The sequence below is a fragment of the Fulvimonas sp. R45 genome (assembly GCF_030504985.1).
GTDB lineage: Bacteria > Pseudomonadota > Gammaproteobacteria > Xanthomonadales > Rhodanobacteraceae > Rhodanobacter_A.
Genome location: NZ_JASERU010000003.1, coordinates 1 through 109,993, shown reverse-complemented (window position 1 = coordinate 109,993; position 109,993 = coordinate 1). Strand labels below are relative to the sequence as shown.

Annotated in this window: 108 protein-coding genes; 62 read left to right on the top strand and 46 right to left on the bottom strand. The window is 69.9% G+C overall.

Features of this window, described 5'->3' with window-relative positions:
- The first annotated feature begins 290 nt into the window (after positions 1–290).
- The gene (locus QMK61_RS03585) at positions 291–1,565 is read left to right on the top strand and encodes a hypothetical protein (protein WP_302070465.1); all 1,275 of its coding nucleotides are present in this window, start codon (positions 291–293) and stop codon (positions 1,563–1,565) included.
- A gap of 174 nt (positions 1,566–1,739) precedes the next feature.
- Here the strand turns inward: QMK61_RS03585 and QMK61_RS03580 are convergent, their stop codons facing one another.
- A complete protein-coding gene (locus QMK61_RS03580) occupies positions 1,740–2,444 on the bottom strand; it encodes a transposase (protein WP_302070463.1) in 705 nt (234 codons plus the stop codon).
- A gap of 138 nt (positions 2,445–2,582) precedes the next feature.
- On the opposite strand from QMK61_RS03580, the gene QMK61_RS03575 reads away from it, so the two are divergent.
- The gene (locus QMK61_RS03575) at positions 2,583–3,188 is read left to right on the top strand and encodes a TetR/AcrR family transcriptional regulator (protein WP_302070461.1); all 606 of its coding nucleotides are present in this window, start codon (positions 2,583–2,585) and stop codon (positions 3,186–3,188) included.
- Positions 3,189–3,387: 199 nt separating this feature from the next.
- Positions 3,388–3,768 carry a VOC family protein gene (locus QMK61_RS03570; protein WP_302070459.1) on the top strand — a complete coding sequence of 127 codons (381 nt, stop codon included), beginning with the start codon at positions 3,388–3,390 and terminating at the stop codon, positions 3,766–3,768.
- A gap of 327 nt (positions 3,769–4,095) precedes the next feature.
- Here QMK61_RS03570 and QMK61_RS03565 read toward each other — a convergent pair whose 3' ends face one another.
- From QMK61_RS03565 to QMK61_RS03555, 3 genes are all read right to left on the bottom strand, one after another.
- Positions 4,096–4,740: a glutathione S-transferase family protein gene (locus tag QMK61_RS03565; protein WP_302070457.1), complete on the bottom strand. Its 645-nt coding sequence runs from the start codon at positions 4,738–4,740 to the stop codon at positions 4,096–4,098.
- Positions 4,741–4,988: 248 nt separating this feature from the next.
- Positions 4,989–6,797: an amidase gene (locus tag QMK61_RS03560; protein WP_302070456.1), complete on the bottom strand. Its 1,809-nt coding sequence runs from the start codon at positions 6,795–6,797 to the stop codon at positions 4,989–4,991.
- 673 nt (positions 6,798–7,470) lie between these two features.
- Complete coding sequence (locus QMK61_RS03555) at positions 7,471–7,851, bottom strand: DUF202 domain-containing protein (RefSeq protein WP_302070454.1); 381 nt, start codon at positions 7,849–7,851, stop codon at positions 7,471–7,473.
- Between the two features lie 287 nt (positions 7,852–8,138).
- Here QMK61_RS03555 and QMK61_RS03550 point away from each other — a divergent pair, with 287 nt between their 5' ends.
- Entirely contained in the window at positions 8,139–9,932 is a 1,794-nt protein-coding gene (locus tag QMK61_RS03550) for a peptide-N4-asparagine amidase (protein ID WP_302070452.1), read from the top strand.
- A 103-nt stretch (positions 9,933–10,035) separates the two neighbouring features.
- Here QMK61_RS03550 and QMK61_RS03545 read toward each other — a convergent pair whose 3' ends face one another.
- From QMK61_RS03545 to QMK61_RS03535, 3 genes are all read right to left on the bottom strand, one after another.
- Complete coding sequence (locus tag QMK61_RS03545) at positions 10,036–11,505, bottom strand: hypothetical protein (protein ID WP_302070451.1); 1,470 nt, start codon at positions 11,503–11,505, stop codon at positions 10,036–10,038.
- A complete protein-coding gene (locus QMK61_RS03540; protein WP_302070449.1) occupies positions 11,502–12,686 on the bottom strand; it encodes an SPFH domain-containing protein in 1,185 nt (394 codons plus the stop codon). The genes QMK61_RS03545 and QMK61_RS03540 overlap by 4 nt, the downstream gene beginning before the upstream one ends.
- 306 nt (positions 12,687–12,992) lie before the next feature.
- Entirely contained in the window at positions 12,993–13,514 is a 522-nt protein-coding gene (locus QMK61_RS03535; RefSeq protein WP_302070447.1) for a lipocalin-like domain-containing protein, read from the bottom strand.
- A gap of 120 nt (positions 13,515–13,634) precedes the next feature.
- Between QMK61_RS03535 and QMK61_RS03530 the strand changes: the two genes are divergently transcribed.
- Together QMK61_RS03530 and QMK61_RS03525 are read left to right on the top strand one after the other, a co-directional pair.
- The gene (locus QMK61_RS03530) at positions 13,635–14,528 is read left to right on the top strand and encodes a LysR substrate-binding domain-containing protein (protein ID WP_302070445.1); all 894 of its coding nucleotides are present in this window, start codon (positions 13,635–13,637) and stop codon (positions 14,526–14,528) included.
- Positions 14,529–14,707: 179 nt separating this feature from the next.
- Positions 14,708–15,361, top strand: a complete 654-nt coding sequence (locus tag QMK61_RS03525) for a hypothetical protein (protein ID WP_302070444.1) — start codon at positions 14,708–14,710, stop codon at positions 15,359–15,361.
- A gap of 168 nt (positions 15,362–15,529) precedes the next feature.
- Here the strand turns inward: QMK61_RS03525 and QMK61_RS03520 are convergent, their stop codons facing one another.
- Together QMK61_RS03520 and QMK61_RS03515 are read right to left on the bottom strand one after the other, a co-directional pair.
- Positions 15,530–15,991, bottom strand: a complete 462-nt coding sequence (locus QMK61_RS03520) for a glycine zipper 2TM domain-containing protein (RefSeq protein WP_302070443.1) — start codon at positions 15,989–15,991, stop codon at positions 15,530–15,532.
- Positions 15,992–16,137: 146 nt separating this feature from the next.
- Positions 16,138–16,647 (bottom strand): Lrp/AsnC family transcriptional regulator, encoded by a 510-nt coding sequence (locus QMK61_RS03515; RefSeq protein WP_302070442.1) that lies wholly within the window; start codon positions 16,645–16,647, stop codon positions 16,138–16,140.
- A gap of 25 nt (positions 16,648–16,672) precedes the next feature.
- On the opposite strand from QMK61_RS03515, the gene QMK61_RS03510 reads away from it, so the two are divergent.
- On the top strand, positions 16,673–17,173 hold the full coding sequence (locus QMK61_RS03510) for a nuclear transport factor 2 family protein (protein ID WP_302070441.1): 501 nt from the start codon (positions 16,673–16,675) through the stop codon (positions 17,171–17,173).
- Positions 17,174–17,529: 356 nt separating this feature from the next.
- On the opposite strand, the gene QMK61_RS03505 is transcribed toward QMK61_RS03510, so the two are convergent.
- Positions 17,530–19,614: a beta-L-arabinofuranosidase domain-containing protein gene (locus QMK61_RS03505; RefSeq protein WP_302070440.1), complete on the bottom strand. Its 2,085-nt coding sequence runs from the start codon at positions 19,612–19,614 to the stop codon at positions 17,530–17,532.
- A 220-nt stretch (positions 19,615–19,834) separates the two neighbouring features.
- Between QMK61_RS03505 and QMK61_RS03500 the strand changes: the two genes are divergently transcribed.
- Positions 19,835–20,392, top strand: coding sequence for a DUF3228 family protein (locus QMK61_RS03500; protein ID WP_302070748.1), 558 nt, complete (start codon positions 19,835–19,837; stop codon positions 20,390–20,392).
- 66 nt (positions 20,393–20,458) lie between these two features.
- Here the strand turns inward: QMK61_RS03500 and QMK61_RS03495 are convergent, their stop codons facing one another.
- Together QMK61_RS03495 and QMK61_RS03490 are read right to left on the bottom strand one after the other, a co-directional pair.
- Positions 20,459–22,201 (bottom strand): glycoside hydrolase family 76 protein, encoded by a 1,743-nt coding sequence (locus QMK61_RS03495; RefSeq protein ID WP_302070439.1) that lies wholly within the window; start codon positions 22,199–22,201, stop codon positions 20,459–20,461.
- Between the two features lie 570 nt (positions 22,202–22,771).
- Positions 22,772–25,420, bottom strand: a complete 2,649-nt coding sequence (locus QMK61_RS03490; RefSeq protein WP_302070438.1) for a glycoside hydrolase family 31 protein — start codon at positions 25,418–25,420, stop codon at positions 22,772–22,774.
- A gap of 357 nt (positions 25,421–25,777) precedes the next feature.
- Here QMK61_RS03490 and QMK61_RS03485 point away from each other — a divergent pair, with 357 nt between their 5' ends.
- From QMK61_RS03485 to QMK61_RS03470, 4 genes are all read left to right on the top strand, one after another.
- Positions 25,778–26,941 (top strand): PAAR domain-containing protein, encoded by a 1,164-nt coding sequence (locus QMK61_RS03485; RefSeq protein WP_302070436.1) that lies wholly within the window; start codon positions 25,778–25,780, stop codon positions 26,939–26,941.
- Complete coding sequence (locus QMK61_RS03480) at positions 26,938–27,606, top strand: hypothetical protein (protein ID WP_302070435.1); 669 nt, start codon at positions 26,938–26,940, stop codon at positions 27,604–27,606. Before QMK61_RS03485 ends, QMK61_RS03480 begins: the two co-directional genes overlap by 4 nt.
- Positions 27,603–28,265, top strand: coding sequence for a DUF2931 family protein (locus QMK61_RS03475; RefSeq protein ID WP_302070434.1), 663 nt, complete (start codon positions 27,603–27,605; stop codon positions 28,263–28,265). Before QMK61_RS03480 ends, QMK61_RS03475 begins: the two co-directional genes overlap by 4 nt.
- A gap of 540 nt (positions 28,266–28,805) precedes the next feature.
- On the top strand, positions 28,806–29,927 hold the full coding sequence (locus tag QMK61_RS03470) for an ABC transporter substrate-binding protein (protein ID WP_302070433.1): 1,122 nt from the start codon (positions 28,806–28,808) through the stop codon (positions 29,925–29,927).
- Positions 29,928–30,031: 104 nt separating this feature from the next.
- Here the strand turns inward: QMK61_RS03470 and QMK61_RS03465 are convergent, their stop codons facing one another.
- Positions 30,032–30,715, bottom strand: coding sequence for a DsbA family oxidoreductase (locus QMK61_RS03465; RefSeq protein WP_302070432.1), 684 nt, complete (start codon positions 30,713–30,715; stop codon positions 30,032–30,034).
- Positions 30,716–30,768: 53 nt separating this feature from the next.
- Positions 30,769–30,966: a hypothetical protein gene (locus QMK61_RS03460; RefSeq protein ID WP_302070431.1), complete on the bottom strand. Its 198-nt coding sequence runs from the start codon at positions 30,964–30,966 to the stop codon at positions 30,769–30,771.
- A 150-nt stretch (positions 30,967–31,116) separates the two neighbouring features.
- Between QMK61_RS03460 and QMK61_RS03455 the strand changes: the two genes are divergently transcribed.
- Positions 31,117–31,668 (top strand): YdeI/OmpD-associated family protein, encoded by a 552-nt coding sequence (locus tag QMK61_RS03455; RefSeq protein ID WP_302070747.1) that lies wholly within the window; start codon positions 31,117–31,119, stop codon positions 31,666–31,668.
- Positions 31,669–31,749: 81 nt separating this feature from the next.
- Here QMK61_RS03455 and QMK61_RS03450 read toward each other — a convergent pair whose 3' ends face one another.
- The gene (locus tag QMK61_RS03450) at positions 31,750–32,007 is read right to left on the bottom strand and encodes a hypothetical protein (RefSeq protein WP_302070430.1); all 258 of its coding nucleotides are present in this window, start codon (positions 32,005–32,007) and stop codon (positions 31,750–31,752) included.
- Positions 32,008–32,275: 268 nt separating this feature from the next.
- On the opposite strand from QMK61_RS03450, the gene QMK61_RS03445 reads away from it, so the two are divergent.
- The 4 genes from QMK61_RS03445 to QMK61_RS03430 all read left to right on the top strand — a co-directional run bounded on the left by QMK61_RS03445 (position 32,276) and on the right by QMK61_RS03430 (position 36,480).
- On the top strand, positions 32,276–33,382 hold the full coding sequence (locus QMK61_RS03445; protein ID WP_302070429.1) for a histidine kinase: 1,107 nt from the start codon (positions 32,276–32,278) through the stop codon (positions 33,380–33,382).
- Positions 33,379–34,164 (top strand): LytTR family DNA-binding domain-containing protein, encoded by a 786-nt coding sequence (locus QMK61_RS03440; protein ID WP_302070428.1) that lies wholly within the window; start codon positions 33,379–33,381, stop codon positions 34,162–34,164. The genes QMK61_RS03445 and QMK61_RS03440 overlap by 4 nt, the downstream gene beginning before the upstream one ends.
- 128 nt (positions 34,165–34,292) lie before the next feature.
- Positions 34,293–35,228, top strand: a complete 936-nt coding sequence (locus QMK61_RS03435) for a GlxA family transcriptional regulator (protein WP_302070427.1) — start codon at positions 34,293–34,295, stop codon at positions 35,226–35,228.
- A 253-nt stretch (positions 35,229–35,481) separates the two neighbouring features.
- A complete protein-coding gene (locus tag QMK61_RS03430) occupies positions 35,482–36,480 on the top strand; it encodes a VOC family protein (RefSeq protein ID WP_302070426.1) in 999 nt (332 codons plus the stop codon).
- Between the two features lie 96 nt (positions 36,481–36,576).
- Here QMK61_RS03430 and QMK61_RS03425 read toward each other — a convergent pair whose 3' ends face one another.
- Positions 36,577–36,798: a hypothetical protein gene (locus QMK61_RS03425; RefSeq protein WP_302070425.1), complete on the bottom strand. Its 222-nt coding sequence runs from the start codon at positions 36,796–36,798 to the stop codon at positions 36,577–36,579.
- Between the two features lie 113 nt (positions 36,799–36,911).
- Here QMK61_RS03425 and QMK61_RS03420 point away from each other — a divergent pair, with 113 nt between their 5' ends.
- Positions 36,912–41,639: an autotransporter domain-containing protein gene (locus QMK61_RS03420; RefSeq protein ID WP_302070424.1), complete on the top strand. Its 4,728-nt coding sequence runs from the start codon at positions 36,912–36,914 to the stop codon at positions 41,637–41,639.
- 147 nt (positions 41,640–41,786) lie between these two features.
- On the opposite strand, the gene QMK61_RS03415 is transcribed toward QMK61_RS03420, so the two are convergent.
- Positions 41,787–43,730 (bottom strand): CocE/NonD family hydrolase, encoded by a 1,944-nt coding sequence (locus tag QMK61_RS03415; protein ID WP_302070422.1) that lies wholly within the window; start codon positions 43,728–43,730, stop codon positions 41,787–41,789.
- Between the two features lie 367 nt (positions 43,731–44,097).
- Here QMK61_RS03415 and QMK61_RS03410 point away from each other — a divergent pair, with 367 nt between their 5' ends.
- From QMK61_RS03410 to QMK61_RS03400, 3 genes are all read left to right on the top strand, one after another.
- Complete coding sequence (locus QMK61_RS03410; RefSeq protein ID WP_302070420.1) at positions 44,098–45,240, top strand: M23 family metallopeptidase; 1,143 nt, start codon at positions 44,098–44,100, stop codon at positions 45,238–45,240.
- A 193-nt stretch (positions 45,241–45,433) separates the two neighbouring features.
- Positions 45,434–45,910, top strand: a complete 477-nt coding sequence (locus QMK61_RS03405) for a hypothetical protein (RefSeq protein ID WP_302070419.1) — start codon at positions 45,434–45,436, stop codon at positions 45,908–45,910.
- A gap of 424 nt (positions 45,911–46,334) precedes the next feature.
- Positions 46,335–47,207 (top strand): GGDEF domain-containing protein, encoded by an 873-nt coding sequence (locus QMK61_RS03400; RefSeq protein ID WP_302070418.1) that lies wholly within the window; start codon positions 46,335–46,337, stop codon positions 47,205–47,207.
- A gap of 188 nt (positions 47,208–47,395) precedes the next feature.
- Here QMK61_RS03400 and QMK61_RS03395 read toward each other — a convergent pair whose 3' ends face one another.
- Together QMK61_RS03395 and QMK61_RS03390 are read right to left on the bottom strand one after the other, a co-directional pair.
- Positions 47,396–48,238, bottom strand: a complete 843-nt coding sequence (locus QMK61_RS03395; protein ID WP_302070416.1) for an SAM-dependent methyltransferase — start codon at positions 48,236–48,238, stop codon at positions 47,396–47,398.
- A gap of 467 nt (positions 48,239–48,705) precedes the next feature.
- Complete coding sequence (locus QMK61_RS03390) at positions 48,706–50,214, bottom strand: FAD-dependent oxidoreductase (protein ID WP_302070415.1); 1,509 nt, start codon at positions 50,212–50,214, stop codon at positions 48,706–48,708.
- A gap of 64 nt (positions 50,215–50,278) precedes the next feature.
- Between QMK61_RS03390 and QMK61_RS03385 the strand changes: the two genes are divergently transcribed.
- Both QMK61_RS03385 and QMK61_RS03380 read left to right on the top strand, forming a co-directional pair.
- Complete coding sequence (locus QMK61_RS03385) at positions 50,279–50,767, top strand: MarR family winged helix-turn-helix transcriptional regulator (RefSeq protein ID WP_302070414.1); 489 nt, start codon at positions 50,279–50,281, stop codon at positions 50,765–50,767.
- 49 nt (positions 50,768–50,816) lie between these two features.
- Entirely contained in the window at positions 50,817–51,401 is a 585-nt protein-coding gene (locus tag QMK61_RS03380) for a 2'-5' RNA ligase family protein (protein WP_302070413.1), read from the top strand.
- A gap of 348 nt (positions 51,402–51,749) precedes the next feature.
- Here QMK61_RS03380 and pyrC read toward each other — a convergent pair whose 3' ends face one another.
- Positions 51,750–52,793: a dihydroorotase gene (gene pyrC, locus QMK61_RS03375; protein ID WP_302070412.1), complete on the bottom strand. Its 1,044-nt coding sequence runs from the start codon at positions 52,791–52,793 to the stop codon at positions 51,750–51,752.
- A gap of 212 nt (positions 52,794–53,005) precedes the next feature.
- Between pyrC and QMK61_RS03370 the strand changes: the two genes are divergently transcribed.
- The 4 genes from QMK61_RS03370 to QMK61_RS03355 all read left to right on the top strand — a co-directional run bounded on the left by QMK61_RS03370 (position 53,006) and on the right by QMK61_RS03355 (position 57,067).
- Positions 53,006–54,940, top strand: a complete 1,935-nt coding sequence (locus tag QMK61_RS03370) for a peptidase M61 (protein ID WP_302070411.1) — start codon at positions 53,006–53,008, stop codon at positions 54,938–54,940.
- Positions 54,941–55,102: 162 nt separating this feature from the next.
- On the top strand, positions 55,103–55,933 hold the full coding sequence (locus tag QMK61_RS03365) for a helix-turn-helix transcriptional regulator (RefSeq protein ID WP_302070410.1): 831 nt from the start codon (positions 55,103–55,105) through the stop codon (positions 55,931–55,933).
- Between the two features lie 68 nt (positions 55,934–56,001).
- The gene (locus tag QMK61_RS03360) at positions 56,002–56,565 is read left to right on the top strand and encodes a DUF1579 family protein (RefSeq protein ID WP_302070408.1); all 564 of its coding nucleotides are present in this window, start codon (positions 56,002–56,004) and stop codon (positions 56,563–56,565) included.
- 94 nt (positions 56,566–56,659) lie between these two features.
- Positions 56,660–57,067 carry a hypothetical protein gene (locus QMK61_RS03355; RefSeq protein ID WP_302070407.1) on the top strand — a complete coding sequence of 136 codons (408 nt, stop codon included), beginning with the start codon at positions 56,660–56,662 and terminating at the stop codon, positions 57,065–57,067.
- A gap of 72 nt (positions 57,068–57,139) precedes the next feature.
- On the opposite strand, the gene QMK61_RS03350 is transcribed toward QMK61_RS03355, so the two are convergent.
- From QMK61_RS03350 to QMK61_RS03340, 3 genes are all read right to left on the bottom strand, one after another.
- The gene (locus tag QMK61_RS03350) at positions 57,140–57,466 is read right to left on the bottom strand and encodes an EF-hand domain-containing protein (RefSeq protein WP_302070406.1); all 327 of its coding nucleotides are present in this window, start codon (positions 57,464–57,466) and stop codon (positions 57,140–57,142) included.
- A gap of 88 nt (positions 57,467–57,554) precedes the next feature.
- A complete protein-coding gene (locus QMK61_RS03345) occupies positions 57,555–57,797 on the bottom strand; it encodes a helix-turn-helix transcriptional regulator (protein WP_302070405.1) in 243 nt (80 codons plus the stop codon).
- Positions 57,787–58,212 (bottom strand): hypothetical protein, encoded by a 426-nt coding sequence (locus tag QMK61_RS03340; RefSeq protein ID WP_302070404.1) that lies wholly within the window; start codon positions 58,210–58,212, stop codon positions 57,787–57,789. The genes QMK61_RS03345 and QMK61_RS03340 overlap by 11 nt, the downstream gene beginning before the upstream one ends.
- 122 nt (positions 58,213–58,334) lie before the next feature.
- Here QMK61_RS03340 and QMK61_RS03335 point away from each other — a divergent pair, with 122 nt between their 5' ends.
- From QMK61_RS03335 to QMK61_RS03325, 3 genes are read left to right on the top strand one after another with little or no spacing between them, the layout of a single operon-like run.
- Positions 58,335–58,511 carry a CopG family transcriptional regulator gene (locus tag QMK61_RS03335; protein WP_302070403.1) on the top strand — a complete coding sequence of 59 codons (177 nt, stop codon included), beginning with the start codon at positions 58,335–58,337 and terminating at the stop codon, positions 58,509–58,511.
- Positions 58,508–58,849, top strand: a complete 342-nt coding sequence (locus tag QMK61_RS03330; RefSeq protein ID WP_302070402.1) for a hypothetical protein — start codon at positions 58,508–58,510, stop codon at positions 58,847–58,849. The genes QMK61_RS03335 and QMK61_RS03330 overlap by 4 nt, the downstream gene beginning before the upstream one ends.
- Positions 58,850–58,878: 29 nt before the next feature.
- The gene (locus QMK61_RS03325) at positions 58,879–59,730 is read left to right on the top strand and encodes a class I SAM-dependent methyltransferase (protein WP_302070401.1); all 852 of its coding nucleotides are present in this window, start codon (positions 58,879–58,881) and stop codon (positions 59,728–59,730) included.
- Between the two features lie 221 nt (positions 59,731–59,951).
- Here QMK61_RS03325 and QMK61_RS03320 read toward each other — a convergent pair whose 3' ends face one another.
- Together QMK61_RS03320 and QMK61_RS03315 are read right to left on the bottom strand one after the other, a co-directional pair.
- Complete coding sequence (locus tag QMK61_RS03320; RefSeq protein WP_302070400.1) at positions 59,952–60,593, bottom strand: dihydrofolate reductase family protein; 642 nt, start codon at positions 60,591–60,593, stop codon at positions 59,952–59,954.
- A gap of 131 nt (positions 60,594–60,724) precedes the next feature.
- Entirely contained in the window at positions 60,725–61,249 is a 525-nt protein-coding gene (locus QMK61_RS03315; protein WP_302070398.1) for a DUF4405 domain-containing protein, read from the bottom strand.
- 428 nt (positions 61,250–61,677) lie between these two features.
- Here QMK61_RS03315 and QMK61_RS03310 point away from each other — a divergent pair, with 428 nt between their 5' ends.
- Positions 61,678–62,040 (top strand): YciI family protein, encoded by a 363-nt coding sequence (locus tag QMK61_RS03310; RefSeq protein ID WP_302070396.1) that lies wholly within the window; start codon positions 61,678–61,680, stop codon positions 62,038–62,040.
- 3 nt (positions 62,041–62,043) lie between these two features.
- Here QMK61_RS03310 and QMK61_RS03305 read toward each other — a convergent pair whose 3' ends face one another.
- Together QMK61_RS03305 and QMK61_RS03300 are read right to left on the bottom strand one after the other, a co-directional pair.
- Entirely contained in the window at positions 62,044–62,373 is a 330-nt protein-coding gene (locus QMK61_RS03305) for a metalloregulator ArsR/SmtB family transcription factor (RefSeq protein WP_302070395.1), read from the bottom strand.
- Between the two features lie 7 nt (positions 62,374–62,380).
- A complete protein-coding gene (locus QMK61_RS03300) occupies positions 62,381–62,845 on the bottom strand; it encodes an SRPBCC family protein (RefSeq protein ID WP_302070394.1) in 465 nt (154 codons plus the stop codon).
- A 246-nt stretch (positions 62,846–63,091) separates the two neighbouring features.
- On the opposite strand from QMK61_RS03300, the gene QMK61_RS03295 reads away from it, so the two are divergent.
- From QMK61_RS03295 to msrA, 7 genes are all read left to right on the top strand, one after another.
- Entirely contained in the window at positions 63,092–64,309 is a 1,218-nt protein-coding gene (locus QMK61_RS03295) for a multidrug effflux MFS transporter (RefSeq protein ID WP_302070393.1), read from the top strand.
- Between the two features lie 181 nt (positions 64,310–64,490).
- Positions 64,491–65,444: an ABC transporter ATP-binding protein gene (locus QMK61_RS03290; RefSeq protein ID WP_302070391.1), complete on the top strand. Its 954-nt coding sequence runs from the start codon at positions 64,491–64,493 to the stop codon at positions 65,442–65,444.
- Positions 65,441–66,202 (top strand): ABC transporter permease, encoded by a 762-nt coding sequence (locus tag QMK61_RS03285; RefSeq protein ID WP_302070390.1) that lies wholly within the window; start codon positions 65,441–65,443, stop codon positions 66,200–66,202. The genes QMK61_RS03290 and QMK61_RS03285 overlap by 4 nt, the downstream gene beginning before the upstream one ends.
- A 168-nt stretch (positions 66,203–66,370) precedes the next feature.
- Entirely contained in the window at positions 66,371–67,603 is a 1,233-nt protein-coding gene (locus tag QMK61_RS03280; RefSeq protein WP_302070389.1) for an FAD-dependent oxidoreductase, read from the top strand.
- A 218-nt stretch (positions 67,604–67,821) separates the two neighbouring features.
- The gene (locus tag QMK61_RS03275) at positions 67,822–69,102 is read left to right on the top strand and encodes a DUF763 domain-containing protein (protein WP_302070388.1); all 1,281 of its coding nucleotides are present in this window, start codon (positions 67,822–67,824) and stop codon (positions 69,100–69,102) included.
- A 69-nt stretch (positions 69,103–69,171) separates the two neighbouring features.
- The gene (gene msrB, locus QMK61_RS03270) at positions 69,172–69,621 is read left to right on the top strand and encodes a peptide-methionine (R)-S-oxide reductase MsrB (protein ID WP_302070387.1); all 450 of its coding nucleotides are present in this window, start codon (positions 69,172–69,174) and stop codon (positions 69,619–69,621) included.
- Positions 69,618–70,118, top strand: a complete 501-nt coding sequence (msrA, locus tag QMK61_RS03265) for a peptide-methionine (S)-S-oxide reductase MsrA (protein WP_302070385.1) — start codon at positions 69,618–69,620, stop codon at positions 70,116–70,118. The genes msrB and msrA overlap by 4 nt, the downstream gene beginning before the upstream one ends.
- 51 nt (positions 70,119–70,169) lie before the next feature.
- On the opposite strand, the gene QMK61_RS03260 is transcribed toward msrA, so the two are convergent.
- The 3 genes from QMK61_RS03260 to cobS are packed head-to-tail and all read right to left on the bottom strand — an operon-like array spanning position 70,170 to position 72,366.
- Positions 70,170–70,880, bottom strand: coding sequence for a DUF899 family protein (locus tag QMK61_RS03260; RefSeq protein WP_302070384.1), 711 nt, complete (start codon positions 70,878–70,880; stop codon positions 70,170–70,172).
- A 25-nt stretch (positions 70,881–70,905) separates the two neighbouring features.
- Positions 70,906–71,565 (bottom strand): glutathione S-transferase family protein, encoded by a 660-nt coding sequence (locus tag QMK61_RS03255; protein ID WP_302070383.1) that lies wholly within the window; start codon positions 71,563–71,565, stop codon positions 70,906–70,908.
- A 60-nt stretch (positions 71,566–71,625) separates the two neighbouring features.
- Complete coding sequence (cobS, locus tag QMK61_RS03250; protein WP_302070382.1) at positions 71,626–72,366, bottom strand: adenosylcobinamide-GDP ribazoletransferase; 741 nt, start codon at positions 72,364–72,366, stop codon at positions 71,626–71,628.
- 118 nt (positions 72,367–72,484) lie between these two features.
- Between cobS and QMK61_RS03245 the strand changes: the two genes are divergently transcribed.
- Positions 72,485–73,177, top strand: coding sequence for an ion channel (locus QMK61_RS03245; protein ID WP_302070380.1), 693 nt, complete (start codon positions 72,485–72,487; stop codon positions 73,175–73,177).
- Between the two features lie 10 nt (positions 73,178–73,187).
- Here the strand turns inward: QMK61_RS03245 and QMK61_RS03240 are convergent, their stop codons facing one another.
- Positions 73,188–73,877 carry a restriction endonuclease gene (locus QMK61_RS03240; protein WP_302070378.1) on the bottom strand — a complete coding sequence of 230 codons (690 nt, stop codon included), beginning with the start codon at positions 73,875–73,877 and terminating at the stop codon, positions 73,188–73,190.
- 548 nt (positions 73,878–74,425) lie between these two features.
- Between QMK61_RS03240 and QMK61_RS03235 the strand changes: the two genes are divergently transcribed.
- The 3 genes from QMK61_RS03235 (at position 74,426) to QMK61_RS03225 (ending at position 77,773) form a co-directional block, all read left to right on the top strand.
- Positions 74,426–75,982: a carbohydrate-binding protein gene (locus tag QMK61_RS03235; protein ID WP_302070377.1), complete on the top strand. Its 1,557-nt coding sequence runs from the start codon at positions 74,426–74,428 to the stop codon at positions 75,980–75,982.
- A 427-nt stretch (positions 75,983–76,409) separates the two neighbouring features.
- Positions 76,410–76,865, top strand: coding sequence for a PepSY domain-containing protein (locus QMK61_RS03230; protein ID WP_302070376.1), 456 nt, complete (start codon positions 76,410–76,412; stop codon positions 76,863–76,865).
- Between the two features lie 80 nt (positions 76,866–76,945).
- Entirely contained in the window at positions 76,946–77,773 is an 828-nt protein-coding gene (locus QMK61_RS03225) for a DUF3014 domain-containing protein (RefSeq protein ID WP_302070375.1), read from the top strand.
- A gap of 76 nt (positions 77,774–77,849) precedes the next feature.
- Here the strand turns inward: QMK61_RS03225 and QMK61_RS03220 are convergent, their stop codons facing one another.
- Entirely contained in the window at positions 77,850–78,347 is a 498-nt protein-coding gene (locus QMK61_RS03220) for a hypothetical protein (RefSeq protein WP_302070374.1), read from the bottom strand.
- A gap of 109 nt (positions 78,348–78,456) precedes the next feature.
- Entirely contained in the window at positions 78,457–80,259 is a 1,803-nt protein-coding gene (locus QMK61_RS03215; protein ID WP_302070373.1) for a chloride channel protein, read from the bottom strand.
- Between the two features lie 220 nt (positions 80,260–80,479).
- Here QMK61_RS03215 and QMK61_RS03210 point away from each other — a divergent pair, with 220 nt between their 5' ends.
- Positions 80,480–81,253, top strand: coding sequence for a methyltransferase (locus QMK61_RS03210; RefSeq protein WP_302070371.1), 774 nt, complete (start codon positions 80,480–80,482; stop codon positions 81,251–81,253).
- Positions 81,254–81,296: 43 nt separating this feature from the next.
- On the opposite strand, the gene QMK61_RS03205 is transcribed toward QMK61_RS03210, so the two are convergent.
- Together QMK61_RS03205 and QMK61_RS03200 are read right to left on the bottom strand one after the other, a co-directional pair.
- Positions 81,297–81,464, bottom strand: coding sequence for a hypothetical protein (locus QMK61_RS03205; protein WP_302070370.1), 168 nt, complete (start codon positions 81,462–81,464; stop codon positions 81,297–81,299).
- Positions 81,465–81,493: 29 nt separating this feature from the next.
- Positions 81,494–82,621: a glycoside hydrolase family 18 protein gene (locus QMK61_RS03200; protein WP_302070369.1), complete on the bottom strand. Its 1,128-nt coding sequence runs from the start codon at positions 82,619–82,621 to the stop codon at positions 81,494–81,496.
- A gap of 124 nt (positions 82,622–82,745) precedes the next feature.
- Between QMK61_RS03200 and QMK61_RS03195 the strand changes: the two genes are divergently transcribed.
- Both QMK61_RS03195 and QMK61_RS03190 read left to right on the top strand, forming a co-directional pair.
- Complete coding sequence (locus QMK61_RS03195) at positions 82,746–82,940, top strand: oxidoreductase-like domain-containing protein (RefSeq protein ID WP_302070368.1); 195 nt, start codon at positions 82,746–82,748, stop codon at positions 82,938–82,940.
- Positions 82,933–83,547: a DUF998 domain-containing protein gene (locus QMK61_RS03190; protein ID WP_302070366.1), complete on the top strand. Its 615-nt coding sequence runs from the start codon at positions 82,933–82,935 to the stop codon at positions 83,545–83,547. Before QMK61_RS03195 ends, QMK61_RS03190 begins: the two co-directional genes overlap by 8 nt.
- A 161-nt stretch (positions 83,548–83,708) precedes the next feature.
- Here the strand turns inward: QMK61_RS03190 and QMK61_RS03185 are convergent, their stop codons facing one another.
- Positions 83,709–85,214 (bottom strand): peptidase S10, encoded by a 1,506-nt coding sequence (locus tag QMK61_RS03185; protein ID WP_302070364.1) that lies wholly within the window; start codon positions 85,212–85,214, stop codon positions 83,709–83,711.
- Between the two features lie 187 nt (positions 85,215–85,401).
- Here QMK61_RS03185 and QMK61_RS03180 point away from each other — a divergent pair, with 187 nt between their 5' ends.
- Entirely contained in the window at positions 85,402–85,941 is a 540-nt protein-coding gene (locus QMK61_RS03180; RefSeq protein WP_302070362.1) for a hypothetical protein, read from the top strand.
- An 80-nt stretch (positions 85,942–86,021) separates the two neighbouring features.
- Positions 86,022–87,026, top strand: a complete 1,005-nt coding sequence (locus QMK61_RS03175; protein WP_302070360.1) for an LLM class flavin-dependent oxidoreductase — start codon at positions 86,022–86,024, stop codon at positions 87,024–87,026.
- Between the two features lie 371 nt (positions 87,027–87,397).
- Here the strand turns inward: QMK61_RS03175 and QMK61_RS03170 are convergent, their stop codons facing one another.
- Both QMK61_RS03170 and QMK61_RS03165 read right to left on the bottom strand, forming a co-directional pair.
- The gene (locus QMK61_RS03170) at positions 87,398–87,832 is read right to left on the bottom strand and encodes an FKBP-type peptidyl-prolyl cis-trans isomerase (protein WP_302070359.1); all 435 of its coding nucleotides are present in this window, start codon (positions 87,830–87,832) and stop codon (positions 87,398–87,400) included.
- A gap of 133 nt (positions 87,833–87,965) precedes the next feature.
- The gene (locus QMK61_RS03165) at positions 87,966–88,697 is read right to left on the bottom strand and encodes a glutathione S-transferase family protein (protein WP_302070357.1); all 732 of its coding nucleotides are present in this window, start codon (positions 88,695–88,697) and stop codon (positions 87,966–87,968) included.
- Positions 88,698–88,846: 149 nt separating this feature from the next.
- Here QMK61_RS03165 and QMK61_RS03160 point away from each other — a divergent pair, with 149 nt between their 5' ends.
- The 3 genes from QMK61_RS03160 (at position 88,847) to QMK61_RS03150 (ending at position 92,695) form a co-directional block, all read left to right on the top strand.
- Positions 88,847–90,847: an oligopeptide transporter, OPT family gene (locus QMK61_RS03160; RefSeq protein WP_302070355.1), complete on the top strand. Its 2,001-nt coding sequence runs from the start codon at positions 88,847–88,849 to the stop codon at positions 90,845–90,847.
- 85 nt (positions 90,848–90,932) lie between these two features.
- On the top strand, positions 90,933–92,000 hold the full coding sequence (locus QMK61_RS03155) for a class I SAM-dependent methyltransferase (RefSeq protein ID WP_302070353.1): 1,068 nt from the start codon (positions 90,933–90,935) through the stop codon (positions 91,998–92,000).
- On the top strand, positions 91,997–92,695 hold the full coding sequence (locus QMK61_RS03150) for a 16S rRNA pseudouridine(516) synthase (protein WP_302070351.1): 699 nt from the start codon (positions 91,997–91,999) through the stop codon (positions 92,693–92,695). The genes QMK61_RS03155 and QMK61_RS03150 overlap by 4 nt, the downstream gene beginning before the upstream one ends.
- Positions 92,696–92,705: 10 nt before the next feature.
- On the opposite strand, the gene QMK61_RS03145 is transcribed toward QMK61_RS03150, so the two are convergent.
- A complete protein-coding gene (locus QMK61_RS03145) occupies positions 92,706–92,915 on the bottom strand; it encodes a hypothetical protein (RefSeq protein ID WP_302070349.1) in 210 nt (69 codons plus the stop codon).
- Positions 92,916–93,051: 136 nt separating this feature from the next.
- On the opposite strand from QMK61_RS03145, the gene QMK61_RS03140 reads away from it, so the two are divergent.
- The 3 genes from QMK61_RS03140 to QMK61_RS03130 all read left to right on the top strand — a co-directional run bounded on the left by QMK61_RS03140 (position 93,052) and on the right by QMK61_RS03130 (position 96,051).
- Positions 93,052–94,611, top strand: a complete 1,560-nt coding sequence (locus QMK61_RS03140; protein WP_302070348.1) for a protein adenylyltransferase SelO — start codon at positions 93,052–93,054, stop codon at positions 94,609–94,611.
- Positions 94,612–94,714: 103 nt separating this feature from the next.
- The gene (locus QMK61_RS03135; RefSeq protein WP_302070346.1) at positions 94,715–95,707 is read left to right on the top strand and encodes an alpha/beta fold hydrolase; all 993 of its coding nucleotides are present in this window, start codon (positions 94,715–94,717) and stop codon (positions 95,705–95,707) included.
- Positions 95,704–96,051, top strand: coding sequence for an antibiotic biosynthesis monooxygenase (locus QMK61_RS03130; RefSeq protein ID WP_302070345.1), 348 nt, complete (start codon positions 95,704–95,706; stop codon positions 96,049–96,051). Before QMK61_RS03135 ends, QMK61_RS03130 begins: the two co-directional genes overlap by 4 nt.
- A 5-nt stretch (positions 96,052–96,056) precedes the next feature.
- Here the strand turns inward: QMK61_RS03130 and QMK61_RS03125 are convergent, their stop codons facing one another.
- Both QMK61_RS03125 and QMK61_RS03120 read right to left on the bottom strand, forming a co-directional pair.
- On the bottom strand, positions 96,057–96,485 hold the full coding sequence (locus tag QMK61_RS03125; protein WP_302070343.1) for an FKBP-type peptidyl-prolyl cis-trans isomerase: 429 nt from the start codon (positions 96,483–96,485) through the stop codon (positions 96,057–96,059).
- Positions 96,486–96,525: 40 nt separating this feature from the next.
- Positions 96,526–98,397, bottom strand: a complete 1,872-nt coding sequence (locus QMK61_RS03120) for a 3'-5' exonuclease (protein ID WP_302070341.1) — start codon at positions 98,395–98,397, stop codon at positions 96,526–96,528.
- Between the two features lie 335 nt (positions 98,398–98,732).
- Here QMK61_RS03120 and QMK61_RS03115 point away from each other — a divergent pair, with 335 nt between their 5' ends.
- Positions 98,733–99,824: a 3-deoxy-7-phosphoheptulonate synthase gene (locus QMK61_RS03115; RefSeq protein WP_302070340.1), complete on the top strand. Its 1,092-nt coding sequence runs from the start codon at positions 98,733–98,735 to the stop codon at positions 99,822–99,824.
- A 34-nt stretch (positions 99,825–99,858) separates the two neighbouring features.
- On the opposite strand, the gene QMK61_RS03110 is transcribed toward QMK61_RS03115, so the two are convergent.
- Positions 99,859–100,287 carry an OsmC family protein gene (locus tag QMK61_RS03110; RefSeq protein WP_302070339.1) on the bottom strand — a complete coding sequence of 143 codons (429 nt, stop codon included), beginning with the start codon at positions 100,285–100,287 and terminating at the stop codon, positions 99,859–99,861.
- 146 nt (positions 100,288–100,433) lie between these two features.
- Here QMK61_RS03110 and QMK61_RS03105 point away from each other — a divergent pair, with 146 nt between their 5' ends.
- Together QMK61_RS03105 and QMK61_RS03100 are read left to right on the top strand one after the other, a co-directional pair.
- Positions 100,434–100,709, top strand: a complete 276-nt coding sequence (locus QMK61_RS03105; RefSeq protein ID WP_302070338.1) for a GNAT family N-acetyltransferase — start codon at positions 100,434–100,436, stop codon at positions 100,707–100,709.
- Between the two features lie 11 nt (positions 100,710–100,720).
- Entirely contained in the window at positions 100,721–101,410 is a 690-nt protein-coding gene (locus QMK61_RS03100; protein WP_302070337.1) for a DUF1345 domain-containing protein, read from the top strand.
- A 16-nt stretch (positions 101,411–101,426) separates the two neighbouring features.
- Here QMK61_RS03100 and QMK61_RS03095 read toward each other — a convergent pair whose 3' ends face one another.
- Entirely contained in the window at positions 101,427–101,909 is a 483-nt protein-coding gene (locus QMK61_RS03095) for a YajQ family cyclic di-GMP-binding protein (protein ID WP_302070336.1), read from the bottom strand.
- Positions 101,910–102,102: 193 nt separating this feature from the next.
- On the opposite strand from QMK61_RS03095, the gene QMK61_RS03090 reads away from it, so the two are divergent.
- Both QMK61_RS03090 and QMK61_RS03085 read left to right on the top strand, forming a co-directional pair.
- Positions 102,103–103,281, top strand: a complete 1,179-nt coding sequence (locus tag QMK61_RS03090) for an NAD(P)/FAD-dependent oxidoreductase (RefSeq protein ID WP_302070335.1) — start codon at positions 102,103–102,105, stop codon at positions 103,279–103,281.
- A gap of 71 nt (positions 103,282–103,352) precedes the next feature.
- Entirely contained in the window at positions 103,353–104,237 is an 885-nt protein-coding gene (locus tag QMK61_RS03085; protein ID WP_302070334.1) for an NAD(P)-dependent oxidoreductase, read from the top strand.
- Here the strand turns inward: QMK61_RS03085 and QMK61_RS03080 are convergent.
- Positions 104,234–104,716 carry a YaiI/YqxD family protein gene (locus tag QMK61_RS03080; protein ID WP_302070333.1) on the bottom strand — a complete coding sequence of 161 codons (483 nt, stop codon included), beginning with the start codon at positions 104,714–104,716 and terminating at the stop codon, positions 104,234–104,236. The genes QMK61_RS03085 and QMK61_RS03080 overlap by 4 nt on opposite strands.
- A complete protein-coding gene (locus QMK61_RS03075) occupies positions 104,713–105,594 on the bottom strand; it encodes a PhzF family phenazine biosynthesis protein (RefSeq protein WP_302070332.1) in 882 nt (293 codons plus the stop codon). The genes QMK61_RS03080 and QMK61_RS03075 overlap by 4 nt, the downstream gene beginning before the upstream one ends.
- Before the next feature lie 109 nt (positions 105,595–105,703).
- On the opposite strand from QMK61_RS03075, the gene QMK61_RS03070 reads away from it, so the two are divergent.
- From QMK61_RS03070 to QMK61_RS03055, 4 genes are all read left to right on the top strand, one after another.
- A complete protein-coding gene (locus QMK61_RS03070) occupies positions 105,704–106,315 on the top strand; it encodes a rhomboid family intramembrane serine protease (RefSeq protein WP_302070331.1) in 612 nt (203 codons plus the stop codon).
- 139 nt (positions 106,316–106,454) lie between these two features.
- Complete coding sequence (locus QMK61_RS03065; protein ID WP_302070330.1) at positions 106,455–107,165, top strand: histone H1-like repetitive region-containing protein; 711 nt, start codon at positions 106,455–106,457, stop codon at positions 107,163–107,165.
- 169 nt (positions 107,166–107,334) lie between these two features.
- Positions 107,335–107,712 carry a hypothetical protein gene (locus tag QMK61_RS03060; protein WP_302070329.1) on the top strand — a complete coding sequence of 126 codons (378 nt, stop codon included), beginning with the start codon at positions 107,335–107,337 and terminating at the stop codon, positions 107,710–107,712.
- Between the two features lie 51 nt (positions 107,713–107,763).
- A complete protein-coding gene (locus tag QMK61_RS03055) occupies positions 107,764–108,816 on the top strand; it encodes an aminopeptidase (RefSeq protein ID WP_302070745.1) in 1,053 nt (350 codons plus the stop codon).
- A 37-nt stretch (positions 108,817–108,853) separates the two neighbouring features.
- On the opposite strand, the gene QMK61_RS03050 is transcribed toward QMK61_RS03055, so the two are convergent.
- Positions 108,854–109,660, bottom strand: coding sequence for a cytochrome c (locus tag QMK61_RS03050; RefSeq protein WP_302070328.1), 807 nt, complete (start codon positions 109,658–109,660; stop codon positions 108,854–108,856).
- Positions 109,661–109,993 lie beyond the last annotated feature (333 nt).

The following is a 109,993-nucleotide window of genomic DNA, read 5'->3' as shown; positions in this document are numbered from 1 at the left end:
CAGATGACCGCGCCGATAGTCACTTAAGGAATGCATGTGATCGGAAAAGATCATATCGTATTGGCTCTGAATAGGTGGCCACTTCGCTGCCTACGAAAAGGTGTCAGCGAAAAAGGTGTCAGGGACAATGCCTGACGGGGGATTGGGGATGATGCGGAGGCACTGCTTGGGTCGATAGCTGCGCGCTGGCAGGGCGGCGATGCTGTGGACATGGCTCGCCAACTTCGCTTTCGGCATAAGGGGGGGGCGAATGGAAAAAATCAATTTGGCTTTCCGTAAGGAAATGGTATATGACTCGTCCCATTAAAATTCCGGGTTCTCTTGGCGATAAAGATCTTGAGGGATTCTTCAGGGGTTGGAATTGGTATGACGACCCGGAAAGCCCGGTTGTCTTTAACGTTGAGCGCGGGACACACATAGCACCTTGGGCGGCCGGGTTATTTGGTGCATACGCGCTCTGGTTGAAGGAGGTGCGAGGAAAGGAAGTTCAGTTGGAATACGACAAGGGTTCATATGTTGGTCGCTTCCTAACTAAGGTAGGCTTCACGAAGCTTTTTGGTATTGAAGACGAGGTCGCCGCAGTTGATAGTCAACGGATTTTCCCGCTTACTCGCATAACTGAGAGTAAGCAGATTCCGACTATTGCAAATGCAATAATTGCAATGCTCGAGATCGGTGATGAAGAGGTAGAGGACGCTCTTAAATATTCTTTGGTGGAGCTTTTAAGGAACGTCGTTCAGCACGCTAACAGTCGGATCGGTGGCTTGGTTTGCGCGGTTTATTTTCCCAAAAGCGGCCTAGTAGACGTGGTGGTCATAGATATCGGCCGTGGTGTGAGGGCAGCATTGCGGGATTCTTATCCCGAAATAAACTCGGATCAAAAGGCGGTGAGGTTTGCCATGCAGCCTCATGTTTCCGGTACCTTTCACGAGGGAATGTACCAGTCCATGAAGGACAACGCAGGGCTAGGTTTGTTTTTCATTCGCGAGATTGCATCGCGTGCGTATGGTGGATTCTTTCTGGGTTCAGGTAGCATGCTTGCGGATGTTTGGGGTGAGCAGGATGGTACACAGAAAAAAAAGTATATCCAATCTTCAACTTTAGGTTGGCGTGGAACCTTTGCGCTCCTGCAATTGAGAAAAAATGCAATAGGGGAGTTTGGTGCACTATTATCGCTGTGTAGAGATATAGCCGCACAGGTGAGAAAGGATCGATCTGAGCTTGCGGTTGATTTTGTAGACGAAAAGATGGATCTAGATGGACTATTGACTGTAAACGTAAAATCATTTGAGGAAGACGTTGAGGCCGCCGCCTTAGTGCGAGATCAGCAAATTCTTCCGGCGTTAGAGCGGGGTGACTTAGTGGTTTTAGATTTCAGTCAGGTCCGGGCCGCAACGCAATCGTTCATACATGCCTTGATGTATCGTCTGTTCCGTGATGGCCGAAACTTGGAATACTGCTTGAGTGTGTCGTGCGCAGATGGTGCAACTGAGGAAGCTATTCGAGCTGTTTCTGCGTACGCGTCAGTTGAGAAAGGCGGAATGAAAAACCAAGATCCGAGTTAGGGCTACGAAAAGGTGTCAGGGACAACGCTTGACCGTCGGTCATGCGGGCCCGGACCGGGTTGAGGTCGATATAGCGCAGGCATTGCAGCGCGTAGCGTTCAAAACGGGGTCCGTCCAAAACGGGGTCAGGTTCACTTACCACTTACGAGTGCTGAGGCAAGAACGGGGTCAGGTTCACTTTCTGCACGTTTGTGTGTTGCGGGGCGGTCGATGCGCAGGCCGAATGCCGGCGAAGCGTCGGGTCTTGGCTTCGACCATGGCGTGGAAATCGTCGTGGCCCAAGGCGCGCTGTTGCTGGAGGTAGGCGCGGATGGCGGCGAGGTCGTCGTCGGCCAAGGCTTCATGCACGAGGCGGTGGTAGGCCTTGGCGCGATCCGGCGCCGTGGCGGCGAGAGCGGTGTACGCCGGGTGGGGCGTGAGCAGCGCGTCTTCCCGTTGACCGCAGTGGCTGGCGCAGCTTGACCACGCATAGGCGAGGGGATCGTCGGTCATGCGGGCCCGGACCGGGTTGAGGTCGATATAGCGCAGGCATTGCAGCGCGTAGCGTTCGCCGTCGACCAGGCAGGCCTTGTAGCGGCCTTCCCACAAGGTGCCGGTGCGCCGGTGACGGGCGTTGAACTGGCCGACGTAGCTGCGCCCCAGTTTTTGCATCAGGCGCGCGATGGCGCCTGCTTCGGGAGGCGTGGCCAGCAGATGGACGTGGTTGTCCATCAGTACGTAGCCATGCAGCGCGCAATGCGTGTCGAGCAGTGCTTCGCGCAGCAGGTGCAGGTAGCGGCGCCGGTCGGCGTCATCCAGGAAGCAGGGCAGGCGGTTGTTGCCGCGCTGGACAATGTGCTGCGGGATACCGGGTAGGTCGAGTCGTGGGAGTCTGGCCATGCTTTTAGCATCGCGGCATAGTCAGGGCTGCGGGAGCGTGCCGTGGCTCGGGACGGTGTAGGCATACGGCGCCCAGCTTTGTCGGGAAGTGAACCTGACCCCATTAGGGACCCGCTTCGATCGTAGAATTTCATGGCCATGAGTGGTTCAGGTTCACCGCCGTCGCTGCGTCCGCGCAAGAAGCCCGTGCAGTCGCGCGCGGTCGAGACGTATGCCTGCATCCTCGAGGCGGCGGCGCAGGTCATCGAGCAGCATGGGATAGGGGCCTTCAACACCAACGCCGTGGCCGAACGGGCGGGCGTGAGCATTGGTTCGCTCTACCAGTATTTTCCGGGCAAGGACGCGTTGGTAATCGCGCTGATGCGGCGCGAAAAGGAGCGCTTTGGCCAAGACGCCGCCGCGGCGCTGGATGCGCATGATGGCTGCGCGGCACTGGTGCACCTGGTGGGGGCGGCCGTTCGCCACCAGTTTGAGCGCCCGGAACTGGCACGGCTGCTTGACGTGGAAGAGGCGCGGCCCGAAGCGGAGCGCGAGGTGAAAAAGGCCAGCAACTATCGCGAGCTGCTGCGCGCCACGCTGGATCGCCCGGATCTGCCACAGCAGCCGGATCCGGAAGTTGCCACCGACCATCTCGCTGCGATGGTGCGCCTGCTGGTCGACGATGCCGGCGCGCGGGGTGAGTCGGACACTGCGCGCCTTGAGCGAAGGTTGCTGGGCGCGATGCTGGGTTATCTCAATGCGTAGCCCGGCATGTCGCGCCACGAAATGTGAGTAAGGGTGTTTTCGCGGGCATGCGGTGCAGCGGCCGCGTTTGTGCCGGCGCGGGTTGCGCGCGGTGCGGCGGATGCGAGTTGGCCGATGCGGGGGTGTTCGACATCATGGAAGCTCCCGAATCACCCGATTCGTCACGTCCGGAAACTCCATGCCTGAAGCACCTTCCCCCATGAAACTCAACCATCTCAGTTTTCCCTCCAATGATCCGGCGCGCACGGCCGCCTTCTTCACGACCTATCTCGGATTCACCAGCGCGCCGATGTCCGGGCACTGGATCCTGAAGCGTCCCGGGTTCGATGTGGTCATCGAGGATGTGGAGGCGGAGACGCCGCAGTGGCCGAGCAGTTTCCACGTGGGCTTCGAACTGCCGTCGCGCGCCGATGTCGAGTCGCTGTACGCCAGGATGCTGGCCGATGGCGTGCCGATGGAGACGGCGGTCATCGACCACGCGCGTGGCTCGCGGTTTTTCTGCCGCGCACCCGGTGGGGTGATGTTCGAGTTGAACACCCGAGCGGATGCAGCGCCGGAATACCGCGGCACGTTCGACTGAGGCAAGGGTGAGCACGGGGCCCCGGCTTGTTCGCTGAGAAAGTAGAGGGCGGCGAAGAGGCCTTCGGTGGTGGGGCGTCGAGGGGGCGCCAGCCGGGGTCGACGGTGTCGCTTTCGCTGCTGGCGTGGATGTCGCGGAAGGCTTCGCTGTTGGTGGGCACGCGGGCGAGGGCGCGGATGGCGGTGGTGAGACTGGCGAGAGTGGCGGCGTCCTGCTGGCCGCGGTCGGCTTCGGCGAGGGTCAGTAGAAACCCGGGAGCACGGCGCACTTCATCCGTCCCGCTTGTTGTTCGTTCCACACCGATCCGGCTGGCTTGGCCGAAGGCGGTTATGTAGCAGGCGTCCTGGCGAACCACGCCTTCCTGGATTCGCAGGTCTCCATGGCGCGCCGGTAGCCCTCGCGCGCGCTGGTGCGGGCGATATAGGCTTTCTCGGTTTCGCCCAGGGTGATGCCTGCACCGTGTTGCGCGAGTTCCAGCGCGTAGGTCACCGAGATGTCCGCGGCGGTAAACCTCTCGCCGGCGAGGTAGGGCGTGCGTGCCAGCTGCCGCGTCACCAGGCCCAGCCGGGTCTGGAAAACGTCCAGCGCTTGGCCGGCGCTCCAGTTCTCCCGCTCGGACTCCGGCGCAAAACTGCGCGCGCCGACGACGAAGTAGACGGAGGCCGCGAGGCCGGCTTCGCCGAGGTGGAGGAACTGCTGGTAAGCGGGGAACGCCGGATCGTGCGGGGCGGGTGCCAGCGGTGTCGGCCCATGGCGGGCCATCAGGTACTCCATGATCGCGATAGACTCGACCATGGTGACGTCGCCGTCCCGGATCGCCGGGATGAAGCCGGCCGGGTTGATGGCCAGGAACTCCGGGTCTTTCTCGACGCCGGCCAACAGGTCCACCGGCCGCAGTCGGTACGCGAGCCCCATCTCTTCCAGCAGCCAGACGACCCGGAAGCCTCTTCCCTCGCCAAAGACGGTGATCATCGGTGGTTACCCTGCGGTTCGGCCTTGTCGGCCTCGTGACAGGAAGACGAATGGGATCTTCGATAATCGACATGGGCCATTCGTTTGCTACCTCGGCGGCTTTTGGCCCGAACATCGCTGGCTACGCGAAACAAACGTGGCGACGCAGCTTTCCCGGTGAACCGTGGTGTGCGTAGCGTTGCCATGAAAAGGCGTGCCGGCGCGCCCCGGCACGCTTTTGATCTCATCAACAGGATGCGGGCGGGCGATCAGAACCCCAGCGGTCGTTCCCCGGCAACGGCCACCTTCGCCTCCAATGCCCGACCGACACGCCCCAGCGTGCCTTCCTCGAACAGCCGCCCGATCAGGGTGACGCCGTAGGGCACGCGGTGCGGCCTGGCCAGTTTGGGCAGCGGGTGTTTCGGGTCGGGCACCCAGTCGCTGCGCACCTGGTCCACGTCCACGAAGCCGGTGCGCAGGGTGAGCGAGGGGTGGCCGGTCATGTTGGAGATCACCATCATCTCGTCGCGCAGCGAGGGCACCAGCAGCAGGTCCACCTCGCCCATCACGCGTTCCATCTCCTTCGCCACCTTGCGGCGCAGGCGGTCGGCCTGCACGAAGTCCACGGCGGAGAGGAAGCGCGATTCGCGGAACAGGTTGGGCCAGGCGTCCGGGGTCTGCACGCGCATCCGGTCGGCGGCGCCGGTGAGGGTGAGTTCCTCGAAGGCGGCGGCGGCTTCGGCGAACAGCAGCACGTTGAGGTCGTCGTACGGCCAGTCGGGCAGGGACACTTCGGTGGGTACCAGGCCGAGCGCGCGCAGCTGGGCCAGCGCGGCGCGGTCCAGGTCGGTGGCCGGCGCCTGCTTCATCCAGCCGGGGAAGTAGCCGAGCTTGAGGCCCTTGACCGGCGCGGCCGCGTCGTAGTCCAGGTGCGCCGCCACGCTGGCGCTGTCGCCGGGGTCGGGGCCGCGGATGGCGTCGAGCACCAGCAGGGTGTCCTCCACCGAGCGGGCGATGGGGCCGAGCTTGTCCATCGTCCAGCACAGGGTCATGGCGCCGGTGCGCGGCACGCGGCCGTAGGTGGGGCGCAGGCCGGTGGTGCCGCAGCGCATGCACGGGCTGATGATGCTGCCCTGGGTTTCGCTGCCGATGGCGAACGCCACCAGTCCGGCGGCGGTGGCGGAGGCCGGGCCGGCGCTGGAGCCGGAGGCGCCTTCCTGCAGCAGCCACGGGTTCATGGTCTGGCCGCCGAACCAGATGTCGTTGAGCGCCAGCGCGCCCAGGCTCAGCTTGGCCACCAGCACCGCGCCGGCGGCGTTGAGCTTGCGGGTGACTGCGGCGTCGTCCTTCGGCACGCGGTTCTTGAAGGGCTCGGCGCCGTAGGTGGTGGCGATGCCGGCGGTGTCGAGCAGGTCCTTCGCGCCCCACGGGATGCCGTGCAGCGGGCCGCGGTAGTGGCCGGCGGCGATCTCCCTGTCGGCCTGCGCGGCCTGCGCCAGCGCGTGCTCTTCGCACAGGGTGATGACGCAGCGCAGCTGCGGGTCGAAGCGCTTCAGGCGTTCGAGGTAGATCTTCGTCAACCGGGTGGACGTGAGCTTGCGCGCGCGGACCCACGCGCCGAGCTGGGCGACCGAGGCGAAGGCGATGTCCTCGTCCTTCGCGGGCAGCGGCGTGGCGGCCACCCTGGACGGCACGAAGCGATCGCGCGCGGGGCCGACGTGCGCGCGGCCCATCGCCGGGAACCAGGTGGTGGCCGGCGCCAGCCCTTCCTCCAGCGCCACCGTGCGCGGGCCGGTGCGGCGCTCCAGCAGCGCGGCCATGGAGGTGGGCCAGTTGGCCACCGCCATCTCGCGCTGCGCCTCGGTCATCGTCACCTGCTGCAGTTTTTCCGCTTCGGCGAAAGTGGCGGTGGTGAGCTTCGGCCCCGCCGGTGGCGCGGTGTTGAACGCGCCCGGCGAGCCGGGCGGCGGCGTGGCCTGGGTGGGGTTCCCGCCGGTCTGCGCCCAGGTGCTACCCGTGACCATGGCGCCCAGCACGGCCAGCGGCGCCTGGGTGAGGAAATCGCGACGAGTCTTCATGGTATTCCCCCGATGCGTACCGCGCGGGAGCGCGTTTGATGTCGACGCTGGCGGGACGCGGTGCGCGTCGCGCCTCCGGCTTGCCGGACACGCCGGCCTGGCGGCCCACTGTGGACGAGGCAGGCCGTGGGCACAACCCGGCGCGGGCGCCCGTGGATTTTGCCCGCCGCCCCGGCGGGGCGCCTGTGCCATGCGCATGGGACGGCGGCTTCATTTCCATGGCGATCACCGGTGGACGCGTCATCCCGGCCTGCGCCTACAGCTGTCCGGACTATTTCCTGCCGCTGGATGAGCTCCTCCCCCTGCGCGCAGGGGGAGGTTGGGAGGGGGTCACGCTTTGGCTTTCAAGCCCAAAGCGCCCCTCCCCAACCCTCCCCTGCGCGCAGGGGAGGGAGTCTTCTTCGCTCTTCCTTCGAGGCAGCCGGTAGTCTTCCCGCACGCTGTTTGCCGATCTATCGGTGCAAGCTCTTGACCGGCGTCAACGGATATTCCGGACAGCCGGGCCTGCGCCGGGATGACGAGCGGGGCGGTGCCGGTGCGGACTACACGGAGCCGCGGGTGTTCGAGATGGTCCTGGTGGCAATGGGCTTTGCGCAGGAATCACGGGCAGGAACAGCATGCCCGGATACCCGCCATCAGCTACCAGACCTCGCCGCCGGCCCCTGACCCACCCTCAACCCAGGCTGGCGAGCTGGTAGCCCACGTACAGCACCAGGAACAGCGCCAGCCCGACCAGCAGCGTCGTCAGCGTGCGCTCGACCAGGGTGCCGTGATAGGCGGCTTCGGCGTCGGCGCGGATCAAGCGGCTGTTGCGGTAGTAGTCGCGGGTGGCGAGCAGGATCAGCACGCCGCCCAGCAGGATCATGCCCAGACCCAGCCATTCGGACGCGTGCAGGTGCAGTCCGGTCTTCAGCACGGCGCCGCGCGTGGAATAGACGAGGAACACGTCGAAGCGCTCGATCAGGAAGCCAAAGCCCATCAGGGACACCGCGGTGCGGATCCAGGCGAGGTAGGTGCGCTCGTTGGCGGAGAGGTCGCTGAAGTGGGGAATCATGGGGCGGCCCGTGCGGGAGGTCGGCCCAGTCTAGCCCCGCCGTCGGCTACATCGGGCCGCGGCGCGCTTGGCAGCCGGCGGTGCGGCCGGCAGGATAGGGGCTTGCCTGCATCGCGACGATCGGAGGGCCGGCCGCTCCGGCCCCGGCGAGATCGTCGCGATGCGCCATGCGCCAGCCTTGATCGGGAGCAGCGACGGTCGTGACAGAGAAAACGGGAAGGATGCGGTCCGGGTGGCCGGGTGTCGTCGCGTTGCTGGCCGTGGGCGCGGTGCCGGCGGCGGGGCTGATGGCTGCCACGACGGCGCGGTTCGAGGTCGGCTCGCGCGTGGTGGCCACGGCCGAGCCGCCGGTGTCGCGGCCATCGACGCCGCCGTGCCGGGTGACGGTGTTCGACCACGAGGCCTTCGACGACAAGGGCGACGGCTCGTCGATGGCCGCGCGCCCGCACCGGTTCGATTTCGCGCCACCCAAGGGCTGCGCCGGCGGCTGGAGCAAGGTGGTGCTGGAGGCGGATTTCTCGGTGCCGGCCGGGCGCCAGTTCGACCGCACGGTGGCGCTGTGGCTCGGCGGCGTGAACCTGTATTTCGGCACCACCATCGAGCCCGAGCCGGACGTGGCCCAGCACTGGCACGTGGAGCGCGACCTCACCGACTACGCCGCATTGTTCCGCCAGGCGCAGGCGGGGCAGATGATCCTCAACAACTGGATCAGCCCCACCACCGACCAGCCGATCTACGTGGACATGCGGCTGGCGTTCTACCCGGCAAGCGCCGGACATCCGGCCGCGGCGGCGGCCGACCGCGTCTATCCGCTCGGCAGCGACCCGCGCGGCGAACAGACGCCGCTGGAGCATCCGGGCGACAGCCTGTCGCGCCGGATCACCTTTCCGCGCAACGTCGAGCGCGCCTACCTCGACGTGATCGCGCAGAGCCAGGCGCACGACGAGCGCTGGTACACCTGCGTCGACCAGGCCTACCTGGAAAGGACGCGCGACTACTCGCTGGAGTCGTTCGAGGCCTGCGACGGCGGCAGCTTCCGTGGCGTGGAGGTGCAGGTGGACGGCAAGCCGGCCGGGCTGGCGCCGGTCTACCCGTGGATCTTCACCGGCGGCGTGGCGCCGCACCTGTGGCTGCCGACGCCGGCGATCCAGACCACGGACTTCATCCCGGCGCGGGTGGACCTGACACCGTTCGCCGGTCTGTTCGACGACGGCCAGCCGCACACGGTGGCCGTGCGCGTGCCGGGCGCCGATCACTTCTTCAACGTCGCGGCGAACCTGCTGGTCTACCAGGACGCGCAGGCCAGCCAGCTGAGCGGCGGGATCACGCGGAACACGCTGGCCGCGCAGTCACCGGTCGTGCCCACCGTGCGCGACACGCTGCACGCCGATGCCGCCGGCCGCATCGTGGGCACCCTCGACACCGACCTGGCGCAGGCCTACGTGATCGCCGGCCGCCTGCACACGCCACGCGGCACCCTCGACACCACCGTGCGCTACACCGGCGGGTTCCACAACCACCAGACGTTCGCGCGGCCGGGCGCCAGGGGCTACGACGAGACCATCGACCAGTCGGGCACGATGTCGCTGGCGGTGGAGCGCACGCTGGACGGCAAGCGGCTGGACGGCTACACGGTGCGGCAGCGCGATCCGCTGTTCCTTTCCTCGCGCAAGACCCTGCGCACCACCGGGCAGGACTTCACCGCGCAGGTGGCGATGAAGCAGGGCCACCGCATCGAAACCACGCGGACGGATGCGCGGGGCGCGACCTACCGCGCCGTGCTGGACGAGCGCCTCGCCACCCGCGACCACGCCGACGGCAAGACCATCCCCGACCCGCTCGACCGCACCACCTTCCCGTACCACGAAGCCGGCAGCGAGCAGGTGAGCTTCAGCGACTCGCTGGGCAGCTGCTATCGCACCGCCATCCAGTCGCGCGACGAGCGCCTGACGGCGGCGGGCGAGGGCGCCGGCTGCCCCGGCGGCGCGAACCGGCTGGATGCCCGCTCGCGTCCCGACCATCCGTGGCTGGTGCCGATCGAACCGGAGAAGGCGCCAGAGGGCATGCCTGGCGAGAGATGACGTGCGTGGGCGCGGCCGGCCCGGAAAACGCAACGGCACGGGATCCCGGCGTTCGTCGGGATGGCCCTTCGTGGAAGTGCCTGCAGATCGCGGGCACCCGGCATCAGTCCCGCAGGCTCACCGTCTGGCTGCGCCAGGCCGCGTCCTGGTAGCGGTAGAACTGGCTCAGCGAGGACGGCTTGTCGGCCTGTCGGGTGGTGGCCAGGGACGCCATGTCCAGGATCCCGAAGCGGTGGACGAAGCGGCCGTTGACCCGGGCCTCGCGCGCCACCAGCATCAGGCGGTCGCCGGGCACCCAGCCGGCGAATTCGATGTAGCCCAGTCGCGGATCGTCGTCGGCCGGCGGCAGCACGTCGATCACCCATTGCTTGCCGACCACGTGGAACAGCCACAGCTCGCGCCAGCTGGCCATGGGCTGCACGGCCAGGGCCAGCGCGGTGCCGTCCGCGTTGGCGCGCGCCGAGCCGGTCCAGACCGTGCCGTAGGTGCAGCGTTGCGCCAACGGCGACTTCGCGTCGTGCCTGCGGTCCAGCAGCCGGATGCAGGTTTCGCCGGGGCGGCCCGGCGCGGTGGCGATGTGCAGGCCCTCGACCGCGCCGGCCGGCGGCCGGGCCGCCCAGCGCGAGGCGCCCACGCGTATCGCCGCATCGTTGTAGTCGTCGCGGTCGCTTTCGACCAGCGCGCGGGTGTCGACGGCCGCCAGCTCGTCGATGGCGCGCGACGCGGCCGGCTGCGCCGGTTGCCGGTGGCGCGTGCGTTCGAAGGCGATCGCCGCCCACACCGACGCCTCGCGCATGTGCAGGCGGTTCTGCACGTAGCGGGGCAGGCCGGCGCGCGGCACGCGGTCGAGCAGGTCGGCGCGCCAGGTGTCGAAGGCGGCGCGCTGCACCGGCGGCAGGTCGGGGTCGACGCAGGCCGGGTCGGTCAGGGCCAGCGCGGCGGTGGCCTTCTGCGTCGCGGTGGCGTCCAGCGCCATCACGCGACGGAAGGCATCGCCGTCGTAGCACAGCCTCACGCCGTCGCCGCGGGCGATGCTGCGGATCGTGACGCCGTAATCGGCCACCACTTCCAGTTGCCCGGACAGGGCCTGTTCCAGTGCTTTGTTGCGGTTCGTGGAGGCGCGCCGGGCCAGGCGCCCGGCCATCACGCCGAGCGCGTCGAACGGCTCGGCGTCGATGGCCTTGCCCGGGGCCGCTTTCAGGTAAGCCGCCGCATACGCGATGCCCAGCGCCTCGTTGCCCGGCATGTCGCGCAGGAAGCGGACGACTGCCAGCAGTCCGGGCGCATCGTCGGCGCGCATCGGGACGATGCGCACCCGGTCGGCGCGGACGAAGCCGGCGCGCTCGAGGCGATGGTCGTAGACCTGCAGGTAGTCCAGCGCATGGCCGCGCACCTCCAGGGTCTCGCCCTGCCACAGCACCGCCTGCAGGGCCGCCGAGTGGCGCGCCTGCGCACGCAACGCGGTGCCGTCCACGCTGACGATGGCCAGCGGGTTCGCGGGTGGCGGTGCGGGTTCGGCGGCCTGCGCCAGGCCCGTGCCCAGCAGCAGGGTCATCCAGGCCAGGGCCTTCATGGCGCGCTCCCGGCGGCGTCGCCCGTCGCGGGGGACCGGTGCGCGCCATCGATCAGGGCCTGGCCGATGAATCCGCCGGTGGCTGGCGGCGGCGCGATGATCACCGAGATCTTGTCGGACAGCTTGTCGGCCAGGGTCTTCTGGATCAGCAGCGGGTGCCTGTCGATCAGGGCGCCATCGCGCGCGAGCTGCTCGCTGCTGACCTTGCCCAGTTTTTCCAGCCGGTAGGCTTCGGCATCGGCGAGCTTGCGGCGCGAGTCGGCCTCGCCGGCAGCCTCGATGCGGCGTGCCTCGGCGGCGCCCCTGGCGTTGCGGATCAGGGCGGCGCTCTGGGCCTCGGCTTCCAGTTCGCGCTGCTCGATCTGCTTGCGCTTGAACGGCAGCACGTGCTTCATCGCCTCTTCCTGGCCCTTGGCCGCGATGACCTGCTCGTCGGCCGCCGCCTCGGCCGCGGTGTCGCGCCGCGCCTTGTCGGCCTCGGCCTGCAGCTTCGATTCCTGCACCTGCTTCTGCTTCAGCTGCAGGGTGTACTGCATCTGCTGGTTCTCCAGCTCGGTGGCCAGCACCTTGTTCATGCCCTCGCGGTAGTCCGGCGGCAGGTCCACGTTGCCCATCATCACGTTGCGCAGCACGATGCCGTCGGCGGCCAGCATCGGCTTCAGCTCGTCCTCGATCACCGTCTGTATTTCCTGGCGCCTGGTCGAGAAGATCTCGCGCACGGTGTAGCGCGTGAACACCTTGTAGATCACGCCCTGCACCAGCGGCTCCACCAGGTCGCGGCCGATGTCGTCGGGAAGGACCTTGGCGACCCCGGGCAGGGTCTTCGGGTCGAGCGCGTAGCGGATCGCCAGTTCGACGCCGATGGACAGGCCTTCCGACGACTGGAACGGCGCCGGGCCATCCGCCTTGGCGCTGCGCGTGGGGCGGTAGATCCGGTCCTGCAGCTGGAACCTGCGCAGGCTGTGGATGCCGGGAATCACCAGGCAGGGGCCTGCGTGGAGCTCGCTTGTCGAGCCCGTCCATTCGTTCGTCCGGATGCCGACCTGCTGCGGCCCGATGGTTTCGACCGGTGGGTGGCGGTAAAGCCCGTAAGCGCCCAGCGCGAGGATCGCCAGGACCAGCGTCTTGCGGTTGAACACGCGCCCGGCCACCGTCCTGAACCCGTTCGGATTGCCCGTCATGATGCCCCCCTTGCCGCATGGCTTCCGTGGATGGGCTCCATCCCGTTGCGGGCCTGGAGCCTGCCTTCCATGGGCCCGGGCGGTTGGCGCCTGCGGGCCGCTGGTTGGCGCTTATTAGGAAGGCGGGCGGGGCCGTGCGCGGGCCGAAGATGCGACGGGTCGCAGACCGGATGTGACAGTTGGCGGGCAGGTGATGCGGGGATGGTCCCGACCACGACTGGATGCACGGGTGCGTCGTTCAGCCGTGGTGGTGTCCGGCGGCCGGGTTTCCTGCCTTCCGCTGGCGCCGGCGTCGCGCGCGTGGCGTCAATCGCCGATACGTCGCCAGACCGACACGGGCACGTCGCCGTTCGGCCGCGGCGGCACCTTGTAGCTGAGCGTGTCGCCCTGCAATTCGAAGGTGCGGCGTTGCTCCTGCCCCTCCCAGTTGGGGAAGGAGGCGCCTTCGATGCGGAAGACCAACTGGTGCTGGTCCGGCTCGACCGCGATCGTGCCGTAGTGGGTGCTCGAGCCCATCACGGCCGCCCGGTATTCCCGGGCGCTGGCCTTGGCCTTGGCCGGGTTGGCGAAGCGCGGGCGGTCGGAACGGTAGATCTGCAGCGAGTAGTGGCCCATGCGGTCGATCAGCAGCAGACCCTTCGGCGCCTCGCCGTAGTCGTGCGAGCGCGAGCCGTCCGGATGCAGCACGTCGGCCGCGGCCAGGGTCCAGGTGCCGGCCAGCGAAACGTCGCCGCGGGCGCCGGCCATCCTGGCGCCGGAGGACCAGGCCAGGCCGGGCAGCAGGCAGGCGATGATGGCGAGGCGGGAGAGGGTGCGATGCAGGCTCATGGGTGTCCTCCTTCGGGTCGGGTACGCACGCACGCGTGGGTGGGCTCCGCCGATCCTAGGGCTTGCCGTCATGTGGAAAAACCGAATAATTCGGTGGAAATACTTTTGAATTTCTTACCTATGCCGCTCCCCAACCTCGACATGGACGCGCTGCGCAGCCTGGAAGCGATCCTGCGCCTGGGCAGCCTGGCGCGTGCCGCGGAACGGGTCGGGCGCTCGCCCTCGGCGGTCAGCCAGCAGATGCGCAAGCTGGAGGCGCAGCTGGGCGAGCCGCTGTTCCGCAAGCAGGGGCGGCGCGTGGTGCTGACCGATGCGGGCGACCGCGTGCACGCCTATGCGCGCCGCATCCTGGAACTCAACGACGAGGCGGTCCATGCGGTGCGCGGCGCGGCGGTCGACGGCGTGGTGCGCTTCGGCCTGCCGGGCGATTTCGCCGAATCCTGGCTGCCGGCGGCGCTGGGGCAGTTCCGCAAGGCCTACCCGGCGGTGCGGGTGGACGTGCTGGTGGAACGCAACGGGTTGCTGCTCGAGCGGCTCGACCGCGGCGAGTTCGACCTGGTGCTTGCCATGAACCAGGGCGGACGTGCGGACGCCGAACGCCTGGCCACGCTGCCGATGACCTGGATCGGCGCGGCGGGAACGGACGAAGCGGTGCGGCCGGACGCGGTACTGGACCTGGCGCTCTACCCGCCGCCGTGTTTCTTCCGCCAGGCGGGCACGTCCGCGCTGGAGCGGGCCGGCATCGCCTGGCGGCCGGCGTTCGTCACCGCCAGCCTGCACAGCCTGTGGGCCGGCGTGGCCGCGGGCCTGGGCATCACCGTGCGCACGGCTGCCGACCTGCCGACTACGCTGATGCGCCTGGATGAACGCCACGGCCTGCCGCCGCTGCCGGGCGTGGACCTGTGCCTGCATGCCGCCCCCGGCGCGCCGTCGGCGGCGCTGGCGCGCCTGCGGGAGGCGGTGATGGAGCAGGCGCGGACCCACCTGGGCCGCGCGGGTCGAAACGGGCATTGAGACCGGGCGCGCTTGCGCCGGAGTGCGAAGAAAGCCCGGCGTCCGGGACGCCCGCCTTTCGTCATGCCGGGACTCTATTGGCAAACCAGCGGTGTTGATGCACGATCGATCCGCTCGATGTTTCCCACCACCCTTTGCACGAGGCTGCCATGCGGCACACACGTCTTTGCATGTATGTCATGGCCCTGCTGGTGCTGTCGTTGGCCACCACGGCCTGCGTGAACGGCGTCAACGGTTCCGTCGACGTGCCGGCGGGCACCAGCGTTTCCGACGCGCACACCGTGAACGGCTCGGTGAGCCTGGAGTCCCACGCCAAGGCCGACAAGGCCACCACCGTGAATGGCTCGATCCACCTCGACAGCGGTGCGCAGGCGGGGGTCGCCCATACGGTCAACGGCGACATCACGCTGGCAAGGGACGCCAAGATCGCGGGGGACGCGAAGACGGTCAATGGCTCGCTCAGCCTCGCGGAGGGGGCGGCCGTGGACGGTGCATTGATCAACGTCAATGGGCGCATCGAGATCGACGGCGCGCATGTCGGCCACGGTATCACCACGGTGAACGGGGACATCCGCATCACGGGCAACGCCGTGGTCGACGGTGGCATCCGGGTGGAGAAGTCCGGCGGCGGGAACGAGATTCTCGGCATCCACTTCGGCAACGGCGGCAACCACGTGCCACAGGTCGTGATCGGCGCGGGCGCGACCGTGAATGGCCCGCTGACCTTCGAGAGGCGGGTCAAGCTCTACGTCAGCGACCAGGCCCGGGTTGCGGGCCCCATCAGCGGCGCCGACGCGGTGAAGTTCTCTGGTTCGGAGCCGCCGGCTTCATAAGGGCGGTCGGCAGGAGCGGGAAGAGCAACGGCCGTCCAGCCGCCCGCTTCCCGGAACTCCGGCCCCGGCCCCGGCCCGGTTTGCGAGAGGCGGTCCTCTCGACATGCGGAGGCCGGACAGGCGAAACGCCCCGGCCGGGGCGTTTCGTTTGCCGCAACCCGCCGGACCCTACTGGATCCGCGTGATGTTCCCGTTCGCATCCACCTGCACCAGGTCGCCCTGGCGGATGCCGCTGGCGTCCTTGACCTGGATGTTCTGGTAGCTGCCGTTGCCCATCTTGATGCGCACGGTCCAACTGGTGTTGCTGCCGGCGTTGTTGCCGATCGCGTGGCCGGCGAAGCCGCCGCCCACCGCGCCACCCACGGTGGCGAGCTTGCGGCCCTTGCCCTTGCCGACCTGGTTGCCGAGCACGCCGCCGGCGATGGCGCCGATGATCGTGCCGGCGGTGCCATGGCCGCCGCCCTGGGTGATGTTCTGTTCCACGCGCTGCACGGTGCCGCATTGGTCGCAGCGCAAATAGATCCCGTCGTTGCGCACGAGCACGCCGCTGCTTTGCGCGGCGGCGGTGCCGCTGGCGGCAACGCCGAGCATGGCGGTGAGGGAGAAAGCGAGCAGGGACTTGGCGTTCATGGGGCCTCCTTGGGTGAACGGCGCGGGATCGGTGCGACCGGGCGCAAGTTTATGCCGCGACTACCCGCACGCGGCGTGAACGGGGCGTCGCGCGCCACGCACCTCGTCCTCCGCAGGCGCGAAGTCCGAAAGCGGAAGGCCGCGCCCTATGCTTGCTGCGGGGGCGGCACGACATGCTGGTGCCGGCTGTTGAACACGACGGAGGTTTCCACGCGCAGCACGACGTCGTGGCGGTTGAAGTGCTCCGATATGATCGTCTTCAGGTGCTGCATGTCGCGCACGACGACGTCGACGATCAGGTCGGAGCGGCCCGATACCAGGAACACGTTGCGTACTTCCGGAATGGCGGCGGTCGAACTGACGAAGTCGTCGACCACCTCGACTTCCAGCTTGCCGAGTTGCACGAACAGCACGGCTTCCAGCACGAGCCCCATCGCCGCGAGGTCGACCTCGGCATGCGCGCCCAGCAGGACGCCGCGCGCCCTCAGGGACTTGATCCGCTCGTGGCAGCTCGATGGCGCAAGGCCCACCTCCGCCGCGATCCGCTTGTTGGACAGCCACGCGTCTTTCGTCAAAAGGCGCAGGATGGCGAAGTCTGTTCGGTCGAGATCGGTCGAGCCGGCCATGATTCCGAAATCTGTTCGATTGACGTTCATTCGATCCTAATGACATTCTGGATTCATGACAAACAAACGAATTTCATGGGCAATCCTGGCCACCGTATCGTTGTCCTGGACCGCCCACGCCACGCCGCCGGCCGTTTGCCGCGTCGCATCCAGCCGACCTCCCGCCGGCGCCGCGGTCCGTGACACCGTTGCGCAACGGTTGATCGCGGAAGAGCGGGCGAGCTGGGACCTGGCGATCCGGCGGAATGCCGCTGCCTACAGGGCGCTCCATGCCCCGGACTTCATCACGGTGACCGGCGGCGGCGTGGTGGGCAAGGCGGCCAGCGAAGAGTCGGCCATGGATGCACGAGTGCGCTTCGACCAATGCGCGCTTTCGGGATTCGACGTCCGCTTCGTCGCGCAGGACGCCGCGCTGGTCACCTATCACGCGAAGGCGGCGGGGCTCGACCACGGGAAAGCCTTCCGGCTCGACAGTTATGCATCGTCCCTGTGGGTGAAGCGCAACGGTGCCTGGTCGAACGTGTTCTACCAGGCGACGCCCGCATCGGGGCAGTAGGCACGCGACAGGGGAGGGGGAAGGGCGCTGCCCGGCGCCACGCGCGCCGGGGAAAGGAGCCCCGGCGCGAGACCCCGTTGCAGCTCTCAGAGCCTGTTCAAGATTTCCCCGTGGCCCGCGCCGGGTCTGTTGGCACGCAGATCAAGGAAGAGCGAAGGAGTGGACGTCCGTCCACGACTGAGCGATGACGCAGGGAGGCGGGCCAACAGACCCGGCCCGAAGGGCTGCCTTGCCCTGGCCACCATGCGGCAGCGCGCGCGGCTTGGCCTGCCCGCCAGGCAGGCGCTGCGCCACGCACTCCCACCGGGCGGCCAGGGCAAGGCAACGCGAGCTACGGGGAGATCGTGAACAGGCTCTCAGCCCACATGGTCGTCCCTGGGGTGCTCGTTGCTGCCGGGCGCCAGCAATGGGAACGCCGTGATGCGGAGCTTGGGCGCCGCGTAGGGCAGCAGGGTGAGCAGCTGCGGCGTGTCGCTCGCGTCGGCCTGCGGCCGGCGCGGCACCGGATCGGCGGCGCCTTCCTCGGCCTTCCAGCTGGCCACCGCACGACCTTCCACGCTGAGCGTCACCGGGGGCTGGTGGCGCGAGAACGGGACCGGGCCGACCGGCTGCTCGGCACGGCGGAAGACCGCGTTCTCCGGCAGGCCCATGTTCCAGCGCGAGGCCGGGTAGACCTGCCAGTCGGCGGTCAGTCCGCGCTGGCGCCACTTGATCCACGATTCGGCGATGGGCAGGGCGAACACCAGCGCGCCGTCGCGCACGCTGACCGAGTCGTTGAAGCCGGACACCATCGTCGGCGTGCTGGCGAAGCTCAGCGCGATGGTATCGCCCGGCCGCCACTCGCGGTGCAAGGTCACGAAGCGCCAGGCGCGTTCGGTAGGTTGCGCGTGGCCGTTCACGCTCAGCGTCGATCCGGTGGCCCAGCCCGGGATGCGCAGCTTCAGCGCGAAGGTGGCGGCCCGCGCCGGATGCAGCACGATCTCCACGCGGGAGCGGAACGGATAGTCGGTGCTTTGCTCGATCCGCAGCGGCACGCCCTGCACCACGGTCTGCACTGTGCAGGGCGCATAGACCATCGCCGCGATGCCGCCGTCCGCGGTCGCCATCCACAGGCTCTGGACGAGCTTGGGCCAGCCCTGGTGGAAGTTGGCGGTGCAGCAGCCGAAGTGGGGCTCCAGCCCGAACAGGTTGGCCTCCGGGCCGTTGCTGGTCCACGGGCGCCGGTGCAGGCTGCATTCCACCTGGTTGGGTTCCTGGTCGTACTGGTGCGCCCACATGTCGTCGGTGAAGGCGCCCGGCAGCGCGTTGTAGGCGATCGTCTCCAGCCGGTCGGCCAGGGCCGGGTCGCCGGTGATGGCCAGCGCCACCTCCAGCGAGAACATCGTTTCCACCACGGTGCACAGTTCGGTGCCCTGCGAGGGATTGCGGCCGGCCAGGTGCTCGTCGGCCGAGAACATGCCGTTCGGCAGGCCGTGCCAGGTGTCGAGCATCGCCAGCTGGTGGTGCACGGCGGCGCGATCGTGCGCGCTGCCCGAGACCAGCGACCACACGGGCGAGGACTTGATCGACATGGCGATGTTGACGCCGTGCACGCGCTGGCCGAGGTCCTTCATGAAGACGTCGTCGCCGCCGCCCCTGGCCTCGAGCGCGGCCACGTCGACCTTCGCCTTGAACGGGAAGTCGGCGAACATGCCCTGCCAGTCGAAGCCTTGACGGCGCAGCAGGGCGGCGAGCTGCAGCAGGCGCGGGTCGCCGGTGCGCTCGTACAGCCACAGCACCGAGAGCAGTTCGTCCTGCCAGCGCGAGCGGCCCCAGTCGCGCAGCGGGCGCTGCGGCAGCGCGCCCAGCTGGTGGACGAAGTAATTCGTCATCAGCGGGATCACCCGCGCATCGCCGGTCAGCTCGTGGTACTGCGTGAGCACCTTGAGCATGACCATGCGCGGCCACCAGTCGTCGTTGCTGCGCGGACCGAACATGCCGTTGGGCCAGGGGTGGTCCAGCGTCCAGTCGATGAACTTCTGCGCCTTCGCCTTCAGCGGCGCCGAGTCCAGCTGCCAGGCCAGCGGCAGCAGTCCGTCCAGGAAGTACGGGCCGCGTTCCCAGGATTCGCCGGTGCCGCCCAGCCAGCCGCTGTCGGGGCCGACGTCGGCCCAGGTCTCGTCCAGGTGGCCGCCCAGCCCGGACGCCTGGATCTCCAGCTGGCGGCGCAGCCAGCCCGCGGGCCGGATGGCGCCTGCAGGCAGCCGCCGGAAAGGTTGCGGGGCCAGTGGCGCGCGCGAGGGCGGGGGCATGCCCGATGCGGCGCCGGCCTCGCCCGGCGGTGTGGACCCGGTATCGGAACGGACGGCACACACCGTGCCGGGCATGATCGCCGCCAGGCCCAGCGCGCCGGATGCGCGCAGGAAATCGCGCCTGCCTTGGGACGGGTCATGCTGGGTCATACATGGTCTCCGTGCAGGATCGGGCGCGCCTGCGGGCGCAGGTCATCGAGCGCCCAGCGGCAAAGCAATAGTACGACAAATAATCCGCTCCTCCGGTTCCGGCCCGCTGGCCCGAGCGCGGCCGCTGGTGTCCTGCGCACCAGCCCCGGCGCCGTCGCCGTGCGGGGGCCGGGACGAGCGGCAGGCGATAATGCGCGATCCCTCCACCGTCGCCTGCCGCATGTCCATCGTCCTCACCGACTTCGCCCTTCCTCGCCTGTTCCCGCGCGAGCCGCGCCGCAACACGATCCAGGACTGCACGCCCGAGGCGTTCGAGCGCCACCTCAACGAGGTGCCGCCGCTGAAGGTGCTGGATGGCTACGCGCCGTTCTGCAAGCTGCACGTGCATCGCAACTGGACCTCCACGCGTTGCCTGGCCGTACCGATCACCGACGACAACCGGCACCTGCTGCGCTCGGACTACGACGCGCGCACGCGCGACGAGCTGCCGGTGCTGGTGCGCTGGTTCGAAGGGCTGGAGCCGCCGGTGGCGGCGTACCTGATCCCGATCCTCTACAGCCGCGAACAACTGGCGAAGGAGGGTTCGCCGATCGAGGCCGACTGGGGCGTGGTGGGCTGCATGTACACCGCCGAGCCCGAGGAGACGCCGATGGCGCCGATCACGATGATGCGCAACGCGCTGGGCGTGGACGAGGGCGGCTCGGGCGTGCCGCTGGACCGGGAGGCCTATCGCCGCAGCGTGGAGTTCTGGCGCGCGCACGCCAACTGGCGCGGGTAGCGCGGCGTGGCGCTGGCCAGCATGCCGCTGGCCAGCGCCTTCCTTGGGACGAGCCGCGTCGGCCGGCTACTCGGTGATGTCCGCCTTGACGTGGTACACGCGCCCGCCCCAGCCGTCGTTGGGGTACGCATCGGATACCTTGACGTAGACCGGCTTCGCGCCGTTGCCGGCGTTCCCCAGGTACGGCGTCAGGTCGATGCTGCGGTCGGCCTTGTTCGAGCCGTCGGTGACCGGCTGGCTGACCTGCAGCACCGTAGTCCAGTTCTGGCCGTCGGCGCTGACCTGGACCAGGTATTCGTTGTCGATGGTCAGGGTGACCTGCGCCGACGTGGTGTCGGACGGGAACGGGAAGCGGTAGGTGAAGTGGGCGCTGCCGTCGGCGAAGCGGTTCTGCACGCCGTTGCTCTGCGAGTGGTCGGCGTCCCACAGCCACGGGGTCTCGTCGACGGTGCCGGTGTCGAAGTCGATCGCGTGCGCGACCAGCACGTCGGCCTGGGTGGTGAAGCGCAGCCCGGGCGCGGTGACCGTGGCGTCGACCCGGTGGTGTCCGTCGGTGGCCAGCGCCGGCACGGCGATCTGCAGCGGGATCGTGCCGCTGACCGGGTAGGCCGTGCCGCGTGGACGCAGGCGCAGCTGGGCCGACGCGGGCGAGGCGCTCCATCCGGCCGGGGCCTGGATCGACGCATTGGCCAGGACCGGCAGCCACCCGGTGGCCGAGACGCCGAGGTCGATGGCGATGGGCGAGGCGCCCGACGCCGCCGGCATGATCACCGGCTGCGCCGGGGTCATGGTCGCGGCCAGGGATGCCTGCGGCGGGTGGGCGGGCACGTCGCCGATCAGCGCGCTGAGGGCGCTGGCCTGGGTGCGCCAGTCGAAGACGTTGGGATGGTCGGCGCTGGTGGCGCCGGACCAGCGGGTGCCCAGCCGGCCGGCGGCGTCGCGGTCGTCGTTCCAGAGGGCATCGGCCTGTTCGTCCAGGAACGCCGCATAGCGCGGATCGTGGGTGGTGTCGACCAGGTCGGTCCAGTAGCGCATGAAGATGCCCTTGAACTGCTTGCCGTTGTCGTCGCAGGTCTGGTCGAGGGCGTCGCATTGCTCGGTCAGGACGCCGTTGGAAACCAGCCCGCCCGGTGCGATCGCGGCGTCCGCCAGTTTGCGCACGGTGGCCAGGACGGCCGGGTCACGGGTGGCGCGCCACAGTTCCAGGCCGGCGCCGATCGCCAGGCCCTGGTTGTAGCTCCACACGGTCTGCCCGTTGTTGGTGCAGCTGTCGGTGAGCCCGTCGTTGACCAGGCCCCGGGCGTTGACCATGCCGCTGCCCTGGAACCACGCCCAGGCCGTGCGGGCGCGGTCCAGCCACGTCCGGTCGCCGCGGATGCGGTTGTGCAGTTCGGCGGTAAGCCGGATCCACAGCCCGTTGGTGACGGCGTTCTTGTAGGTGCGCTCGGCGTTCCACCACACGCCGCCGCCGCAGGTGCCGGTGTCCCAGTAGCCATCGACGTAGTCGGCGATGGTGACCGCCATGGCCAGGTACTTCGGGTTGCCGGTGAGGTCGTAGGCCTGCACCCAGGTCAGGCCCCACCATTCGGAGTCGTCGATGGCGCGGCTGGTGAAGTTGCCGAGCAGGGGATCGCCGGACAGCGCGCCCGCCGGGAACACGCCCTTGTCCTTCTCGAAGGTGTTGTCCAGCTGGCCGAGGTAGCGGCGGTCGCCGGTGCGCTGCATGTAGTCGCCGATGGTCTGCAGGGCCACCGCCGAGTTCCACCAGCTGGAGGGGAACCAGGCCTTGTCCGGGTCGTACGAGCCCATCAGCACGTCCGCCGCCACCCGGGCCCGGGCGACGGCGGTCGGGCCGTCGGTTCGCGGCCCGGATTCGGGTTGCGGGGACTGCGCGGTCGCCGACGTGGCAAGCGCCGTGGCCATGGCGACGAGGCAGGCCAGGGCCAGGCGGTATAGCCGTGTCGCTCCCGGGGTTCCGGGGCGGAGCCCGGGAAATTTCAATCGATCTAAAAACGAGCGGGACTTCGACGTCGAGTTCATGATCGGAAGCTCTCCTCTAGGGCATGACCGGGAAAGGGGATGCAGGCTGCATGTCCCCATCCGTCCCATGGCCGGGGTGGCGGCGTGGCGCCGATCCGGCCTGGAAACGTGCGTGGTGCGGTCTTCGCGGCGGCAGGTCGGCGAGGTGCCGGGCCTGTGCGCCCGGTCGAGTATTGCCGGGGGATTTCCCCGGTTTTGAGAACCATGCCACGGACTGCTCACCGCCGGTCCGGGCGGGCGTCCCCCGTGCAGGAGCGGGGCGCCGTGCGCGAAGGGCTTCGGCTGCGTATCGCGGGAGCCTTCCGCGCACGGGGCGCGCCTGCCAGGCCGTGCCTGGCGTCAATCCTTGCCGATGGCCTCGATCATGCGGGCGAAGTGCGCCTTCACCTTGGCATCGGCGTGCGTCCGTTCGACTTCCGACGGCAGCTTCGCCAGCCGCGCATCGAACGCCTTCACCAGCGCTGGCAACCGTTCGGGACGGTAGTCGATCAGGCGGCCGAGCTGCGCGGCGAGCGACACGTCGTCCGGCAGCGGGGCCGGCGAGTTCCAGTGGTATTTCAGCCATTCGACCGCGGCCGCGGTGCGCTTCATGCGGTAGCGCAGGCCGGCCACGTCGGCGGCCGGGTCGGCGAAACGCACCGCCACCTTCAGCGGCTGGTCGGCGCTGCGGGCGGGCACGACGATGCGGGCCGTCAGCGTGTCGCCGTCGTACTGCCAGTGGCCCGGGCGTGCATCGTCCGAGCGGGTGTACGGCTGGCCATCGACCGTGACGCTGGCCGGCAGGCCCGCGTCCGGCAGTTCGATGGTGAACTGCTTGTCCTGCGGCATGCCGGGATAGCGGCCCTGGCGCGGGCCGACGGTCAGCGTCGCGGCGTGCGCGTCGCGTTGCCCGTCGATCGCGGTGAAGGCGTATTCGCCGTGGCGGTAGCCCTCGCTGTCGCCGGCGTCGGTGTACAGCCGCGTATGCGCGGTGCCGCCGGGAAACTGGCGCAGCACGATGGCGCCGTTGTCCATGTCCTGCAGCTTCTTCACCGAGGGCGGGTTCATCGGCAGCACCGCGCCGGCGCGGACGAACACCGGCACCTCGTCCAGGGCGTAGTCGCGGGTGACCGTGCGCCCGCCTTGCAGCACGTCGCCGCGGTTGCGATCGTACCAGCGGCCCGGCGGCAGCCAGGTCGATACCTTGGCCACGCCGTCCTGCATCGGCCGGGTCACGGGGGCGACCAGCAGGTCGTCGCCGAACATGTATTCGCTGCCGGCGTCGTACGCCTGGGCCTGGTCCGGCCAGGCGTAGTACAGCGGCCGCAGCAGCGAGACGCCGGTGTCGTAGGCCTCGCGCGAGGCGGTGTAGATGTAGGGCGCCAGCGCGTAGCGCAGGTCGATGATCTGCCGCAGCGCGGCGAAGTCCTCGGGCGGGAAGCGCCAGGGTTCCTTGCGCAGGCCGGCCTCCTTGGAGGAGTGGGTGCGCAGGATCGGGCTGAAGGCGCCGAACTGCATCCAGCGCACGTAGAGCTCGGGATCGATGTGGCGCTGGTCCTCCGGCGTGTCGTCGGTGAACATGTGTCCGCCGATGTCATGGCTCCAGTAGCCGTAGAGCACGTTGGACGCCGTCGCCGTGAAGTAGGGCTGGTAGGCGAGCGACTGCCAGGCGATCACCGAGTCGCCGGAGAAGCCCACCTGGTAGCGGTGGTTCCCCAGGCCGCCCCAGCGGTGGTAGATCATCGCGCGCGCCTGGTCGGCCAGTTGCATGTGCGTGTAGAAGACGTAGTTGAGCCACCAGGTGTTGGACAGGCCCGGCAGCTTCTTCGAGTCGGGCCATTGCTGCCAGTCCAGCCACCAGAAATCCACGCCCTCGGCATGCAGGGGATCGAGCACGGTATCGAACAGGCCGCGCATGTAGCGCTTGTCGGCGGCCTCGAAACCGATGGCCTTGCCGTCGTGCACGCCCATCGCCCTGGCGAAGGCGGGATAGCGGGCCTCGTTCGGCGCCACGCCGGAAGCCGGGTGCAGGTTGAGCGTCACCTTCAGCTGCTGGCCGTGCAGCCACGCCAGGAACTTCGCCGGGTCCGGGAACAGGCTGCGGTTCCAGGTGTAGCCGGTCCAGCCGACCAGCTGGCCGAAGGCGTCCTGTTTGGCGTATTTGGGATCCCAGTCGAGGTGGTCGGTGCGGTGCCAGTCCATGTCGACGACCAGCACGTCCAGCGGGATGCCGTAGCGCTCGAAGTTCTCCACCAGTTCGCGGATTTCGCTGTCCGAGTAGTTCCAGTAGCGCGACCACCAGTAGCCGAAGGCGAAGCGCGGCGGCATCGGCTCGCGCCCGGCCACCCTGGCGAAGTCGCCCAGGATTTCCTTGTAGTGGTGGCCGTAGCCGAGGAAGTAGAGGTCCTGGCACTCGGCGCAGGGGCGCTGCTCGACCCAGCGCCAGGCGCTGTCGTCGAACAGGAAGCTCTTCGAGTCGTCGATCAGGTGCCAGCCCTGGCGCGACAGCAGGCCTTGCCCGAGGTCCAGCTTCTTGCCGGTGCCGACCTGCACGTCGCCGCGGTAGCGGTCCAGCGTGCGCGCCGTGCCTTTCAGGTTGCCCGTTTCCGCCTGGCCGGGGTGCCACTCGAAGGCCGTCCTGAAACCCTTCGAACGGATCGAGAGGTTCCCCGGACTGAAGCGGCCGCTGCCCAGCGTATAGGCGAGGCTCAGCGATGCGGTGTCGATGTGGAGGACGCCGTCGCGGGTGCTCGTGGTGAACTTCGGCACCGGCTGGTCGCGGTCGATGAACACCTGCGAGGGCGCGTCGACGAAGCGGCCGTCGGGCGACCATTCCATGCGGATCATGCGCGGCGTCAGCACGGTGAAGCGCACCTGGCCGCGTTCGACCACGGCGGCGGGGTTGGCCTTGCCGTGCATGGCGGGTCGGGCTTCCTGCGCCGGCGCGGGCAGCGCCGTCGTCAGTGCGAGCAGCGCGAGCGCCGCCAGGGCATGGGCATGTCGCTTCATCGGAATCCTCGTCGTCGTCGTCGGGTGGCCCGGGGAAGGTGCGCGATCCGGCATCGGCGAATCGCGGGAGTCATATACAAAAATAATACATTTACAGCGAGGAGAGGTACTGGAAAGGCGTGGCGCATGCGGTTCGTGCAGATTCTGGTAATCACTGATCGCGCTCCCGGAAATAAGTGACCACCTCGACGTTATCTGTTGGCCGCGCTGCTGGTATTGACCCGTCTGCAAAAAACAAACCAGCGGGACATCGACGCCAGCCTGGGCACTCGATTCGGGCCATGCACACCGGGTAAGGTACGCGCGGAGCGCCTTACCCACGCTCGGCGGATTTCACCTCACACGCAGGATGCGACCATGACCTCTCCGCACAACCAACCCTTCATCGTCATCGGCGACAAGACCAGCCACGGCGGCACCGTCGTCGGCGGGACCACCACCTCCACCACGCACGGCAAGCAGATCGCCCGCGTTGGCGACCCGGTGACGTGCCCGCAATGCGGGCACGCCACCACCATCGCCACCGGCGACGACACCATGATCGTGATGGGCCGGGCGGTCGCCCGCCACGGCGACAAGACCGCCTGCGGAGCCACGCTGATCGCTTCGCAAAGCGTCACCACCGGCACGCCAGCCGGCGGCAGCGACACGGCAAGTTCATTCGCGCGGGCGCTTGGCCCGGCGCCGGCGGCCGACATGGCCGCGCCCGCCACGCCGGCGCTCATGGACGATGACACGTCCGGCCCGGATAGCACGCCGGCCAAGGAGCTGGTCACGCTGCGCATCGGCCTGTTCTTCGACGGCACCGCCAACAACGCCGACAACGCGCGCATCGGCGCGCAGTGCCGCGCGATGGCGAAGGACAAGCATGAGGAAGCCGTGCTGCTGGCCGGTTGTCAATACGTCAACGACACCAGCTATGGTGACGGCCCCACCAACGTTCGCCACCTGCACACGCTGTACCCGGACAGTACCCGCGACGACGCCCCGATCGCACACGGCGGCGACTATTTCATCCCGATCTACATCGAGGGCGACGGCACCGTCAGCGGCCAGGGCGACAACAGCGTCGCCTTGGCCACAGGCAGCGGCGATAGCGGCATGGTGCAGCGGGTGCAGGATGCGTTCTACGTCGCCTTGCTTGAGACACTGGGCACGTTTGCACGCAAGCATCCCCATGCTTATGCCCAAGCCATCGAACTGGACATCTTCGGCTTCTCGCGCGGCGCGGCCGAGGCGCGGCACTTCCTGCACCTGGTCAACCAGCGCGGCCACGGCCCGCTGGGCGACGTGATCCCCGGCGCCAACCTCAAGCTCAAGCCGGGCTTCGCGTGGAAGACCGACCTGCGCGCCGGCTTCGTGGGCCTGTTCGACACCGTGTCGCATCTGGGCGCCTTGCCCGATACCTCCGTGGCGAGCAACGCGGCGAACGGCTTCTACCTGTGCCTGCCCGAAGGCTGCGCGACGCGCGGCGTGGTGCACTCACCGCCCGCGACGAGTGCCGCGTCAACTTCCCGTTGACCTCGGCGGCGCCGCCGTATCAGGACATTCCGTTGCCCGGCGCGCATTCCGACATCGGCGGCGGCTACCTCGACGGCGCCGAGGAAGTGGTGTGGCTGATCCGTCCGATCCTCGGGCAGGAGAACGCCATGCGTCCGCTGGAAAGCACGCGCCCCTACCGAGAGGCCCAGCGGCAGCTCCAGCGCCTGCAGGTACAGGACCCGGCCAATGCCGCCGCCATGCGCATCCACTGCTGGGCCGTGACGCACCCTGACGAAGCGTCCCACTACACCCGCTGGGGCAGCGTGCCCATGCAGACCGTGGCCGCCACCGTGGAGATGCGGCGCACGCTGTCGAATGGCTATGCGGGCATACCATTGCGAGCCATGTATGGGCTGGCGAAAAAGGCAGGCATCCCGTGGAGCCAATCACCAGACGATCTGTCTGAAATGCAGATGCCCGACGAACTCCGGACAGTGCTTGCCCGCACGCTGTCCTACGTCCAGGGCGGCGGATCGTTCCACCTCAGCCACGACGAGAATCGCCTCCTGCGGCAACGCTACCTGCACCACTCGTCTGACTGGCATGTCTCCGACGGCGGCGTGTTGCCGCTGGCGTTGCTCTACATCAACCGGCCCACCGACGACGGCCGGCGCGTGGTCATTCCCAACGAGGACAAGGCATGAAGCGTGGCCTGCTCTGGTTGTTCGGCCTGACGCTGGCCCTGACCGCCTGCGCCAGTGAAACCCATCTTCCGTATCGCTCCTGGTACCTGAGTTTCAGCGACGTGCCGCACATGCAGGTATGGGTGGAGGATGCCCAGGTGGTCGATGTCACCGGGCGGCGTTTCCACGACTTGTCGCCCGGGGCTTTGGGGGACGATAACGACCCGGATGACGTCAGCCCGGCGGGCTGGGCGACCAGTTCGGGGTATGGAAAGGGTTACAACGTGACGGGCGCTGCGCTGCCCCGGCAGGTCTACGTGCGCTGGCAGTCGCTGGCGGAGCCGCGGACCTATCAGGCCACCGTGGACATTCCCGACTCGGTGCGCAAATTGATGCTGACGAAAGGGCCTCCTGATCCGAACTTCAAACACATGCCGCCTGACGCCCGGTACTACACAAAGCTCAATCTCGGTCTTGCGCCGGGAGGCTGGATCAGAGTGTGGGTCGGTGGTGTGCTGGAGGATCCCATTCCGGTCATGTGCGTCAAGGCGACGGTGGTGCCGCAAGGGCCGGGGCTTGGCAAGATGAAAGGGCATTACGCAAAGCTCTCGCCCAGAGCCAAGGCATACGTCGCCACGCATGCCATCCCCTACGGCTCATGGGACTGCAACGCGCATTGATGGCCGACAGGCATGTCTCCGACGGCGGCGTGTTGCCGCTGGCGTTGCTCTACATCAACCGGCCCACCGATGACGGCCGGTGCGTGGTCATTCCCAACGAGGACAAGGCATGAAACGCGGCCTGTTCTGGTTGTTCGACCTGGCGCTGGCATTGACCGCCTGCGCCAGTGAAACCCATCCGCTGTATCGCTCTTGGCATCTGTGTTTCAGCGACGTTCCGCACATGAGAGGTGTGGGTGGTAGACGCCCAGGTAGTGGATGTGAGCGGCGGCGTTTCCACGGCTGGTCATGGGGGCTTCTACGGTCAAACATCAGCAGTACGACAGCACCAGACGCGTGGGCAGTGATTACTGGAATCAACCAACCGGAATACGCAATTCGCCCGCCCGCCGGGCCCCCGCCGGATGGGGCCTGTCGCCGCGGAGGGGCATTCCGGCGCACGCAGGCCGGTTCGCGGGACGATGGGGGCATGGTTCGCCGCGGCCGGGTATGAGCTAGATTGGCGCTTGCCTGGCCGCTGGCCACGAGAGTCGCCTGTCCATGACGATGCCACCTTCGCCGCGAGAGGCGAGGCAAGCCCGCGGCGCCGCCCGGATCGGCGCCCTCGTTCCGCTCACCCGGCCTGGCTGGGTCGAGGCCGGCCGGCACCTGCTTGCCGGGCTCGAGCTGGCCGTGCATGACGCCAACATCGCCGGCGGGATCGCCGGAAGGCCGCTCGAACTGCTGGTCCGGGATACTGCGGCCGACCCGCAGCGCGCCGCGGCGGCCGTCGACGAGTGGGCCGACCTGGGCGTGGCCGCGCTGGCGGGGGAATACCACAGCGTCGTCGCGCGCGCCGCGGCGGCGCGGGCCGACGCCCTCGGCTTGCCGTTCCTCTGCGCGTCGGCGGTACTCGACGCGCTCACCGGGCAGCCGACGGAATGGGTCGCGCGGCTGGCTCCGCCGCAATCGCGCGGCTGGGGGATCTATGCGGACTTCCTTCTCGGCAAGGGGCACCGCCGCATCGCCGTGGCCGCCGAGCCGAGCGTCTACTGGGCATCCGGCACCCGCATCCTGCGGGATTGCCTGGAACCGCGCAGCGGCGCCGTGATCGATCTCGATGCGCGTTCGCTCGCGCCCGCGGCCATGTGCGACGCGCTCATCGACCATCGCGCGGACGCGCTCCTGCTGCTGCTCGGGTTCCCGGAGCCGGCGGTGTCGATCGTCAAGGCCGTCCGCGGTGATCCGCGCCTCGCCGGGCTCCTGGTGGGCGCCCCGGCCGGGCAGCCGGAGTTCGATGGATGGATGGCGTCGCTCGGCGACGACGGCGCCGCGATCCCGTTCCTGCGCTACCTGCCCGGACGCCTCACGCCGCTCGGCGCGCGAGTCGATGCGGACCTTCGCAAGCGCTTGTCCGCGGCGCCTTCCTTCGTCGCCTTCGAAGGCTATGACACGATCGTCGTGCTCGCCGACATGCTGCGCTCCCACGGCATGGAGCGGCCGCGCATGGCCGGGGCCTGGCCGCGCGTCGCCGTCGAAGGCACGCGCGGGACGATCGGGTTCTCGCGCGTGCCGGGCGTCAGCGTCTGGCAGTGGGCGGCGGCGCCGGTCCAGGTCGTCGACAGGGATCCGGCGGAGCCTGCCCGCTTCCGGGTTCTGCATGCCGACGGCGAAGGCGCGTAATTCCGGCCAACGGGCCACGGGCCTGAGACTGTCCCGGGATGGAAGCCAGGCGTCGAGGCTTTGCCGCGAATCATCCAGCCGCGGTGCGCCACCCGAAGGCGGGACTAGCCGCGGACGCTGCCTTCGCCAGCGACCGTCCCGGCGATCTCCCGCAGTGCGCGTTCGAACACCTCCGGCGGCTGCCCGCCCGAGATCAGGTGCGTGCCGTTGACGATGGTGGCGGGCACGGAATGGATGCCGGCCTGCTGGAAGCGGCGTTCCTGCGCGCGCACTTCGTCGGCGTACGCGCCGTCGTCCAGCACGCGGCGTGCTTCGCCGGCGTCGAGGCCGGCGGCCGCCGCGATGCGAACGAGCACCTCGCGGTCGGAAACGTTCTCGCCGTCGCTGAAGTAGGCGCGCAGCAGCGCCTCCTTCAGCGCCAGCGCGCGGGCGCTGTCCCGCAGCCCGGCCCAGTGCAGCAGCCGGTGCGCGTCGAAGGTGTTCCAGACGCGGCTGCCGCGCCCCACGTTGTAGGCGAAGCCGAGCGCCGCGGCGCGCTCGCGGATCGCTGCGCGGTTGGCGTCCATGCGGGCCGCGTCGATGCCATACTTGCGCATGATGTGCTCGCCGGCGTCCTCGCCTTCGGCCGCCATCTGCGGGTTCAGCTCGAACGGCTGCAGGTGGATCTGTGCGCGCACCTCGCCGTCGAGCCTCGCCAGCGCCTGGCGCAGGCTGGCGAGCCCGACCGCGCACCACGGGCAGGCGACATCGGAAACGAAATCGATGCGGAGCGGGGCGGGGGCGGTCATGGGCGATCCAGTGCAGTTCCGGGTACCACGATGTGGAGGCGGCGACGCGCATCTCAATCGCACGGCGCGCCAGCGCCGGTCATGCGTGGCGTCAGCACGGCGAAGCGCACCTGGCCGAGTTCGACTACGGCGGCGGGATCGGCCTTGCCGTGCATGGCGGGCCTGGCATCCTGCGCCGTCGCAGGAGTCGGCACCGCTGTCGTCGATGCAGGCAGCGCGATCGCTGCCAGGACACGGGCATGTCGCTTCATCGGCATCCTCATCGTCTGGATGGTCCGGCAGGGGGAGCGGGCAGTGAGGTGATCCGGCGTTTCGCCGTGGCCGGACCGGGCAAGCCGGTGGGTCCCTGCCCCATGGGCCGGCTGGTGCTGTACTCTCCGGCCGTTTGCGGACGATCCAGGATGGCCGGGAAAAACACTCCATTCCGTTTCGAGACGAAGCTGCTGCGCCCGGCGAAACCCCGCGATGCGTCGTGGACGTTCGTGGTGTTGCCCGCGGAAGCCAGCGCCAGGCTGCCGCGGCGGGGAAGGACGACCGTGGAGGGCACGCTCAACGGCCGGGCCTTCGCAGCCACGCTCGAGCCGGATGGACGCCTGAGCCACTGGCTCAAGGTGGACGGGGCGCTGCGTGAAGCTGCCGGCGTCGCCGCCGGCGACATGGTCGTGCTCGAGATCATGCCGGCCAGGGAGCCGGAGCCGGCGCTTCCTCCGGATCTGCGCCGGGCGCTGAGCGATGCCCCCGAGAGCCGGGCGGCCTGGGAAGGCACGACCACCCTGGCCCGCGTGGACTGGATCCACTGGATCGTATCGGCCAGGCAGCCAGCCACCCGCGCCAGGCGGATTGCCGATGCCTGCGACATGCTGGCTTCGGGTAAGCGGCGGGTGTGCTGCTTCGATCCGTCCGGCTACTACAGCAAGGCGTTCAGCGCACCGGAAGCGGCAGACGAGCCGTAGGAAGCCTTGTCCGGCGGAGCTGCCCGGGCTTCGGCGGAAGCAGGAAACGCCACCTGTGCGAGGCGGCGGAAAACCGGTGGTTCAGCGCCCCGCCAGCCGCAGCCCGTGCCGCCGGCAGACGTTGATCGCCGGCACGTCGAGCACGCGGCCGTTCGCGAAGGTGACGCGGAGGTCGCGCAGGCAGCCGCCCGCGGGCACGTCGAACGTGATCGCGTCGAGGCCGCCCTGCAGCGGGTGGCCCAGGGCGATGGCGCGGTAGTCGCCCGTGCCCGCAGCGGCGATGGCGAGCCTGGTGACGCTGTCGAAGCTGGCGTTGACCAAGTGGAAGGGCGGCGGCACGCGGGGCGTCCCCGGTCCATCGGCGGCGCGGGCGCCTGATGCGGCGAAGAGCAAGGCGAAAACGGCGGTGCGGATCGGATGCATGGCGGTTCTCCGGCGGATGGCGGCCGCGTGGCCCGGATGCATCTGGCCGGAGAAGGGGCTGCGGGCGACAGCGTTCCGGGACGAATCGTCGTGATGCGCTGACGAATCGTAGTGCGGACATCTCGCGCTTTTCAGCGGCCTCGGCCGCGCCTAGGATGCCGGCATCACCGTGGGGAAGGCTGCGATGAACGTGCGCCTGGGCAATGTGGAGATCGGCCTGGCCCGTTACCTGGGCCTGTGGGGCGCGGTCGCCGCGCCGTTCGCCGTGCAGGGCTACCTGCGCGACGCGCTGATGGGCCATACGTGGTCGATGTTCGACTACGTGCGCTGGGCGATGATCCAGTGGTACACGTGGGCCGCGCTGGCGCCGCTGGTGTTCCGGCTGGCGGCACGCTACCCGGTGCGCGCGCCGCTGCGCCTGCGCGACCTCGGCATGCAGCTGCCGGCGAGCCTGGGCATGACCTTCCTGGCGCTGGTGATCGGCGCCTTCGTCTCGACCGCGTTCGAACCCAGCGGGTTCGGCGAGCAGCTGCGCCAGTTCGTCGGCCAGCACGCCGCGACCGGCATGCTCACCTACTGGGCGCTGTTCGCGATCCAGCAGGCGATGCAACTGCACGAGGAAAAGACGCGCCGCGAGGTGGAGGCCAGCCGGCTGGCCTCGGACCTGGCGCAGTCGCGCCTGCAGGTGCTGCGCACGCAGCTGCAGCCGCATTTCCTGTTCAACACGATGCACGCGATCGCCACGCTGCTGCACGAGGACACGCCCTCGGCGGAGGACATGCTGCTGCGCCTGAGCGACCTGCTGCGCGCGTTCCTGGAGGACTGCCAGGGCCAGGAGATCACCCTGCGGCAGGAGCTGGTGCTGCTGGACCTGTACCTCGGCATCCAGCGCACCCGCTTCAAGGACCGGCTCGCCACGCGCGTCTACGTCGCCCCGGAAACGCTGCGCGCGGCCGTGCCCAGTCTGATCCTGCAGCCGATCGTGGAGAACGCCATCCGCCACGGCATCGGCGAACGCATCGGCACGGACTGCGTCGAGATCGAGAGCCGCCGCGAGGACGGCATGCTGTGCATCGACGTGCGCAACCACAACAGCACGCTGGAGGAACGGCCCGCGGCGGGACATGGCATCGGCCTGTCGAACACCGTGCTGCGCCTGAAGGAGCTGTACGGCGACGCCGCGCAGACGCGGCTGGAGATGATCTGGCCGCGCGGCGTGGTGTGCCGGCTGCGGTTGCCGTTCCGCGAAATGGAAGAGCCCGACGAGTCGCCGGAGGTCGAGCTCGCGTGAGCATCGCGACGCTGGTCGTGGACGACGAGCCGATCGCGCGGCGCGCCATCGTGCGCCTGCTGCGCGAGGATCCCGACGTGGCGCTCCTGGGCGAATGCGGCGACGGCGCGGCGGCCGTGCGGGCGATCCGCGACGGCTCGCCGGAACTGGTCTTCCTCGACGTGCAGATGCCCGCGATGACCGGCATCGAGGTGGTGGCGGCGATCGGTGCCGAGCGCATGCCGGCGACGGTATTCGTGACCGCCTACGAGCAGCATGCGGTGCGCGCCTTCGAGGCGAACGCCGTGGACTACCTGGTCAAGCCGTTCAGCCGCGAGCGCTTCGCCCACGCGCTCGCGCGCGTCAAGGCGCGGCTCGCCGCGGGGAGCCGCGACGCGGTCTCGTCCGCGCGCATCATGCAGGCGCTGGACGCGCTGCGCCGGCGCGAGGGCTACCTCGAGCGCATTCCCGTGCGCGAGGGCGAGCAGATCACCTTCGTCGACGTGGGCGACATCGTCTGGATCAAGGCCAGCCGGAACACGGTGCTGGTCCACCTGGTCGACCGCGTGCACGAGCTGCGCGAGACGCTGGGTGCGCTGGCCGACCGGCTGGACCCGCGGCAGTTCGCGCGCGTGCACCGTTCGGCGGTCATCAACATGCGCCGGGTCAAGGCGATCCATCCGTGGTTCAACGGCTACCACGTCGTGACGATGGACACCGGCCAGAAGCTGCGCATGAGCCGCTACCAGCACGAGGCCTTCCTGCGGCTGGTGTCGATGCGGGACGCGCGGGAAAGGGAATAGCCGCGACCCGCCCGCAAGGCGTGCCGCTCGCCGGAGTCGGCTCCGGCCCACCAGGAGCGGCTTGACGCCTCCCCGCGGCTACGCCACTTTGCCGGACCTGGACCCCAAGCCGAGCGGTTGCCACCACCATGCGACGCGACATCGCCATCGTCGTTTTCCCGGGATTCCAGCTGCTCGACGCCGCTGGCCCGGTCGCGGTGTTCGAGATGGCGGAGCGTTTCCGGCCGGACAGCTATGCGATCAGCGTGCTCGCCCCGGGCGGCGGCGCCGTGCGCAGTTCCTCGGGCGTGAGCCTGGCGGCGGCGCCGCTGGAGCGGAAGCGCTTCGATACGGTGATCGTGTCCGGCGGCACCCTGGCCCAGGTCGAGGCGAGCCAGCCCGGCATCGTGGCCTGGCTCGGCGATGACGCGTGGCGTCGCGCGGCCGGCGTCTGCTCCGGCGCGTTCTTCCTCGCCGAGGCCGGCCTGCTCGACGAGCGCCGCGCCACCACGCACTGGGATGCGGCCGAGCGTTTCCGGCTGCGCTACCCGAAGGTGCGGCTCGACGCCGACCGCATGTTCGTCAGGGACGGCAAGGTGTGGACGTCGGCGGGCATTTCCGCGGGGATCGACCTCGCGCTGGCGCTGGTCGAGGACGACCTCGGCCCGGGCCTCGCACGGCGCGCGGCGCAGCAGCTCGTCGTCCACCAGCGCAAGCACGGCGGGCAGTCGCAGTATTCCGTGCTGGTGGAGCAGGGCGGCCGGACCGGCCGTTTCGGCGACCTGATCGGCTGGATGCGCGCGCGCCTCATTGAGCCGATGACGGTCGAGCGGCTGGCCGAGCGCGCCGCGATGAGCCCGCGGAATTTCGCCCGCGCCTTCGTGGCGGAGATCGGCGCGACGCCGGCCAAGGTCGTGGAAGGCCTGCGCCTGGAGGCCGCCCGCGTCGCGGTGGAGACCAGCCACCTCAGCCTGGACCACATCGCCGCATCGACCGGGTTCGGCGATGCCAGCCGCATGCGCCGCGCCTTCGTCCGCGCCTTCGGCATGCCGCCACAGTCGCTGCGCCGGAGCGCGGGCGGCTGATCGCGGAGCACATCACCCCGCGGCCGGCGCGCGCATGGCCGCATGCGTGCGTGTTGCGTTGGCTGTTTTTGTCCGGAAATTGTCCTTGCGGGTGAGAGGCGAACCGCCCATAAAAGAGCGCCTCGGGCACGTCGCCCGAGTGGTGTTCCCCCAACTGTCCCGTTGCACGGGCGGGCATCCACGCGCCCCCGGACCGCGGTGCCGTTGTGACCTGCCTCCAGCGAAAAACCACCGCCTTTCACGTGAGGATTCAATGCGCCCGATCCTGCTCGTATCCGCCATGCTCCTGTGCCTGGGCACCGCCCAGGCCGCGACGCCGGCACCCGCACCCACTCCCAAGACGTCCGTGACGCGGCTCGACCACATCCTGCTGTGGGGGCGCGGCATCGACCAGGCGACCTCGGTCATGGCGGTCAAGCTGGGTTTCCAGGTGCGGCCCGGGCGCGACCCGGGCGGCGTCGCCAACCGCTACGTCCGCTTCGCCGACAGCAGTTTCATCGAGCTGCTGGGCATCACCCGGCCCGACCCGGTCTTCGACCCGGGCATGAAGGAAGACCAGCAGGCGCTGAAGGGCGGCCCGGGCTCGCGCAGCTTCGGCTTCCGCTCCGCCGACCTCGATGCGATCCGCCGCCGGCTGGAGTCGCTCCATTACGCGGTCACGCCGTTCTTCGCCGGACCGGACAGCGCGAAGCCGGGCTGGCGGCTGTTCGCGTTCGACCGCGCGCCGCTGTCGAGCAACACCTTCTTCATCGACTACGCCGCCGACTACGCGCCCGACCAGTTCGACCCCGCCAACGCCGGCGACTACCGGGTGACGCGCGAACACCCCAACGGCGCGCGCGAGCTGTCGGCGATCTGGCTGGTGTCGGGCGATGCAGAAGTCGACCGCCGGCAGCTGGAGAAGATGGGCTTCGGCCATGCCGTGCCGGTGAAGCTGCCCGAGGTCGGTGCGGCCGGCTTCTGCGTGCCGGTGGGGCCGACGGCACTGCTGGCGCTCCAGCCCGCGGGCAAGGGCGTGGCCGCCGACACCCTGGCCGGCGGCGGCCCGCGCGTGCTGGGCGTGAGCTTCGGCGTGAGCGACCTGGGCCGCGCGCGGCGCTGGGTCGAACGCGGCTACGAGCGCAAGCTCGCCACGTACCGCGGCCTGTCGGGCGAATCCTTCCTCGCGCCGACGCGGGACGACCTCGGCCTGTCGATCGAATTCCACGCGATGCAGCCGGGCGGGTCGCCCTGCGCCGGCGCCCCCCGGTAGCGCGGGCCTCGCGCCGCCGTGTTGCCCTTGTGCAGGCGGGAGGCAAATCGTCCGGCGTGGGGAAGCCCGAGAACGTGAAGCCTTCGGCAGGGAAAATCACGCCCTTTCAAGGCCTGCCTGCAGCGCCATCGTGACGAGATCCTCGCCGTCGACCTGGACCTCCCCGCGTTCGTGTGCGTTACATGGATCGAGGCGCTGGCGCACGACACGGTGTTGCATCACCCGGTGCTGCTTTCCGGCGTGGCTATGGACGCGGTCATCGACGAAGGCGCGCGGCTCGTGGTCGCTGCGCTGATCTGGCGGGTTGAGAAGCGGCAAGCCAAGCGCCAGCCTTCTCCGACTGGCCTTCGCCCGGCTACCTAGGTCCGTAGTACATTGCCGGCGCAGGCCGGCGACCGGCCGTGCGCCAAGGGGAACAGGGGAGCAGATTCATGTCCGATGTGAAGCACGGATCGCGGCCGCGTGCCGTGGCGTTTGCAGTGGCTTTGGCACTGGGGCTGTCGGGTTGCGGCGGCGGTGGAGGTGCCGGCGCGAATGTCAGGCCTTCGCCAACACCATCAGGTGATGGCGGTTTTGCCGGGGGGCATGCCGACGTCGACGCCGGCCATACGGTAGTGTGGTCTGAAGACATCGGTGGATCGATCGACCTGATCAAGGGTGGTGCTGGCACCCTGGTGTTGACCGGGAGTGGCAGTTATACCGGCGGCACCACGATCGACCAGGGCACGCTGCAACTGGGCAACGGCGGCACGACCGGCATGATCGTGGGAGATGTCACGGACCATGGCACGCTCGCCTTCGATCGCTCCGACGATATCGAATTTGCCGGCATTGTCTCCGGCAACGGAGGCTTGACCAAGGCGGGCAGCGGTGCGCTCGTCCTCATCGGTGCCAACGGCTACACCGGGACTACGGAAGTCGATGCCGGCAGTTTGTATGTGGACGGCAACCAGTCCGCCGCCACTGGGTCGACCATCGTCGGCAGCGGCGCCACCCTGGGGGGCGCGGGCAGCCTGGGCGGAAGTGTCAACCTGGCCGACGGAGCCACCCTGGCGCCGGGCAGCAAAGCTGCCATCGGCACGCTCACCATCGGTGGTGACCTCCATCTGTCTGCCGGTTCGATGCTCGATTACGATTTTGGCCAGGCTTCCGCGGCCGGTGGCCAGCCCGGCGACCTCACGTACGTCAAGGGCGACTTGACGCTGGACGGCACCTTGAATGTGAGCGTGGCACCGGGCAGCGATTTGGGTCCAGGCGTGCATCGCTTGTTCAACTATGACGGCGTCCTGGTCGACAACGGCCTGGCTCTGGGCAAGGTTCCTTCGGGCTGGGTGGTCCAGGTCGGGGTTGCGCAGCAAGTCAACCTAATCGATACCTCGGGCATGGCGTTCGACTTCTGGGATGGCGACGCCGGCCCCAAGGGCAACGACGTGGTCAACGGCGGCAACGGGACTTGGCAGAATGGTGCCTCGGGCAACGACTGGACCGACGCCGGTGGCGCGGTGAATGCGCCCTATGGCAATGGTTCTTTCGCGGTGTTCCAGGGAGCGGCGGGTGTGGTCACCGTCGACGGCAGCCATGGTGGCATCGACGCGGCTGGCATGCAGTTCGCCAGCGATGGTTATGTTGTCCAGGGCGATGTGATCAGACTTGTTGGCAGTGTGGACAATTCCACGCATTCGATCATCCGCGTGGGCGATGGAACGGCTGCTGGGGCGGGCTACAAGGCCACGATCAATAGCGTGCTCGGCGGCGACACGGCATTGGTCAAGACCGACCTCGGCACGCTGGTACTCGGTGGCGCCGACACGTACACCGGAGGCACCACGATCAGCGATGGTACGTTGCAGGTCGGCAATGGTGGCACGACTGGTTCGATCTTGGGCGACGTGATGGATAATGCGTCTCTGGCGTTCAACCGCAGCGACGATGTGGCTTTCAACGGCACCGTCAGCGGGACCGGGTCATTGGTGCAATCCGGCTCAGGCAAGTTGGTGCTGACGGGTGCAAGCACCTACGCCGGTGGCACCGAGGTGACGGGCGGCACGCTGGAGGTTGCTCCTGGAGCGGCGCTCGGTGCAGGCGACATCACGGTAGGCAACGACAACGGTTCCTATGGTTCCAGCTACACGCTGCAGGTGGATCAGGGGGGCGCATTGTCCAACCGCATCGTGTTGAAGGGCTATGGTGTCTTGGACAATGCCGGTGCACTCGGTGGCGACGTGGGCACGGGCGTGGAAGGAGAGAATTCCTATCTCGCCCGGAACCGCGCGGTATTGAACCACGATGGCGGGAGCATCGTGGGAAACAATGCCGGCGTCATGCTTGATGGTTCGTCCGCCACGGTCAAGAACAGCAGTGGCGGAGTGATCGAGGGTGGAAATGTCGGCGTGGGCCTGGGCTACGGCGGATCTGTCGTCAACGATGGCGTCGGCAGCATCATTCGTTCAAGCAACGGCCTTGGAATCCAGGCGCTGTTTGAACAAGCTGCCGTGCAGAATACCGGCGGTGGCATCATTTCGGGGGCGACGGCAGCGGTCGATTTGCAATACGGCGGCACGGTGACCAATGATGGCGCCGGAAGCACAATAAGCTCCGCAGATGGTTTCGCCATCCAGGTGATGGGTGAAACCGCTACCGTGAGAAATACGGGAGGCGCGGTGATCACCGGGGGTTCGACAGCGCTCTATTTGCAGCACGGCGGCAGCGTTACCAATGGCAGCGGATCCGTCATCGAGACGGCCGGGACGACCAGTGGGGATTGTAGTGGTACGGGTGACTGCGCCATTTTCGTGGCGTCCGACGGGCAGACCGCGCAGAGTGCTGGCGGTGAGCTGACCTTGGTCAACGCGGGCACCATTATCGGCAATGTGCAGATGATCCCCACGGCATCCAATTCCGTCACGCTGTCGGCGGGTGGCTCCATTCGCGGTAATCTCGATATCGGATCGCGCAACGACTCTTCCCTGACGTTGGATGGCGATGCGGGATCGGTGCAGTTGTATTCCCAGGCCGTTACCGGCGTGACGACGTTCGCCGGCCGCTTGAACAAAGGCGGAGATGGTACGTGGATCATCGACAATGACGATCTCGTATCGTTTGGCACCGCCGTCGATGGCGGCATCCTGCAGATTGGTAACGGCGGTACCGAAGGATCCGTCGGCTCCGGCGACATTACCCTCTACCACGGCAGGCTGGTGTTCGACCGCAGCGACGATGTGGTCTTCGGGGGCAATGTGCTGGGGGGAGGTGACGCGGTAAACGACGGCACGCTCGTGCAGGCCGGCACCGGTACGCTGACGCTACTGACGAGCAATGTCATAAGCCCGCCTCGCATCGAGATCGACCACGGTACCCTGCAGATAGATAACACCGGGGGCATGCCCGCCGGCAGTTGTATGTGCAGCGGCATTTTGGATGCAAATGTATTGGACAACGGGGCGCTGGCATTCAATAGCGATTGGTCGCTCTTTTTCTATGGACTTGTCTCCGGGACGGGATCCGTCACGCAAAATGGTTCAGGCGACGTGATTCTGCTGGCGTCGAACACGTACAGCGGAGGTACCACGATCAATCATGGCTTGCTGCAGGCATCGGCGGCATTGCCCGGTGACGTCACCATCAATGAAGCAGGTACGCTGGACGGTTACTCCGGTGCAACCCTGCATTCGGGAGTGCCGGGTGTGGCCGGCAACCTTTCCAATGCAGGCAGGATGCTCGTCCACGCAGGTAACAGCACGGTAGGGGGCGACTATGCCCAGGCCTCCACCGGCACGCTGGCCGTCAACCTGGGCAGCAAGCTCGACGTGGCCGGCAAGGCCACGCTGAATGGCGGTACGCTGGAAGTGACCGGCGCCGACAGCGGCTATGTCAGCAATACCCATACCGATGTCCTGACTGCCGCAGGGGGTGTCACTGGCACTTTCGACACGCTGGTGAAGGACTCCGGCGTGGTGTTCACGGCGACTACCATCAACTACGACGCGAAGAGCGTGTGGCTGGATACCACCGGGCTTGACGTGACCCTGGCGGCGGCTGGCCATGGCGTGAGCTATACCGCGGCCTCCATGGGCAGCGCGCGGCGTGTGCAGGGAGCCTTCGAGCAACTGGACCAGAAGATCGCGAGCGACAAGCTTTCCAGCGTGCCTAGCGATTTCGTGCAGGCCGCCGGCCAGTTCCAGCAGGCGCCCACCCTGCAGTCGGCGCAGGCTTCGCTGCAAAGCCTCTCCGGCCAGTTGCACGCGGCCAGCGCGGCGATGACGTTCGAGGCGATCGACGCATCCAGCCGTGCGCTGTCGGACCACTTCGACAGCTTGCTCGACAAGCGCGCGGATTTCGGCATGTGGACGCAAAGCCTCAACGTCGGCGGCGACATGGAGCGCAGCGGCTTCGCCGGCGTCGGCTTCCAGTTGAATGGCTGGCTGCTTGGCAGCGATCGCCGGATCGGCCGCTCCGGGGTGGCCGGTTTCGCGTTCGGACAGAGCCAAGGCCAGCAGCGCCTGAGCCAGGGTCTCGACCACGACAACAGCCGCAGCACCGAGGGCATGCTGTACGCCGGCTGGCTTGATGGCCACTGGTACACACAGGGCCGCGTGGGCTTCGGCCACTTCCAGCAGGATATTGGCCGGCAGCTCCTGCTGGGTTACAGCATGCAGGGCGTGTCGACCCGCTACAACGGCAGCTATGGCGTGGCTCACGAGGAAAGCGGCCTGCACTTCGATCGCGGGGGCAGCCACGTCACGCCGTTCGTCGACGTGCAGTATGCACGCGTTGATCGTGACGGCTTTGTCGAGCAGGGCGCCGGCGGTTTTGGCCTGCGCAGCAAGGCTCAGACGCTGGATCGCTGGGAGGCGGGGCTCGGCGTGCGCACAGGCCATCGTTGGGCCTTCGACGACGGCCGCACCGTGGAGGTCGGCGCGCATGCGCAATGGCAACGCAGCCTGGCCTCGCATGGCGACGTATTCGAAGCCAGCTTCGTCGGCCTGGAGCAATGGCAGCCGTTGCTCGGCATCGGTTTGTCGCGCTACAGCGGCCTGTTCGGCGTCAAGCTGGACGCGATGCTGTCGGCGCGTACGGTGTTGAATTTCGGGTATGACTACGAAACCGGGCAGCATAACCATGCGCAGATGTTGTCGGCGCGTCTGAGCATGGCGTTCTGAACGCTTTCCTGAAATCTCCTGTCACCCTCCTGGCCCACCGTACCGCGGTAGTGCAGCCACGGGCTGCAAAAGAGAAGCCAGGCCCGCACGGGATGTGCGGCCGGGCCTTGTCCTCACTGGCTGGACCTTCGTGGGTATCGCTGTCGGTCAGTGCCCGCTTGCCGCCACCACCGGCAGCAGCACCGCGCTGCGCCCATCGGGCCCGTGCTCGATCGTCACCGTCGCCTTCCGGTAGTCCGCGGGCTTGGCGAACAGGATGTTCGGCACGTACGTCTGCGGGTTGCGGTCGTAGAGCGGGAACAGGGTGGACTGGATCTGCACCATGATGCGGTGGCCGGGCTTGAACTCGTAGTTCACCGTGGGCAGCCGGAACCTGTATTCCTGCACCGTGTTCGCGGGGATCGGCGACGGGTCGGAGAAGCTCTTGCGGTAGCGCCCGCGGAAGATGTCCAGCGCCACCGGCAGCTCGTAGCCGCCCATCGCGGGATCGGTGGGGTCGGTGCCGGGGTAGACGTCGATCAGCTTGACCACGAAGTCGCCGTCGGTACCGGTGGTCCTGGCGAAGAGGTCGGCGATCGGCGCGCCCTGGATGGCGACGGTCTTCTCCAGCACCGGCGTGGTGTAGGACAGCACGTCGGGACGATCCACCACGAAGCGCTGGTCCTGCACCAGCCAGGTGCGCCAGCGGTCGTTCTTCTGCGGTATCGGGCGCGGCAGGTAGGGCACCGGCTTGGCCGGGTCGGAGACGTAGCTGTCGCTGTCGCTGCCGCCGGCCGGCTGCTGGAAGCCCAGCCCCATGTCCGCCTGCAGGTAGAGCGGGGTGAGCGACTGTTCGCTGGCCGGTTTCCAGTGCGCGAAGCGGTCCCAGCGCTTCTCCACCGGGTTGTAGATCATCGCCTCGGGCAGCGGCCGGGCCAGCGGTGTGCCGCGCAGGTAGTGGTTGAACCAGGGGATCATCACCTGCCGGCGGAACTCGGCGGTGGTGTTGCCGGGCCACTTGAGCGGACCCATGTGCCAGCCGTCGCGGTTGATCTGGCTGTGCCACCACGGGCCGATCACCAGGTGGTTGTTGGCGCCGTGGCCGGCCTTGTCCAGCGCCTCCCAGGCGTGCACGGCGCCGTAGATGTCCTCCTGGTCCCACAGGCCCTGCAGCCACATCGTCGGCACGCTGGAGGGATGCTCGGGGAGCAGCCTGTCGAGCGCCTGCAGCTGCCAGAACGCATCATAGGCGGGGTGCGCCGAGAAGCGGTTCCACCACGGCAGTTGCCTGAAGCCGTGGACCACCGCGTAGTCGCCGGCGGAGCCGGCTTCGAGGAAGTTGGTGTAGTCGTCATAGTTCTCGCGCGGCACTTCCTCGCCCGCGCCTTTCTTCGTCATCTGGCCGGTGAAGTAGTCGAGGTTCACCTGGCGCAGGGCGCCGTAGTGGTACCAGTCGTCGCCCATCCAGCCATCGATCATCGGGCTTTCCGGCGCCGCCACCTTCAGCGCGGGGTGCGGGTGGAGCAGGGCCATGGCGACGGTCCAGCCATCGTAGGACGAGCCGATCATGCCGACCTTGCCGTTCGACGCCTTGAGGTTCTTCACCAGCCAGTCGATGGTGTCCCAGGCGTCGGTGGTGTCGTCGGTGGTGGTCGGGTTGAGCGGGCCCATCGGCGGGCGCGTCATGATGTACTTGCCCTCCGAACCGTATTTGCCGCGCACGTCCTGCCACACCAGGATGTAGCTGCCGTCGGCCCAGTCCTTGTCGCCCGACCACACCGCGTCGGCCATGTGCGGGCTGTTGTTCCTCACGAAGCCGCCGGCGTTGTAGGGCGTGCGTTCCAGCAGCATCGGCAGGTCGTGCGCGCCCTTGGGAATCAGGATCACGGTGTGCAGCTTCACGCCGTCGCGCATCGGGATCATCACCTCGCGCTTGACGTAGTCGAAGTTGCCCTCCGGCTGCTTCCAGTCGGCCGGGATGTCCGATGCGGTCTGGATCATGTCGGGCGTGACCTTCGCCGAATCCTGGCCCGCCGGGGGCGACGCGAACGCGGGGGCCGAGAGGAGGCAGGCGAGCGAAACGAATGCGGGGCCAAGGGCGGCTTTTTTCATGTCCCGGGGATCCTCGTGAGAATGGAAGCGCAGGCAACCTATCACGGTCTATCGTGCCGCCGGCCCGTTACCTGGGCAAACCCCGCGGCTCCCGCCCCTGGAAATGCGGCGTTGCGGGCGCGCGCGGGGTGGGGCGATAGGGTCGGCGGGCCTCCTGCATGCCAGCGTGATGTACCGCATCGGCGCGGCCTGGGCCGCCGAGGGCGCCGCATGGCACGGGGGCGCGCGTGCCGTCCCGCTCCGGCTCCGCTGCTTTCATCCCTTCGACGGCGCCGCTCGTCACGCGCTACGCCGGCCTCGTCCCCGGCCCGTTGGACCCGGGCGGGGGCCTGGTGCAGCGTGGCGGATTCCGAACCGGGAGCGGCCGATGAGAATTCTGACCAGCGCACTGCCCGCATGCCTGGCGTTGGTGGCCTGCGCCGCATGGGGAAGCGACCCGGAACAGTTGCGGCAGTCGTTCGACCTGCGCGTCCTCGACGCGCCGCACGCGGCAACGACGGACGCCGGAACGCAGGTGTTCGAGGAACTGCACCTGAGCAATTTCACGACGGAGCCGCTGCGGCTCGAGCGGATCGACGTGGTGGATGCGCAGGACGGGAACGTGCTGGCGAGCTTCGCGGGCAAGGCACTGGCGCAGCGGCTGGCGATCGTCGGCTCGCCGACGGCCGTGCGGGATGCCGTCGTTCCGCCGGGGCGGCGCGCCGTGGTCTATGCCGAATGGTTGGCACGTGGCCAGCGGCCGCGGACGGTCGGGCACGTGGTGACGTATGCGGCGCCGCCGGACACGGAGCCGGGCGTGGTGAGGGGCGCGCGCGCGGCGGTGTCGTATGCGTCCGGAACCGCGCTGGGTCCGCCGCTCCGCGGAGGACCGTGGGTCGCGATCCATGCCGCCGCCTGGGCGCACGGCCATCGCCGCGTCTTCAACACGGTCGGCGGCAAGGCGCGGATCCCGGGGCGTTTCGCCGTCGACTGGATCCGCGTCGACGCCGCGGGCCACGTTGCGCAGGGCGATCCGGACGTGCCGGGCCACTGGCTGGGTTACGGCGCCGACGTGCTGGCCGTGGCCGACGCCACCGTGGTCGCCGTCCGCGACGGCATGGCCGAATCCGCCAGCGTGTCCGGCAACCCGAGGCACGCCCTGGCAGAGGACGCCGGCAACTACGTGGCGATGCGCCTGCGCGACGGCCGCTACGCGTTCTACGAACACCTGCGGCCCGGCAGCGTGGTTGTCGCTCCGGGGCAGCGCGTGCACCGGGGCGACGTGCTCGGCAAGCTGGGCTTCACCGGCGCGTCCACCGGCCCGCACCTGCACTTCCACGTGGCCGACGGGCCGTCCACGGTCGGCTCGGAAGGGCGCCCGTTCACACTCGACGCGTTCGACCTGCTGGGCCGCTACGACGACCTGGGCAAGCTCGGCAAGGCGGGCTGGACGCCGAGGCACAAGGACGAAGCCGGGCGGCGCCACGGCGAGTGGCCGGCCGAGAACGCGGTCGTCCGGTTCCCGGACTGACCGGACGCGCGAGGCCGGGAGCGATGCATCCACGGGCGATCAGGAATCGAGAAGCGCCCGCCGCGGCTCCGGGCCTAGCATGGCAGGGCCGCGCCCACGCCGTGCCGGGCCACCGGGGTGGCGAAAGCCGTGCATCCGCACCCGTCCCGACGGCATAGTGTCGGCGGCATCGAACCCGATCCACGAGGAAACCATGAATCCACCAGCGAAGAAGAGCGCGCGAAAAACCGGCGGCGCCGCCGGCCAGGCCGCGGGAACGTTCACCGCCGAGGAACGCGCCGCGATGCGCGAGCGCACCCGCGAGCTGAAGGCTGAGGCGCGCGCGAACAAGAGCCGGGCCGCCGGCGAAGCCGAGCTGCTCGCGGCGGTGAAGGCGATGCCGGAGCCGGACCGCGGCATGGCGACGCGGCTGCATGCCGTCGTGGCGGCCAGCGCGCCGGCGCTGGCGCCGAAGACCTGGTACGGCATGCCGGCCTACGCGCTGGATGACAAGGTCGTCTGCTACTTCCGTCCCGCGCACAAGTTCAAGGACCGGTACGCGACGTTCGGCTTCAACGACAAGGCGCGACTGGACGATGGCGCCATGTGGCCGACCGCGTTCGCGCTGAAGGAGTGGAACGCCGCCGTGGAAAAGCGCATCGCCGCGCTGGTGAAACAGGCGGCGGGGTGAAGCGCCGAACCGGCGCGCTCCTCGCGGCCTGACCGGCGCACGCTGGCGGCCCCGTTCCGCGGGAACTCCGGATGCGCCGGCCAGCCGGTTGAACCCGGCCGCGTTCGGGGTAGAGTGCGCCGTCGGACAGGGGGTGGGCGTGGCTACTTTTCGGACTGGCCGGGTGCTGGCGCTGCTGGTGCTGGCGTGGGGGGCGGTGCATCCGGCCTGCGCGCAGCAGCGTCCCGGCGCGGGCGGCCCGCGTCCCCGCCCGCCGCCTGGCGCGCCATTTCCGCCGCCTCGCGGCCTGCCGCCGCCGCCGCCGCCGCGTGGCGTGCCGGACTGGCCGCCGCCTCGGCCGGCGGATGGCGCGGAACTTCCACCGGCGCCGGTCATGTTGCCGGTGCCGGCACGGATAGTGCCGGCGACCCCCGAACCGGCCGCCGTGGACGACACGCTCGCCGCGCCCGTGCCGGCACCGGCGGTGACGGTTGCCGCCGCACCGGCCGATCCACCCGCGACGCAGGGGGCGGCCCGGGTCGCCACGGCTGCGCCGTCGTCTCCGGCCGCGGCGGACGCCGCGCCGCCGCCTTCCAGGCCGCACTCGCTGGCCTGGCTGCTGCTGCCGGCGCTGGGCGTGGCCTTGCTGGCCTGGTGGGCCTCGGTGCGCCGCGCGTGGCAGCTGCGGCGGCAGGCCGACCAGCTGGCGCGCCAGCAGCGTTCCCTGAAGTCCGCCCACGACCAGCTGCGGCAGCGCTCGGAGAAGCTGCACTACCTGTCGATGCACGATCCGCTCACCGGTACGCTCAACCGGCAGGCGTTCGCCACCGAACTGCGCGCGCGCATCGACCACCTGGCGAAGTACCGGCAGCCGCTCTGCCTGATCGTGTTCGACCTCGACCACTTCAAGCAGATCAACGACCGCCACGGCCACCAGGCCGGTGACGCGGCGCTGGCGCTGGTGGTGGGCGTGGCCCGCGAGCACCTGGTGAGCGACGACCTGTTCGGCCGCTTCGGCGGCGACGAGTTCATGATCGCCTGCGGCGGCAGCGGTACGGCGCAGGCCGTGGCGCTGGCCGACGCCCTGCGTGCCGCGGTGGCTTCGCGCGCGCCGCAGGCGAAGCCGCCGGTTCCCGGCCTCACGCTCAGCCTCGGCGTGGCGCAGGCCGATCCGCAGCGTGGCTACGACGCCGACGAGCTGTTCGCGCGCGCGGACGCCGCGCTGTACGCGGCCAAGCGGCGCGGCCGCGACCGGGTCGTCGCCGATGCCTGCGACGAGGGCTTGCCGCTGCCGGATGCCGTGCGGCGCCACCTGTGACGTATGGCGCCGGAGCCGGCGGAGACTTCCATGTCCTGTGGAACCTTCATCGGTCACCTGCGGCAGGCCGGGCGTTTGAAGGACTCGCAAACCCTCAGAGCCTGTTCACGATCTCCAGGCAGCTTGCGCCGGGCTGTTTGCGCGCAGACCAAGGCAACGCGAGTTACGGGGAGATCTTGGACAGGCTCTCAGCGCCGCACCGCCAGCACTCCGTCCAGCGCCGGCTGCGCCTTGAAGCCGGCCTGTTCCAGCCGCTTCGCCACTTCGCGCGGCACGTCGCGGCCGCTGGTGAGCTTGTTGGGGCTGCCGGTGTAGTGGAACAGGCGGCCGCCGCGGCGCAGCACGCGGGCGAGCTGGCGGTAGAAGTCCAGCGAGTACAGTTCCCCGGCGATGCCGAAGCGCGGCGGATCGTGCAGCAGCGCGTCCACCGAGGCGTCGGCGAATTGCGCGATGGCCTGCGACACGTCGGCGTGCGCCAGAACGAGGCGGCCGTCGCTGGCGGGCGCGTCGGGGTCGGGCGACCACGGATTGAGCGTGCGCAGCCACAGCACGTCGGCGTTCTTCTCGAAGGAATGGATGCGCGCCGCGCCGGCGTCCAGGCAGCAGGCGGCGAAGTAGCCCAGGCCGCCGCAGGTGTCGAGCACCACCTTGCCGCGCGGCTCCACCAGCGCCACCTTGCGCTGCGCGTCCGCGACGGGCGATGCCTTCGACGTGGGCAGCATCTTGATGCCGTCGATCTCGAAGGTGGGCGCGCCCCACGCGGTGGGTACCAGCTTGATCAGCGCGCCGGAATAGCGCGACACGGGGGCGAACGTTTCGCCGTCCCAGTGGTAGATCGTGCGGTCCTTCAGCCTGGGCGGGTAGGGATAGCGCCGGCCGTCGTGCAGCCAGGCCTCCGCTTGCAGCAAAACGGTGACGTTCGAGCGCCCCAGGTCCAGCGAGCCGCGCCATTCGGCCGCGCCGGCATCGTGCGCGGCCAGCAGCGCCTCGGCGACGGGGTGGGTGAACAGGGGACCGGGATCGTGGGGCACGGCGGGCCGTCTCCTGAAGTGGGGCAGGCCGCTGCGTGACGGGAAGCGGTGCGGGGCGGAAGGATATCAGAGCCTGTTCGGAGGGCCGTCCGTATCGTCATCCCGGCACTCGCTCGTCATCCCGGCGCAGGCCCACGGCTGTCCGGAATAGGTGTCGATGCCAGTCAAGAGCTTCGTCGAAGATGGGCAAACAGGCGTGCGGGCAAGACGGCCGTCTGCTTCGAAGGGGGAGCGGGGCAGCTCCCTCCCCTGTGTTGTGTCCGGGCTAAACACTGTGCAGGGGAGGGTTGGGGAGGGTTGGGGAGGGGGGCTTTTGGCTTGAAAGCCAAAGCGTGCCCCCCTCCCAACCTCCCCCTGCAAGCAGGGGGAGGAGCTCATCCAGCGGCAGGAGATATTCCGGACAGCCATGGGCCTGCGCCGGTATGACGAGCAAAGGCATGACAAGCGAAAGCGTGGTGTGGCGTGTGCTACACGGGGCAGCCACCTACGTCGATGCCGACGAGGCGAAGCTGGGCATGCAGGGCTTCGCACCGATCACCGGCGACGAAGGCGCCGAGGTATCCATCCGGGCGCACGAGCACCCAGTCGCCCGGTTTCATCGCATAGGCATCACGGACGTGGCCGTGCGTGTCCACCACGTCGCCGTGTGCGCCGAAGGCATGCACGCGCAGTTGCGGGTGCGGCGGCACCGTGGTGCGGTCGACGTCACGGCCCAGCAGGGTCCAGTGCGGCCCCTTGAACAACTCGAACAGCCGGGTCGGCGCGCCCGTGGCGCGATGGATCGGCGCATCGGGTGCGCGGTCGCCGGCCCGCAGGCCATGCGTCCGCGCCGGGTCTTCCAGGGCGAGCGGCGAGCCCGGATAGCCCAGGTCGAGCTGGCGCGCCTCGCGGCCGCGGCGGTTGTCGCCTTGCCGGGCGGCGTCGAGCAGCCGGGTCGACAGGCCGAGCACGCTTTCGGCGACGGGGCGTCGTTCCGCCTCGTAGCTGTCGAGCAGGGCGTCCGGCGCGCCGGCCAGCACGGCGGCGAGTTTCCAGCCCAGGTTGTAGGCGTCCTGCACGCTGGTGTTCAGGCCCTGGCCGCCGGTCGGCGGATGCGTGTGCGCGGCGTCGCCCGCCAGCAGCACACGGCCGGCCCGGTAGCGGTCGGCGAGCCGGGCGTTCATGCGGAAGGCGGAAGCCCAGGCCACCGCGTCGATGCGGATGTCCTCGCGTCCGGTCCGTTCGGCAACCATGGCCTGCAGGCCTTCGCGCGACAGGTCGATCTCGCCCTCGAGCGGCACCGCCGCCTGGATCTGGAACAGTTCCGTGCCGGCCAGCGGGCAGAAGCCGATCTGTCGTTGCATCGAGCCCTCGCCGAAGCGGTGCCAGGCGTCGCGGTCCAGGCCGGCCAGGTGCACGTCGGCGACCAGGCCGCGCACGCCCAGCGTCGTGCCCGGGAAGCCGATGCCGAGCGCCTGCCGCACGAAGCTGCGTCCGCCGTCGGCGCCGACGAGGTAGCGCGCGCGCACGGTCTCCGGACCGTCGGGGCCGGCGAGCGACGCCATCACGCCATCGGCGTCCTGCTGCAGGGCCACGAGCTCGCAGCCGAACTGCGGGTGCCGGCCCAGCCCATCGAGGCGCTCGCGCATGATCCGTTCGGTGACGAACTGCGGCACCATCCAGGGCAGCGCATGAGGTTCGGCCGGCGTGGCGGCTGCTTCCTCGACCGTGGGCGAATCGACGTGGCCGCCGTCGGCGCGGTGCGCGCGCTGCGGCGGGTAGGGGCCGCCGAAAGCGCGGATGCGGTCGAGCAGGCCCAGGTCCTCGAACACCTCCAGCGTCCTGGGCTGGAGGCCCTTGCCGCGCGAGCCGTGGAAGGGTGTGTCGCGCTTTTCGACCAGCCGGAAGGCGACGCCGCGGCGCGCCAGGTCGATGGCGAGGGTGAGGCCGGCCGCGCCGGCACCGCAGATCAGGACATCGACGTTCGTGGCATTCATGGGGTCCTCCATTTATGTGTAAAATGCACGTATTGGAGGGCATCGTATGGCCACGAAGAAAAATGTGCAACATGCACATATATCGCCGCGCATCCGCGCGCTGCACGATGCGCTGATCCGCATGGCCAGCGTGATGAACCGGCCGGACGTGGACGAGCGCCTGGTCCGCGAGGCCGGCATCGCGCTGGACGGGGCGCTGTTTCCGCTGCTGGTGATGGTCGAGCGGTTCGGGCCGATCGGCATCGTCGAGCTGGCCAACCGGGGCGGGCGGGACTACACCACGGTCAGCCGCCAGGTGGGCCGGCTGGAGCGCCAGGGCCTGGTCGAGCGGCGCGCGGATGGACACGACGCCCGCGTGCGGGCGGTCGTCGTCACGCGCAAGGGCAAGGCGATGACGGATGCGCTGGACGCGGCGCGCGAACGCATGGCCCGCGCGCTGTTCGCCGACTGGAGCGAGTCGGAGGTCGACACGCTGGTGGGCCTGCTGCAACGATTCGCCTGCGGCCTCGAGGCGCAGGTGTCGGCGGATGCCGTGGAGAAGGCGCGCGGGTAGCCGCACCGTCGTCGTGCCTGCGGGGCACTTCCGCCATTAGGAAACATCCATGTCCAACCAGGGATCGCTGCCCGGCCTCGAACCGGCACAGCCCACCGACCGGCTGTTCCTCGCCGTGTTCCCCGACCCGCCGCACGCCGCGCGGCTGGCGGCGCTGGCCGGCGACTTCCTGGCCCGGCACCGGCTGGGCGCCGGCGCGGTGGAGGCCATGCGCCTGCACGTCACGCTGTTCCACCTCGGCGATTACGCCGGCCTGCCGCCCGGGCTGGCGGATCGCGCCGCCGGGGCGCTCGCGGGAGTGAAGGCCGAGCCGTTCGCGATCCGCTTCGACCGCGTCGGCAGCTTCGGCAACCGGCGTGCCAGGAGTCCGCTGGTGTTCGCCGCGGAAGCGGGCAACGCGGCCCTGCATGCCTTGCATGCGCAACTCGCCGATCGCCTGCGCAGCTGCGGACTGAACCGCTGCACGGGCGGTTCCTTCGTACCGCACATGACCGTGGCCTACGGCAAGGCGACGATGCCGTTCGAGGCGATCGCGCCGGTCGAGTGGCCGGCGGGCGAGGTGCTGCTGGTGCACAGCCTGCTGGGGCGGACGCGGCATATCCGGCTGGCCGGCCGACGCCTCGGCGTGCGTTAGGGCCTATTCAAAATCGCCGGACCTGCCTGCGAAGCGTCATCCTGCGAAAGCACACTTCTGTCCAGAAGATTTCGAATACTCGTGGCTGTGCATGACATGTGCCGGCACCGGCTCTGGCTCGTCATTCCGGCGCAGGCCGGAATCCAGTCGCCGTGCGGCTTGAGTGAGCGTGGTCGTTACTGGATGAAGACCTTCGTCTGTTGAAAAGCGCCTCCGGCCTGCGCCGGGATGACGAGCTGGCTAGGCTGTCACCGCCCGGAATGAAGTCGTCTTCTCGCCATGCTTTCGTGCAAGCGGCCCGGCCTTCATCCTTTAAGGCCGTACCTGGAGGCTCTAAAGACGCGCGTGCTATCCGCCCGCGATCGACCACGCGATGCTTTCGCCGGCGCGGAACGGGATGCAGGTGCTGTCGGCGAAGGGCAGGGATTCGGGCACGGTCCAGGGCGTGCGCACCAGCGTGATCCGGTCGCGGTTGCGCGGAAGGCCGTAGAAGTCCGCGCCGTGGAAGCTGGCGAAGGCTTCCAGCCGGTCCAGCCGGCCGGCCTGTTCGAAGGCCTCGGCGTACAGCTCGATGGCGGCGTGCGCGGTGTAGATGCCGGCGCAGCCGCAGGCGGCTTCCTTCGCCTCGCGCGCATGCGGCGCGCTGTCGGTGCCGAGGAAGAAGTGCGGGTCGCCGCCGGTGGCCGCCTCCAGCAGCGCCTGGCGGTGCGTCTCGCGCTTCAGCACCGGCAGGCAGTAATGGTGCGGGCGGACGCCGCCGGCGAAGATCGCGTTGCGGTTGAGCAGCAGGTGGTGCGCGGTGATGGTGGCGCCGACGTGGGCCGGCGCTTCGCGGATGAACTCCACCGCGGCGCGGGTGGTGATGTGTTCCAGCACCATGCGCAGCTGCGGGAAACGGGCGCGCAGCGGGATCAGGTGGCGCTCGATGAACGCATGCTCGCGGTCGAAGATGTCCACCGCCGGGTCGGTGACCTCGCCGTGCATCAGCAGCGGCAGGCCGTGCCGTTCCATCGCCTCCAGCACGGGGTAGACGTGGGCCAGGTCGCGCACGCCGGCCTGCGAGTTGGTGGTGGCGCCGGCGGGGTAGTACTTCACCGCGAACACGATGCCGCTGGCCTTGGCGCGGGCGATCTCGTCGGGCGTGGTGGCCTCGGTGAGGTACAGCGTCATCAGCGGCTGGAAGCGCGTGTCCACCGGCAGGCCGGCGAGGATGCGCCCGCGGTACGCCTCGGCCTGGACCAGCGTGGCCACCGGCGGCTTGAGGTTCGGCATCACGATGGCGCGGCCGAACTGCCGCGCGGTGTCGGCCACCACCGAACCCAGCGCGGCGCCGTCGCGCAGGTGCAGGTGCCAGTCGTCGGGGCGGGTGATCTCGAGGCGCGAAGACGTCATGGCGATGCGGTTCCGTGGGCGGAAGGGAAGGCGGGCGACGGCGCATGCGGCAGGCGCGGGCCGCCTGATGGGTGCGCAAATGGTATCGGATCGGCCGATGGGCCTGCATTCGGGCGTATCCGCGACGACGCGACGGGGGTGACGAAAGTCACCCCTCGCGCGCCGCGGTGCGGTGTTAAGTTGGGCGGATTCCATCCGCTGCGGAGTCCGCCATGTCCATCACCACGCTCGCCCGACCGGTCGCCACGCGGCTTGCCCTGGCCTTGTCGCTGGCGCTCGCCGCCGGCACGGCCGGTGCGCAGGTATCGCGCAGCACCCGGGTGCCGGCGCCGCAGGACACGCCGTACCCCGGCACCATCGCCATCCACGTCGATGCCAGCGATACGCGGCAGGGCATCTTCCGCGTGCACGAGACGATCCCGGTGCAGGCGGGCAAGCTGACCCTGCTGTACCCGGAGTGGATCCCCGGCAACCATTCGCCCAGCGGCCCGATCGCCATGCTGGCCGGGCTGAAGCTCAGCGCGAACGGCAAGCCGGTCGCGTGGACGCGCGACAAGTACGACGTCTACGCGTTCCACCTCGACGTGCCGCAGGGCGTGTCCAGCCTCGATGCCGACTTCCAGTACCTCTCGCCCCGCCGCGGCGGCTACGAGATGACCGACCGCATGCTGATGCTGGAATGGGACAAGATGTCGCTGTATCCCGCCGGCCACTACACCCGCGACATCACCTTCGCACCCGACGTGACGCTGCCGCAGGGCTGGCAGTTCGGCACCGCGCTCGAGACGGCTTCGCAGTCCGGCGCCACCACCACCTTCAAGCCGGTGACCTACAACACCCTGGTCGATTCGCCGATGTACGCGGGCAAGTATTTCAAGCGCGTGGACCTCAACCCCGGCGGCCAGGCCCCGGTGCACCTGGACGTGGTGGCCGACGCGCCGAAGTACCTGGAGATGACGCCCGACCAGTTGAAGGAACACCGCGCGCTGGTGGCCCAGGCGGCGAAGCTGTTCGGCTCGCACCACTACGACCACTACGACTTCCTGTTCTCGCTCTCCGACGAACTGGCCGGCAACGGCCTGGAGCACCACCAGTCCAGCGAGGACGGCATGGGTGCCGACTACTTCACCGCCTGGGCTTCCAACGCGCCCAACCGCGACCTGCTGGCGCACGAATACGTGCACTCGTGGAACGGCAAGTTCCGCCGCCCGGCGGACCTGTGGACGCCCAACTTCAACGTGCCGATGGGCGACTCGCTGCTGTGGGTGTACGAGGGCCAGACGCAGTACTGGGGCTTCGTGCTCACCGCGCGCGCCGGCCTGTGGACGCCCGCGCAGTTCCGCGACGCGCTGGCGATGGTGGCAGCCAACTACGACCGCAACCGCCCCGGCTTCCAGTGGCGCACGCTGGAGGACACCACCAACGACGCCACCGCGGCGCACCGCTCGGCGCTGCCGTACCGCAGCTGGCAGATGAGCGAGGACTACTACTCGGGCGGCCAGATGCTGTGGCTGTCGGTGGACGCCAAGCTGCGCCAGCTCACCCACGGCAGGAAATCGCTGGACGATTTCGCGCAGGCTTTCTTCGGCGTCGACGATGGCAGCTTCGTCACCAGGCCCTACGCCTTCGACGACGTCGTCGCCGCGCTGGACGGCGTGGCGAAGTACGACTGGGCCGGCTTCCTGCGTGCCCGCGCCGACGCGCTGGACCCGCCGCTGCTGGACGGCCTCGCCGCCTCGGGCTGGAAGCTGGTCTACACCGACCAGCCCAGCGAGTACGAGAAGCAGTACGACAGCCGGCCGGAATCCTCGCGCCACATGTACAACTTCGCTTGGTCGATCGGGCTCACTTTGACCAAGAGCGGTGAGATCAACGACGTGCGCTGGGGCGGCCCCGCCTTCAAGGCGGGGGTCAGCACCGGCGCTACCGTGGTGGCGGTGAACGGGCAGGCCTATTCGCGCGACGTGCTGAAGGAGGCGATCGCGGCGGCCAAGGGCGGCGGTGCGCCGATCACATTGCTGCTGAAGTACCAGGGCCAGGTGCAGACCGTGCCGGTGGACTACCACGGCGGCCCGAAATACCCGCACCTGGAGCGCATCGCGGGTACGCCGGACTACCTCGACCAGATCATCGCGGCGCGGAAGTAGCGCTCTCGCTTCCTCTCCCCTTTGGGGAGAGGATCGAGGTGAGGGGCGGGTGCTCGCGGGAGTGTCTCCAAAGGCGGGCTTGCCGCGAGGTTGGCCCCTCGTCCCGGCCCTCTCCCCAGAGGGGAGAGGGAGAAGAGCACGTGGGTTGCCCGGGGTTTCCTCATGGTTGATACGTCTGCACGTCCGCCTTCGCCGCTCGGCCGGCTGCTGCGCGAATGGCGCACGCTGCGCCGCCAGAGCCAGCTCGACCTGGCGCTGGCGGCGGAGATGTCCACCCGCCACCTCAGCTGCGTCGAGACCGGCAAGGCCCGGCCCAGCCGCGAGGCGCTGGGCCGCATCGCCGCCGCGCTCGACATGCCGCTGCGCGCGCGCAACGCATTGCTGCTGGCCGCGGGCTATGCGCCGGAATACGCCGAGCACGACTGGACCGCGCCCGCGCTGGAGCGCATGCGCCAGGCGGTGGAACTGATCCTGGCGCACCAGGAGCCGTATCCCGCCTTCGTGCTCGACCGCGCATGGAACGTGCTGGCCGCCAACGGCTCCGCGACGCGCGTGAACCGGCTGCTGATGGACGGCCGCGAAAGTCGCCATGCCAACCTGTTGCACCAGGTGTTCGACCCGCGGGATTTCCGTCCGGTGATCGTCAACTGGTCGGCGGTGGCGGAGAAGTTCCTGCATCACCTGCATGCGCAGGTGGCCGCCGCGCCCACCGATCCCGTGCCGCGCCGCCTGCTGGCGGACATCGCGCGCTACCCGGACGTGCCCGCGCTCGGCAGTCCGCACGACGGCGAAGCGCCCGCGCCCGTGCTCACGCTGGAATTCCGCAGCCGCGCCGGCGGGCTGCGCTTCTTCGAGACCATCACCACCTTCTCGATGCCGCACGACGTGACGCTGCAGGAACTGCGCATCGAGTGCGCGTTTCCCGCCGATGCGCACACCGCGGCGGTGTGCGCCCGGCTGGCGCGAGAGGAAAACGCCGCCGCGACGGCATGACCTGCGAGGTCATGGACGCATGGCGTGCCTTCGCGCACGCTGGCGCCTCCCCATCGCAGGAACACCCCATGCGCCAGCGTCGCCTGTTGTCCCTCGCCCTTGTCCTGACCGCCGGCGCCTTCGCATGCGCAGGGGCGGCCATCACGAAAACCGGTCCGGCGCCGGCCGGCGGGCACGCCGCGCCGGCGCAGCGCCTCGACTGGCTGGCGGGGCGCTGGAACGTGCGCCAGTCCTTCTGGACCGATCCGGCCAGGGCTCCGGCCGTCGATACCGGCACGGCCGTGTTCACCCGCGTGCTCGAAGGGCGCCACCTGCGGCAGGAGGTGTGGATCGATTCGGCCAAGCCCTTCCACGGCCTGGGCTACCTGGGCTACGACGCGGCGGCCCACCGTTACGACAGCCTGTGGATGGACGTGAATTTCGGTGGCGTGGTGATCGCCCACGGCGATTGCGACCCGGCCGGCCGTGCCTGCACCTTCCTCGGTGCGGTGCCCGGCGCGCACGGATCCGGCGTGCCGGTGCGCGAGGTGCTGCAGGTCGCCGACGCCGACCATTTCAGCTACGCGTACTACGAGCGCCACGCGGGTCGCGAGGTGCTGACGGTCAAGCTGGATTACGCGCGCGTGAAGTAACCGTGCATGGCGTCGCGCGGCAGTCGAACCGCGCGGCGCATGGGACTATGCTGCGGGGACTGCGGCGAAAGCCGCGCTGTTGCGGAGTCGTGTCATGGCCAAGCATGTCGTTTCCTGGCTGCCGGCGCTCCTGCTGGCTGCAGCGCTTCCCGTGGGTGCCTCGGCGGCGGACAGCGGCGGGGCCGCCTCGAAGCAGGCCGCCACCGCCAGCGCCCATGCCGGCATGGCGCTGGGCGCCGCCGACCTGAAGACGGCGCAACTGCACCTGCACCACGTGGTGAACTGCCTGGTCGGCCCGTCCGGCCAGGGCTTCGACGCCAAGGCCGGCAATCCGTGCAAGGGCATGGGGCAGGGAGCGATCACCGACGCCAAGGGCGACGCCGCCACCGAGGGCCGCCTGGATGCCGCGCTGTCGCGTGCGGAGCATGGCCTGCAGGCCACCACGCTGGACGCCGCGCATGCCGATGCGCAGCAGGCGATGAACGCGCTGCAGGCCAGGTGAGGGAAGGGGCGCAGCCGGTTCCGGCCGCGCCACCGCCAGGGCCGCGCACCGGTGCGTGGCCTTGGGCCGTCGTTACCGCGCCTTGCCGGCGGACGAGGCCGGCGCCGGCTGCGAGCGCATCAGCATGCGCACGATGTAGGCGTGCACGTCGGCCTTGCTGACGAAGCCGGTGTGGCCGGCGTCGATCGCGTCGAAATGGCTGGCGATGAACGCGACCGGCCCGGCCTGCGCCTCGGCCTTGCTCAGCTTGCCGTCGCGGTTCGCGTCGGCGATGTCGAAGTTCCTGTCGAGGGTCGCCACGCCCTGGACGATGCGGCCCATGCCGTTCTGGGCGAGCAGCGCCGTGGGCAGGCAGGCGGCGAGGGAGGCGAGGCCGAACACGAGGGCGAGGCGCGACATGGCGATCTCCTGCGGGGCGGGGCCGACGGGGCGCGTGCCGGTTGGCGGCGCCCCGTGCCATGCGAGGCTAGCACGACGCAGGCGGACGTCATGGTCCCTTGCCGGGAGCGGCGACATCGCCGGGGTTCCAGTGGAACACCTCGTCCAGCCGCTTGCCGAATACGTCGGCGATGCGGAAGGCCACTTCCAGCGACGGCGAGTAGCGGCCCTGCTCGATCGCGGCGATGGTCTGCCGGGTGAGGCCCACGCGCCGCCCCAGCTCGGCCTGGGTCATGTCCTGCGCCAGGAAGCGCAGCAGGCGCACTTCGTTGGTCAGTGCTTCAGCGGGCAAGGCGCGGCCTCCGGCGGTAGCCCGCCACGATCAGCGCGTAGCGCACCGTCTCGGCCAGCACGATGGCGAACAGGGCGGTGTTGGTGAGCTTCCAGCCGCTGTCGCTGAACGGCATCACCACGCCGACCACGACCAGGCCGGCCAGCATCACGAAGTAGGCGGTGCGGGTGGCGCGTCCGTCGATGGCGCGGTCGCGTTCGTCCAGCAGCAGCGGCTCGCCGCGTTCCTGCCATTTCATCGCCAGCAGGCCGGCGAGGTAGGCAATGGCATGCACGCTGGCGACGACGGCGAGGCAGGCGATGCGCTCGAGGAACGTCAGCCCATGCGGCATGGTCGCCTGGATCAGGAAATAGACGATGTAGGGCGGGCATTGGCTCCACAGCGCCAGCCAGGCGCGCTTCTCGAACGGTGACATGGTTTTCCCTCTGAGTTTGTTTTGGTGCACTTGATGTTAATTATTATTGACATGACGTCAAGAAGATTTTCCTTTTCGTCGCTTTGCTTGACTCAAAGCTATATTGCTAGCAAGCTATGTCCATGGGCGACGAAGACGTCAAGCAGTTCAACGTGTACCTGCCGGTCGGCCTGATCCGGCAGGTCAAGCACCATGCCATCGAGGCCGAGCTGTCGCTGTCGGCGCTGGTTGCCGAGGCGTTGCGCGCCTACCTCGAGGCACCCCACCAGCCACCACCCATATCGGAGGATCGAGCATGAGCACCCGGGGCATCGAAGCCGTCTACCTGACTACCCACAACTGGGGCAAGGCGGCGAAGTTCTTCCAGTCGCTGGGCTATGCGCTGGAGTTCGAGACCGACCACCACTCCGGCCAGCTGCGCAACGGCGACGGCCCCTACCTGTTCATCGCCGAAGTGCCCGCCGACCAGGCGCCGCAGATGCAGGCCGTGCTGCAGGTGGCCGACGAGCAGGCGTTCCGCCCCGGGCCGGGCGTCGTGCTGGCCGAGCCCTTCGCGGACACCCATTGGGGCACCCGCGAGGCCATCGTGCGCGATCCCGATGGCCGCCTGTGGCGGCTGCAGGCGCCGAAGGGCTGAGCGCCGGACGGCCGCGCAGGAGAGGCGCCATGGAACACGACGCGACACCCGACAGCACCGCCATCCGCGTGGCCTTGTGGCGTGCACTGCACGTGCAGGCCGATCCGCCGCCGCACGTGCTGGTGGACGAAATCGGCCTGCGCCTTGCCGCGCCGGAAGCGGACTGGTGCCAGCGACCCGACATGGATCCGCGATTTACACGGTCCTTCCGCGCCGGCATCGTCGCGCGCGCGCGTTTCGTCGAGGACCTGGCGGCGGAACAGGCCGGCCATGGCGTCGACCAGTACGTGATCCTCGGCGCCGGACTGGACAGCTTCGCCCAGCGCCGGCCGGAACTGGCCTCGCGGCTGACGCTGTTCGAGATCGACCAGCCCGGCACGCAGGCATGGAAGCGCCGGCGCCTGGCGGAACTGGGCCTGGCCGAGCCCGGCTGGCCGCGCTTCGTGCCGGTCGATTTCGAGGCCGGCGAGCGCTGGCCGGAGCGGCTGGTGGCTGCGGGCTTCGATGCGGCGCGGCCCGCCGTGGTCGCCTGCACGGGCGTCAGCATGTACCTCAGCCACGAGGCCCTCGCCGATACCTTGCGCCACATCGCGGCCTTCGCCCCGGGCTCGACGTTGGCGATGACCTTCGTCGTGCCGCCGGAATGCGCCGAGCCGGAGGAGCGCGCCGGCTTCGAGGCCGCGCTGCGCGGCGCACAAGCAAGCGGCACGCCCTTCCTCAGCCTGCTCGCGCCGGCGCAGATGCTGGCGCTGGCGCGCGAAGCCGGCTTCCGCCACGCGGAGATCGTGCCGGCGGCCGAGCTGGCGCGGCGCTATTTCACCGGTCGCGCCGACGGCCTGCGGCCGGGCAGTGCCGAGCAGTTCCTGCTGGCGACGACCTGAGAGTTTATTCACGATCCCTGGGCATCGCACGAAGCGTCAACCTTGCATGCCTTTGCTCGTCATCCCGGCGTAGGCCGGGATCCAGTCGCCATGCGGCTTGAACGAGCGTGGTCACTACTGGATGACCCGATCTTCGTCTGTTGAAAAGCGCCTCCGGCCCACGCCGGAATGACGAGCCAGAGCGTGGTGTTCGAACAGGCTCCAAGACGACGGAAGCCTACCTACCGCGCAAGCGCCACGTGGGTGGCCAAGGGCGTGGCCACGTGCTCGGTGACGCGGAAACCCAGCGCCGGCAGGTCCAGCCCCGCGAACAGGGCCTCGCCCCGGCCCAGCACCACCGGCGAGATGGCGAAGTGCAACTCGTCCACCAGGTCGGCCTGCAGGTACTGGCGCACCGTGCTGACGCCGCCGCCGATCTTCACGTCCCTGGCGCCGGCCGCGGCGCGAGCCTGCTCGAGGGCTGCCTCGATGCCTTCGGTGACGAAGTGGAAGGTGGTGCCGCCCTGCATCCTGATGGGCGCGCGCGGGTAGCGGGTGAGCACGAACGTGGGCGCGTGATAGGGCGGGTCGTCGCCCCACCAGCCTTGCCAGGACTCATCCGGCCACGGCCCGCGCACCGGGCCGAACATGTTGCGGCCGAGGATGAAGGCGCCGAAGCCGTCCATGGCGCGCGCCGCGAAGGCGTCGTCGACATCCTGTGTGCCGCCCGGCTGGCCGGTCATCGTGCGGAACGTGCGGGTGCCGAAGAACCACTGGAAGAGCTCCTTGCCGCGCTTGCCCAGCGGATCTTCCAGGCTCTGTTCGACGCCCGCGCCGAAGCCGTCGAGGGAGAGCGAGAAACCTGCGACGCGAACCTTGCCCATGCGGATGCCCGTGGTCGGTGGCCTGCGCGCTTTGTAGCGCAAGCCGCCTTCCGCAGGCAAAGCCGCCGGCAGGCGTGGCCGCGGATGGCGCGGGAAATGCCGCTCCGTGTCGCGGCAGGCCCGGCTGCAGGTCAGCCGCGCTCCGGCTTGCCGGCGCGACGCGACGGCAGCATCGCGTACAGCACGTCGCTGGCGCGCGCCTGCGAGGCGGTGGCGATGGCGGCCACCGAGTCGCGGGTGGAGCCGGCCTTGTAGCCCTGTCGTTGCAGGTGGCGCAGCAATTCCTCCGGGGTGGCCTGCAGCACCGGCGCCAGGTCCGCGAGGCTGGCCTGGGTCATCAGCGTCACGGCCTGGGTCGCGGGATTGCCGCCGCGGCCCTTGCCGGCGGTCAGCGCGAACGGCACCGCCACCAGCACCGACAGCGCCAGCGGGATGAGCAGGGTCTTGCGCTTCGCATATGCCAGCAGCGGCTTCCAGTTCTTCAGCAGGTGCAGCGCGAACGGCGCCAGCAACACCACGCTCAGCCATTCGTGCATGGCGTGGAAGGTGCGCGGCGCCCAGTGGAAGAACAGCGCCACGCCCGAGACGGCGGAGACGGTGAACAGGCCCGCGGTGAGCGGCGTGCCGTAGCGGTGCATGAAGTCGTTGGGGCGCATTCCGATGGCCATCGGTCGAAGAAGCGCAATAATGATAGTTATTCTCATTTGAGACAAGTCCGCGGCGGTCCTGGCAGGCATGTCGATCCGGCGCGCTTCCGCTCGTCGTCCCTCGAACGCCGCAGGCCGTGCGGCGTCCTTAGAGCCTGTTCAAAATCTCCCCGTGGCCCGCGTCGGAGCTGTTTGCGCGCAGACCAAGGAAGAGCGAAGGAGTGGACGTCCGTCCACGACCGAGCGATGACGCAGGGATGCGGGCAAACAGACCCGGCCCTCCGGGTTGCCTTGCCCTGGCCGCCAGGCGGCAGCGCGCGGCTTGGCCTGCCAGCCAGGCAGGCGCTGCGCCACGCGCTGCCACCTGGCGGCCAGGGCAAGGCAACGCGAGCTACGGGGAGATCTTGAACAGGCTCTTATGCCCAAGGAGAGACACGATGCGATTCCTTTCGATGATCCGGATCAACGAGCGCACGGGCCAGCGTCCCGACGAGCGGTTGTGCGAAGACATGGGCAAGCTGATGGCCGAGATGACGGCGGCCGGTTCGCTGCTGGATACCGCGGGCCTGCGGCCCACCGCCGAAGGCAAGCGCGTGCGCCTGTCGCGCGGGCGGCAGACGGTGATCGACGGCCCGTTCACCGAGGCGAAGGAAGTGATCGGCGGCTACGCGATGCTGGAAGCCGCCTCGATGGACGAGGCGCTGGAGCTGACCCGCCGCTTCCTGGACGTGCACGGCGACGGATGGGAGATCGAGTGCGAAGTGCGCCAGGTGATGGAGGATTGCAACGAGGCGGCATGAGGCTCAGCCTTCGACGAACCGTTTCAGGCGCGCCAGCGCCTGGTCCCATTGCGCCGCGATCGCGTCCAGCGCGCGGCGCGCTTCGTCGATGCGCGACGGCTCCAGTTCCCACCGCCGCTCGCGCCCCTGCCGGCTGTCGCGCACCAGCCCGGCGTCGGCCAGCACCTGCAGGTGCTTGGTGACGGCCTGGCGGGTGACCGCAGTGCCGGCGGTGAGCTGGGTGATCGACAGCGCGCCGCCGGCGCACAGCGCGGCAACCAGGCGCAGCCGCGTCGGGTCGCCCAGCGCGGCGAACACCGGCGCGGATTTCTGCCAGGCGTTCTTCTTCGCCATGGCGCGCTCAGTGCCCGGCCAGGTACTTTTCGATGTTTCCCATCTGCGCGTCCCAACCGCCGCTGTTCATGCGGTACGCCTCGGCGCGGCGGGCCAGCGGGATGCGGTCGAAGCCGGATTCGACCAGGCGCAGCAGGGTGCCGCCGGCGGCGTCTTCCAGCGCGAATTCCACCCGCGTGGTCGGCTCGGCCGAGTAATCGACGGCGGGGTCGACCGCGTAGGGATGCCAGCGGTACGCGAACAGGCGCCCGGGCTCGATGCGCTCCACCTGCATCTCGCACACCAGGTGTTCGTAGCCGGGGTAGGTGATCCGGCCGCGGGCGGTCTCGCCGACGACGAAACGCTGGCCTTTCAGGTCCACGCCGAACCAGTCGCCGAAGGCCTCGGCGTCGGTCAGCGCGCGCCAGACTTTTGCGCGCGGGGCCCGCAGGTGGATCTGACGCTCGATGCGGTCGGTGCTGCTGGCGCTCATGGGGTGGTCTCCGCCGGGCTATTGGGCAACTTTATGGTTGCATGTTACGCCGCGTGCGGTGAAATGCAACAATATGGTTGCATCATGCATGCGGCACGGTCGTGCACAGGCGTCAGGAATGTTTTGCGCCGGACGGGTTGATTTCAGAACTAATTGGTTTAGTATTGCCTGCCCCGGCCAGGCGCGCGTGCCTGCGCGCCGTCCGCGGAGCGAGTCGCTCCGTCCCGTCTTCATCGAGGTTTCGCCATGACGTCCCGCCTGTTCGGAACGGCGCTGGTGCTCGGCCTGCTGTCGGCCGTCGGCCCGTTCGCCATCGACATGTACTTGCCCGCGCTGCCCAGCATCCAGCGCGGCCTGCATACCGACGTGGACGCGGCGCAGATGAGCCTGATGGCGTTCTTCGCGGCCATCGCGGTGGGCCAGCTGGTGTACGGCCCGGTGTCGGACATGCTGGGCCGCAAGCCGCCGATCTACTTCGGCCTGTGCCTGTTCGCGCTGGCCAGCATCGGCTGCGCGCTGGCGCCGGACATCCACACCCTGATCGCCGCGCGCTTCGTGCAGGGGCTGGGCGCCTGCGCGGGGATGGTGATCCCGCGCGCGATCGTGCGCGACATGCACACCGGCACCGAGGCGGCGAAGCTGATGGCGCTGCTGATGCTGGTGTTCAGCGTGTCGCCGATCCTGGCGCCGCTGACCGGCAGCCTGGTGGTGCGGTTGTCGGGCTGGCGCGGCATCTTCTGGGTGGTGGCCGGGGCGGCGGTGCTGGGGCTCGCGCTGGCGACGTTCGTGCTGAAGGAGACGCGCAGCGCGGCGCAGCGGGTGGAAAGCAGCATGCGTTCGGCGCTGGTAGCGTACCGCACCTTGCTGAGGGATCCGCCGTTCCTGGGCCTGGTGTTCATCGGCGCGTTCGGCATTTCCAGCTTCTTCGCCTACCTGGCCAACTCGTCGTTCGTGCTGATCGAGCACTACGGGCTCACGCCCACCCAGTACAGCCTGGCGTTCTCGGTGAACGCGGTGTCTTTCATCGGCGCGGCGCAGTTCACCGGACGGCTGGGCGAGCGCTACGGCCTGCGCCGGGTGGTGCGCACGGCGGTGGCCGGCTACGCGGCGACCATGCTGCTGTTGCTGGTGCTGACCGCCGCCGGCCTCGACCGGCTGGACCTGCTGATGGCGCTACTGTTCGTGGGCTACGGCTTCCTCGGCCTGGTGATCCCCACCACGGCGGTGCTGGCGCTGGACCGCCACGGCCCGGTCGCGGGCACCGCCTCGGCGCTGATGGGCACGCTGCAGTTCGTCACCGGCGCGGCGGTGATCGCGGTGGTGGGACGCTTCCTCGACGGCACCGCCCTGCCGATGGTGGGCGGCATCGCCGGCTGTTCGGTGGTCGCCTTCCTGCTGGCGCGGGTTACGCTGCGCCGCGACGACGAGCCCACCATGGACGAGGTGGCGGCGGAGCGCGCCTGACCGTCATTCCGGCGAAGGCCGGAATCCAGTCTGACAACTCGTGCGAAGCACGCAGAACCTGATTCGTATGCTCCGCACGCATACCTCACTGGATTCCGGCCTTCGCCGGAATGACGAGCAGGAAAGGCGGTCGAGGAAACAGGCGGCTGAAGTCTTTCACCAGTCGAACGCGGAGGCAGGCATGAATGCAACGGCAGCACAGGCAGCGCACGACGACATCCTCGTCGTGCGCGGGCTGGACAAGACGTATCCGGGCGGCTTCCAGGCGCTCAGGCAGATCGACCTGGAGATCCGCCGCGGCGAGATCTTCGCGCTGCTCGGCCCCAACGGCGCGGGCAAGACCACGCTGATCAGCATCGTCTGCGGCATCGTCAACCTCGGCGCCGGCAGCATCACGGTGGACGGCCACGACATCGTGCGCGACTGGCGCGCCACCCGCTCGCTGATCGGGCTGGTGCCGCAGGAACTGAAGACCGACGCCTTCGAGACGGTGTGGAACACGGTGCGCTTCAGCCGCGGCCTGTTCGGCAAGGCGCCGGACGACGCCTACGTCGAGCGGCTGCTGAAGGAGCTGTCGCTGTGGGACAAGCGCGACAACAAGATCATGATGCTCTCCGGCGGCATGAAGCGCCGCGTGATGATCGCCAAGGCGCTGTCGCACGAGCCGCGCCTGCTGTTCCTCGACGAGCCCACCGCAGGCGTGGACGTGGAGCTGCGCCGCGACATGTGGGCGATGGTGCGGCGGCTGCGCGAGAGCGGCGTCACCATCCTGCTCACCACGCATTACATCGAGGAAGCCGAGGAGATGGCCGACCGCGTGGGCGTGATCAACAAGGGCGAGCTGGTCGTGGTTGAAGAGAAGGCCGCGCTGATGCACAAGCTCGGCCGCAAGCAGCTGCGCCTGCAGCTGCACGATCCGCTCGACGCCGTGCCCGGTGCCCTGGCGCCGTACCGGCTGGAGCTGGCCGCGGGCGGCAACGAGCTGGTCTACACCTACGACACCCAGGGCGAGCGCACCGGCATCACCGCGCTGCTGGCCGACCTGGCCGCGGCCGGCATCCGCTTCCGCGATCTCAGCACGCGGCAGGACACGCTGGAACAGATCTTCCTGCAACTGGTGAAGGAGGGCGCATGAACTGGTATGGCATCCGCGCGATCTACCGCTTCGAAATGGCCCGCACCGGGCGCACCCTGATGCAGAGCATCGCCTCGCCGGTGGTCTCCACCTCGCTGTACTTCGTGGTGTTCGGCTCGGCGATCGGCTCGCGCATCACCAGCGTGGACGGGGTCAGCTTCGCGGCCTTCATCATCCCCGGCCTGGTGATGCTGTCGCTGCTGATGCAGAGCGTCTCCAACGCCTCCTTCGGCATCTACTTCCCCAAGTTCGTGGGCACCATCTACGAGGTGCACTCGGCGCCGCTGTCGTACCTGGAGATCGTGCTGGGCTACGTGGGCGCGGCGGCGACCAAGGCGATCGTCGTGGGGCTGATCATCCTGGCCACGGCGCGCGCCTTCGTGGACTATTCCATCGCGCATCCGCTGGTGATGGTGGCCTTCCTGCTGCTGACCACGGTCAGCTTCAGCCTGTTCGGCTTCATCATCGGCATCTGGGCGGACAACTTCGAGAAGCTGCAGGTGGTGCCGCTGATGGTGATCACCCCGCTGACCTTCCTCGGCGGCAGCTTCTACTCCATCCACATGCTGCCGCCGTTCTGGCAGAAGGTGACCCTGTTCAACCCGGTGGTGTACCTGATCTCCGGCTTCCGCTGGAGCTTCTACGGCCTGGCCGACGTGCCGGTGGGCGTGAGCCTGGCGGCCACCACGGGCTTCCTGCTGCTGTGCCTGGCCACGGTGTGGTGGATCTTCCGCACCGGCTACCGGCTCAAGGTCTGACGTCACCGGTCGCGCGGCGCTTCCACCCGAGTGCGCCGCGCGACCTTGACCGAAGCCCCGGTCCCTGCCCACGCCGGCGCGGGCACTGGACGCCGCGGCGAGCGGCCTTCCAGAATGACGGGGCCGCCATCCGCGATGGCGCCATCCCATCCGCCCCGGAGCCGCCCGATGTCCGAAGGCCTGACGCAAACGCGTTGCTGTGTGGTCGGCGGCGGTCCCGCCGGCATGGTGCTCGGGCTGCTGCTGGCGCGCGCCGGCGTGGCGGTGACGGTGCTGGAGAAGCATGGCGATTTCCTGCGCGATTTCCGCGGCGACACGGTGCACCCGTCCACGCTGGAGATCATCGACCAGCTGGGCCTGCGGGCGGAGTTCGACGCGCTGCCGCAGCATCGCGTGGACCACCTGGAGGGCATCGTCGGCGGCCGCCGCCAGCCGCTGGTGGACTTCCGCGGCCTGCATCCCTACGGCTACCTGGCACTGGTGCCGCAATGGGACTTCCTCGACCTGCTGGCGCGGGAAGGCCGCCGCCACCCGTCGTTCGACCTGCGCATGCGGCATGGCGCGACCGACCTGCTGCGCGAACAGGGGCAGGTCGTGGGCGTGCAGGTGCAAGGGCCGGACGGCGCCTACGACCTGCGCGCCGACCTGGTGGTCGCCTGCGACGGCCGCCATTCCACCCTGCGCGGGGCGGCGGGCCTCGAGGCGCGCGACTACGGCGCGCCGATGGACGTGCTGTGGTTCCGCCTGCCGCGCAAGGACGACGACCCGCAGGACACCTTCGGCATCGTCGACCGCGGCCACATGATGGTGCTGCTGAACCGCGACGACTACTGGCAGGTGGCCTACCTGGTGCCCAAGGGCGGCGACACGGCGCTGCGCGCGCAGCCGTTGCAGGTGCTGCGCGACGGCGTGGCGGAGCTGGCGCCGTTCCTCGCCGACCGCAAGGACGCCATCGCCGGCTGGGACGAAGTCAGCACGCTCACCGTGAAGATCGACCGCCTGCCGCGCTGGCACCAGCCGGGCCTGCTGCTGATCGGCGACGCGGCGCACGCGATGTCGCCGATCGGCGGCGTCGGCATCAACCTGGCGATCCAGGACGCGGTGGCGGCGGCGAACCGTCTGGCCGGGCCGCTGCGTGGCGGCGGTCCCATCGACGAATCGGTGCTGGCGCAGGTGCAACAGCGGCGCGAGTTCCCGGTGCGGGTGGTGCAGCGCGTGCAGATGCTGATGCAGCGCAAGCTGATCTCGCGCGTGCTGGAGCAGCGCGGCGAGCCGCCGCGTGTGCCGGGCCCGCTGCGCTGGCTGTTGGGCTTCCGCGCGGTGCGGCACGTGCCCGCGCGGCTGTTCGGCTACGGCCTGCGCCGCGAGCGGGTGGAATGCGGCCCGGCGCGCGACGCGTGAGCCGCGGCTGAGCGCCTGTTCACGCTCTTCATAAGTACCCACGCGCCGGGAGTTGTTTGCGCGCGGCCAAGACCCGGCCACTCGAGGACAACGCGGGGCACTTGGAGATCGTGAACAGGCTCCAATCGCGCTGGCCCCGGCGGCGGCAACGTCCTACCATCGACGGTATTCCCCGATTTGCCGCGACGGCGCCTTGCTGTCGCTGGAGCCTTCCCCGCATGACCCGACGATCCGGAAGCGCCGACCTGCCGTTGCACGGCGGCAAGGTGCCGCGCTGGCTGGCGGACCGGATGACCCGGCTGGGCGCGCTGATGGCGCAGGCCATCGTGCACGAGTACGGCCGCGACGAACTGCTGCGCCGGCTGGCCCACCCGTTCTGGTTCCAGTGCTTCGGCGCGGTGATGGGCATGGACTGGCATTCCTCCGGCATCACCACCAGCGTGATCGGCGCGCTCAAGCGGGGGCTGGCGCCGCTGGAAGGCGAACTGGGCATCCACGTCTGCGGCGGGCGCGGGCGCCATTCGCGCGCCACGCCGCACGAGCTGGCCGCGGTCGGCGAGCGCACGGGGCTGGACGGCGCCGCGCTGGCGGGCGTCAGCCGGCTGGTCGCCAAGGTGGACAACGCCGCGGTGCAGGACGGCTTCGACCTCTACCTGCACGGCTTCATCGTGGCCGACGACGGCCGCTGGGTGGTGGTGCAGCAGGGCATGAACGGGGCACGCAGGCAGGCGCGCCGCTACCACTGGCTGTCCGAGGGCCTGACCAGCTTCGTCGACGATCCGCACGCCGCGGTGGACGGACCCGGCCAGGGCCGCATCGTCAACCTCGCTGACCGCCGCGCGCAGGCCTCGCGCGCGGCGCAACTGGAACTGCTGCACGCGCTGGGCCCGCAGGGCATCGTGTGCGAGCTGGCGCGCATCGAAGGTGCCGTCGCCGCGGCGCCGCAGGCGGACCTGTTCGCCCCCGAACCGCTGCCGCACCTGGTGCTGCCGCACCGCCACGACGTGCGCGCCGGCGACATCGTGGCGCGCCGCCTGCACGGCGCGCTGGCCGCCGCGGCGGAAAACGGCCCGCGCGATTTCCCGGAACTTCTGCAGGTGCCGGGCGTGGGCGCGCGCACCGTGCGCGCGCTGGCGCTGGTGGCCGAGGTGCTGCATGGCGCGCCGTGCCGCTTCACCGACCCGGCGCGCTTTTCCATCGCCCACGGCGGCAAGGATCGCCACCCGTTCCCGGTGCCCGTGCGCGTCTACGACCACACCATCGGCGTGCTGAAGACCGCCGTGGCCCAGGCGCAGCTGGGCCGCGAGGAACGGCTGGCCGCGTTGAAGCGGCTGGATGCGCAGGCGCGCCGGCTGGAGGCGCGGGCGCGCGGCCCGTCGGTGGACGCGCTGATCGCCGAAGAGCGGCGGCGCTCGCATGACTACGGCGGTCGCAGCGTGTTCGGCTGGGAACCGCCGCCGGTTGCGGCGGACCCCGCCGGTGCGAAGGCGGCCGGATAGGCGATCGCCTCTTTTGACGGGCGCGACCGCCACCATCTTCCGTCGTGCCCCCCGTTGCAGGAGATCGGCATGTCCACCTACCGCAAGACCCCCGAAGCGCTGGCGCGCCTCACCCCCGAGCAGTATCGGGTGACCCAGCAGAGCGCCACCGAGTACCCCGGCACCGGCGAATACCTGCACAACCATGCGGTCGGCATCTACGTCGACGTGGTCTCGGGCGAGCCGCTGTTCGCCTCGTCGGACAAGTTCGAGTCCGGCTGCGGCTGGCCCAGCTTCACCAAGCCGATCGAGCCGGCCAACGTGCAGGAACTGCGCGACACCTCGCACGGCATGCTCCGCACCGAGGTGCGCTCGGCGCACGGCGACAGCCATCTCGGCCACGTCTTTCCCGACGGCCCGACCGACCGCGGCGGGCTGCGCTATTGCATCAACTCCGCCTCGCTGCGCTTCATCCCGCGCGAGCGGATGGAGGCCGAAGGCTACGGCGCGTACCTCGACCAGGTGGAGGACGTGCGATGAGCACCGAACGGGCGGTCCTGGCGGGCGGCTGCTTCTGGGGCATGCAGGAGCTGATCCGCCGGCAACCGGGCGTGCTCTCCACGCGCGTGGGCTACGCCGGCGGCGACGTGCCGGACGCCACCTACCGCCACCACGGCACCCACGCCGAGGCGGTGGAGATCGTGTTCGACCCGGCGCGCACCAGCTACCGCGAGCTGCTGGAGTTCTTCTTCCAGATCCACGACCCGACCACGCCGGACCGGCAGGGCAACGACCGCGGCAGTTCGTACCGCTCGATGATCCTCTACACCAGCGAGGCGCAGAAACGCATCGCCGAGGACACCATCGCCGACGTGGATGCTTCCGGCCTGTGGCCGGGCAGGGTGGTGACCGAGGTCGCGCCCGCCGGCGACTTCTGGGAAGCCGAGCCGGAGCACCAGGACTACCTGCAGCACTATCCCGATGGCTACACCTGCCACTTCGTGCGGCCGGGCTGGCGATTGCCGCGGCGGGGCTGAGCCCCGCCGCCGCGTCCTTCCGCCGCCGGCCCCGTCGCTGCCCCGGCGAGGTCAGTCGCCGTAGTCCAGCTTCGGGTACCAGTCGGTGCCGCGGCCTTCGGGCGTGCAGTCGAGCAGGTTCCACAACGGCATCAGGTCGGGCGCGCCGCGCGCGTCCTGGCTGGGGTCGGCGGTGCGGTCGTCCATTTCGCCGCTCCAGAAGTGGCGGATGCCGCCATCGCGGCGGGTGAACACGTTGAAGCCGGGGATGTCGTTGCCTTCGCCGTCCACGCCGAAGTAGTCGCGGCTGTAGGCGCCGTCGAGGTCGGCGTACAGCTTCAGGTGCCGCCAGCCGCGCTCGCGCTTGAAGGCGGCGAGGCGCTGGATGGGCGAGCGCGCGACCACGGCCAGCGCCACGCGCTGTTCCAGGTCGCGCGCCTCGCCGTCCCAGGCGGCCAGCAGCGAGGTGCACATCGGGCAGGGGCGGGTGCGCTGCGGGCCGAACATGTAGCTGTAGACGATCAGGGTGTCCTTGTCGCCGAACAGGCCGGCGAAGTCGATCGGTCCCTGTTCGCCTTCGAACCGGTAGCGCCCGGTGACTTCGCCGCCGGGCGGCAGGGCGCGGCGCCGTTCGGCGACGCGTTCGATGTGGCGGCGCAGCTCGATCTCCTCGGCCAGCAACGCCTGCCGCGCGCGGCGGTAGGCGTCGCTTTCGTTGGGGAAGCGCATGCGGTTGCGCTGCGCCAGTTCGACGGCGGGAACGAGGTCGGGGGCGTGGGGCATGGCCGGTCTCCGGTGGCGGGCGGGGTCAGTCGCGGTCGGGGGCGCCGAGCGGGAAGTAGGCGCGGTAGGGGCGCGCCTCGTCCACCGCGCGGGCGAACGAGGGGCGTGCCAGCAGCCGCGCGCGGTAGGCGCGCACGTGCCGGAAGGCCGGGTCGATGGGGTGGGTCCAGTCGGCGTAGAACAGGAACGGCGCGGCGGCGCAGTCGGCCAGGCTGAAGGCCTCGCCCACGGCCCAGGTGCGGCCGTCCATGCGCCGGTCGAGCCAGGCGTAGGCGGCTTCCAGCATGGCCCTGGCGTCGTCCACGCCGTGCGGGTCGCGCTGGCCTTCGTGGCGCAGGCGGTCGAGCACCACCTTCTGCTGCGGCGTGGAGACGTAATTGTCGAAGAAGCGGTCCAGCATGCGCACTTCCAGCGCGGCGTCGGCGTCCTCGGGGATCAGCCGGACCGGGCCGGGATAATGCCGGTCCAGGTACTCGACGACACAGGTCGCTTCCAGCACCGTGCGCCCCCCGTCCACCAGCACCGGGAAGCGCTTGATCGGCCACAGCGCGGCCAGCTCGGCGTTGGCGCCGGGGTCTTCCAGCGAGCGGTAGTCGAACGGCGTGTCGTTCTCGTACAGCGCCACCAGCGCCTTCTGGCTGTAGGAGGAGAACGGGTGGGCATAGAGCCGGGGCAGGGCGGGCATGAAGTGTCTCCGGTGCGGTTCGTCATGACGACGAACGGAGGCGACGCGGATCGACAGCGCTCAAAAGATTCGCACCAACCCCGGCGGCAGCAATGCCAGCGCGAGCAGCAGCAGGGTTTCGGTGGCCTCGATGCCGGCGCCCAGGCAGTCGCCGGTGATGCCGCCGAGGCGGCGGCGCCAGTACACGGCGATGCCCGGCACCACGAGCAGGGCCAGCAGCAGCGGCGGCGCCAGCCACAGGCTCGCCGCGGCGAGCGCCACGGCCCAGCCGCCGATGGCGGCGGGCCCGAGCCGCCAGGCGAAGCGTTCGCCCAGGCCCGGCTGCAGCGGCGGCAGGCAGCGGCTCCACACCAGCGTGCCCCAGCGCGCCCAGGCCGGTAGCAGCACGATGGCGGGCAGCCAGGGCGAGCGCGCCAGCTCGTGCAGCAGGGCGAACTTCAGCAGCAGTTGCAGCGCCAGCACGGTGGCGCCGAACACGCCCAGGTGCGGATCCTTGAGCACCTGCAGGAAACGCGCGGGATCGCGGTGCGCGGCGCCCATCGCGTCGGCCACGTCGGCCAGGCCGTCCAGGTGCAGCGCGCCGGTGATCCACGTCCACAGCGCCAGCGCCAGCGCCGCGGCCAGCAACGGGCGATCGTGCAGCAGCCACAGCGGCAGCCACAGCGCGGCGCCGATGATCGCGCCCACCAGCGGGTGCCAGCGCGCGCTGAGCGACAGGTCGGCCGGCGAGAAATCGCGCACCTGCGGCGTGGGCAGGCGCGTCATGAACTGGATGGCGAGGATCAGGCGGCGGCCGAGCATGCCGGCTCCAGCTGGCGGGCGAGGCGCGCATTATAGCGGGCGCCCGTCCTGCGGCCGGGCGGCGGACAGGAGGCGGTTGTGCTTTCATGGGTGGGGCCACGCGCAGAAGGATGCCGCCATGACCGACGCCGCAACCGTCCGCATGTCCCGCAGCCACTGGCTGGTGCGGCTGCGGCGCCACCCTTCCGCGCTGCTGCTGCTGGCGCAGCTGGCCTGCGTGCCGCTGTACGCGTTGCTGGAGCATGCGCGCAGCGCGCGCACGCTGCTCGGCGTGTTCGGTGTGGCGATCCTGCTGCTGGCCCTGCGCATGATCCGCACCACCTCGGCGCGGGTATGGCCGGCCGTTTGCCTCGCCATCGCCGTGGTGGTGCTGAACGTGCTGTACCTGGGCATCGGGCGCGCGGGCGTGCTGCCGTGGCTGGCGGCGGTGGAGTCGTTGTTCTACTTCCATGCCGCCTGGCGCATGGTCGCCTACATGCTGGCGGACCGCCGTGCCACCACCGACGAGCTGTTCGCCGCCGGCGCGGCCTTCACCCTGCTGGTCTGGGCGTTTGCCTACGCCATGCTGCTGTGCCAGGCGCTGCAGCCGACGGCCTACGCCGGCGCGGGCGCGGCAGGTGTGCTGCGCGGCTGGAACGAGCTGCTGTTCCTCAGCTTCGCGCTGCTGTCCAGCACCGGCATCGGCGATGTGGTGCCGATGACCGGCATGGCGAAGGCGGTGGCCGACCTGGAGATGATCGCCGGCGTGATGTACCTGGCGCTGGTGGTGTCGCGGCTGATCGGGCTGGCGGTGGCGCAGGAGCGCCGCTGAGCGCGTCGGGTCAACGTACCAGGCGCAGCGCCTGGTGCCGTGCATGGCGGCGCTGCGCCGGGCGCGACAGCGGTCGCACGTTCGGCGCCTGCGGCGCCTCGGCCTCGCGCAGCAGGATCAGCAGTTCCTCGCCGTGGATCAGGTCCACCGGCGTGCCCACGACCAGCCTCCAGGCTTCCTCGGTGTAGTCGCCGATGGCCAGGATGCGCGCGCCGGCGGCGTGCTGCTGCAGCATCAGCGCGTGCACCCTGCGCACCGTGGCCGGGTCGACCCGGCGGCTGCGCCAGGCGCGGCACTGCACCACCAGGGTGGCGCCGTTGCGGTACAGCAGCAGGTCGGCGATGCCCTCGTCGTCACGCAGGCTGTCCTCCACCACGTAGCCGTGGCGGTGGAAGGCTTCGATCACGCGCTGCTCGAAGTCGCGCTGCGGCATCACCGCCAGCGCATCCAGCTCGCGCCGCAGTTGCAGGCGGCGCCTGCGCTGGCGGTAGCCGGGGCTGCAGCACAGCGCCGCCAGCCAGCAGGCGCCGAGCAGGCACCAGGCGAGCAGGTCGTGCTCACGGCCCCGCACGGGCAGCAGGGCGGCCTGCGTGCCGGCGCCGTAGTGGACGCCGAGGCAGACCGCCAGGCCGGCCAGCAGGCCGACCGGCCAGCGCATCGACCACGCGGTTTCCAGGCCTTGCAGGCTGCGCTTCGCCATCACTCCCCCGAGCTTTGGGCGTTGAAACGACCTTAGCGCGCGTGCCGCCGGATGGCAGCGTGCGGTGCGGCATAAGGTCGCAGCGCGTTCCCGCCGCATTCCGGCGCGATGGAGGAGCTCCCGGCGCGGGACGGATTGCTGCGGCGCAAAAGATAACGGGTGGCGCATGGCCGGGGCGATGGCGAGGGAGGCGGGGCGGTTGGCATGTGCGAGTGCATCGCCGACCCGTTCCCGCGGATGCCTTGGGTGCGGATGGATAACGTTGTCTCCAAAGGCCCGGCGCTTTCACAAGAGCTGGGTTCACCGTGCGGGAAGGCCCCGGTGCCCTGGCGCCAAACCTTGTGCACAGCGGAATGCCAACGCCTTCGCAGTTATGCCGAATGGTGGCTAGACAACGTTGTCATCAAGGTCTAGTAGTGGCCAGGTTCCACCATGACACGCGGTAGGCGCAGGGAGCGACGAGGCGACTGTCCCCACACGGCCGACGGAGGTGGCCGCGATTCGCCTGGCAAAGCATTCGCAGCGATGTATCAACCAGGAGACAGTTCATGCATGCCAAACGATCGGAAGTGTGGTCGCGCCTCGCGCTGAATACCCTCGGCGGCGCCATTGCCGCCAGCCTCTCGGTGAGCCTGCTGGCGATGGCGCCGGTATCCACGGCGCATGCCGCCGTGGCGACGCAGACGTCCTGCGCCGCCGCCTGGAACGCCGCCACGGCCTACAGCGGCGGCGCCACCGTCAGCGAGAACGGCGTCAACTACCTCGCCAACTGGTGGACGCAGGGCAACGACCCGGCCACCAGCAACGGTCCCACCGGCAGCGGGCAGCCGTGGACGTCGCAGGGCGCCTGCGGCGGCGGTTCGCCCAGCCCGACGCCCACGCCGACCCCCACGCCCACCCCGACGCCGTCGCCTTCGGGCGGTTGCGACCCGGCCTGGAACGCCTCGACGGCCTACAACGGTGGCGCCACGGTCAGCGAGAACGGCGAGAACTACCAGGCCAACTGGTGGACCCAGGGCGACGACCCGGCCACCCACAGCGGTCCCGGCGGCAGCGGCCAGCCGTGGACGGCGATCGGTTCGTGCAGCGGCGGTTCGCCCAGCCCGACGCCCACCCCGACACCGACGCCCACCCCGACGCCCACCCCGACGCCCACGCCTTCGCCTTCGCCCAGCGGCCTGCTGTTCAGTCCCTACAAGGACGTCACCATCAACGCCGACTGGAACACCAACACCATGGAGACCGCGGTCACCGGTACGCGGATCCCGGTGGTGGGCAGCGGCGGACTGTTCCCCGCGGTGGTGCCGAACCTGGGCGCGATCACCCTGGCCTTCGCCACCGGCGAGTGCGGCAGCGAGAACTGGGGCGGCATTCCGGGCGCGAGCTTCGCCAGCGCCAATATCGCCTCGCTGGACAGCGCGGGCCTCGACTACGTCGTCTCCACCGGCGGGCAGGCGGGCGTGTTCACCTGTTCCAGCGAATCGGGCATGGCGCAGTTCCTGTCGCGCTACATGTCGCCGCACATGGTCGGCGTGGACTTCGACATCGAGGGCGGGCAGACCCCGCAGGTGATCAGCAATCTGGTCGCCAACGCGGCCTATGCGCAGACGCTGTACCCGAACCTGCGCTTCTCCTTCACCCTGCAGACGCTGGCGGCGTCGGACGGCAGCTACGGCGGCCTGAACACGCTGGGCAATTCGGTGATGCAGGCGATCAAGGCAAGCAATCTGCAGAACTACACCATCAACCTGATGGTGATGGACTACGGCAGCACCGGTCCGGGCCTGTGCGTGGTGGTCAACGGCGCGTGCGACATGGGCCAGTCCGCGATCCAGGCGGTGCTGAACCTGGAGCACACCTACGGCGTCCCGGCCAGCAAGATCGAACTGACCCCGGATATCGGCATCAACGACACCGTCAGCGAGACGTTCACGCTGTCGAACGTGGACACCATCGTCAACTACGCCAAGGCCAACGGCCTGGCCGGCCTGCACTTCTGGTCGCTGGACCGCGACAACCCGTCGGCCGCCAGCGCCACCGGCGATGGCATCAGCGGCCCGGCCCTGCAGTACACCCACCGCTTCCTGCAGGACCTGGGGCGGTAGCGGCATCGCCGCGCGTCCGGGCACGCCGCCTGGACGCGCGGTTCATCCGCGCTGGACGGCGACACCGGGACGATCGACGTCCCGCCTGGAGTTCGTGCCATGTCGGACAACGGCTATCGCTGTGGTCATGCCCCCTGTCGCTGTACCGTGCCCGGAGGCGGGCAGTACTGCAGCGACTACTGCCGCGAGGCGGCATCGAAGCCACCCGCCCAGGGCGGACAGCAACAACACTGCGGCTGCGGTCATCCGCCGTGCGGGCAGGGTGCCGTGGACAGGCCCGCCGTCCAGGCCTGAACGGCGCACGCCGGCCGGCGTCCCGCAGCGGTGGGGCGGTTGATTCGCCACGGCTCGCCGCGATGGCGCGGCGGCTTGTTGGAAGGCGTGGATTGTCGCTACAGTCCGCGTTTTCCAGATGCGAAAGATTCTCATGTCCGCTGGCCACCGCCTGCTCAAGTTCGTCCGCCAGCTGCACCTGTACCTGGGCGCCTTCAGCGCGCCGGCGCTGCTGTTCTTCGCGGTCACCGGCGGTCTGCAGGTGTTCGGCCTGCACGAGGCGCACCGCGGCAGTGACTACCACCCGCCGGCGTGGCTGGCGGTAGCGGCGCAATTGCACAAGAAGCAGACCATGGCCGTGCCCGCCAGGCGGGCTCCACCGGCAGCGATCGGCGCAGCGGCGAGACCTGCGGCCGAACCCATCCGCACCGCTGTGCGCAAACCATCGGCGCTGCCGTTGAAGCTGTTCAGCGCGCTGGTCGCGCTGGGCCTGCTGCTGTCCACGCTCAGCGGCGTGTACATGGCCTACCGCTACACCCGCAACAAGCGGCTGGTGAGCCTGGCGCTGGCCGGTGGCGTGCTGGTGCCGGTCATGCTGGCCTTGCTGTAGCGCATGCATGAGTATTCGCGCAATGAACGAATCGGGCATGCGCGAGTCACAACCATGAACATGCGGACGAAGCGGGGCGGATGGTGAGCAGGCAATCCTCGGCAGGCGGTTGGGCGGTGGCGGTCATCGTGCTGGCGGCGGTGGTCGCGGCAGGCGGTTATCTGGCATACCGGGCGATGCACCCGGAGGCGCCGCCCACGCCGGTCGCCGCACCCGCCGGCACCGCGACGACGGCCGCGAACGCGCCTATGGAGCATCATCCGATCATGCAGGCATCCGCGCCGGCCAGCGCCTCTACCGCGCCGTTGCCGCCGCTGGACGACAGCGACGCCAGCGTGCGCTCGGCGCTGGGTGCGCTGCCGGGAGGTGATGGCCTGCTGGCGTTGCTGATCCCCTCGCAGATCATCCCGCGCATCGTGGCCACGGTGGACGCGCTGCCGCGCCACACGCTGGGCCGTTCCGTGCTGCCGGTGCAGGCGCCGAAGGGTGCGTTCGTCGCGCTGCAATCGGGCGGCGCGACCGTGGCGGACCCGCGCAACGCCGAGCGCTACGCGCCCTACCTGCAGGCCTTGCAGGGCGTGGACACGCAGGCCCTGGTCGACGGGTACGTGCATGCCTATCCGCTGTTCCAGCAGGCGTATCGCCAGCTCGGCTATCCGCACGGCTATTTCAACGATCGGCTGATCGTGGCGATCGACAACCTGCTGGCCACGCCCGAACTGGCGCAGCCCGCGGCGCTGACCGCGGTGAACGGCCATTACGAATACGCCGATCCGTCGCTGGAAGCCTTGTCGGCGGGCCAGAAGATCCTGCTGCGCACCGGCCCGGCCGACGAGGCCGCGATCAAGGCCAGGCTGCGCGAGATCCGCGCCCGCCTGACCGGCCGGAGCCTGCCCGCCGCGCCGTGAGCGGCGGGCCGCCCGGCCAGCCGTGCAAGCGCGACGAAGGAGCTCCGCGGAAGAGCCGCCGGCCCATGCCTGCCGCTCAACACAACACGGTGTGCGCGTGGAACGGCAGCGGCTCGGCGCCGGTGCGCGCCACGCTCGCTTCCACTTCGGCCAGGCGCCGGTGCGGCGCGTCCACCACCACCAGCACGCGGCCGCTGTCGATCTCGTGGCGGAAGCGCCGGTCCACCGGATCGGGAACCGCCGCGCCCGCCACCGCGCTCATGCAGCAACCGGCGACGGCGCCGACCACGCAGGTGGCCAGCGCGCCGGCCAGCGGCAGGTCCGTGGAGGCGGTGACGAGGCCGGCGGCCAGGCCAAGCAGCAGGCCGCCTCCGCCGCCCCACAGCGCGCCGCGCAGCAACGCGGGATAGAAGTCGTTGCGGTCCTGCAGGCAGTGTTCGCGCAGGTCGCGCTCGATGTCCTCGCGCGCCAGCAGGGCGATGTCGCGATGCGCCACGCCGGCCTGGTGCGCGGCCTGCATCGCGGCGCGCGCCGCGGCCAGGTCGCGGGTACTGAACACACATCGATTCTTCATGGAACCCCTCCCGCCAGCCGGTCCAGCCAGGCCCGCCGGCGGTCCGGCGGTACCCTGGACTCGCGCATTCCACTACGCCGGCAGGGGTAAGCGGCGTGTGAGCAAGGCGTTACGCCACCGGACGGCCGCCGATGAAGCGCTCGCGCACGCGTTCTTCCAGGTGGTAGTGGGTGTAGGGCTTGAGCAGGTCGTAGCGGGTGACCATGCCGAGCAGGCGCCGGCCGTCGGCGTCCACCACGGGAATGCGGTCGAGCTTTTCCACCGCGGCGCGGATCGCCACGCTCTTGCAGCTCTCGTCCGGGAAGGCCACTACCGGGTCCTTGCCCAGCAGCGCGGCCAGCGTGGCGGTGCCGTCGGCGTCCGCTTCGCGCAGGCGCGCCATCTCGGCGCGGTCGAGCATGTTCAGCAGGTGGCCGTCGGCATCGACCACGGGATAGGCGCGGTACTTCTGGTCGGCGCCGAAGTAGCGCTGCGCGGCCTCGCGCACGGAAGTGTCGCCGGGCACGGTGAGCATCTCGGTGGTCATCACCTCGCGCACCGACATGTGTTCCAGCCGGTCCACCGTGTACTCGCGGAAGATGTCGAAGCCGCGGCGGGCGATCTTCTCGGTGAGGATGGAGCGCTTCATCAGGAACACGCTGACGCCGTAGGCGGTGGTGCAGGCCACCAGCAGCGCGGGCAGGGCGCTGGCGTCGTGGGTGAGTTCCAGCGCGAACATGATCGAGGTGAACGGCAGTCGCATCACCCCCGCCAGCATCGCGCCCATGCCCAGCAGCGGCCACAGCCGCGGATCGGGCCCCGGGAACACCAGCGATTCCAGCCCGCCCAGCCCCGCGCCCAGCGCCAGCAGCGGCGCCAGCACGCCGCCGGAGGTGCCCGAGCTGAGGTAGATCGTCCACATCGCGCCCTTCACCAGCATGAACACCAGGATCGCGGCGCCGACCAGCTTGCCGGTGAGCAGCTGGTCGATCACGTCGTAGCCCACGCCCAGCGCCTGCGGGTCGAGCAGGCCGCCCAGGCTCACCGCCACCGCACCGATCGCCGGCCACCACATCCAGTGCAGCGGCAGCTTGTGGAAGCCGTCTTCCACCTTGTAGATCGCCGCGGTCATCGCGGTGGCGAGCAGGCCGGCGAGGAAGCCGCACACCGCGGCCATGGACAGCTGCGGCAGGCCCACCCGGAACACCGCGTCGACCGGGAACAGCGGGCCGGGGCCGAGCAGGAACGGGCGCAGCGCGTCGGCCACGAAGCAGGCGATGGCCACCGGGATGGTGCTGCGCGGACGCAGCTCGAACAGCAGCAGTTCCACCGCCAGCAGGGTGGCGGCGATCGGCGTGCTGAAGGTGGCCGCCATGCCGGCGCAGGCGCCGGCCACCAGCAGCGTGCGGCGCTCGATCGAGGTGAGGTAGAACGCCTGGCCGAACAGCGAGCCGACCGCGCCGCCGGTCATGATGATCGGCCCCTCGGCGCCGAACGGCCCGCCGGTGCCGATGGCGATGGCGGACGACAGCGGCTTCAGGATCGCCACCTTCAGCATCATCTGGCTCTTGCGGAACAGGATCGCCTCCAGCGCCTCGGGAATGCCGTGGCCGCGGATGCGGTCGGTGCCGAAGCGCGCCATCAGGCCGATCACCAGTCCGCCGGCGATGGGGGCCAGCACGATCGCCCAGCGCGAATGCCCCGCCGCCGGCGGCACGAAGTCGAAGGCGATGCGCTGCAGGAAGGCCAGGTTGGTGACGAAGCCGATCATGCGGTACAGCAGCCAGGCCACCAGCGCCGCGGCGACGCCCACGAATACCGCCATGAAGGACAGCTTGAGGATGCTGACACTGGGCCGGAAGTCGCTCTGGCTGAGCGTGTCGCGCTTCCACTTCTCGTAGATGCGCCGGGCAAGGTGCGAAATGCGGGTCATGGACGTCCCGTCGGCTGGCCACCACAGGACCGGCCGCGGGCACGCCCGCGCCGGGCTCGTGCGTGCGCGTCGCCGGCGAGCGGCGGCGTGGCGCCGGGGTCAGGGTAGCGGAATCGCGCCGCCGCAGCAGGTGGCGCGGCGCGGTAGGCCGGAAGGCATGCCCACGGCGGGCGCGACAAGGCGCACAATCAGGAGACCCGTCCACATCGAGGAGCCTGCCATGCGTCCTGCCGTGCTTGCCGTACTCGTCGCCCTCGTCCTCCCCGTCGCCGCGTCGGCCGCCCCGCCCGCGCAGTCCGCGGCCACGGTGCCGTCGTACATCCGCCATGCCCTGGCCGATCCCGCGCGCCAGGCCGACCAGGCCGACGACGCACGCCGCCAGGCCGCCGAGGTGCTGGCTTTCACCGGGGTCAAGCCCGGCCAGAAAGTGCTGGAACTGGTGCCCGGCAGCGGTTACTGGACGCGCATGTTCAGCGCCGTGGTGGGCCCGCACGGCCATGTCTACACCGTATGGCCGGACGAGATGGCGAAGTATTCGACCAAGAGCCTGGCCGAGTGGCGCAAGCTGGCCGCCACCCCGCACTACGCCAACGTCAGCGTGCTGGAGCAGCCGGCCGCGCAGCTCAGCGTGCCGGCCAAGGTGGACCTGGTGTTCACCGCGCAGAACTACCACGACTACCACGACCCGTTCATGGGCCCGGTGGACATGGCGAAGTTCGACAAGGCGGTGTTCGACGCGCTCAGGCCCGGCGGCGTGTTCGTGGTGATCGACCATGCCGCGCCGGCCGGTTCGGGCCTGGCGGACACCGACACGTTGCACCGCATCGACCCGGCCACGGTGAAGCAGGAAGTGGAGGCGGCCGGCTTCGTCTTCGACGGCGAGAGCAAGGTGCTGCGCAACCCCGCCGACCCGCTCGACATCAAGGTGTTCGACAAGTCGATACGCGGCCACACCGACCAGTTCGTCTACCGCTTCCGCAAGCCGGCGAAGTGACGTCGCGGCGTCGCGCGTGGCGGGTCATTACGGCCCGCCACGGTCACCGGCCGCGCCGGGCCTTGGCCAGCCAGGACGCGCCGATCGCCACGAAGGCGGCGCCCACGCCGGCGAAGGCCACCTGCCGGCCGAACGCGGCGGCCAGGAAGAACATCGCGCCGGCGGCGATGAAGAGGTAGCCGCCGCGTTTCGTGGCTGTTGGATCGGACATGTCGTGGCCCTGCTGGATGAGGGCGAAGCCTAGCGCAGGTCGTTCCAGATCGCGTCGAGCAGTTCGTCGCCCGGGTCCAGGCCCTGTTCCCAGTACATGATGCCGCCCAGCCGCTTCGCCTTGACGAAGGCGGCCTTGGCCGCGATCGACTGCGGGTCGTCGTAGCTGACGAAGTGGCGCGTCTGCGCGTTCCACAACCAGGGCGCCTGCGCCTGGGCATCCCAGTGGCGCACGTAGCCGTGCTTGCCGATGTAGTCGGCCTTCAGCCGCGGCCACGGCCGCATGCCGGTGAAGTGCGTGTAGCGCTGGTACAGGCCGTCGTGGGCCGGCTCTACGCCGTCGAACTCGCGCCCGTAGAACGCGACGCCGATCACCAGCTTCCGCGGCGGCACGCCGGCGGCCAGGAACTGCGCCACCGCGCGGTCGGTGGTGCGGCCGTCGCCGGCGATCAGCGCGGAGGCGTGCAGCCCCGTGTGGTGGCCGGTGGTGGGCGTCATCGCGTTGACGAAGTCGTAGGTCATCAGGTTGAACCAGTCCAGCAGCGGCGCCACCGCGGCGATGTCGATGCCGTCCACGAAGGGGCCGTCGGCGGCGGCGATGCTCAGCGTGTAGTGGTTCGCGCCGGTGCGCCCGTGCGCGGCGCCCACGCGGTCCAGGCTGGCGCGGACGGCCTGCAGCAGCAGGGTGAAGTCGGCGCGGTCGGCCGGGCTGGAGCGGATGCCGGACTCGTGGTGGCCGGGGTACTCCCAGTCCACGTCGAGCCCGTCGGCGCCGTTCGCGGCGACCAGCTGCGCCGCACTGTCGGCGAATGCCTGGCGACCGGCTGCGGTGCCGGCCGCCTCGGAGAAGCCGCCGACGCCCCAGCCGCCCACCGAGATGTCCACCTTGAGCCGCGGGTGCGCGGCCTTCAGCGCGACGACCTGGCGCAGGCGTCGCGCCGCCGCGTCGTCCAGCACGACGCGGCCGTCTTTCGGCCGTGCGAAGGCAAAGATCAGCGTGTCGATCTTGCCGATGTCCTTGTCCTGCACCGGATTGCGGCCGACGGTGTAGCCCACGATGCGGTAGTGCGCCGGCGCGGCGGACTCGCCGAAGACGGGCAGCGAGGCCAGCATCGCGGCGGCGAGGGCGGCGGCACGGAACGGACGGGGCAGGCGCATGCGGCGATTCCTTGGGCGTGGGACGCCCGATCTTGGCAGCATGGTGCGCGCAAACCAAGCGGAATTGGACGTCCAAACGCGATTCGGGCTTGACGATGCGGCCGCCGGGCCGGATATATCGGGCATGAGCACGCCTTCACCCGAATCGCCCCGCGCCGACCCGCCGCCGCGCCGTCCGGAGGAGCCCGATCCCGCCGACTGCTGTGGCGAGGGCTGCGTGCCGTGCGTGTACGACCGCTACGACGAGGCGCTGGAGCGCTATCGCGAGGCGCTGGCGGCGTGGCGCATGCGGCATCCGGGCGTCGACCCCGATGCGTGACGTGGTCGTGCGGCACTGCGGCCGGGTCGCGCTGGCCGGCATCCTGGCCTTCGCCCTCGCGGCGGTGGCCACGCAGGGGCTGCGGCCCGAGCTGGACTGGCTCGACGCACCGCTGAGCTTCTACCTGATCGGCCCGTGGGGACCGCTGCTGCAGGCGGCGTACGTCGCCATGGCGGTCGCGCTGGCGACGCTGGGCGGCGGCTATTACCGCGCCTTGCCGCCGGGGGCGCGCAGCGCGGCGCCGTGGCTGCTGTTCGTGGCGGCCGGGGTGGCGCTGGCGGTCACCGCGCTGGCGCACAGCAACCTGCCGGGTCGCGCGCCCACCCTGGAAGGCTTCGTGCACGGCACCGCGGCGCAGGCCAGCTTCCTCTGCGTCACGGTGGCGATGCTGTTGCAATCGTGGCGTCTGCGCCTCGAAGCGCGCTGGCAGGCGCGCTTCCGTTCCGCCTTCGCGCTGGCGCTGGCGTGCTTCGCCGGGCTGTGGGTGGATGCGCTGTGGAAGGGCATGCCGCGCGGGCTGGAGCAGAAGCTGCTGATCGCGCTGATCGTGCTGTGGCTGTGGCGCGCGGCGTGGTGGTTGTGCCGCGCGCGGGAAGCGCAGGAATGACGGCGTATCGCAAGCTTGCCTGGCCCCGCCCCGGCCCTCCTGCAGGCAGGGGCGGGGCGCAAGGTGCGTGCGCGCCCTGGTCCCTGGCTCCTCGCCGGCATGCAGGCGAGCGGGGTAAAGGTTCTGGCTGCGGGCTTGGCCGCCCTGGAGCACACGTCCGGCTACTTCACGCCGTACAGCTTCTTCACGTCGTCCAGCAGCATCGCCTGGCTGGCGGGGCGGGCGTAGAACATGTGGCCGCCGGGGTACTCCTTCACCTGCACGCGGGCGGGGTCGCCCATCGCCGGCATCTGGTCGACGATCAGCAGCGAGGCCATGAACGGGCAGGACAGGTCGTCCCAGCCGTGGGCGATCAGCACGCGCAGGCCGGGATCGTTCGCCACCGACTCGCGCAGCTGCGATACCGAGCCCTCGCGCGCATCGTCGTCCTCGTGCCACAGGCGGTTCACGTCGTAGCTCAGCGCGTTGTAGCGACCGTCGTACTTCCAGCCCACGGTGCGGGTGACGAAATTCACCATCGCGGAGGTGGTGGGGGCGATGATGCCGTTGAGGATGGGGTCGCCCGAGCGCTGGCGCGGCGCGTAGGGGAACGGGTCCCAGGCGGTGACGTTGGAATCGTAGCGGCTGCCCAGCTTGCCTTCGGCGCGGTACACCTCGCGCAGGTAGGCCTGCGTCTCCAGCCGGCCGCCGGAGCGCTTCACGAACAGCGGGTCGAGGCCGGTCAGCTCGGCGACCTTGCGGATCATCGCCTCGGTGGCCGCCGGGTTGCTGCGGCCCTGCATCAGCGCGGTCGCGTAGGTGGTGCGGGTGTAGTCGATGATCGGCTGCATCGCCTCGGCGCTGAGCTTGCCCTCGCGCTCCAGGTGCGCGGCGGCGATCGACGGCAGGGTGAGCATCCACGGCAGCGGCGAGACGTTCTCGTCGTCCGACGCGGCCGGGTCGAGGTAGGGCGACAGCAGCACCACGCCGTTCATCGCCACGCCGAGCCGGGTCTGCAGGTAGTCGGTGATGCGCGGGCCGCGGAAGCCGCCGTAGCTCTCGCCCACCAGGTACTTGCGCGATTCCATGCGGCCGTTCTTCAGCAGCCAGTCGTAGATGACGCGCGAGAGGTACTGGATGTCGCTGTCGGTGCTGTAGAAGTCCTTGGTGGCCTGCTTCTCGTCCACCAGCGCGCGGCTGAAGCCGGTGCCCACCGGGTCGATGAACACCAGGTCGGTGAAGCCCAGCCAGGTGCCGGGGTTGTCGTGCAGCACGGCGGGGTCGGAGGGGTTGTCGCCCTCCACGCCGAAGTTCACCTTCTTCGGGCCGATCGCGCCGAGGTTGAGGTAGACCGAGGAAGCACCAGGGCCGCCGTTGAGCGCGAAGGTCACCGGGCGATCCTTGCCGGGCAGGGTGTACGCGGTGAACATCACCTGCGCGATCACGTCGCCCTTGGCGTCGCGCACCGGCAGCGAACCCACGGTGGCGGTGTACTTCAGCGTGCGGCCACCCACCTTCGCGCTCTGCTCGACATGTGCGTCGGCGGGGAACGGCGGCAGGTGGAAGCCGTTGGCGCTGCCGGGCACGGGCGCCGCGGGCGGATGGCTGTCGGCGGCCAGCGCGGACGGAGCCTGGCATGCGGCGGCGACGAAGGCGGCCAGCAGCGCGGCCTGCAGGGACTTGTGCACGATCGACCTCGATGGTGATGGCGGACCGCCAAGCCTAGCGGCCGCCCGCTCCACCGGCCTGTGCCCAAAGGCATGGGCGTATCCGCAAATGGACGGCTATCTAGCCGGAATTGCGAGCTTCGACATGGTTCGGGCCCCGCATCTGCATTACATTCCCGCGCTTTGCGTAACCGATGGGGGAATCACCATGAAACATGTCGCGCTGGCCGTGGGGGCCGTGCTGTTGCTGGCTGCGTGCAGCCATGACGTGCGCATGGACGTGCCGCTGGGTACCGCCGTCGCACCGGGCGTCGCGCCCTGGCTGCAGGTGGCGAAGGGGCCGGAGCAGGTCGAGGTGAAGGGGCTGAAGCGGAAGCTGGTGCTGACCCCGGCCCCCGCGCTGTCCGACGCGCTGCAGTCCTCGCTGCGCAGGGCGCTGGCGCAGGACTACTTCACCGACCTCACCGTGGGCTGCGATTCGCTCGACGCCGGCATGAAGGTGGACCAGGACGACGCCCCGGGCAAGGTGGCGATGAGCCTGTCCCTGCATTGCACGATCAATGCGCGCGGCTACGTCAGCCGGCACGACTACGCGACCAGGCCCACCGGCGACGTGGCGGCGGACACGGACGATTCCGCCTACGCGCACGCCTTGCCGGGCCTGCTCGATGCGGCGGCAGCGGACATCGCCGGCCACCTACGCGCGGACATCGGCGCCAGCAAGGGCAACCCGAACCCCGGCGCCTGAGCGCGCCGCCCAGGTCGCGGGCGACGGGTGGCAATCCCGCAGGGCAGCCCCCAGATGGGGAGCGCCCTCCGGAGATTGCCATGATCCCGTTTTCCATCCTCGACCTCGCGCCCGTCGCCGAAGGCGGCGACCCCGGCCGCACCTTCCGCAACACGCTGGAACTGGCGCGGCTGGGCGAGCGCCTCGGCTACCTGCGCTACTGGCTGGCCGAGCACCACAACATGCCCGGCATCGCCAGCGCCGCCACCGCGGTGCTGATCGGCCACGTCGCCGGCGGCACCTCGACGATCCGCGTCGGCGCCGGCGGCATCATGCTGCCGAACCACTCGCCGCTGCAGGTGGCCGAGCAGTTCGGCACGCTGGCCGCGCTGCATCCGGGGCGCATCGACCTGGGCCTGGGCCGGGCGCCCGGCACCGACCAGGCCACGATGCGCGCGCTGCGCCGCTACGCCGACGCCGCCGACAGCTTTCCCGACGACGTGCTGGAACTGCTGCACTACTTCGAGCCGGCCAGGCCGGGGCAGCCGGTGCGCGCGGTGCCCGGCGCGGGCGCGGACGTATCCGTATGGCTGCTCGGCTCCAGCCTGTTCGGCGCCCGGCTGGCGGCGGCGCTGGGCCTGCCGTACGCGTTCGCCTCGCACTTCGCACCGGATGCGATGGAGGCCGCGCTGGACGTCTACCGCCGCGAGTTCCGCCCCTCGACGCGCCTCGCGCAGCCCTATGCCATGCTGGCGATGAACGTGGTGGTGGCCGCGAGCGACGCCGAGGCGCGCCGGCTGTTCACCAGCCAGCAGCAGGCCTTCGTCAACCTGCGCCGTGGCATGCCCGGCCTGCTGCCGCCGCCGGTGGACGACATCGCCGCCGTCGCCGCGCCGCACGAGCTGCGCAACGTGGAGCACGCGCTGGCCTGCGCCGCCGTGGGCGATCCCGCTACGGTGGAACAGGCCATCGCCGCGTTCATCCAGCGGCACCGGCCGGACGAGCTGATGCTCACCGCCAACGTGTTCGACCATGCGGCACGGCTGCGCTCGTTCGAGCTGGCGGCGGCAGTGCGTGGGCGGCTGGAGGCGAAGGAGGGCGGTTGACGGCGAGCGTGTTGTCCCGAAGGGTTTCGTGTGCTGCGCACGAGTCCTTCACTGGATTCCGGCCTGCGTCCATTGCTGTCCGGAATAGTGGTTGACGCCGGTCAAGAGCTTGCACCGAAAATCGGCAAACAGCGTGCGGGGAAGACTACCGGCTGCCCTCGAAGGGAGAGCGAAGAAGATGCCCTCCCCTGCGCGCAGGGGGAGGAGCTCGTCCAGCGGCAGGAAATAGCCCGGACAGTAGTAGGCCTGCGCCGGAATGACGGCGAGGGTGACAGGGCGCAAAGCAGGGATGGTGGCTCGGCTAGGCCGGAGGTCGACCATGCTGGAGAAAGCGAGGGCGTGGCGGGTTACCGATGCGCCACGCGCAAAAATCAGCTCCCGGTCACGCCGAGCAAATCCACCTCGAACACCAGCGACGCCCCGGGCGGGATCACGCCGCCGGCACCACGCGCACCATAGCCAAGCTCCGCAGGAACCAGCAGCAGGCGCTTGCCGCCCACCCGCATGCCGGCGACGCCTTCGTCCCAACCCTTGATCACCATGCCCTGGCCCAGCGTGAACGAGAACGGCTGGCCGTGGTCGAGCGAGCTGTCGAACTTCCGGCCGCGCTTGTCCGCGGCGTGCTCGTCGTACAGCCAACCGGTGTAGTTCACCTGTACCTGCATGCCGGGCTTCGCCTCGGCGCCGGTGCCGATCCTGAGGTCGGTGACGGCCAGCTTGTCCACGCGGCCGCCGTCGTAGGGCTGCGGCGCAGGACTGCAGGCGGCGAGGGCGAACAGGACGAGCAGGAAAAGCAACCAGCGCATGGGGATTCCTTCGGTCGACAGGCTCGGCCATCGACGGCCGGGGCTGCCATTTTATCCACGCGCTGCGCCGGCAGGAGGCTCAGAGCCTGTTCAAGATCTCTCCCGCGAGTTACGGGAGATATTGAACAGGCTCTCAGTCGTGCCGCCAGTCGTGCGCAGGATAGTGGCGGCCCATCATCCGCGCCGTGTACGCCACCAGGTTCGGGAGGCGCAGCGCGGCCTGACGCAACGGCGAATCGATGAAGGGCGTGAGGATCGCGGCCAGCACGGCGAAGGCGAACGCGTCCACGGCGCTGGGACGCTCGCGCATCACGAACGGTTTGTCGCCCAGCAGCACCGACAGCGCATGCAGCGAGCGCGCGCCCAGTTCGGCGACCTGCGCGGGCGCGTGCCGGCCCAGGCCGTGGCTGTGCAGGTCGGCGAGCTTGCGCGCGTACAGTTCCTCGCGCAGCTTCGCCCGCACCGGTTCCGGCGCGCTGTCCGCGAAGCGGGCCGGACCCTTGGCGAAGTTGTCCGGGTCGGCCCAGCGGAACCACACCATCGCCCAGTACAGGTGGTCTTCCAGCATGCGCTCGATCGCCCAGGACTCGGCGCGCTGGCGTGCGTCCAGCCCCTCGTCCAGGTCCACGCCGTAGGCCTGTTCGAGGTGCGCGCGGATGAAGGTGGAATCGCACACGGTCTCGCCGCGGTCGTCGAGCCAGGGGATCTTGCCCTTCGGCGCCTGCGGCGGCGTGCCGGGCGCCTTGCGGTAGGGCAGGCCCGCCATCTGCAACTGCACTTCGGCCTTGATCACGAACGGGCTGGATTCGGGTAGCGCGAAGCCGGGGTTGCTGCCGTACAGCACGATGTCGCCGGTCGGGGTCATGCACGCGTTCCTGTGGCTGGTGGAGGGAGGCAGTCTGCGGCCGGCCTGCTGACAGCCTGCTGTCAGCAGCAAAAGCCCCACCACGCGCCCGTTACACGTTATCTTGACGTCCGATCGGCGGTACGAACCTTTCAGGGAGCCCCAAGTCCGTGAACACACAACTTCGACCCGACGCGTCTCCGCGCACCGAGCTGACGATCCGCGGCCTGATCATAGGCATCGTGATCACCGTGGTGTTCACCGCGGCCAACGTGTTCTTCGGCCTGAAGGCCGGCCTGACCTTCGCCACCTCGATCCCCGCCGCGGTGATCTCGATGGCGATCCTGCGGGCGATGAAGAACTCCACCGTGCAGGAAAACAACATCGTGCAGACGGTGGCCTCGGCCGCGGGCACGCTGTCCGCGATCATCTTCGTGCTGCCGGGCCTGATCATCATCGGCTGGTGGAACGGCTTCCCGTTCTGGATGTCGTTCGGCATCTGCGCCACCGGCGGCGTCCTCGGCGTGATGTACACCATCCCGCTGCGCCGCGCGCTGGTCACGGATTCGGACCTTCCGTACCCGGAAGGCGTGGCCTGCGCCGAGGTGCTGAAGGTTGGGTCGGGCGACGAACAGGCCGCGGCGGAGTCGGTGGAATCGGGCGGCGCAGGGCTGAAGGCGGTGGTCACCGGGTCGATCGTCTCGGCGGTGTTCTACGTGATCGTGCAGACCAGGCTGTTCGCCGCCGCGGTGTCCAGCTACTTCCGCGTCGGCGACAGGGGCGCGGCCACCGGCTTCGACTTCAGCCTGTCGTTCGCGCTGTTCGCGGTGGGCCATCTCGTGGGCCTGTGGGTGGGCGTGGCGATGCTGGCGGGTGCGATCATCGGCTGGGGCTGGGCGGTGCCGCACTTCCTGCTGCTGCACCCGGCGACCGGCGGCGCGGTGGCCGACGTGGCGCAGGGCGCATGGAGCCATTACGTGCGCTTCGTGGGCGCCGGCACCATCGGCGTGGCGGCGATCTGGACCCTGGCCAAGCTGGTGAAGCCGGTGATCGGCGGTCTCGCCGGCGCGATGCGCGCCTCGCGCGCGCGCAAGAGCGGCCAGTTGCACACGCTGCCGCGTACCGAGCACGACATGCCGATCGGCATGGTCGGGCTGATCACGCTGCTGTGCCTGGTCCCGGTCGCGTGGCTGCTGGGCCACTTCAGCAGCGTCAGCGGGCTGGGCTCGCACACCGCCCTGCTGGTGGTCGGCGGCGTGCTGTTCGTGATCATCCTGAGCTTCCTGGTCTCGGCGGTGTGCGGCTACATGGCCGGCCTGATCGGTTCGTCCAACAGCCCGCTGTCGGGCGTGGGCATCCTGGTGGTGATCATCGCCGCGCTGCTGCTGGTGCTGGGCGTGAAGTCGATGCTGCCGGCCGAGGCGGGCAAGGCGCTGGTCGCGTTCGCGCTGTTCGTCACCGCGATCGTGTTCGCGGTGGCCTCGATCGCCAACAACAACCTGCAGGACCTCAAGACCGGCCAACTGGTCGACGCCACGCCGTCGCTGCAGCAGTGGGCGCTGGTGGTCGGCGTGATCGCCGGTGCGGTGGTGATCCCGCCGGTGCTGGACCTGCTCAACCAGGCCTACGGCTTCCTCGGCGCGCCCGGCGTCGATCCCGCGCGCGCGTTGCCGGCGCCGCAGGCCGGGCTGATCTCGGCGCTGGCGCAGGGCGTGATCACCGGCAACATCGACTGGAGCCTGATCACCATCGGCGGCGCCATCGGCGTGGCTCTGATCGTGGTGGACGAAATCCTCTGCAAGACCACGAAGTCGATACGCCTGCCGCCGCTGGCGGTGGGCCTGGGCATCTACCTGCCCACCTCGACCACGCTGATGGTGGTGGTGGGCGCGCTGGTCGGCGCCTGGTTCGACCGGCGCGCGGACCGCGGCCCGAAGCCCGAGCCGACCAAGCAGCTCGGCGTGCTGCTGGCCTCGGGCCTGATCGTGGGCGAGAGCCTGCTCGGCGTGGTCGTGGCGGCCATCGTGGCCGTCTCCGGCAACCAGTCGCCGCTGGCCGTGGTGGGCGAAGGCTTCGCGACCCCGGCGATCTGGATCGGCGGCATCGCCTTCGTGGCCTGCGTGGTGGTGCTGTACCGCTGGATCGCGCGGATGGGGCAGGGCAACGCCTGACCGCGACACGCTTGCAGGCCGGCCACGCAGCCGGGCGTGGCCGGCCTTCGTACAATGGCGGCCCGTCCCGCCTGCCGTGAGCCCCGTGACTGCCACCGGTTTCTCCGCCCCTGCGCCCGACGCGGCACTGGATGCCCTGTTCGTGCCGTTCGCCGACGGCGAACTGCGCCTGCCGGCGGGCGGGCGCGCGTTGTTCCTGCGTGCGCGCGACGGCTTCCGCCTGCGCGAGATGGCGCAACCCGGCTGGCTGTGCGTGCAAGGCTTCAAGCCGTTCGCCGAACAACTGGAGCGCAGCGGCCTGCGCGTAGGCGAGCCGGCCGACGGCGAGACCTTCCCGCTGGTGCTGCTGTTGCCGCCGCGCCAGCGCGACGAGGCGCGTGCGCTGTTTGCCGAGGCGATGCGCCGCGCCGCGCCGGGCGGGGTGGTGCTGGCCGCGGTGCCCAATGCCGAAGGCGCGAAGTCGGCCGAGGCCGAGCTGGCCCGGCTGGCCGGGCCGGTGCGCAGCATGTCCAAGCACAAGTGCCGCGTGTTCTGGGTGGTGGCCGGCGCCCGCATGGACGCGGCCCTGTTCGACGCCTGGCAGGCGCTGGACGCGCCGCGCGAGATCGCGCCCGGCCTGCTCAGCCGTCCCGGCCTGTTCGCCTGGGACCGCATCGATGCCGCGTCCGCGCTGCTGGCTTCGCGGTTGCCGCCCGACCTGCATGGCCGCGTGGCCGACCTCGGCGCCGGCTACGGCTACCTGTCCACGCAGCTGGTGGCGCGCTGCCCGGCGGTGACCGCCGTCGACCTGTACGAGGCCGAGGCGCGCGCGCTGGAGCCGGCGCGCGCGAACATGGCGAACGCGACGCGCAGCAGCGGCCGCGACATCGCGGTGGGCGTGCACTGGCACGACGTCACGCGTGGCCTGCCGCGACGCTACGACGCCATCGTCAGCAACCCGCCGTTCCACCAGGGGCGCGCCGACCTGCCCGCGCTGGGGCGCGCCTTCATCGCGGCGGCGGCCGACGCGCTGTTGCCGCACGGGCGGCTGTGGCTGGTGGCCAACCGGCACCTGCCCTACGAGGCCACGCTGGCGGCGCGCTTCGGCACGGTGCGTGCGGTGGCGGTGCAGGATGGCTTCAAGGTGATCGAGGCGGGCGGGGTGCATGCATGAAGCTGGTGAAGCTGATCGCCAACCTCGGCTACGGCAGCCGCAAGGAAGTGGCCTGGATGTTCCGCGAGGGGCGCATCACCGACGCCGACGGCGAGGTGCTGTACGCCGACGACAAGCTGCCGCACGAGCGCATCCGCGTCGACGGTGAACCCCTGGACCCGCCGCCCGGCCTGCTGCTGATGCTGCACAAGCCGGTCGGCTACACCTGTTCGCGCAAGGACGCGGGCCGGCTGGTGTACGACCTGCTGCCGCCGCGCTACCGCCGTCGCGAGCCCGCGCTGTCCACGGTGGGCCGGCTCGACCGCGACACCTCCGGCCTGCTGCTGCTCACCGACGACGGCGCCCTGCTGCACCGGATCATCGCGCCGAAGGCGCAGGTGACCAAGCTGTACGAGGCGACCCTGGCCGGGGACCTGAAAGGCCACGAGGGCGGGTTGTTCGCCAGCGGCACGCTGCTGCTGGAATCCGAGACCACGCCGCTGGCGCCGGCGCGGCTGGAGGTGCTCGGCCCGCGCCACGTGCGCCTGGCTGTCACCGAGGGGCGCTACCACCAGGTGCGGCGCATGTTCGCGGCCACCGGCAACCGGGTGGAAACGCTGCATCGCGCGGCGATCGGCGCGCTGGGACTGGACGGCCTCGCGCCCGGCCAGTGGCGGGCGCTGCAGGCCGACGAGGCCGCGCGGATCTTCGCCTGAGCCGGACGGCTCAGGCGGGCCGCGTGCGGTCGAGGTTCCCGCGACTGCGGGCCAGTTCGTCCTCGCGGCGCGAGTGGGCGCCCGGCTGCCACGACACCAGCTGGAACGACGGTGCCGAGCGCGGGGCGGTTGCGGCTTCCTGGGCCGCGATGTTGGAGAGCATCCCTGCCACCATGTGCATTCCACGCACCAGCATGGAACGGCCATGTAGCGTATGCATCGTGAGTTGCTCCGGGCGGCCCCTGTGCCGCCACGATGTGAACTGTATCAACTTTTTTGCCCGTGTGAAGGGGGCGTGAAAGAAGGGCGTCCGGACGCCCTCTGCACACCCGAATCCCAGCCACCGACGTGATCCCATGCCCCTGCCGCCCTTCGACAACGCCTTCCTGCGCGAACTGCCCGGCGACCCGGAAACCGGGCCGCGCCTGCGCCAGGTGCATGGCGCGCTGTACTCGCGCGTCGAGCCCACGCCGGTGCCCGCGCCCCGCGTGCTGGCCTGGTCGGACGAACTGGCCGCCGCCCTCGGCCTCGGCCCGGGCGAGCTGGCCGGCGGGGACTTTGCCCGGGTCTTCGGCGGCAACGCCCTGTCCCCGGGCATGCAGCCCTGGGCCGCGAACTACGGCGGCCACCAGTTCGGCGTCTGGGCCGGGCAACTGGGCGACGGCCGCGCGATCTCGCTGGGCGAGGTGGTGGACGCCGCGGGCCGGCGCTGGGAACTGCAACTGAAGGGCGCCGGCCCGACGCCGTATTCGCGCGGAGCGGACGGCCGCGCCGTGCTGCGCTCGTCGATCCGCGAGTTCCTGTGCAGCGAGGCGATGCACCACCTCGGCATCCCCACCACGCGCGCGCTGTGCCTGCTCGCCACCGGCGAAGGCGTGGTGCGCGACCCGCGCTACGACGGCCATCCGCGCGAGGAGCCGGGCGCCATCGTCTGTCGCGCGGCGCCTTCGTTCATCCGCTTCGGCAGCTTCGAGTTGCCGTCCTCGCGCAACGACACCGTGCTGCTGCGGCAGCTGGCCGACTTCACCATCCGGCGCGATTTCCCGCACCTGCGCGGGCAGGGCGAACCGCTGTACGGCGACTGGTTCGGCGAAGTCTGCGAGCGCACCGCCGCGATGGTCGCGGGCTGGATGCGGGTGGGTTTCGTGCACGGGGTGATGAACACCGACAACATGTCCATCCTGGGGCTCACGCTGGACTACGGCCCCTACGGCTGGATCGACGACTTCGACCCCGAGTGGACGCCCAACACCACCGATGCGTACCGCCGCCGCTACCGCTACGGCCAGCAGCCGGACGTGGCGTGGTGGAACCTCGCGCGCCTGGCCGGCGCGCAGGCGCCGCTGTTCGGCGACACCGCGCCGCTGCAGGCGGGGCTGGACCGCTATGCCGCCGCCTGGGCCGCGGCCGACCGCGCCAACGTCGCAGCCAAGCTGGGCCTCGCCGCATGCCGCGACGAGGACGTGGCGCTGATGCAGTCCCTGCATGCGCTGATGCGGCAAGCCGAGGTGGACATGACGCTGTGGTTCCGCGGCCTGGCCGATCTCGACCCTGCCGCGCCCGCGTTGGATGCCCTGCACGAGGCGTTCTACGACGACGCGAAGCGGCGCGCTGCCGAGCGGGCCCTGCGCGACTGGCTGCAGCGCTATGCCGCGCGCCTCATCGACGACCCGCTGCCGGCGGAAGAACGCCGCACCCGCATGCGTGCGGCGAACCCGCGCTACGTGCTGCGCAACTATCTCGCGCAGCAGGTCATCGAGCGGGCGGAGCAGGGCGATTGCGCCGGCATCCACGAGCTGCTGGACGTGTTGCGCCGTCCGTACGACGACCAGCCCGGGCGCGAAGCCTTCGCGCGCCGCCGGCCCGACTGGGCCAGGGACAAGCCGGGCTGCTCGATGCTGTCGTGCAGTTCGTAGCTGCGTTGCGCACATCCAGGCGCACCGTTGTTTCGCCGCACGTCGAAACGAGGGCGCGCCAGGCCCGGCAGGATGGCCTCGAATTCCCCGACGAGGTCACCGCATGTCGCTGTTGCTTGCTCTCGGCCTGGCGTCCGCCGTTTCCACGGCGGACCTGCAGGCGAACACCGTCTACCTGCCCGCCGGGCAGCCCGGCCAGCGCCTGGCGCTGCATTGCGTGGCGCCGCCACAGGCCACGCGCCACGCCGCGCTGTTCGTGCACGGCGCCAGTTTTCCCACCGGGCTGGCCAGCGGCTTCGAGTTCGCGCCGGGGGATTCCTGGCTGGCGTTCATGGCGCGGCGCGGCTATCTCGCCTGCGGACTGGATTTCCTCGGCTTCGGCAATTCCAGCCGCCCGCCGGCGATGGTCGGCGCGGCCGGGGCGGCGCCGCCGGTGACGCGCGCGCCGGAGGCGGCGCGGGAAATCGCGCGGGCCGTCGACTACCTGCGCACGCGGCGCGGCATGGCGACGGTCCACCTGGTCGCGCACTCCTGGGGCACGATCCCGGCCGCGACGTACGCGGCAAGCCATCCGCAGGCGCTGGCCTCGCTCACCCTGTTCGGGCCGGTGGTGCCCAGCCGCGACGACGACGCGCCGATCACCGACGCGTGGTGGACCATCACCGCGCGGCAGCGCTACCGGCAGCTGCGCTTCGAGCGCGTGCTGCCGAAGGGCGTGGTGCTGCTGGAACCGGCGGTGACGCAGCGCTGGACCGCGGCGTTCGACGCCTCGGTGCCGCACGTGCCGGGCGACGCGCCGGGCGCGTTGCGCATCCCGGCGGGGCCGGTGGCGGACATCGCGGCGGCGGAGCATGGCGACTATCCCTACGATCCCGCGAAGGTCGCGGCGCCGGTCTTCGTGGTGTACGGCGACCACGACACGGTGGTGGACGACGCGCGGGCCGCCACGTTCCTGGCGCGGTTCACCGCCAGCCCGCTGAAGTGGCGCCTGCGCATCGACCACGGCACCCACGTCATGCACCTGGAGCGCAACCGGCGCTCGCTCTACCGGAGCGTGGCCGCCTTCATCGGCACGGTGGAGGACGGGCAGCGATGATCGCGGTGATCTTCGAGGTGCTGCCGGCGGACGGCTGCCGGCAGGATTACCTGGACCTCGCCGCCGGGCTGCGACCGCTGCTGGACGGCATCGACGGCTTCGTGTCGATCGAGCGCTTCGAAAGCCTGTCCGAGCCGGGCAAGCTGCTGTCGCTGTCGTTCTGGCGCGACGAGCGGGCGGTGGCGGCCTGGCGCGAGCTGGAGGCCCACCGGATGGCGCAGCAGGAGGGGCGCCGGCGCGTGTTCCGGGACTACCGCCTGCGCGTGGCCGGGGTGCTGCGCGACTATGGCATGGCCGAGCGCGGACAGGCGCCCGCCGACAGCCGGCGCCGGCACGGCGCCTGACCGGGTCAGTTCACGCCCAGCAGCACCACGTCGAACACCAGGGTGGCGCCGGGCGGGATGTCCTCGCCCGCGCCGCGGTCGCCGTAGGCCAGCCGCGCGGGGATGACCAGGGTGCGCCGGCCGCCCACGTGCATGCCGCGGATGCCCTGGTCCCAGCCCTCGATCACCTGGCCCGCGCCCAGCGTGAAGCTGATCGGCTGGCCGTTGTCGTAGGAGCTGTCGAACTGCTTGCCGTGGTGGTCCTTCGCGCCGGCGTCGTACAGCCAGCCGGTGTAGTCCACGCGCACCACGTCGCCGTCGCGGGCCACCGTGCCGGTGCCCACGGTGCGATCGATCTTCTGCAATGACGCCAGGCCATCCGTGCCGGCTGGTGCTTGCAGCGCGAAGGCCGAGGCGGCGAGGGCGAACGTGGCGGTGAACAACAGGCGGCGCATGGCTGGATTCCCGTACGTGAAGTCGGCGCAGTCTAGCGCCTCAATGCGGCGCCAGCTGTGCCTGCACCTCGTTGATCGAATCGCGGATGCGCTTGCTGAACACCGAGTCGTCGTGGTGGATCAGCAGCAGCCGCTCGGTGGCGCGGGTCATCGCCACGTAGAGCAGGCGCGCCTCGTCCGCCTCGCTCTTGCCGTCCTTGGGCAGCGAGCCGAGGCCGGGGATGATCACGAAGGGGAATTCCAGCCCCTTGCTGGAGTGCATGGTGAGCAGCTTCACGCTGTCCTCCACCACGAACAGGGTGCGCTTGCCGTCGCCCTCGGCGAGGCGGCCGGGGATGCCTTCGCGACGCAGCGCCTCGTGCAGCTTTTCGCCTTCCCACTGGTTGCGGTAGAGCACCGCCATGTCGCCGTACGGGCGGCCGTGCGCGTGCTCGTCGCGCAGCCGGGCGATCAGCACCTCGAGCTGGGCGGCAGCGGTGTCGGTACGGACCAGTTCCGGCAGCGGGCCGCGGCGGCCGGCGCTCTCGGGGGCGACCAGCGGCACGCCGTCGTCGTCGTCCGCGCGCCCGGCCAGCAGTTCGCTGGCGAAGCCGCGCGCCACGGCGAGGATCTCCAGCGTGTTGCGATAGTTGAGCCTGAGGATGGTGGTGCGGCCCTGCGCCTGCACGCCCAGGCTCTTCCAGCTCACCCGCTTGCGGTTGGCCTGGCCGTAGATGTTCTGCGCGTCGTCGTACAGCACCAGCAGCGAGTTGGTGTCGGGGTCGATCATCTGCACGATCAGCCGGTACCAGTCCGGCTCGAAGTCGTGGCCTTCGTCCACCAGCACGGCGCCGTACTGGAAGCGCGGGATCTGCCCGCGCTCCACCGCGGCCATGATCGCCGGCGGCAGCGCATCGACGAAGCCCTTGCCGCCGCCGGGCGGCAGCGGCACGTGGTAGGCGGCGAGCATCTGCCGGCACCAGCGGTGGAAGTTGTACACCTGCACCTTGTCGGACAGGCCGCGCTCGCCGATCAGCTGCTCCAGCCGCGCGGCCAGTGTCTTGTTGTAGCAGAGCACCAGGATCGGCTTGTGCAGCGCACGCGCCAGGTGCATCGCGCGGAAGCCCAGGATCATGGTCTTTCCCGAGCCGGCCACGCCGTGGATGACGCGGTGCTCGTCGCCCAGCGAGCGGGCGAGCAGTTCCTGCTGGGCGTCCATCACCTTGACCAGGTCGGGGATCTCCAGCGCGCGCGCGTCCGCCTTGTCCGCGGCCCTGAACAGGCCGAACTGGCCGCTGCCCGGCTCCACCCGCAGCTCGGGGAACAGGTGCCAGCGCACGCGGTCGATCTGCGGCAGGGTCAGCGCCACCGGGAACACGTGCGGGAACATCGCCCACAGCCGTTCCTGGAACGCCTCGGCGTCCACCGTCTCGTACAGCTCGTCGCGGCAGATCGCCAGGTGGTCGGGGATCACCGCGGCCAGGCCGCCCTCGACGAACTGCTTGCGGGTGATGTTGGCCAGCACCACGCCCCAGGCCCAGGGCATGACCAGCTTGCCGGCGTGGCGGTGGCCGTCCGGGTGGCGCAGCGCCGGGTCGCGCTCCAGCACCACGCCGATCTCCAGCGCGTAGGCGCGCGCCTGCAGCAGCGGATTGGTCTCCTTCGCCAGGCCGCGCTCGGTGACCAGGGTGAACTGGGTCGTGTCGGCGTGGCGGATGGTGTCGGCCTTCCAGTCCTTCACCTCCAGCACCAGCAGGCCGCGGCGGGGGTGGAACACCACGAAGTCCGGCTGGCGCTGCTTCAGGCCGATCGGCACGTCGTACCAGAGCAGGTAGTCGTCTTCCAGCTTCTGTTCCAGCCGCTCGGAGACACGTTTCTCGCCGCCGGTCATCCGCGGCAGGCAGCTGTTGCGGGTCGGAATGAGTGTCGCCACCGATGGAGTGCTTCCCTGGATATCCAGCCGGGACGTTAGCGAAACCGGCCGCGCTGTCAATCTCAGGGCCTTTCTCCCTCTCCCCGGCGGGGAGAAGGGGAAAACCGGATGCCGTCATGCCAAACCGGACTTTGCACGCGGCCGTCGCCGTGCTATTTGTAGAAACATGATCCTCGCCTCCCGCCGCTACTACTTCTGGTTTTATGGCTTTCCGATGCCGGCGGCGGAGAGTGGCGCGCGATCCTAGAACCAAGATCACACAGCATCCCTCGAAAGCCGCCAGCCACCCTGGCGGCTTTTTTGTTGGCCGCCGGAAATCATCCAAGGAGTCCATCGTGTCCAGCCACACCGACGATCTGCGCATCCGCGAGATCAGGGAATTGCCCACCCCCGCCGAGGTGATGCGCGAGCACGCGCCGACCGACCGCGCACTCGCCACCGTGGCGGACTCGCGCCGCGCGCTGCACCACATCCTGCACGGACGCGACGACCGCCTGGCGGTGGTGATCGGTCCGTGCTCGATCCACGACCCGCGCGCGGCGCTGGAGTACGCCGGGCGGCTGGCCGCGGAGCGCGCGCGCCATGCCGACGCGCTGGAGATCGTGATGCGCGTGTACTTCGAGAAGCCGCGCACCACGGTGGGCTGGAAGGGGCTGATCAATGATCCCGGCCTGGACGGCAGCTGCCGCATCGACCTGGGCCTGCGCACGGCGCGGCGCCTGCTGTGCGACGTCAACGCGCTGGGCCTGCCGGCCGGCTGCGAATTCCTCGACATGATCACCCCGCAGTACATCGCCGACCTGGTGGCCTGGGGCGCGATCGGCGCGCGCACCACCGAGAGCCAGGTGCACCGCGAGCTGGCCTCGGGGCTGTCCTGCCCGGTGGGCTTCAAGAACGGCACCGACGGCAACGTGCGCATCGCAGTGGATGCGGTGCAGGCGGCGTCGCATCCGCACCATTTCATGGCCGTGACCAAGGACGGCCGCACCGCCATCGCCGCCACCGCGGGCAACGAGGACTGTCACGTGATCCTGCGCGGCGGCAAGGCGCCGAACTACGACGCCGCCAGCGTGGCGTCCGCCTGCGCCGCGATCGGCATGGCCGGGCTGGCGCCGCGGGTGATGATCGACGCCAGCCACGCCAACAGCGGCAAGAAGCCGGAGAACCAGCCGCGCGTGGCGGCCGACATCGCGGGGCAGGTCGAGGCGGGCGAGCGGCGCATCGTCGGCGTGATGGTGGAAAGCCACCTGCACGGCGGGCGCCAGGACCTGGTGCCCGGCCAGCCGCTGGCCTACGGCCAGAGCATCACCGACGGTTGCCTGGGCTGGGACGAATCCGTGCGCGTGCTGGAGCGCCTGACGCAGGCGGTACGCCGGCGCCGGGCGCTGGCGCTGGACGGGCCGCACCGGTTGCAGGCGGCGGGTTGAAGCGGGCCGTGGTGCCGGTCCCGGGCCGGCGCGCCTAGCCGTCCAGGCTGGCGTCCAGCGTGATGTGCGCCCGCAGCACCTTGGACACCGGGCAGTGCTGCTTGGTCGCCTGGGCGATCTGCTCGAACATCGCCATGTCGATGCGCGGCACGCGGGCGCGGCAGGTCAGGTGCACGGCGGTGATGGTGAAGCCGGCATCGTCCTTCTCCAGCGTCACATCGGCGCGGGTCTCGATGCGCTCGGCGGTGACGCCGGCGCTTTCCAGGCCCAGCGCCAGCGCCATCGAGTAGCAGCCGGCATGGGCCGCGCCCAGCAGTTCCTCGGGGTTGGTGCCGGGGCCGCTCTCGAAGCGCGAGCGGAAGCCGTAGGGTGCGTCGCGCAGCACCCCGGTCTGGGTGGAGATGCTGCCCTTGCCCTCCTTCAGGCCGCCTTGCCAGACGGCGGATGCGGATCGGATGGTCATCGAGGTTCCCCTGCTCGTTGAAGTGGACGCAGCGTGGTCCGGTGCTCGTTCAAGCTGCGCGAAAGGCGGATGGCCTCCGCTTCACGAGCGTTTTCCGGAAACCGGGCGTATGCTGGCCGGCCATGTGCCCCGTTACGGAACCTCCCATGACGCCCGAGATCCAGCACGACCGCGCCGCGCACCGTTTCGAGACCCGCGTGGAAGGTTCGCTGTGCGAGCTGGACTACCGCCTCGCCGGCGGCGTGATGACGATCACCCACACCGGCGTGCCGGAAGCGGTGGGCGGGCGGGGGCTGGCCGGCGCGCTGGTGCGCACGGCGCTCGACACGGCCCGCGCCGAAGGCTGGAAGGTGGTACCGGCCTGCTCCTATGCGATCGCCTGGATGCAGCGGCATCCGGAATACGACGACCTGCGCGCCTGATCCGCCGCCGCATGGCTACGCCTCCCGAAACCCGGCCCCCGGCGAAGCCGCGATGGCGCTGGCGACCGCTGTATTTCATCCGCGTGCGCCCGCGGCTGAGCACCTGCACCGCGGTGTTCGTGCTGGCCACGGTGCTGCTGAAGCTGGTCGGCATGCGGCCGGCCTCGGCGGTGCTGCTGGGCTTCGACCTCGGCGCGCTGCTCTACCTGGTGGCGCTGGCGCGCATGTTCAGGCGCTCCAACAGCGAACACCTGGGGCGGCAGGCGCGCCTGCAGGACACCGGCCGGCGCGCCACGCTGGCGGTGGCGGTGATCGTGTCGCTGGTGGTGCTGGTGGCGCTGGCCACCGAGCTGCACGCGTCCAAGCACGGCGGCGTGGCGGCGGTGGGCGTGGCGGCGATCAGCGTGGTGCTGTCGTGGCTGTTCATGAACATCACCTTCGCGCTGCATTACGCGCACAGCTACTACGGCGATGACGACCGCCTGTGCGGCGGGCTGGACTTTCCTTCCACCGACAAGCCCGACTACTGGGACTTCGTGTACTTCTCGTTCGTGATCGGCATGTGCTTCCAGACCTCGGACGTGAGCGTCTGCAGCCGGCCGATGCGCCATCTCACGCTGCTGCACAGCGTGGTGGCGTTCTTCTTCAACGTGTTCATCCTGGCGATCAGCGTGAGCGTGGTGGGCGGGCTCGGCGGCTGAGCCGCGCCGGGAGCGTTCAATCGCGTAGGTTGTCGAACTGCAGCGGCACGTCGGCGTCGGCCTTGCGCAGCACCGCCATCGCCAGCTGCAGGTCGTCGCGCTTCTTGCCGGTGACGCGCAGCTTGTCGCCGTTGATCTGCGCCTCGACCTTCAACCTGGCGGCCTTCAGCTCCGCCACCAGCTTCTTCGCCACCGGCTGCTCGATGCCCTGCTTCACGGTGATCTTCTGCCGCGCGCCGGCGAGGTTGGTCTCCGGCTCGGCCACGTCCAGCGCACGGATGTCGATCTTCCGCGAGGTCAGCCGGCCGCGCAGGATGTCCAGCATCTGCTGCAGCTGGAACTCGCTGGGCGCGGCCAGGGTGATCACGAACTTGTCCAGCTCGAACTTCGCGTCGGTGCCCTTGAAGTCGAAGCGGTTGGCCAGCTCGCGGTTGGCCTGGTCCACGGCGTTGGTGAGTTCGTGCTTGTCGACTTCGGAGATCACGTCGAAGGAGGGCATGGCGGCAGCTCGCGGAAGAATGAGGCGAAAGTGTAAGCGAAGCGGCTGGGCGATAATGCGCGCCTTTATGCTCGTCATCCCGGCGCAGGCCGGGATCCGGCAACGCCATGGCTTGAGCAGGCGCAGTCGCTACTGGATTCCGGCCTGCGCCGGGATGACGAGCGCGGCAGAGTGTCAGACGGATGATGAAATCTTGAAAACGGATGTGCTGATCGTCGGCGCCGGCGCCGCGGGCCTGATGTGCGCGATCGCGGCGGGACGGCGCGGGCGCCGCGTGCTGGTGGTCGACCACGCCAACAAGCCAGGCAAGAAGATCCTGATGTCCGGCGGCGGTCGCTGCAACTTCACCCACCTCGGCGTCACGCCGGCGAACTACCTTTCCGCCAACCCGCACTTCGCCAAGTCGGCGCTGGCGCGCTACACGCCGGCCGATTTCGTCGCGCTGGTGGAGAAGCACCGCATCGCGTACCACGAGAAGGAAGCGGGCCAGCTGTTCTGCGACGACTCCTCCAAGCAGATCGTGCGCCTGCTGCTGGACGAATGCGCCGCCGTCGGCGCGCGGGTGGAGACGTCCTGCGTGGTGCAGCGCGTGCGCCGGACGGAGGAAGGCTTCGGCGTGCTCACCGCGCACGGCGAGGTGCACGCGCAGTCGCTGGTGGTGGCCACGGGCGGGCTGTCGATTCCCAGCATGGGTGCCACCGGCTTCGGCTACGAGCTGGCGCGCCAGTTCGGCCATGCCGTACTGCCCGTGCGCGCGGGACTGGTGCCGCTCACCCTGAGCGGCAAGCACCAGGAGCATTACCAGGACCTTGCCGGCGTGGCCCTGCCGGCGGTGGAGGCGCGCGCCGGGCGGCAGGCCTTCCGCGCCGGCATGCTGTTCACCCACCGGGGCATCAGCGGGCCGGCGATCCTGCAGATTTCCTCATACTGGCGGCCGGGCGACGATTTGCGCCTCGACCTCGCGCCGGATGCGAACCTGGACGACTGGCTGCCGGCGCAACGCGCCGCACGGCCGGCCGCCGAATTGAAGAACGTGCTGGCCGACGTCCTGCCGAAGCGGCTCGCGCAACGCCTGTGCGAACGATGGTTCGACAGCCGTCCGATGCGCCAGTACCGCGAGCCCGAACTGCGCGAGGTCGGCCGCCAGTTGCACGACTGGCCGGTCACCGCCAGCGGCACCGAAGGCTACCGCACCGCCGAAGTCACCCTGGGTGGCGTGGACACCGACGGGCTCTCCTCCAGCACAATGCAGTCGAAGCTCGTGCCCGGCCTGTATTTCATCGGCGAGGTGGTGGACGTCACCGGCTGGCTGGGCGGCTACAACTTCCAGTGGGCGTGGGCCTCGGGCCACGCGGCGGGCGAGGTGGCGTGACCGCGCCGCTTCGCCTGCGCCGAATGCCCGCGATGGTTCAATGCACGCCGGATCGATACGGGAGCACAAGTATGAAAGTCGGATTCCTCGGCCTCGGCGCCATGGGCGGCGCGATGGCAGCGAACCTGCTCAAGGCGGGCCATGACGTCACGGTGTGGAACCGTTCGTCCGCGGCTACACAGCCGCTGGCGGCGCTGGGTGCCGCGGTGGTACGGGAGCCCGCGGACGCGGCGCGCGGCGACGCCGTGTTGAGCATGCTGGCGAACGATGCCGCGGTGCGCGCGGTGATCCTCGATGGCGGCGTGCTCGGCGCGATGGCGCCCGGGGCGGTACACGCCAACCACGCCACGATCTCGGTGGCGCTGGCGCGGGAACTGGCCGCGGCGCATGCGCGACGCGGGTTGGGCTACGTCGCCGCGCCGGTGTTCGGCCGGCCGGACGTGGCCGCCGCCGGCAAGCTCAACATCCTCGCTGCGGGCGCGGCGCAGGCGATCGAGCACGTACGTCCGCTGCTGGAGGCGATGGGCAGCCGCGTTTGGCCGCTGGGCGAGGCGCCGGAGCGCGCGAACGCGGCGAAGCTGGCGGGCAACTTCATGCTCGGCGCGGCCATCGAGAGCATGGCCGAGGCCTGCGCGCTGGTGCGCGCGCACGGCGTGGACGCGGCCGGCTTCCTCGAACTGATGACGAGCACGCTGTTCGCGGCGCCGGCCTACCAGGGCTATGGCCGGCTGATCGCCGAGAACCGCTTCAAGCCGGCCGGCTTCGCGCTGCCGCTGGGCTACAAGGACATCGCGCTGGCCCAGGCGGCCGCCGAAGCCGTGCGCGTGCCGCTGCCGTTCGCCGGCGTGCTGCGCGACAGCCTGCTGGAGGCGCTGGCCGCGGGCGACGAGGACGTGGACTGGTCGGTGCTGTCGCAGGTGGCCGCGCGGCGCGCGCGGCTGGACGAGCGGGATTAGGGCGCGGCGCCCCGGCGCGCCTGCCGCCGGCGCGTCAGCCAGCGGTCGAGCTGGTTGGCGAAGGCCTGCCGGTCGCGGGCGTGGAAGGGCGCGTGGCCGCCGGTGTCGACGCCGGCGCCGCGCAGTTCGTCCATGAAGTTGCGCATGCCCAGGCGCTGGGCGATGGTCTCGGGCGTGTGCAGCTCGCCGCGCGGGTCGATCGCCAGCGCGCCCTTGTCGATCACCGCGGCGGCCAGCGGGATGTCCTGCGTCACCACCAGGTCGCCCGGGGCCACCCGGCGCGCGATCTCGTGGTCGGCCACGTCGAAGCCGCCCGGCACCTGCACGGCGCGGACGAAGCGCGACGGCGGCGTGCGCAGGTACTGGTTCGCCACCAGGGTCACCCTCACCTGTTCGCGCTCGGCGGCGCGGAACAGGATCTCCTTGATCACGGCCGGGCACGCGTCGGCGTCGACCAGGATCTGCGCGTCGGCGCTCACGGGTCGGCCCAGGCCAGCGCGCCGTCGACGATGGTGTGGGTGCGGCCGCCGATCCACACGGTGCCGTCGACGACGCGGGCGACCAGTTGCGCGTCGTGGCCGATCTCGCGGCCCTGGCTCACGGTGTAGCCGCGGGCCAGCGGGCCGTGCGGCTCGGCCTGGGCGATGTACGCCGCGATCAAGCCGTTGGCGGCGCCGGAGGCGGGGTCCTCGACGATGCCCACGCCGGCCGGGAAGGCGCGCACCACCAGTTGGTAGGCCGGGTCCGCGCTGCGTGCGAAGGCGCACAGGCCCATGCTGTCGCTGGCGTGCGCCAGCGCGCCGATGGCGCTGTGGTCGGGTTGCCAGGCGCGCAGCGCCGCCTCGCCGTCCACCTCGGCCAGCCACCAGCGGCGGCCGCCGTCGACCAGCGCGGGCGGCAGCGTGCCGGGGCCGATGCCGCCCAGCGCGGCGGCGAGCAGGGGATGGGCGTCGCGGCCGGTCCGCAGCACGCGTTCGCCGGGCGACTGCAGCAACAGGCGGCGGTCGCCGCCGGCGCCCTCCACGCGGATCGGCAGCACGCCGGCGCCGCATTCCTGCCACAGCAGGCCGTCGACCGGTGTGGCGAGGCCGCACTCGAGCACGGCGTGCGCGCTGCCCACGCTGGGATGCCCGGCGAAGGGGATCTCCTTGTGCGGGGTGAAGATGCGCACCCTGTAGCCGGCGCGCGGATCGTCCGGCGGCAGCAGGAAGGTGGTCTCGACCAGGTTGGTCCAGCGCGCGAAGCGCTGCATCCGCGCGGCGCTCCAGCCGCGCGCGTCGGTGACCACGCCCAGGTGGTTGCCGCCGCCGTGGCGGGCGGCGAACACGTCCAGGTGCAGGTAGCGGGTGGGATTCATGCGCTTCGAAGGCGGCCATGGCCGCGTGGGGATCAGGCATTCTAGCGGTCGACAAGCGCAGGCGTGAACGCGAAGATGGACGATTCACAGCCATGGTCGGAATTGCCATATGTCGCTCGTGTTGATCCTGATCCTCGCGGTCACCTGCGTGGTCTCCTTCATCGCGTTCAACAACCGCCGCGTGATGGACGACCTGATCCTGTGGCCGCCGGCGGTCGCGCGCAAGCACGAGTACTACCGCCTGCTCACCTACGGACTGGTGCACGCCGACGGCACCCACCTGCTGTTCAACATGCTTACGCTGTTCTTCTTCGGCCGTGCGATGGCACCGTTCTACGACGGCGCGCTGGGCGGCATGTTCGGCTTCGCGCTGTTCTACCTGGGCGGGCTGGTGGTCTCGATCCTGCCGACCTACCTGAAGAACCGGAACAACCCGAACTACCATAGCCTCGGCGCGTCGGGCGCGGTATCGGCGGTGCTGTTCGGCTACATCCTGCTGGCGCCGTGGTCGCGCATCTTGGTGCTGGTGGTGCCGATGCCGGCGATCGTCTACGCGGTGCTGTACACGGCCTATTCGATCTACATGGACCGGCGCGGGCAGGACCACATCAACCACAGCGCGCACCTGTGGGGCGCGGCCTACGGCGTGGTGTTCACGCTGCTGGTGAACCCGCGCGTGCTGCCGTATTTCATCGGTGCGCTGTCGCAGCCGCGATGGTGAGCGCGGGGCACAAGACACGCGCTCACGGGCGAGTCATGATGGGCGTGCCCATACTGGGCGCGCGGCAGGCACGCGAGTGCCCGCCGGTCCGAAATCAGGCGCTCCGCTGAGCGCCCGTCAACCGCAGGAGTACGTACGCATGGCAACGACCCGCAAGTCGGCCGCGAAGCAATCCTCGGCCAGGAAAACCGGCGCACGCAAGACCGCCACCCGCAAGCCGGCCGCAAAGACCGCGGCCGCGAAGAAGACTGCCGCCCGCAAGTCGGTCACGAAGAAATCCACCGCGCGCAAGCCGGCCCGCAAGGCTGCCGCGAAGAAGGCGGCGCCGCGCAAGTCGGCCGCGAAGAAAGCCGTCGCGAAGAAGGTCGCGGCCAGGAAGGCGGACGCCAGCCGCAAGCCGGCCGCGAAGAAGGCCGTTGCCCGCAGGGCGCCCGCGAAGAAAGCAGCGGCGAAGAACGTGACGGCGAAGAAGCCCGCCGCCCGCACAGCGCCTGCGAAAAAGTCCGCGTTGAAGAAAGCCGCTGCGAAGAGGGTCGCGGCGAAGCAGCCGGTTGCGCGCCAGGCGCCTGCAAGGACGACCACGGCAAAGAAGGCTCCAGTCGCGAAGCGGGCCGCACCACCGGCCCACATCACCCAGGAGCAGGCAGTGGCGCAGATCCAGGCATTGCTGGAGGCCAAGCGCGAACGCGTGCAGCAGGGGCCGTCCTGGCCCGGCGCCGCCGAGCAGGCGCACCCGCACGCCGACCCGGATGCCGCGCTGCCTTCGCATGCGGGCAGCCCGGGCGACGCGCCGCACGGCATCGACTTCGCCCATGCGCGCGGCGAGGAAGGCAAGCGCAGCAAGAACTGAACCCCGGGGCGCTGCGTCGGGAACATGCCGCGGCGCCGGCGGTCTCATGGTTGTCGCGCGCGAACGCGACGTCCGGTCTGCGTACAGGCATCGCCCGTACCGGCCGCGGCGCCGGCATGGGCCGCACGCGCTCCGTGTTTCCGGGGCGCACTGATGCGGAGGAAGCGTCATGAAACGACCGGCTTTGAAACGCCTGCTCGCCGGCGTGGCCGTCCTTGGCGCCACGTCCCTGCTGTCCGGCTGCTACGTCAGCCCGGACTACAGCTACGTGCGCGGCAACGGCTATGCGGGCGCCGCTTACTACGGCCAGGGGCCGACGGTGGTCTACCGAAGCTACGACGCGTATCCCTACCCGTATGGCTACGGCTGCTGCTGGGCGCCGGGCGTGACCGTCGGTGGCGTCTGGTATGGCGGCCATCGCTATTACCGCGGCCACGATTGGCATCGCGATGGCCGCTGGCATGGCCGAGGCGGTGCCTGGCACGGGCACGACCGCGGCCATGGCGGCTCCTGGCACGGCGGCGACAGGCATCGCCACGGACACTGAGTCCGGCACAATGGCGGCATGATCCGCCGCCCATCGACGCATCTCGCGGGCATGCTCAGGCTGGCCGCGCTCGCGGGCTCGCTCGGCGTGCTGTCGGCCTGCGCCAGCCTGCGCTACTACGCGCACGTCACGCACGGCGAAGGCGCGCTGCTGCTGCACCGGCGCCCGATCGCCAGGGTGCTGCGCGATCCGTCCACCACGCCCGCCCTGGCCGCGCGGCTGGAGCTGGCGCGACAGGCGCGCCGCTTTGCCTCGCAGCGGCTGGGGCTGCCCGACAACCGCAGCTACACCTACTACGTCGACCTGCATCGCCCCTACGTGGTGTGGAACGTGTTCGCCACGCCGCGCTTCTCGGTGCAGGCGGTCACGCACTGCTTCCCGTTCGCTGGCTGCGTGGCCTACCGGGGCTGGTTCAGCGAGGCGAAGGCCGAGGCCGACGCGGCGCGCCTGCGCGCGCAGGGCGACGACGTGTGGGTGGGCGGCGTGCCGGCGTATTCCACGCTGGGCTGGTTCGCCGACCCGGTGCTGTCCAGCATGCTGCGCTGGGACGACGACGAGCTGGCCGGCACGATCTTCCACGAGCTGGCGCACCAGTTGATCTACGTGAAGGGCGATACCGCGTTCAACGAATCCTTCGCCAGCTTCGTGCAGGCCGAGGGGCTGCGCGAATGGCGTGCCGCACGCGGCCTGCCGCCTGGCGACGACAAGGCGCAAGCGATGGCGGACGGCTTCACCCGGCTGGTGCTGGACCTGCGCGAACGCCTGAAGGCCTTGTACGCCACCGGCGCCGACGCGGAGGCGATGGCGGCCGGCAAGCAGCGCGAGATCGAGGCCTTCCGCCAGCGCTACGCGCGATGGCGCGACGCGCATTGGCCGGGGGACCGCCGCTACGACGCCTGGGTGGCCGGGCCGATCAACAACGCGCGGCTGCTGCCGTTCGGGCTGTACGACCAGTGGACGCCCGCCTTCGCCCTGCTGTTCCGGCAGGGCGGGCGGCAGTGGCCGGCGTTCTATGCCTCGGTGCGCGCGCTGGCGAAACTCGGTCCGGCCGCGCGCGACGCCCGGTTGGCGGAACTGGTGACGCCGGATGCAGCGCCAGGTTGAGGCCGACGCGAAGTGCTCGGAGATCGTGAACGGGGGCTCAGTGCACCGCCTTGTGCCCGGCCATGTAGTGCAGGTAGGCCAGCACGGCATCGAGATCGGTGTCCGACAACTCCTTCTGCGTGGGAAAGCCGTGCATCTTCGCCTGCGGCCAGCGGTGCAGCGACTGCGGGTCGCGGATGAAGGCGCGCAACAGCTTGGCGGATAGGTATTCGGTGGGGTTGTGCGGGAGGTTGAGGTCCGGCCCCAGCGTGGCGTCGCCCTCGCCGTTCATGGTGTGGCAGGCGAAGCAGGTGCGCTTGAACACCGCGAAGCCGTGCTGCACGGCCGCCGCCGCCGCAGTGGCGGGGACGACGGCCGGGAAGCGCGCGTCCACGCCCTGCAGCCGGCGGATCGCGGCAAGCTGGTAGGGCCACTGTTCCGGTCCGACCCCGGCGGCCTGCGGATCGGTCCACACCAGGTAGAACGGGCCGGCGCTCCTGTCGCCGCCGGGCAGGACAGGCCAGGGGTGGGCCGGGTCCTCCACCGCCAGCCAGGCCCGTGCGCCCCGGCGGTCCAGGATCAGCGCGGCCGGAATCTCGGCGGTGAAGCCGTCGGCGGCGACAAACTGCAGGTGGTCGCCCGGAGCCAGCCCGGGCAGCAGGTCCGCCAGCGGCACGGCGCGGTAGCGCATTGCGCGGTGGTAGGCCACGTCGTCCGGGACCGCCACCTCGCGCGCGTCGGCGCGCTGCAGCAGTCGGGCGGTCTCCAGGGGCGCCACTCCACGGCCGAGATCGATGCGCAGCTCGGCGGCCGACGCGGGCAGGGCGAGGCACAGCGCGAGCAGGCAGATCCAGCGCGGCAGCATGGCGTTCTCCAGTGGCGGATTCCCATTGTAGGCGGCGTGCCGCCGGGCTGTCTGGTGGATGAACGAAGCCCTTGAACTTTCCCCGCGCCGTCCGCACTAAGCAGACGTATCGCCGTGACGGCGACAGGAGACGGCGCAATGCATCGCGCCGTCGGGGGGCCGGCACCATCCTCCCCAAGGAAGCCGGCCTGACGAACCCCGCGCGCCCCTCCCCTGGCCCGCGGGGTTTTTTTGGGTTCATCTCCCAACTCCGGGGAAGGCCGCCCGGATCTTGAGGAAGAAATAGGCATCATCGCGGTAGCCGTAGGCCATGCGTTTGATGACCTTGATGCG

Excerpts from the sequence above, each read along its gene's own strand:
- QMK61_RS03585 (WP_302070465.1), top strand. The coding sequence starts at position 291 with ATGACTCGTCCCATTAAAATTCCGGGTTCTCTTGGCGATAAAGATCTT.
- QMK61_RS03580 (WP_302070463.1), bottom strand. The coding sequence starts at position 2,444 with ATGGCCAGACTCCCACGACTCGACCTACCCGGTATCCCGCAGCACATT.
- QMK61_RS03575 (WP_302070461.1), top strand. The coding sequence starts at position 2,583 with ATGAGTGGTTCAGGTTCACCGCCGTCGCTGCGTCCGCGCAAGAAGCCC.
- QMK61_RS03570 (WP_302070459.1), top strand. The coding sequence starts at position 3,388 with ATGAAACTCAACCATCTCAGTTTTCCCTCCAATGATCCGGCGCGCACG.
- QMK61_RS03565 (WP_302070457.1), bottom strand. The coding sequence starts at position 4,740 with ATGATCACCGTCTTTGGCGAGGGAAGAGGCTTCCGGGTCGTCTGGCTG.
- QMK61_RS03560 (WP_302070456.1), bottom strand. The coding sequence starts at position 6,797 with ATGAAGACTCGTCGCGATTTCCTCACCCAGGCGCCGCTGGCCGTGCTG.
- QMK61_RS03555 (WP_302070454.1), bottom strand. The coding sequence starts at position 7,851 with ATGATTCCCCACTTCAGCGACCTCTCCGCCAACGAGCGCACCTACCTC.
- QMK61_RS03550 (WP_302070452.1), top strand. The coding sequence starts at position 8,139 with ATGGCTGCCACGACGGCGCGGTTCGAGGTCGGCTCGCGCGTGGTGGCC.
- QMK61_RS03545 (WP_302070451.1), bottom strand. The coding sequence starts at position 11,505 with ATGAAGGCCCTGGCCTGGATGACCCTGCTGCTGGGCACGGGCCTGGCG.
- QMK61_RS03540 (WP_302070449.1), bottom strand. The coding sequence starts at position 12,686 with ATGACGGGCAATCCGAACGGGTTCAGGACGGTGGCCGGGCGCGTGTTC.
- QMK61_RS03535 (WP_302070447.1), bottom strand. The coding sequence starts at position 13,514 with ATGAGCCTGCATCGCACCCTCTCCCGCCTCGCCATCATCGCCTGCCTG.
- QMK61_RS03530 (WP_302070445.1), top strand. The coding sequence starts at position 13,635 with ATGCCGCTCCCCAACCTCGACATGGACGCGCTGCGCAGCCTGGAAGCG.
- QMK61_RS03525 (WP_302070444.1), top strand. The coding sequence starts at position 14,708 with ATGGCCCTGCTGGTGCTGTCGTTGGCCACCACGGCCTGCGTGAACGGC.
- QMK61_RS03520 (WP_302070443.1), bottom strand. The coding sequence starts at position 15,991 with ATGAACGCCAAGTCCCTGCTCGCTTTCTCCCTCACCGCCATGCTCGGC.
- QMK61_RS03515 (WP_302070442.1), bottom strand. The coding sequence starts at position 16,647 with ATGAACGTCAATCGAACAGATTTCGGAATCATGGCCGGCTCGACCGAT.
- QMK61_RS03510 (WP_302070441.1), top strand. The coding sequence starts at position 16,673 with ATGACAAACAAACGAATTTCATGGGCAATCCTGGCCACCGTATCGTTG.
- QMK61_RS03505 (WP_302070440.1), bottom strand. The coding sequence starts at position 19,614 with ATGACCCAGCATGACCCGTCCCAAGGCAGGCGCGATTTCCTGCGCGCA.
- QMK61_RS03500 (WP_302070748.1), top strand. The coding sequence starts at position 19,835 with ATGTCCATCGTCCTCACCGACTTCGCCCTTCCTCGCCTGTTCCCGCGC.
- QMK61_RS03495 (WP_302070439.1), bottom strand. The coding sequence starts at position 22,201 with ATGGGCTCGTACGACCCGGACAAGGCCTGGTTCCCCTCCAGCTGGTGG.
- QMK61_RS03490 (WP_302070438.1), bottom strand. The coding sequence starts at position 25,420 with ATGAAGCGACATGCCCATGCCCTGGCGGCGCTCGCGCTGCTCGCACTG.
- QMK61_RS03485 (WP_302070436.1), top strand. The coding sequence starts at position 25,778 with ATGACCTCTCCGCACAACCAACCCTTCATCGTCATCGGCGACAAGACC.
- QMK61_RS03475 (WP_302070434.1), top strand. The coding sequence starts at position 27,603 with ATGAAGCGTGGCCTGCTCTGGTTGTTCGGCCTGACGCTGGCCCTGACC.
- QMK61_RS03470 (WP_302070433.1), top strand. The coding sequence starts at position 28,806 with ATGACGATGCCACCTTCGCCGCGAGAGGCGAGGCAAGCCCGCGGCGCC.
- QMK61_RS03465 (WP_302070432.1), bottom strand. The coding sequence starts at position 30,715 with ATGACCGCCCCCGCCCCGCTCCGCATCGATTTCGTTTCCGATGTCGCC.
- QMK61_RS03460 (WP_302070431.1), bottom strand. The coding sequence starts at position 30,966 with ATGAAGCGACATGCCCGTGTCCTGGCAGCGATCGCGCTGCCTGCATCG.
- QMK61_RS03455 (WP_302070747.1), top strand. The coding sequence starts at position 31,117 with ATGGCCGGGAAAAACACTCCATTCCGTTTCGAGACGAAGCTGCTGCGC.
- QMK61_RS03445 (WP_302070429.1), top strand. The coding sequence starts at position 32,276 with ATGAACGTGCGCCTGGGCAATGTGGAGATCGGCCTGGCCCGTTACCTG.
- QMK61_RS03435 (WP_302070427.1), top strand. The coding sequence starts at position 34,293 with ATGCGACGCGACATCGCCATCGTCGTTTTCCCGGGATTCCAGCTGCTC.
- QMK61_RS03430 (WP_302070426.1), top strand. The coding sequence starts at position 35,482 with ATGCGCCCGATCCTGCTCGTATCCGCCATGCTCCTGTGCCTGGGCACC.
- QMK61_RS03420 (WP_302070424.1), top strand. The coding sequence starts at position 36,912 with ATGTCCGATGTGAAGCACGGATCGCGGCCGCGTGCCGTGGCGTTTGCA.
- QMK61_RS03415 (WP_302070422.1), bottom strand. The coding sequence starts at position 43,730 with ATGAAAAAAGCCGCCCTTGGCCCCGCATTCGTTTCGCTCGCCTGCCTC.
- QMK61_RS03410 (WP_302070420.1), top strand. The coding sequence starts at position 44,098 with ATGAGAATTCTGACCAGCGCACTGCCCGCATGCCTGGCGTTGGTGGCC.
- QMK61_RS03405 (WP_302070419.1), top strand. The coding sequence starts at position 45,434 with ATGAATCCACCAGCGAAGAAGAGCGCGCGAAAAACCGGCGGCGCCGCC.
- QMK61_RS03390 (WP_302070415.1), bottom strand. The coding sequence starts at position 50,214 with ATGAATGCCACGAACGTCGATGTCCTGATCTGCGGTGCCGGCGCGGCC.
- QMK61_RS03380 (WP_302070413.1), top strand. The coding sequence starts at position 50,817 with ATGTCCAACCAGGGATCGCTGCCCGGCCTCGAACCGGCACAGCCCACC.
- pyrC (WP_302070412.1), bottom strand. The coding sequence starts at position 52,793 with ATGACGTCTTCGCGCCTCGAGATCACCCGCCCCGACGACTGGCACCTG.
- QMK61_RS03370 (WP_302070411.1), top strand. The coding sequence starts at position 53,006 with ATGTCCATCACCACGCTCGCCCGACCGGTCGCCACGCGGCTTGCCCTG.
- QMK61_RS03365 (WP_302070410.1), top strand. The coding sequence starts at position 55,103 with ATGGTTGATACGTCTGCACGTCCGCCTTCGCCGCTCGGCCGGCTGCTG.
- QMK61_RS03360 (WP_302070408.1), top strand. The coding sequence starts at position 56,002 with ATGCGCCAGCGTCGCCTGTTGTCCCTCGCCCTTGTCCTGACCGCCGGC.
- QMK61_RS03355 (WP_302070407.1), top strand. The coding sequence starts at position 56,660 with ATGGCCAAGCATGTCGTTTCCTGGCTGCCGGCGCTCCTGCTGGCTGCA.
- QMK61_RS03350 (WP_302070406.1), bottom strand. The coding sequence starts at position 57,466 with ATGTCGCGCCTCGCCCTCGTGTTCGGCCTCGCCTCCCTCGCCGCCTGC.
- QMK61_RS03340 (WP_302070404.1), bottom strand. The coding sequence starts at position 58,212 with ATGTCACCGTTCGAGAAGCGCGCCTGGCTGGCGCTGTGGAGCCAATGC.
- QMK61_RS03335 (WP_302070403.1), top strand. The coding sequence starts at position 58,335 with ATGGGCGACGAAGACGTCAAGCAGTTCAACGTGTACCTGCCGGTCGGC.
- QMK61_RS03330 (WP_302070402.1), top strand. The coding sequence starts at position 58,508 with ATGAGCACCCGGGGCATCGAAGCCGTCTACCTGACTACCCACAACTGG.
- QMK61_RS03325 (WP_302070401.1), top strand. The coding sequence starts at position 58,879 with ATGGAACACGACGCGACACCCGACAGCACCGCCATCCGCGTGGCCTTG.
- QMK61_RS03320 (WP_302070400.1), bottom strand. The coding sequence starts at position 60,593 with ATGGGCAAGGTTCGCGTCGCAGGTTTCTCGCTCTCCCTCGACGGCTTC.
- QMK61_RS03315 (WP_302070398.1), bottom strand. The coding sequence starts at position 61,249 with ATGCGCCCCAACGACTTCATGCACCGCTACGGCACGCCGCTCACCGCG.
- QMK61_RS03310 (WP_302070396.1), top strand. The coding sequence starts at position 61,678 with ATGCGATTCCTTTCGATGATCCGGATCAACGAGCGCACGGGCCAGCGT.
- QMK61_RS03305 (WP_302070395.1), bottom strand. The coding sequence starts at position 62,373 with ATGGCGAAGAAGAACGCCTGGCAGAAATCCGCGCCGGTGTTCGCCGCG.
- QMK61_RS03300 (WP_302070394.1), bottom strand. The coding sequence starts at position 62,845 with ATGAGCGCCAGCAGCACCGACCGCATCGAGCGTCAGATCCACCTGCGG.
- QMK61_RS03295 (WP_302070393.1), top strand. The coding sequence starts at position 63,092 with ATGACGTCCCGCCTGTTCGGAACGGCGCTGGTGCTCGGCCTGCTGTCG.
- QMK61_RS03290 (WP_302070391.1), top strand. The coding sequence starts at position 64,491 with ATGAATGCAACGGCAGCACAGGCAGCGCACGACGACATCCTCGTCGTG.
- QMK61_RS03285 (WP_302070390.1), top strand. The coding sequence starts at position 65,441 with ATGAACTGGTATGGCATCCGCGCGATCTACCGCTTCGAAATGGCCCGC.
- QMK61_RS03280 (WP_302070389.1), top strand. The coding sequence starts at position 66,371 with ATGTCCGAAGGCCTGACGCAAACGCGTTGCTGTGTGGTCGGCGGCGGT.
- QMK61_RS03275 (WP_302070388.1), top strand. The coding sequence starts at position 67,822 with ATGACCCGACGATCCGGAAGCGCCGACCTGCCGTTGCACGGCGGCAAG.
- msrB (WP_302070387.1), top strand. The coding sequence starts at position 69,172 with ATGTCCACCTACCGCAAGACCCCCGAAGCGCTGGCGCGCCTCACCCCC.
- msrA (WP_302070385.1), top strand. The coding sequence starts at position 69,618 with ATGAGCACCGAACGGGCGGTCCTGGCGGGCGGCTGCTTCTGGGGCATG.
- QMK61_RS03260 (WP_302070384.1), bottom strand. The coding sequence starts at position 70,880 with ATGCCCCACGCCCCCGACCTCGTTCCCGCCGTCGAACTGGCGCAGCGC.
- QMK61_RS03255 (WP_302070383.1), bottom strand. The coding sequence starts at position 71,565 with ATGCCCGCCCTGCCCCGGCTCTATGCCCACCCGTTCTCCTCCTACAGC.
- cobS (WP_302070382.1), bottom strand. The coding sequence starts at position 72,366 with ATGCTCGGCCGCCGCCTGATCCTCGCCATCCAGTTCATGACGCGCCTG.
- QMK61_RS03245 (WP_302070380.1), top strand. The coding sequence starts at position 72,485 with ATGACCGACGCCGCAACCGTCCGCATGTCCCGCAGCCACTGGCTGGTG.
- QMK61_RS03240 (WP_302070378.1), bottom strand. The coding sequence starts at position 73,877 with ATGGCGAAGCGCAGCCTGCAAGGCCTGGAAACCGCGTGGTCGATGCGC.
- QMK61_RS03235 (WP_302070377.1), top strand. The coding sequence starts at position 74,426 with ATGCATGCCAAACGATCGGAAGTGTGGTCGCGCCTCGCGCTGAATACC.
- QMK61_RS03230 (WP_302070376.1), top strand. The coding sequence starts at position 76,410 with ATGTCCGCTGGCCACCGCCTGCTCAAGTTCGTCCGCCAGCTGCACCTG.
- QMK61_RS03225 (WP_302070375.1), top strand. The coding sequence starts at position 76,946 with ATGGTGAGCAGGCAATCCTCGGCAGGCGGTTGGGCGGTGGCGGTCATC.
- QMK61_RS03220 (WP_302070374.1), bottom strand. The coding sequence starts at position 78,347 with ATGAAGAATCGATGTGTGTTCAGTACCCGCGACCTGGCCGCGGCGCGC.
- QMK61_RS03215 (WP_302070373.1), bottom strand. The coding sequence starts at position 80,259 with ATGACCCGCATTTCGCACCTTGCCCGGCGCATCTACGAGAAGTGGAAG.
- QMK61_RS03210 (WP_302070371.1), top strand. The coding sequence starts at position 80,480 with ATGCGTCCTGCCGTGCTTGCCGTACTCGTCGCCCTCGTCCTCCCCGTC.
- QMK61_RS03205 (WP_302070370.1), bottom strand. The coding sequence starts at position 81,464 with ATGTCCGATCCAACAGCCACGAAACGCGGCGGCTACCTCTTCATCGCC.
- QMK61_RS03200 (WP_302070369.1), bottom strand. The coding sequence starts at position 82,621 with ATGCGCCTGCCCCGTCCGTTCCGTGCCGCCGCCCTCGCCGCCGCGATG.
- QMK61_RS03195 (WP_302070368.1), top strand. The coding sequence starts at position 82,746 with ATGAGCACGCCTTCACCCGAATCGCCCCGCGCCGACCCGCCGCCGCGC.
- QMK61_RS03190 (WP_302070366.1), top strand. The coding sequence starts at position 82,933 with ATGCGTGACGTGGTCGTGCGGCACTGCGGCCGGGTCGCGCTGGCCGGC.
- QMK61_RS03180 (WP_302070362.1), top strand. The coding sequence starts at position 85,402 with ATGAAACATGTCGCGCTGGCCGTGGGGGCCGTGCTGTTGCTGGCTGCG.
- QMK61_RS03175 (WP_302070360.1), top strand. The coding sequence starts at position 86,022 with ATGATCCCGTTTTCCATCCTCGACCTCGCGCCCGTCGCCGAAGGCGGC.
- QMK61_RS03170 (WP_302070359.1), bottom strand. The coding sequence starts at position 87,832 with ATGCGCTGGTTGCTTTTCCTGCTCGTCCTGTTCGCCCTCGCCGCCTGC.
- QMK61_RS03165 (WP_302070357.1), bottom strand. The coding sequence starts at position 88,697 with ATGACCCCGACCGGCGACATCGTGCTGTACGGCAGCAACCCCGGCTTC.
- QMK61_RS03150 (WP_302070351.1), top strand. The coding sequence starts at position 91,997 with ATGAAGCTGGTGAAGCTGATCGCCAACCTCGGCTACGGCAGCCGCAAG.
- QMK61_RS03145 (WP_302070349.1), bottom strand. The coding sequence starts at position 92,915 with ATGCATACGCTACATGGCCGTTCCATGCTGGTGCGTGGAATGCACATG.
- QMK61_RS03140 (WP_302070348.1), top strand. The coding sequence starts at position 93,052 with ATGCCCCTGCCGCCCTTCGACAACGCCTTCCTGCGCGAACTGCCCGGC.
- QMK61_RS03135 (WP_302070346.1), top strand. The coding sequence starts at position 94,715 with ATGTCGCTGTTGCTTGCTCTCGGCCTGGCGTCCGCCGTTTCCACGGCG.
- QMK61_RS03130 (WP_302070345.1), top strand. The coding sequence starts at position 95,704 with ATGATCGCGGTGATCTTCGAGGTGCTGCCGGCGGACGGCTGCCGGCAG.
- QMK61_RS03125 (WP_302070343.1), bottom strand. The coding sequence starts at position 96,485 with ATGCGCCGCCTGTTGTTCACCGCCACGTTCGCCCTCGCCGCCTCGGCC.
- QMK61_RS03110 (WP_302070339.1), bottom strand. The coding sequence starts at position 100,287 with ATGACCATCCGATCCGCATCCGCCGTCTGGCAAGGCGGCCTGAAGGAG.
- QMK61_RS03105 (WP_302070338.1), top strand. The coding sequence starts at position 100,434 with ATGACGCCCGAGATCCAGCACGACCGCGCCGCGCACCGTTTCGAGACC.
- QMK61_RS03100 (WP_302070337.1), top strand. The coding sequence starts at position 100,721 with ATGGCTACGCCTCCCGAAACCCGGCCCCCGGCGAAGCCGCGATGGCGC.
- QMK61_RS03095 (WP_302070336.1), bottom strand. The coding sequence starts at position 101,909 with ATGCCCTCCTTCGACGTGATCTCCGAAGTCGACAAGCACGAACTCACC.
- QMK61_RS03085 (WP_302070334.1), top strand. The coding sequence starts at position 103,353 with ATGAAAGTCGGATTCCTCGGCCTCGGCGCCATGGGCGGCGCGATGGCA.
- QMK61_RS03075 (WP_302070332.1), bottom strand. The coding sequence starts at position 105,594 with ATGAATCCCACCCGCTACCTGCACCTGGACGTGTTCGCCGCCCGCCAC.
- QMK61_RS03070 (WP_302070331.1), top strand. The coding sequence starts at position 105,704 with ATGTCGCTCGTGTTGATCCTGATCCTCGCGGTCACCTGCGTGGTCTCC.
- QMK61_RS03065 (WP_302070330.1), top strand. The coding sequence starts at position 106,455 with ATGGCAACGACCCGCAAGTCGGCCGCGAAGCAATCCTCGGCCAGGAAA.
- QMK61_RS03060 (WP_302070329.1), top strand. The coding sequence starts at position 107,335 with ATGAAACGACCGGCTTTGAAACGCCTGCTCGCCGGCGTGGCCGTCCTT.
- QMK61_RS03055 (WP_302070745.1), top strand. The coding sequence starts at position 107,764 with ATGCTCAGGCTGGCCGCGCTCGCGGGCTCGCTCGGCGTGCTGTCGGCC.
- QMK61_RS03050 (WP_302070328.1), bottom strand. The coding sequence starts at position 109,660 with ATGCTGCCGCGCTGGATCTGCCTGCTCGCGCTGTGCCTCGCCCTGCCC.